Source organism: Mesorhizobium sp. WSM4806 (genome assembly GCF_055811635.1).
On record NZ_JBVVQZ010000001.1, the window covers coordinates 397,491 to 506,392 of the forward strand.

The 108,902-nt window shown below is 62.2% G+C and carries 118 protein-coding genes and 2 pseudogenes (2 of these 120 cut by a window edge); 45 read left to right on the top strand and 75 right to left on the bottom strand.

Features of this window, described 5'->3' with window-relative positions; genetic code table 11:
• A protein-coding gene (locus AC0L2M_RS01725; protein ID WP_473533874.1) for an EAL domain-containing protein crosses the window boundary here: on the top strand, positions 1–580 show its final stretch. The gene continues 2,309 nt to the left of window position 1, outside the view; only the last 580 of its 2,889 coding nucleotides appear in the window; its start codon lies beyond the left edge, outside the window; its stop codon occupies positions 578–580.
• Between the two features lie 276 nt (positions 581–856).
• Entirely contained in the window at positions 857–1,264 is a 408-nt protein-coding gene (locus tag AC0L2M_RS01730) for a DoxX family protein (protein WP_473533875.1), read from the top strand.
• Positions 1,265–1,409: 145 nt separating this feature from the next.
• Here the strand turns inward: AC0L2M_RS01730 and AC0L2M_RS01735 are convergent, their stop codons facing one another.
• Entirely contained in the window at positions 1,410–2,432 is a 1,023-nt protein-coding gene (locus AC0L2M_RS01735; RefSeq protein WP_473533876.1) for an oxygenase MpaB family protein, read from the bottom strand.
• A gap of 148 nt (positions 2,433–2,580) precedes the next feature.
• Positions 2,581–2,844 (bottom strand): DUF4242 domain-containing protein, encoded by a 264-nt coding sequence (locus tag AC0L2M_RS01740; RefSeq protein ID WP_128167657.1) that lies wholly within the window; start codon positions 2,842–2,844, stop codon positions 2,581–2,583.
• 113 nt (positions 2,845–2,957) lie between these two features.
• Here AC0L2M_RS01740 and AC0L2M_RS01745 point away from each other — a divergent pair, with 113 nt between their 5' ends.
• Positions 2,958–3,872, top strand: a complete 915-nt coding sequence (locus AC0L2M_RS01745; protein WP_128172060.1) for a LysR family transcriptional regulator — start codon at positions 2,958–2,960, stop codon at positions 3,870–3,872.
• Between the two features lie 39 nt (positions 3,873–3,911).
• Here the strand turns inward: AC0L2M_RS01745 and AC0L2M_RS01750 are convergent.
• Positions 3,912–4,007, bottom strand: a pseudogene (locus AC0L2M_RS01750) (LysR family transcriptional regulator); the annotation flags it as partial.
• A gap of 217 nt (positions 4,008–4,224) precedes the next feature.
• Here AC0L2M_RS01750 and AC0L2M_RS01755 point away from each other — a divergent pair.
• From AC0L2M_RS01755 to AC0L2M_RS01765, 3 genes are all read left to right on the top strand, one after another.
• The gene (locus tag AC0L2M_RS01755) at positions 4,225–4,668 is read left to right on the top strand and encodes a nuclear transport factor 2 family protein (protein WP_128172059.1); all 444 of its coding nucleotides are present in this window, start codon (positions 4,225–4,227) and stop codon (positions 4,666–4,668) included.
• 418 nt (positions 4,669–5,086) lie between these two features.
• Positions 5,087–5,896 carry a class I SAM-dependent methyltransferase gene (locus AC0L2M_RS01760; protein WP_128172058.1) on the top strand — a complete coding sequence of 270 codons (810 nt, stop codon included), beginning with the start codon at positions 5,087–5,089 and terminating at the stop codon, positions 5,894–5,896.
• 440 nt (positions 5,897–6,336) lie between these two features.
• Entirely contained in the window at positions 6,337–7,362 is a 1,026-nt protein-coding gene (locus AC0L2M_RS01765; protein ID WP_473533877.1) for a transglycosylase SLT domain-containing protein, read from the top strand.
• 128 nt (positions 7,363–7,490) lie between these two features.
• On the opposite strand, the gene AC0L2M_RS01770 is transcribed toward AC0L2M_RS01765, so the two are convergent.
• The gene (locus AC0L2M_RS01770) at positions 7,491–8,099 is read right to left on the bottom strand and encodes a YqgE/AlgH family protein (protein ID WP_023799312.1); all 609 of its coding nucleotides are present in this window, start codon (positions 8,097–8,099) and stop codon (positions 7,491–7,493) included.
• A gap of 190 nt (positions 8,100–8,289) precedes the next feature.
• Here AC0L2M_RS01770 and AC0L2M_RS01775 point away from each other — a divergent pair, with 190 nt between their 5' ends.
• The 3 genes from AC0L2M_RS01775 (at position 8,290) to AC0L2M_RS01785 (ending at position 10,315) form a co-directional block, all read left to right on the top strand.
• Positions 8,290–9,096 carry a protein-disulfide reductase DsbD domain-containing protein gene (locus AC0L2M_RS01775; protein ID WP_128172056.1) on the top strand — a complete coding sequence of 269 codons (807 nt, stop codon included), beginning with the start codon at positions 8,290–8,292 and terminating at the stop codon, positions 9,094–9,096.
• A 121-nt stretch (positions 9,097–9,217) separates the two neighbouring features.
• Positions 9,218–9,718, top strand: coding sequence for a peroxiredoxin (locus AC0L2M_RS01780; RefSeq protein WP_128172055.1), 501 nt, complete (start codon positions 9,218–9,220; stop codon positions 9,716–9,718).
• A 117-nt stretch (positions 9,719–9,835) separates the two neighbouring features.
• On the top strand, positions 9,836–10,315 hold the full coding sequence (locus tag AC0L2M_RS01785; RefSeq protein ID WP_128172266.1) for a DUF2938 domain-containing protein: 480 nt from the start codon (positions 9,836–9,838) through the stop codon (positions 10,313–10,315).
• A gap of 53 nt (positions 10,316–10,368) precedes the next feature.
• On the opposite strand, the gene rnhA is transcribed toward AC0L2M_RS01785, so the two are convergent.
• The 11 genes from rnhA to coxB all read right to left on the bottom strand — a co-directional run bounded on the left by rnhA (position 10,369) and on the right by coxB (position 19,467).
• Positions 10,369–10,902 carry a ribonuclease HI gene (gene rnhA, locus AC0L2M_RS01790; RefSeq protein WP_023799316.1) on the bottom strand — a complete coding sequence of 178 codons (534 nt, stop codon included), beginning with the start codon at positions 10,900–10,902 and terminating at the stop codon, positions 10,369–10,371.
• The gene (locus AC0L2M_RS01795; RefSeq protein WP_473533878.1) at positions 10,899–11,861 is read right to left on the bottom strand and encodes a homoserine kinase; all 963 of its coding nucleotides are present in this window, start codon (positions 11,859–11,861) and stop codon (positions 10,899–10,901) included. Before AC0L2M_RS01795 ends, rnhA begins: the two co-directional genes overlap by 4 nt.
• 5 nt (positions 11,862–11,866) lie before the next feature.
• Positions 11,867–12,877, bottom strand: a complete 1,011-nt coding sequence (gene ispH / locus AC0L2M_RS01800; RefSeq protein WP_473533879.1) for a 4-hydroxy-3-methylbut-2-enyl diphosphate reductase — start codon at positions 12,875–12,877, stop codon at positions 11,867–11,869.
• An 85-nt stretch (positions 12,878–12,962) separates the two neighbouring features.
• Complete coding sequence (locus AC0L2M_RS01805; RefSeq protein WP_473533880.1) at positions 12,963–13,718, bottom strand: SURF1 family protein; 756 nt, start codon at positions 13,716–13,718, stop codon at positions 12,963–12,965.
• The gene (locus tag AC0L2M_RS01810) at positions 13,715–14,101 is read right to left on the bottom strand and encodes a DUF983 domain-containing protein (RefSeq protein ID WP_023799320.1); all 387 of its coding nucleotides are present in this window, start codon (positions 14,099–14,101) and stop codon (positions 13,715–13,717) included. The genes AC0L2M_RS01805 and AC0L2M_RS01810 overlap by 4 nt, the downstream gene beginning before the upstream one ends.
• 81 nt (positions 14,102–14,182) lie before the next feature.
• Positions 14,183–15,064 carry a cytochrome c oxidase subunit 3 gene (locus AC0L2M_RS01815; protein ID WP_027152361.1) on the bottom strand — a complete coding sequence of 294 codons (882 nt, stop codon included), beginning with the start codon at positions 15,062–15,064 and terminating at the stop codon, positions 14,183–14,185.
• A gap of 1 nt (position 15,065) precedes the next feature.
• The gene (locus AC0L2M_RS01820) at positions 15,066–15,707 is read right to left on the bottom strand and encodes a cytochrome c oxidase assembly protein (protein WP_031254967.1); all 642 of its coding nucleotides are present in this window, start codon (positions 15,705–15,707) and stop codon (positions 15,066–15,068) included.
• Positions 15,708–15,715: 8 nt separating this feature from the next.
• Positions 15,716–15,877 (bottom strand): hypothetical protein, encoded by a 162-nt coding sequence (locus tag AC0L2M_RS01825; protein WP_077381685.1) that lies wholly within the window; start codon positions 15,875–15,877, stop codon positions 15,716–15,718.
• A gap of 2 nt (positions 15,878–15,879) precedes the next feature.
• On the bottom strand, positions 15,880–16,824 hold the full coding sequence (locus AC0L2M_RS01830) for a heme o synthase (RefSeq protein ID WP_473533881.1): 945 nt from the start codon (positions 16,822–16,824) through the stop codon (positions 15,880–15,882).
• A gap of 77 nt (positions 16,825–16,901) precedes the next feature.
• Positions 16,902–18,551, bottom strand: a complete 1,650-nt coding sequence (gene ctaD, locus AC0L2M_RS01835; RefSeq protein ID WP_023799325.1) for a cytochrome c oxidase subunit I — start codon at positions 18,549–18,551, stop codon at positions 16,902–16,904.
• 37 nt (positions 18,552–18,588) lie between these two features.
• A complete protein-coding gene (gene coxB, locus AC0L2M_RS01840) occupies positions 18,589–19,467 on the bottom strand; it encodes a cytochrome c oxidase subunit II (RefSeq protein ID WP_236387989.1) in 879 nt (292 codons plus the stop codon).
• Positions 19,468–19,842: 375 nt separating this feature from the next.
• On the opposite strand from coxB, the gene AC0L2M_RS01845 reads away from it, so the two are divergent.
• From AC0L2M_RS01845 to AC0L2M_RS01855, 3 genes and pseudogenes are all read left to right on the top strand, one after another.
• Positions 19,843–20,433 (top strand): invasion associated locus B family protein, encoded by a 591-nt coding sequence (locus AC0L2M_RS01845; protein ID WP_473533882.1) that lies wholly within the window; start codon positions 19,843–19,845, stop codon positions 20,431–20,433.
• Positions 20,434–20,673: 240 nt separating this feature from the next.
• On the top strand, positions 20,674–22,086 hold the full coding sequence (gene tldD, locus AC0L2M_RS01850; protein WP_473533883.1) for a metalloprotease TldD: 1,413 nt from the start codon (positions 20,674–20,676) through the stop codon (positions 22,084–22,086).
• A gap of 43 nt (positions 22,087–22,129) precedes the next feature.
• Positions 22,130–22,398, top strand: a pseudogene (locus AC0L2M_RS01855) (AbrB/MazE/SpoVT family DNA-binding domain-containing protein).
• On the opposite strand, the gene AC0L2M_RS01860 reads toward AC0L2M_RS01855, so the two are convergent.
• From AC0L2M_RS01860 to AC0L2M_RS01875, 4 genes are all read right to left on the bottom strand, one after another.
• Positions 22,395–22,928, bottom strand: coding sequence for an RES family NAD+ phosphorylase (locus AC0L2M_RS01860; RefSeq protein WP_419696994.1), 534 nt, complete (start codon positions 22,926–22,928; stop codon positions 22,395–22,397). The pseudogene AC0L2M_RS01855 and the gene AC0L2M_RS01860 sit on opposite strands and share 4 nt — an antisense overlap.
• Positions 22,894–23,265 (bottom strand): antitoxin Xre/MbcA/ParS toxin-binding domain-containing protein, encoded by a 372-nt coding sequence (locus AC0L2M_RS01865; protein WP_027152353.1) that lies wholly within the window; start codon positions 23,263–23,265, stop codon positions 22,894–22,896. The genes AC0L2M_RS01860 and AC0L2M_RS01865 overlap by 35 nt, the downstream gene beginning before the upstream one ends.
• Positions 23,266–23,349: 84 nt before the next feature.
• Complete coding sequence (locus AC0L2M_RS01870; protein ID WP_473533884.1) at positions 23,350–24,591, bottom strand: class I SAM-dependent RNA methyltransferase; 1,242 nt, start codon at positions 24,589–24,591, stop codon at positions 23,350–23,352.
• Entirely contained in the window at positions 24,588–25,382 is a 795-nt protein-coding gene (locus AC0L2M_RS01875; RefSeq protein WP_287341566.1) for a TlyA family RNA methyltransferase, read from the bottom strand. The genes AC0L2M_RS01870 and AC0L2M_RS01875 overlap by 4 nt, the downstream gene beginning before the upstream one ends.
• A gap of 173 nt (positions 25,383–25,555) precedes the next feature.
• On the opposite strand from AC0L2M_RS01875, the gene AC0L2M_RS01880 reads away from it, so the two are divergent.
• Positions 25,556–25,957 carry a GFA family protein gene (locus AC0L2M_RS01880; RefSeq protein ID WP_287341565.1) on the top strand — a complete coding sequence of 134 codons (402 nt, stop codon included), beginning with the start codon at positions 25,556–25,558 and terminating at the stop codon, positions 25,955–25,957.
• A gap of 120 nt (positions 25,958–26,077) precedes the next feature.
• Here AC0L2M_RS01880 and AC0L2M_RS01885 read toward each other — a convergent pair whose 3' ends face one another.
• Entirely contained in the window at positions 26,078–26,740 is a 663-nt protein-coding gene (locus tag AC0L2M_RS01885; RefSeq protein ID WP_027152350.1) for an FMN-dependent NADH-azoreductase, read from the bottom strand.
• Positions 26,741–26,838: 98 nt separating this feature from the next.
• On the opposite strand from AC0L2M_RS01885, the gene AC0L2M_RS01890 reads away from it, so the two are divergent.
• Complete coding sequence (locus AC0L2M_RS01890) at positions 26,839–27,702, top strand: LysR family transcriptional regulator (protein WP_287225949.1); 864 nt, start codon at positions 26,839–26,841, stop codon at positions 27,700–27,702.
• A gap of 97 nt (positions 27,703–27,799) precedes the next feature.
• Here the strand turns inward: AC0L2M_RS01890 and dxs are convergent, their stop codons facing one another.
• The 6 genes from dxs to AC0L2M_RS01920 all read right to left on the bottom strand — a co-directional run bounded on the left by dxs (position 27,800) and on the right by AC0L2M_RS01920 (position 33,162).
• A complete protein-coding gene (gene dxs, locus AC0L2M_RS01895) occupies positions 27,800–29,740 on the bottom strand; it encodes a 1-deoxy-D-xylulose-5-phosphate synthase (RefSeq protein WP_287225951.1) in 1,941 nt (646 codons plus the stop codon).
• Between the two features lie 106 nt (positions 29,741–29,846).
• Positions 29,847–30,767, bottom strand: a complete 921-nt coding sequence (locus AC0L2M_RS01900; RefSeq protein ID WP_473533885.1) for a pirin family protein — start codon at positions 30,765–30,767, stop codon at positions 29,847–29,849.
• A 10-nt stretch (positions 30,768–30,777) separates the two neighbouring features.
• Positions 30,778–31,044, bottom strand: coding sequence for a DUF2277 domain-containing protein (locus AC0L2M_RS01905; RefSeq protein WP_023799339.1), 267 nt, complete (start codon positions 31,042–31,044; stop codon positions 30,778–30,780).
• Between the two features lie 110 nt (positions 31,045–31,154).
• Positions 31,155–31,406 carry an exodeoxyribonuclease VII small subunit gene (locus tag AC0L2M_RS01910; RefSeq protein WP_023799340.1) on the bottom strand — a complete coding sequence of 84 codons (252 nt, stop codon included), beginning with the start codon at positions 31,404–31,406 and terminating at the stop codon, positions 31,155–31,157.
• A gap of 3 nt (positions 31,407–31,409) precedes the next feature.
• On the bottom strand, positions 31,410–32,336 hold the full coding sequence (locus tag AC0L2M_RS01915; RefSeq protein WP_473533947.1) for a histone deacetylase family protein: 927 nt from the start codon (positions 32,334–32,336) through the stop codon (positions 31,410–31,412).
• A 181-nt stretch (positions 32,337–32,517) separates the two neighbouring features.
• Positions 32,518–33,162, bottom strand: a complete 645-nt coding sequence (locus tag AC0L2M_RS01920) for a TetR/AcrR family transcriptional regulator (RefSeq protein WP_287374741.1) — start codon at positions 33,160–33,162, stop codon at positions 32,518–32,520.
• 119 nt (positions 33,163–33,281) lie between these two features.
• Here AC0L2M_RS01920 and AC0L2M_RS01925 point away from each other — a divergent pair, with 119 nt between their 5' ends.
• Positions 33,282–34,505 (top strand): MFS transporter, encoded by a 1,224-nt coding sequence (locus AC0L2M_RS01925; RefSeq protein WP_473533886.1) that lies wholly within the window; start codon positions 33,282–33,284, stop codon positions 34,503–34,505.
• A 60-nt stretch (positions 34,506–34,565) separates the two neighbouring features.
• Here AC0L2M_RS01925 and ribB read toward each other — a convergent pair whose 3' ends face one another.
• Together ribB and aroC are read right to left on the bottom strand one after the other, a co-directional pair.
• Entirely contained in the window at positions 34,566–35,666 is a 1,101-nt protein-coding gene (gene ribB, locus AC0L2M_RS01930; RefSeq protein ID WP_287061487.1) for a 3,4-dihydroxy-2-butanone-4-phosphate synthase, read from the bottom strand.
• A 124-nt stretch (positions 35,667–35,790) separates the two neighbouring features.
• Positions 35,791–36,891 carry a chorismate synthase gene (gene aroC, locus AC0L2M_RS01935; RefSeq protein WP_473522540.1) on the bottom strand — a complete coding sequence of 367 codons (1,101 nt, stop codon included), beginning with the start codon at positions 36,889–36,891 and terminating at the stop codon, positions 35,791–35,793.
• Positions 36,892–37,182: 291 nt separating this feature from the next.
• Here aroC and AC0L2M_RS01940 point away from each other — a divergent pair, with 291 nt between their 5' ends.
• The 5 genes from AC0L2M_RS01940 to AC0L2M_RS01960 all read left to right on the top strand — a co-directional run bounded on the left by AC0L2M_RS01940 (position 37,183) and on the right by AC0L2M_RS01960 (position 41,907).
• Positions 37,183–37,446 carry a DUF1344 domain-containing protein gene (locus AC0L2M_RS01940; protein ID WP_473533948.1) on the top strand — a complete coding sequence of 88 codons (264 nt, stop codon included), beginning with the start codon at positions 37,183–37,185 and terminating at the stop codon, positions 37,444–37,446.
• Between the two features lie 411 nt (positions 37,447–37,857).
• The gene (locus AC0L2M_RS01945) at positions 37,858–39,561 is read left to right on the top strand and encodes a sensor histidine kinase (RefSeq protein ID WP_473533887.1); all 1,704 of its coding nucleotides are present in this window, start codon (positions 37,858–37,860) and stop codon (positions 39,559–39,561) included.
• A gap of 127 nt (positions 39,562–39,688) precedes the next feature.
• Positions 39,689–40,363: a response regulator transcription factor gene (locus AC0L2M_RS01950; RefSeq protein WP_023799350.1), complete on the top strand. Its 675-nt coding sequence runs from the start codon at positions 39,689–39,691 to the stop codon at positions 40,361–40,363.
• Positions 40,364–40,508: 145 nt separating this feature from the next.
• Complete coding sequence (locus tag AC0L2M_RS01955) at positions 40,509–41,147, top strand: RNA polymerase sigma factor (RefSeq protein ID WP_473533888.1); 639 nt, start codon at positions 40,509–40,511, stop codon at positions 41,145–41,147.
• Positions 41,125–41,907 (top strand): anti-sigma factor family protein, encoded by a 783-nt coding sequence (locus AC0L2M_RS01960; RefSeq protein ID WP_287172069.1) that lies wholly within the window; start codon positions 41,125–41,127, stop codon positions 41,905–41,907. Before AC0L2M_RS01955 ends, AC0L2M_RS01960 begins: the two co-directional genes overlap by 23 nt.
• Positions 41,908–41,945: 38 nt before the next feature.
• Here AC0L2M_RS01960 and AC0L2M_RS01965 read toward each other — a convergent pair whose 3' ends face one another.
• The 6 genes from AC0L2M_RS01965 to AC0L2M_RS01990 form a co-directional block, all read right to left on the bottom strand.
• Positions 41,946–42,533, bottom strand: coding sequence for a histidine phosphatase family protein (locus tag AC0L2M_RS01965; protein ID WP_473533889.1), 588 nt, complete (start codon positions 42,531–42,533; stop codon positions 41,946–41,948).
• Positions 42,534–42,585: 52 nt separating this feature from the next.
• Positions 42,586–43,404 (bottom strand): enoyl-ACP reductase FabI, encoded by an 819-nt coding sequence (gene fabI / locus AC0L2M_RS01970; protein ID WP_091596015.1) that lies wholly within the window; start codon positions 43,402–43,404, stop codon positions 42,586–42,588.
• Between the two features lie 156 nt (positions 43,405–43,560).
• Positions 43,561–44,445 (bottom strand): DUF1194 domain-containing protein, encoded by an 885-nt coding sequence (locus AC0L2M_RS01975; protein ID WP_473533890.1) that lies wholly within the window; start codon positions 44,443–44,445, stop codon positions 43,561–43,563.
• An 83-nt stretch (positions 44,446–44,528) separates the two neighbouring features.
• A complete protein-coding gene (locus AC0L2M_RS01980; RefSeq protein WP_473533891.1) occupies positions 44,529–45,278 on the bottom strand; it encodes a hypothetical protein in 750 nt (249 codons plus the stop codon).
• Between the two features lie 268 nt (positions 45,279–45,546).
• Complete coding sequence (locus AC0L2M_RS01985) at positions 45,547–46,467, bottom strand: DnaJ C-terminal domain-containing protein (protein ID WP_287172062.1); 921 nt, start codon at positions 46,465–46,467, stop codon at positions 45,547–45,549.
• Positions 46,468–46,566: 99 nt separating this feature from the next.
• Positions 46,567–47,043 carry an RT0821/Lpp0805 family surface protein gene (locus tag AC0L2M_RS01990; protein WP_128167688.1) on the bottom strand — a complete coding sequence of 159 codons (477 nt, stop codon included), beginning with the start codon at positions 47,041–47,043 and terminating at the stop codon, positions 46,567–46,569.
• A 41-nt stretch (positions 47,044–47,084) separates the two neighbouring features.
• Between AC0L2M_RS01990 and pdxH the strand changes: the two genes are divergently transcribed.
• The gene (gene pdxH / locus AC0L2M_RS01995; RefSeq protein WP_473533892.1) at positions 47,085–47,702 is read left to right on the top strand and encodes a pyridoxamine 5'-phosphate oxidase; all 618 of its coding nucleotides are present in this window, start codon (positions 47,085–47,087) and stop codon (positions 47,700–47,702) included.
• A 103-nt stretch (positions 47,703–47,805) separates the two neighbouring features.
• A complete protein-coding gene (locus tag AC0L2M_RS02000) occupies positions 47,806–48,045 on the top strand; it encodes a CopG family ribbon-helix-helix protein (protein WP_128172024.1) in 240 nt (79 codons plus the stop codon).
• Between the two features lie 35 nt (positions 48,046–48,080).
• Here the strand turns inward: AC0L2M_RS02000 and AC0L2M_RS02005 are convergent, their stop codons facing one another.
• The 4 genes from AC0L2M_RS02005 to AC0L2M_RS02020 form a co-directional block, all read right to left on the bottom strand.
• The gene (locus tag AC0L2M_RS02005; RefSeq protein WP_473533893.1) at positions 48,081–48,374 is read right to left on the bottom strand and encodes a type II toxin-antitoxin system RelE/ParE family toxin; all 294 of its coding nucleotides are present in this window, start codon (positions 48,372–48,374) and stop codon (positions 48,081–48,083) included.
• A complete protein-coding gene (locus AC0L2M_RS02010; protein WP_128167692.1) occupies positions 48,371–48,679 on the bottom strand; it encodes a type II toxin-antitoxin system RelB/DinJ family antitoxin in 309 nt (102 codons plus the stop codon). Before AC0L2M_RS02010 ends, AC0L2M_RS02005 begins: the two co-directional genes overlap by 4 nt.
• Positions 48,680–48,748: 69 nt before the next feature.
• Positions 48,749–49,501: a crotonase/enoyl-CoA hydratase family protein gene (locus tag AC0L2M_RS02015; protein WP_128167693.1), complete on the bottom strand. Its 753-nt coding sequence runs from the start codon at positions 49,499–49,501 to the stop codon at positions 48,749–48,751.
• Positions 49,502–49,545: 44 nt separating this feature from the next.
• Positions 49,546–51,315: an acyl-CoA dehydrogenase gene (locus AC0L2M_RS02020; RefSeq protein ID WP_473533894.1), complete on the bottom strand. Its 1,770-nt coding sequence runs from the start codon at positions 51,313–51,315 to the stop codon at positions 49,546–49,548.
• A 211-nt stretch (positions 51,316–51,526) separates the two neighbouring features.
• On the opposite strand from AC0L2M_RS02020, the gene AC0L2M_RS02025 reads away from it, so the two are divergent.
• Both AC0L2M_RS02025 and AC0L2M_RS02030 read left to right on the top strand, forming a co-directional pair.
• Positions 51,527–51,757, top strand: a complete 231-nt coding sequence (locus tag AC0L2M_RS02025) for a hypothetical protein (RefSeq protein ID WP_128167695.1) — start codon at positions 51,527–51,529, stop codon at positions 51,755–51,757.
• 175 nt (positions 51,758–51,932) lie between these two features.
• On the top strand, positions 51,933–53,030 hold the full coding sequence (locus AC0L2M_RS02030; RefSeq protein ID WP_473533949.1) for a glycoside hydrolase family 25 protein: 1,098 nt from the start codon (positions 51,933–51,935) through the stop codon (positions 53,028–53,030).
• Positions 53,031–53,054: 24 nt separating this feature from the next.
• Here AC0L2M_RS02030 and purD read toward each other — a convergent pair whose 3' ends face one another.
• Positions 53,055–54,332 carry a phosphoribosylamine--glycine ligase gene (purD, locus tag AC0L2M_RS02035; protein ID WP_031254982.1) on the bottom strand — a complete coding sequence of 426 codons (1,278 nt, stop codon included), beginning with the start codon at positions 54,330–54,332 and terminating at the stop codon, positions 53,055–53,057.
• A 162-nt stretch (positions 54,333–54,494) separates the two neighbouring features.
• On the opposite strand from purD, the gene ubiA reads away from it, so the two are divergent.
• Complete coding sequence (ubiA, locus tag AC0L2M_RS02040) at positions 54,495–55,478, top strand: 4-hydroxybenzoate octaprenyltransferase (protein WP_031254983.1); 984 nt, start codon at positions 54,495–54,497, stop codon at positions 55,476–55,478.
• Between the two features lie 167 nt (positions 55,479–55,645).
• Here the strand turns inward: ubiA and AC0L2M_RS02045 are convergent, their stop codons facing one another.
• The 3 genes from AC0L2M_RS02045 to AC0L2M_RS02055 form a co-directional block, all read right to left on the bottom strand.
• Positions 55,646–56,215, bottom strand: a complete 570-nt coding sequence (locus AC0L2M_RS02045; RefSeq protein ID WP_287178869.1) for a DUF6101 family protein — start codon at positions 56,213–56,215, stop codon at positions 55,646–55,648.
• Positions 56,216–56,399: 184 nt separating this feature from the next.
• Complete coding sequence (locus AC0L2M_RS02050) at positions 56,400–57,830, bottom strand: FAD-binding oxidoreductase (RefSeq protein ID WP_473533895.1); 1,431 nt, start codon at positions 57,828–57,830, stop codon at positions 56,400–56,402.
• A 19-nt stretch (positions 57,831–57,849) separates the two neighbouring features.
• Positions 57,850–58,812: an L-threonylcarbamoyladenylate synthase gene (locus AC0L2M_RS02055; protein ID WP_287061508.1), complete on the bottom strand. Its 963-nt coding sequence runs from the start codon at positions 58,810–58,812 to the stop codon at positions 57,850–57,852.
• A gap of 175 nt (positions 58,813–58,987) precedes the next feature.
• Between AC0L2M_RS02055 and AC0L2M_RS02060 the strand changes: the two genes are divergently transcribed.
• Entirely contained in the window at positions 58,988–59,446 is a 459-nt protein-coding gene (locus tag AC0L2M_RS02060) for a hypothetical protein (RefSeq protein ID WP_473533896.1), read from the top strand.
• Between the two features lie 41 nt (positions 59,447–59,487).
• On the opposite strand, the gene glyS is transcribed toward AC0L2M_RS02060, so the two are convergent.
• Together glyS and AC0L2M_RS02070 are read right to left on the bottom strand one after the other, a co-directional pair.
• Positions 59,488–61,791 (bottom strand): glycine--tRNA ligase subunit beta, encoded by a 2,304-nt coding sequence (glyS, locus tag AC0L2M_RS02065; protein ID WP_473533897.1) that lies wholly within the window; start codon positions 61,789–61,791, stop codon positions 59,488–59,490.
• A 388-nt stretch (positions 61,792–62,179) separates the two neighbouring features.
• Complete coding sequence (locus AC0L2M_RS02070; protein ID WP_473533898.1) at positions 62,180–63,223, bottom strand: glycine--tRNA ligase subunit alpha; 1,044 nt, start codon at positions 63,221–63,223, stop codon at positions 62,180–62,182.
• 295 nt (positions 63,224–63,518) lie between these two features.
• Between AC0L2M_RS02070 and AC0L2M_RS02075 the strand changes: the two genes are divergently transcribed.
• The gene (locus AC0L2M_RS02075) at positions 63,519–65,345 is read left to right on the top strand and encodes a patatin-like phospholipase family protein (RefSeq protein ID WP_473533899.1); all 1,827 of its coding nucleotides are present in this window, start codon (positions 63,519–63,521) and stop codon (positions 65,343–65,345) included.
• A gap of 67 nt (positions 65,346–65,412) precedes the next feature.
• Here the strand turns inward: AC0L2M_RS02075 and AC0L2M_RS02080 are convergent, their stop codons facing one another.
• Entirely contained in the window at positions 65,413–67,188 is a 1,776-nt protein-coding gene (locus AC0L2M_RS02080) for a tetratricopeptide repeat protein (protein WP_419696991.1), read from the bottom strand.
• A gap of 298 nt (positions 67,189–67,486) precedes the next feature.
• On the opposite strand from AC0L2M_RS02080, the gene AC0L2M_RS02085 reads away from it, so the two are divergent.
• Positions 67,487–68,620: a helix-turn-helix transcriptional regulator gene (locus AC0L2M_RS02085; RefSeq protein ID WP_473533900.1), complete on the top strand. Its 1,134-nt coding sequence runs from the start codon at positions 67,487–67,489 to the stop codon at positions 68,618–68,620.
• A 148-nt stretch (positions 68,621–68,768) separates the two neighbouring features.
• On the opposite strand, the gene AC0L2M_RS02090 is transcribed toward AC0L2M_RS02085, so the two are convergent.
• Entirely contained in the window at positions 68,769–69,785 is a 1,017-nt protein-coding gene (locus AC0L2M_RS02090) for a polyprenyl synthetase family protein (RefSeq protein ID WP_473514732.1), read from the bottom strand.
• A 162-nt stretch (positions 69,786–69,947) separates the two neighbouring features.
• Between AC0L2M_RS02090 and AC0L2M_RS02095 the strand changes: the two genes are divergently transcribed.
• From AC0L2M_RS02095 to moaB, 6 genes are all read left to right on the top strand, one after another.
• The gene (locus AC0L2M_RS02095) at positions 69,948–70,172 is read left to right on the top strand and encodes a putative signal transducing protein (protein ID WP_023799382.1); all 225 of its coding nucleotides are present in this window, start codon (positions 69,948–69,950) and stop codon (positions 70,170–70,172) included.
• A complete protein-coding gene (locus AC0L2M_RS02100; RefSeq protein WP_473533901.1) occupies positions 70,172–70,972 on the top strand; it encodes a tRNA1(Val) (adenine(37)-N6)-methyltransferase in 801 nt (266 codons plus the stop codon). The genes AC0L2M_RS02095 and AC0L2M_RS02100 overlap by 1 nt, the downstream gene beginning before the upstream one ends.
• Positions 70,973–71,057: 85 nt before the next feature.
• Positions 71,058–71,924: a S49 family peptidase gene (locus tag AC0L2M_RS02105; RefSeq protein WP_473533902.1), complete on the top strand. Its 867-nt coding sequence runs from the start codon at positions 71,058–71,060 to the stop codon at positions 71,922–71,924.
• Between the two features lie 81 nt (positions 71,925–72,005).
• Complete coding sequence (locus tag AC0L2M_RS02110; RefSeq protein WP_077381693.1) at positions 72,006–72,191, top strand: hypothetical protein; 186 nt, start codon at positions 72,006–72,008, stop codon at positions 72,189–72,191.
• A gap of 25 nt (positions 72,192–72,216) precedes the next feature.
• Positions 72,217–73,119 (top strand): 4-(cytidine 5'-diphospho)-2-C-methyl-D-erythritol kinase, encoded by a 903-nt coding sequence (locus AC0L2M_RS02115; protein ID WP_473533903.1) that lies wholly within the window; start codon positions 72,217–72,219, stop codon positions 73,117–73,119.
• Complete coding sequence (moaB, locus tag AC0L2M_RS02120) at positions 73,106–73,663, top strand: molybdenum cofactor biosynthesis protein B (protein ID WP_287217832.1); 558 nt, start codon at positions 73,106–73,108, stop codon at positions 73,661–73,663. Before AC0L2M_RS02115 ends, moaB begins: the two co-directional genes overlap by 14 nt.
• 46 nt (positions 73,664–73,709) lie before the next feature.
• Here the strand turns inward: moaB and AC0L2M_RS02125 are convergent, their stop codons facing one another.
• The 3 genes from AC0L2M_RS02125 to AC0L2M_RS02135 form a co-directional block, all read right to left on the bottom strand.
• Complete coding sequence (locus tag AC0L2M_RS02125; RefSeq protein ID WP_473533904.1) at positions 73,710–74,675, bottom strand: phytanoyl-CoA dioxygenase family protein; 966 nt, start codon at positions 74,673–74,675, stop codon at positions 73,710–73,712.
• A 256-nt stretch (positions 74,676–74,931) separates the two neighbouring features.
• Positions 74,932–75,759, bottom strand: a complete 828-nt coding sequence (locus AC0L2M_RS02130) for an MBL fold metallo-hydrolase (RefSeq protein ID WP_473533905.1) — start codon at positions 75,757–75,759, stop codon at positions 74,932–74,934.
• 192 nt (positions 75,760–75,951) lie between these two features.
• A complete protein-coding gene (locus AC0L2M_RS02135) occupies positions 75,952–76,887 on the bottom strand; it encodes a cyclase family protein (protein ID WP_473533906.1) in 936 nt (311 codons plus the stop codon).
• A 298-nt stretch (positions 76,888–77,185) separates the two neighbouring features.
• Between AC0L2M_RS02135 and AC0L2M_RS02140 the strand changes: the two genes are divergently transcribed.
• The gene (locus AC0L2M_RS02140) at positions 77,186–77,428 is read left to right on the top strand and encodes a type II toxin-antitoxin system Phd/YefM family antitoxin (RefSeq protein ID WP_128167706.1); all 243 of its coding nucleotides are present in this window, start codon (positions 77,186–77,188) and stop codon (positions 77,426–77,428) included.
• Positions 77,429–77,530: 102 nt separating this feature from the next.
• Here AC0L2M_RS02140 and AC0L2M_RS02145 read toward each other — a convergent pair whose 3' ends face one another.
• Entirely contained in the window at positions 77,531–78,037 is a 507-nt protein-coding gene (locus AC0L2M_RS02145; RefSeq protein WP_287072799.1) for a glycosyltransferase, read from the bottom strand.
• 151 nt (positions 78,038–78,188) lie between these two features.
• On the opposite strand from AC0L2M_RS02145, the gene AC0L2M_RS02150 reads away from it, so the two are divergent.
• Positions 78,189–79,343 (top strand): PA0069 family radical SAM protein, encoded by a 1,155-nt coding sequence (locus AC0L2M_RS02150; RefSeq protein ID WP_027152303.1) that lies wholly within the window; start codon positions 78,189–78,191, stop codon positions 79,341–79,343.
• Between the two features lie 155 nt (positions 79,344–79,498).
• Entirely contained in the window at positions 79,499–80,194 is a 696-nt protein-coding gene (locus AC0L2M_RS02155) for a ribonuclease HII (RefSeq protein ID WP_473533907.1), read from the top strand.
• 181 nt (positions 80,195–80,375) lie between these two features.
• Here the strand turns inward: AC0L2M_RS02155 and AC0L2M_RS02160 are convergent, their stop codons facing one another.
• The 12 genes from AC0L2M_RS02160 to AC0L2M_RS02215 form a co-directional block, all read right to left on the bottom strand.
• Positions 80,376–80,867 carry a F0F1 ATP synthase subunit B gene (locus AC0L2M_RS02160; protein WP_023799395.1) on the bottom strand — a complete coding sequence of 164 codons (492 nt, stop codon included), beginning with the start codon at positions 80,865–80,867 and terminating at the stop codon, positions 80,376–80,378.
• 10 nt (positions 80,868–80,877) lie between these two features.
• Entirely contained in the window at positions 80,878–81,477 is a 600-nt protein-coding gene (locus tag AC0L2M_RS02165; protein ID WP_023799396.1) for a F0F1 ATP synthase subunit B, read from the bottom strand.
• A gap of 77 nt (positions 81,478–81,554) precedes the next feature.
• The gene (locus tag AC0L2M_RS02170; RefSeq protein ID WP_023799397.1) at positions 81,555–81,779 is read right to left on the bottom strand and encodes a F0F1 ATP synthase subunit C; all 225 of its coding nucleotides are present in this window, start codon (positions 81,777–81,779) and stop codon (positions 81,555–81,557) included.
• An 82-nt stretch (positions 81,780–81,861) separates the two neighbouring features.
• Positions 81,862–82,620 carry a F0F1 ATP synthase subunit A gene (locus AC0L2M_RS02175; RefSeq protein WP_077381387.1) on the bottom strand — a complete coding sequence of 253 codons (759 nt, stop codon included), beginning with the start codon at positions 82,618–82,620 and terminating at the stop codon, positions 81,862–81,864.
• A gap of 70 nt (positions 82,621–82,690) precedes the next feature.
• Positions 82,691–83,089, bottom strand: coding sequence for an AtpZ/AtpI family protein (locus AC0L2M_RS02180; protein WP_236387947.1), 399 nt, complete (start codon positions 83,087–83,089; stop codon positions 82,691–82,693).
• Positions 83,090–83,331: 242 nt separating this feature from the next.
• Positions 83,332–84,516 (bottom strand): cell wall hydrolase, encoded by a 1,185-nt coding sequence (locus AC0L2M_RS02185; RefSeq protein ID WP_473533908.1) that lies wholly within the window; start codon positions 84,514–84,516, stop codon positions 83,332–83,334.
• A 284-nt stretch (positions 84,517–84,800) separates the two neighbouring features.
• A complete protein-coding gene (locus AC0L2M_RS02190) occupies positions 84,801–85,688 on the bottom strand; it encodes an SDR family NAD(P)-dependent oxidoreductase (protein WP_473533950.1) in 888 nt (295 codons plus the stop codon).
• Positions 85,688–86,467 carry a hypothetical protein gene (locus AC0L2M_RS02195; RefSeq protein WP_473533909.1) on the bottom strand — a complete coding sequence of 260 codons (780 nt, stop codon included), beginning with the start codon at positions 86,465–86,467 and terminating at the stop codon, positions 85,688–85,690. The genes AC0L2M_RS02190 and AC0L2M_RS02195 overlap by 1 nt, the downstream gene beginning before the upstream one ends.
• Positions 86,468–86,477: 10 nt before the next feature.
• The gene (locus AC0L2M_RS02200) at positions 86,478–87,065 is read right to left on the bottom strand and encodes a protein-S-isoprenylcysteine O-methyltransferase (protein ID WP_031254999.1); all 588 of its coding nucleotides are present in this window, start codon (positions 87,063–87,065) and stop codon (positions 86,478–86,480) included.
• 157 nt (positions 87,066–87,222) lie between these two features.
• The gene (locus AC0L2M_RS02205) at positions 87,223–87,807 is read right to left on the bottom strand and encodes a hypothetical protein (protein ID WP_031255001.1); all 585 of its coding nucleotides are present in this window, start codon (positions 87,805–87,807) and stop codon (positions 87,223–87,225) included.
• A 138-nt stretch (positions 87,808–87,945) separates the two neighbouring features.
• On the bottom strand, positions 87,946–88,083 hold the full coding sequence (locus AC0L2M_RS02210; RefSeq protein WP_084646669.1) for an ABC transporter: 138 nt from the start codon (positions 88,081–88,083) through the stop codon (positions 87,946–87,948).
• A 199-nt stretch (positions 88,084–88,282) separates the two neighbouring features.
• Positions 88,283–88,879: a L,D-transpeptidase gene (locus AC0L2M_RS02215; RefSeq protein ID WP_023799405.1), complete on the bottom strand. Its 597-nt coding sequence runs from the start codon at positions 88,877–88,879 to the stop codon at positions 88,283–88,285.
• Positions 88,880–89,069: 190 nt separating this feature from the next.
• On the opposite strand from AC0L2M_RS02215, the gene AC0L2M_RS02220 reads away from it, so the two are divergent.
• On the top strand, positions 89,070–89,828 hold the full coding sequence (locus AC0L2M_RS02220; RefSeq protein ID WP_023799406.1) for an SDR family NAD(P)-dependent oxidoreductase: 759 nt from the start codon (positions 89,070–89,072) through the stop codon (positions 89,826–89,828).
• Between the two features lie 39 nt (positions 89,829–89,867).
• Here the strand turns inward: AC0L2M_RS02220 and der are convergent, their stop codons facing one another.
• Positions 89,868–91,298, bottom strand: a complete 1,431-nt coding sequence (gene der, locus AC0L2M_RS02225; protein ID WP_128167715.1) for a ribosome biogenesis GTPase Der — start codon at positions 91,296–91,298, stop codon at positions 89,868–89,870.
• Positions 91,299–91,301: 3 nt separating this feature from the next.
• A complete protein-coding gene (locus tag AC0L2M_RS02230) occupies positions 91,302–91,967 on the bottom strand; it encodes a tetratricopeptide repeat protein (RefSeq protein WP_473533910.1) in 666 nt (221 codons plus the stop codon).
• A gap of 299 nt (positions 91,968–92,266) precedes the next feature.
• On the opposite strand from AC0L2M_RS02230, the gene AC0L2M_RS02235 reads away from it, so the two are divergent.
• Positions 92,267–93,262: a polysaccharide deacetylase family protein gene (locus AC0L2M_RS02235; protein ID WP_473533911.1), complete on the top strand. Its 996-nt coding sequence runs from the start codon at positions 92,267–92,269 to the stop codon at positions 93,260–93,262.
• Positions 93,263–93,290: 28 nt separating this feature from the next.
• On the opposite strand, the gene sbmA is transcribed toward AC0L2M_RS02235, so the two are convergent.
• The 3 genes from sbmA to AC0L2M_RS02250 all read right to left on the bottom strand — a co-directional run bounded on the left by sbmA (position 93,291) and on the right by AC0L2M_RS02250 (position 96,240).
• Positions 93,291–94,568: a peptide antibiotic transporter SbmA gene (sbmA, locus tag AC0L2M_RS02240; protein ID WP_473533912.1), complete on the bottom strand. Its 1,278-nt coding sequence runs from the start codon at positions 94,566–94,568 to the stop codon at positions 93,291–93,293.
• 122 nt (positions 94,569–94,690) lie between these two features.
• Positions 94,691–95,851 (bottom strand): YbfB/YjiJ family MFS transporter, encoded by a 1,161-nt coding sequence (locus AC0L2M_RS02245; protein ID WP_473533913.1) that lies wholly within the window; start codon positions 95,849–95,851, stop codon positions 94,691–94,693.
• A gap of 176 nt (positions 95,852–96,027) precedes the next feature.
• A complete protein-coding gene (locus AC0L2M_RS02250; RefSeq protein ID WP_128167720.1) occupies positions 96,028–96,240 on the bottom strand; it encodes a hypothetical protein in 213 nt (70 codons plus the stop codon).
• A 97-nt stretch (positions 96,241–96,337) separates the two neighbouring features.
• On the opposite strand from AC0L2M_RS02250, the gene AC0L2M_RS02255 reads away from it, so the two are divergent.
• From AC0L2M_RS02255 to AC0L2M_RS02275, 5 genes are all read left to right on the top strand, one after another.
• Positions 96,338–97,252, top strand: a complete 915-nt coding sequence (locus tag AC0L2M_RS02255) for a LysR substrate-binding domain-containing protein (protein WP_128167721.1) — start codon at positions 96,338–96,340, stop codon at positions 97,250–97,252.
• Positions 97,253–97,335: 83 nt separating this feature from the next.
• Positions 97,336–98,592 carry an aminopeptidase gene (locus AC0L2M_RS02260; RefSeq protein WP_473533914.1) on the top strand — a complete coding sequence of 419 codons (1,257 nt, stop codon included), beginning with the start codon at positions 97,336–97,338 and terminating at the stop codon, positions 98,590–98,592.
• A 112-nt stretch (positions 98,593–98,704) separates the two neighbouring features.
• The gene (locus tag AC0L2M_RS02265; protein ID WP_236369867.1) at positions 98,705–99,061 is read left to right on the top strand and encodes a DUF488 domain-containing protein; all 357 of its coding nucleotides are present in this window, start codon (positions 98,705–98,707) and stop codon (positions 99,059–99,061) included.
• Positions 99,062–99,257: 196 nt separating this feature from the next.
• The gene (locus tag AC0L2M_RS02270) at positions 99,258–99,425 is read left to right on the top strand and encodes a hypothetical protein (RefSeq protein WP_473533915.1); all 168 of its coding nucleotides are present in this window, start codon (positions 99,258–99,260) and stop codon (positions 99,423–99,425) included.
• Between the two features lie 88 nt (positions 99,426–99,513).
• Positions 99,514–100,338, top strand: a complete 825-nt coding sequence (locus tag AC0L2M_RS02275; protein ID WP_473533916.1) for an NYN domain-containing protein — start codon at positions 99,514–99,516, stop codon at positions 100,336–100,338.
• Positions 100,339–100,705: 367 nt separating this feature from the next.
• On the opposite strand, the gene AC0L2M_RS02280 is transcribed toward AC0L2M_RS02275, so the two are convergent.
• The 7 genes from AC0L2M_RS02280 to AC0L2M_RS02310 form a co-directional block, all read right to left on the bottom strand.
• Entirely contained in the window at positions 100,706–101,524 is an 819-nt protein-coding gene (locus AC0L2M_RS02280) for a hypothetical protein (protein ID WP_473533951.1), read from the bottom strand.
• 346 nt (positions 101,525–101,870) lie between these two features.
• Positions 101,871–102,029: a hypothetical protein gene (locus AC0L2M_RS02285; RefSeq protein ID WP_473533917.1), complete on the bottom strand. Its 159-nt coding sequence runs from the start codon at positions 102,027–102,029 to the stop codon at positions 101,871–101,873.
• A 42-nt stretch (positions 102,030–102,071) separates the two neighbouring features.
• A complete protein-coding gene (locus tag AC0L2M_RS02290; RefSeq protein WP_128171998.1) occupies positions 102,072–103,139 on the bottom strand; it encodes an ABC transporter ATP-binding protein in 1,068 nt (355 codons plus the stop codon).
• 31 nt (positions 103,140–103,170) lie between these two features.
• Entirely contained in the window at positions 103,171–103,896 is a 726-nt protein-coding gene (locus tag AC0L2M_RS02295) for an SDR family oxidoreductase (protein ID WP_091596091.1), read from the bottom strand.
• Positions 103,897–103,967: 71 nt separating this feature from the next.
• A complete protein-coding gene (locus AC0L2M_RS02300) occupies positions 103,968–105,473 on the bottom strand; it encodes an ABC transporter substrate-binding protein (protein ID WP_473533918.1) in 1,506 nt (501 codons plus the stop codon).
• A gap of 58 nt (positions 105,474–105,531) precedes the next feature.
• Positions 105,532–106,404, bottom strand: coding sequence for a carbohydrate ABC transporter permease (locus tag AC0L2M_RS02305; RefSeq protein WP_473533919.1), 873 nt, complete (start codon positions 106,402–106,404; stop codon positions 105,532–105,534).
• Between the two features lies 1 nt (position 106,405).
• Positions 106,406–107,293 carry a carbohydrate ABC transporter permease gene (locus AC0L2M_RS02310; protein WP_031255008.1) on the bottom strand — a complete coding sequence of 296 codons (888 nt, stop codon included), beginning with the start codon at positions 107,291–107,293 and terminating at the stop codon, positions 106,406–106,408.
• A gap of 155 nt (positions 107,294–107,448) precedes the next feature.
• Between AC0L2M_RS02310 and AC0L2M_RS02315 the strand changes: the two genes are divergently transcribed.
• Positions 107,449–108,369 (top strand): sugar-binding transcriptional regulator, encoded by a 921-nt coding sequence (locus AC0L2M_RS02315; RefSeq protein WP_023799422.1) that lies wholly within the window; start codon positions 107,449–107,451, stop codon positions 108,367–108,369.
• A gap of 151 nt (positions 108,370–108,520) precedes the next feature.
• On the opposite strand, the gene AC0L2M_RS02320 is transcribed toward AC0L2M_RS02315, so the two are convergent.
• On the bottom strand, positions 108,521–108,902 hold the end of the coding sequence (locus AC0L2M_RS02320; RefSeq protein WP_473533952.1) for an HAD-IIB family hydrolase. The gene runs 428 nt beyond the window's last position; the window shows 382 of its 810 coding nt (coding positions 429–810); the start codon falls outside the window, past its right edge — the gene reads right to left on this strand; its stop codon occupies positions 108,521–108,523.

Below are 108,902 nucleotides of genomic sequence, written 5' to 3' on the forward strand. Positions count from 1 at the left end.
TGGCTTGTTCGCCATGCAACAGGCCGCCGAAGATCTGGCGGGATGGCAAAAGCAGATCGGCGACGCGCCGCTGTCGGTTTCGGTCAACCTGTCCAGCCGACAGCTCATCCGCCGCGATCTGGTCAGCGACGTCCGCTCGGTGATCGCGCGGGCCAATCTGAAGCCGCGCTGTTTCCGACTCGAGCTCACCGAATCGCTGGTGATGGACAATCCCGAGCAGACAGCCCATGTGCTGAACAAGCTGAAGAAGCTTGGCATCGGCCTGTCGCTGGACGATTTCGGCACCGGCTACTCATCGCTGGCCTATCTGACGCGCTTTCCCTTCGACACGATCAAGATCGACAAGAGCTTTGTCGACGACACGACACCGAAGCGCGCGGTGCTGCTCAAATCGATGGTCAACATGGCGCATGAACTTGGCCTTTCGGTCGTGGCCGAGGGCATTTCGGACGAAAGCGATGCGCTCGAACTGCGCCAGATGGGCTGCGAATATGTGCAGAGCTTCATGTTCGGCGCGCCGATGCCCGGTGATCAGGTGCTGAGGACGCTGAAGGAACAGTATCCGCTGACCCGGGCTTGATCTTGTTCATGTCGTTGTCCCAAAACCGCTGCCCTTTTTGGGCGGCATGAGCCTGGCGATTGGCACCCGCTGAAGCGCATCGGCAAGGTCTCGCTTCCCGCGGCTCGGCACTCCATCAATAGCACGACCAGAGGTCACGCGACTGTGAACTGGGAGTATTGGTTTGCGGCTCGCGCTGTGCATCATACCGACTTCGCGAAATCGGTGCGAAGAGCGGACCCGCTGATAATTCAGCCTGCTGCCCGGAATCACCGGGTCATGATGGAGGCCCAACTGATGAATTTCGACAAGATTTCTGCCTGGGCTCCGGTGTGGTTAAGCGTCGTGAGGATCATGTCGGCGCTGCTGTTTCTGGAGCACGGAACTCAAAAGCTCTTCAATTTTCCGCCCGCGCCCGAGCCGATGCAACTGTCGGGGCTTATTGTGATCCAGGCATTGATCGAGCTGATCGGAGGCGCCCTGCTTGCCCTCGGACTCTTCACCCGGCCCGTCGCGTTCATTCTGTCCGGCAACATGGCGGTCGCCTATTTCATGGCGCATGCGCCGCAAAACTTCTTTCCGGTTGTCAACGACGGCGACTCGTCGATCCTCTACTGCTTCATTTTCCTGTACTTCTTTTTCGCGGGAGGCGGCGCGTGGAGCGTCGATGCGGCCCGTCGCGGGACCGGCCTCGCGACGCCCTGAACAGGATCGCGAGGGAACTTGCTGGGCGGCTACCAGCGGAGCATGTCCGACAGCCTGCCAGGTCGAAATGATAGGAATTTCCGGCTCCGCTGATCGTCGCTTTCGGGCCCTTCGCTGGACATTCCCCAACACGAGATACGCACCCCTAGGGCGGCCATTGCCGCACTTTTAACCCGTCGCTTTCCCTTATGCGGGCATCAAATCCCGCATGATCGCGACCGTGCTGCTCGTGTCTAGGTGCCTTCTGTCGGCGATAGAGATAGTTCTCGGGAAGACCGAGGCGACGGCTCGACTGGACGGCCGGAGATGAAGGGAGCACGATGCTCTCGCAGATTGCAGCCGTCGTCTTCACAAAAGCACGCTCCCACGGCTTCAACGTCCAGTAGTCGCCGAGTGCCAACCGCTTGCGGACCCAGCGGGGCAGGATCTCGACAGCTGCCTTCAGAAATGGCCGCTGAAGCGGTTGAGCCACCCCCGGCAAGACGGGAACGTCTTCCATGATCTGCAGGAATTCCAGGACGATCGGCGATGCGACGAGTCTTTGCCTCATCACGTCGAACAGCGCGTAAAGCTCGGCCTGCGACGTGGGCGCGCCAACCGCACCATAGAGAAGCGCGACGGGGCGAGCCTCGGCAAACATCGCATCTCGTTCGAAAAAACGCAGTCGATGCACATAGATGTGATAGGCCTCCATGAAGCCAAACCCGGCCGTCGCTTGCACCCAGTCCAGCAACTCCGGGTCGGTGGCGTGGTATGGCTCACCTTCGCTGGTTCGGCCTGAAACGCGCCCATGCCTCCTGACGACACCTTCAATCATGGCCTTGGCCTTGGTCCGGGGACCGTAGACCGTGACCAAGGCGGCGAGGCCCGTGCGCCGTAATCGTCGGAGCGCGTCGGAGCGGAATGTGCTGTGCTGCCAAATGGCGTCGCGAACCCGCGGCTCTGCCAATTCGAGCAGCACCGCCGTAACCCCGCCGATGAAAAGCGCAACCGGGTTCTTGAAAATACGCCACGACACCGAGCTGGGCGGCAACAGCGCCGGCTCGCCCTGCGGGGTCGAGAAGTCCATCTGCGATCCGAGCCGCTGGCGCATGAACGACTGCGCAAGGGTGTCCACACGACGCTCAAGCAGGCGAGGCAGAGGAAGGGTGCCCGAATTGCCAAACATGCTCCGACTCTCCTGGCAACGCGTGTGGCTGGCGGATGCAGCACGAACGACTTGGCCCTTCCGTCGTTCCAAAGATTCAAACTGGCGCGCTGCATAACTCCGCAAGAACACCGCCCGGACAGTCATCACGAGCCCGGTCGCGCCGGCCCTATGGGGTAAGATCGAGCGCCGGCACGATTCTGTGATAGGGCAGCCCCGCCTCGTCGTTTAGACGCTTCACGTCGACATCGGAGGCAGCGTCAAACAGGCACATGCAGCGCCCGTCCTCCGGTGCGAAGGTCGAGCGCAGGTAGCTGATGTCGGTGCCGTGGGAGGCCATCTCGGCGGCTTTGCTGATCGCCGCCTTCTGCGCATCTCCCAGCGCTTCCATGCTGATGCCCTTGAGATCGCGTTCCACCATGTAGACAGTCATTTCCTTCTCCTCCTGTGAACAGTGACCCCAAGAGTTGAATGCAGCGGCGGGCGAAAGAGAACGACATTTTTTCTATCGATCGATAGCCGACAGTTATCGATGAAAGGATTACAATGTCGTTTCGTGGAACCGCCTCGGGAGGGCTCGCCATGGAGATGTTTCAGGTCCGCTACGTGCTTGCCGCCGCGAAGATGCTGAACTTCACCAAGGCCGCCACTGATTGCAACGTGTCTCAGCCGGCGCTCACCAAAGCGGTCAAGACGCTCGAGGATGAGCTTGGCGCGCCCTTGTTCCACCGCGAGGGAAGGCGCGTCCTCCTGAGTGAGTTCGGACGCTCCATTCTGCCGCATCTTCAGCAGATCATGCAGGAGGCCCACGCAACCAGAACGCTTGCCGACAATTTCAGGTTGCTCAACCAGGTGCCGATCCGCCTCGGCGTCATGTCGACCATCGGCCATGTGAAACTCGCCCGGTTCCTCGCAAAGTTCCAGCGCGACTATCATGGCGTCGAGCTTGAAGTTAGCGAGGCGAGCGTTCAGGAACTGAAAAACAGGCTTGAGCAAGGCGATCTCGATCTTGCCGTTCTCAATCCGCTGGAGGGATTGGGAGCGGCGTTCCGCGTCCATGATCTCTACAGTGAGCGTTACGTCGTCGTATTCGCGCCGGATCACCGGCTTGCGAGCCTGAATGCAATCAAGTTGGTCGACCTCTCTCAAGAACCCTATGTCGATCGTCTGTCCTGCGAAATGCGGGACCTGGTAATGGGTGCGTGCCGGGAAAGAAACGTCAGCCTTTATGCCCGCTTTCGTTCCGAGCGCGAGGATTGGATCCAATCAATGGTGCTGGCGCGGATCGGCTTCGCCTTCATGCCTGAATATTCGGTGACATCGCCTGAACTTTTGCAGCGTCCGCTGATCGAACCCGCGGTGGCACGCACGGTGTCCCTGGCTAGCATTCCCGGCCGGCCCTATAGCCCGGCGACGGCGGCAATGGTCCGAGCTGCCCAGACGTTCGATTGGCCGGGCTAGGCGTTTATGCTGAGGCGTGAGCTTTGCTGATTTGAGATGCGTCAGATTCAACTTCTCGGCCGCTCGGCCCACGTGGCACTCGTCGTGCACGATCTCAAACAGAACGAGGAGGTTGAGATCAATCCTGTTCAGCATGTCGATGAAATCATATCACTGGATTCAGCATCATCGAAGTGCGATCTCCTGAGCAAGCGGAGCAGCGCAAGGCGCGCTTCGCATCGGAAACAGATGCAGGAGCACCCGCATGCCAGTATCGCGACGTTCCCTTCTCGCCGCAGCAAGCGCTGGCGTGGCATTGTCAGAAACTGCAAGATTAACGAACGCCTCGGCACAGGCTCTTGCGGAGCCTGCCATGGACCAGACGGTTGCCGATCTCGTCGAGCGTTCTGCGGAAGCAAATTCGGCGCTGATGCGCGGGGAGATAACGAAGTACTACGAGGTGATCCCACGTACCGGGGACTTCCTGCTGATGTCTCCATTCGGCGGAAAGCCCACGCGGGCTTCTGAACTGACTGCGGAGCGGATCGAGGCGATGGGCCGCTTTTTCAAGAACGGGACCTTCGAGCACGAACTTCTGCAAGCCTATGGTTCCGCCGACATGGTGGTCCTCGCGATCATTGAACGCCCGCACGTCGAGGTCGGCGGTCTGCCAGCCCAGGATTGGCCGCTGCGGGTTACCTTGGTCTATCGCCGCGAAGAGGCGGAATGGCGCCTGGTGCATCGGCACGCTGATCCCCTGGTCAAGGGCGTGAGCCTGGAGCAGGCGGCGGCCCTTGCACGCGGCGAAGCCGCGTGATGCGAAGAGTGTTGCCATCCCGGCGGAGCGCTCTGGCAGTTGGTCCAAAGCCCGCTGAGGGTTTTCGCTTCTCGTCGATGCAAAACGTCATTTTATGGCGCCAAACGTGGCCCGATGCGCCTTGCGAGCACCTGCTGGTGCCGGTGGAGTAGATCTGCCATAGTCATGCGCCCTGCTCGCTACAGACGGTTGAAAACGGCTGAAAGCAACGCCTGAAGTCAGGGCCACGTTGCCGAGCCTGATCGCGCCTTGCGGATCCTCGAAACGCCAGGCGCGGACCCTCATTCTCCGGCCGCATCGCCTATGCGAGCCTGACTGCCCGAAAGCCGCATAGATTGTTCAGGTGCGATGGGTCCCGTTGGATCTAGCGCGGGTGAAGGGTCACAATGGTCGGATGGAAATTTGAGGGAGGACGATCATGACCTTGCCCAGCTACGCAATGAACCAGGTAAGTTTCCCGGAGATGTACGAGCGGTGGCTCGTCGGCCCTCTCTTCCGTCCATGGGCCGAGATGGCTCTTGACGAGTTGGAATTGTCTTCGGGCGATCGCGTACTCGATATCGCTTGTGGAACAGGAATAGTGGCGCGCGTTGCAAGAGAGCGGCTCGGTGGAGCCGGATTTATCGTCGGTGTCGACGTCAGCGCGGACATGCTTGCCGTGGCGCGGGCTGTAGAACCAGCCGTCGACTGGCGCCAGGGCAATGCCGGCGAGTTGCCTCTGCGTAGTGGTGAGACGTTCGACGTGGTCGTCTGCCAGCAAGGACTGCAGTTCTTCCCTGACAAACCCGCGGCGGCGGCGCAGATGCGTCGCGCGCTGACGAAGGGTGGTAGGCTGGCAATCGCCACGTGGCGCCCGGACGACGAAATCCCGTTCTTTCGCGACCTGCGCCGCGTCGCGGAGCGTCATCTGGGCGCCATCGCCGATCAGCGGTACAGCTTCGGGGAAGCGGCTCCGCTTGAGGCGCTGCTGCGAGACGCCGGCTTCCACGAGGTCCGATCGAGGATTGTTTCGCGCACCATCCATTTCGGGGAAGGCGTACCTTTCCTGCATTTGAATACGATGGCGCTGGTCGGGATGAGTTCGTCAGCCAAGGAATTGGGTGATCAGGAACGCAAGCGCGTCGTGGAGGCGATCGTGAGCGGGAGTGCGCCCGTGCTGCAGCCATACACCATCGGGTCGGGACTGGCCTTCGAGCTCAGCACCAATCTGGCGACAGCCAAAGGCTAAATGATCTCACCAACGGAGAACTCGTTCGATCGAGTATTGTGCCGAGAATGGCTGCTCATTCACAATCTGCCGTTCGAGAACCGAAAGGATTGCCCGGCTGCGGTCGAGGGCAGACCACCTCAGGGAAATTTCTGCTCGCCAATCGAGAGGCTTCACAAGCAACGCATCGGCTACGCAGCCCTCGATTAAAACCAGCTTGTTTTACATTTCGAATTATTTTGCCGCACTGTGGCCATTGTGCCGCCATTATCCATGACTAGTTGAATGAAGCACTGACCGTTCTTCTTGTCTTTTTCGACGTTGACGGCTCGACGTTGGAAATAGACCTGCCCCAAAATATCTGGGCGGCTAGGCAAGGAACGGAGGGGGACCTGGCGTTACTCCAAAGAACATTTGAATTCTTTGCTTGCGGAGCCTTCGTCCTTTCGGGCGGACGGCCTTTGTCGAAAAGGATGGCGGGGCTTGGCCTGGCGGCGACCGTGGCAGCCATGCCATGGCCGGTCTATTCGGGAGTCCTGGTCAACGGCGTGACCGAAGCCGCGGTTGCCACTGCTGTTCCGTTCTCGGCTCTGAGTTTCCCCTCGGCCGCGCCCGAGTTCGACATCATCGATCCAGACACCATATCGACCTCTGGACGCGAGGGGGAACGCACGCTGGCCGAGGCATTGAAGGGCACCGTCTCCATCCTTTCCGAAGGCGCGGAACAGATCGTCATCGGCATGTCGATGCACGAGTTCGGCGAGTACAAGGTGTCGCAGCACATCGCCAGCGAAATCCTTCGTGCAGCCAAGGACACCCAATTTCCTGCCGATACGCTTTTTGCGATCGCCGAAAAGGAATCCTCCTTCGACATCAACAATCGCCCGTCTAAAGGGTCGGCGCTTGGTCTTATGCAATTCCTCGACCAGACATGGCTCGAGGCGGTGAAGAAGCACGGTGCAGAATTCGGCCTGGGCGACGAAGCGGAACTGATACGGACCCGCCCCGAGGGCAAACGCGAATACCATTTCGTCGAGGACAAGGCCGAAGAACAGCGCATCCTTGAATTCAGGCGCGATCCCTATCTGTCGGCGGCACTTGCGGCAAAGAACCTTCTTGCGGCCAAGCAACGCATCGAAGCTCGTCTTGAGAAGGCCATGGATGAAAGGGATCTCTACCTCCCCCACTTCCTTGGCACCAACGGGGCAGCAGCGCTCCTGTCGAATGCCGATGAGAAGCCCAATGCCACGGCCAGCACAATCTTCCCCAAGGCGGCACGCTTCAATATTGCGATCTTCAAGGCCGAGGGAAAACAGCTCACCGTCGGCCAGTTTCGCCAGCGCCTGCGCTCCCTCCTGGAAGCCCGCATCGGCAAATACAGCGATGTCGAAACGCGCGTGAAACAGGCTGACCTGTCCTGGACGTCGGGTTTCGAGAATCTCGTCTACGATCTGGGCAAACGGCTGGCGATGGCAATGCGGCGGTAACCAGCCAGGTATCGGGTTTTCACTTCTAAAGCGCGTCGCGTTGATCGGCCTCACGCGACGCGCTTTTAGGTTGTCGTTTTATGCATGTCGCTATCGCAAAACCGCTACACACTTTTGCGCGACATGCATTAGGCGTGACCGGCGGCCAGGCTGAGATGCGCGAGGTCGATACCGATCGAAGCGAGTATCCGGTCGTATTTGCGTTCGATGTCGGTATCGAACAGAAGCTCCGCATTTGCCGGGCAGGTCAGCCAACCGTTCTCGGCGATTTCGCTTTCCAGCTGACCGGCGCCCCAGCCCGAATAGCCGAGCGCCATCAGCGCGTGCCGAGGCCCGCGGCCCGACGAAATGGCGCGCAATATGTCGACGGTCGCGGTCAGGCAAATGTCGTCGGAGACGGCCAGCGACGATTCCACCCGGTAGTCGCCCGAATGCAGGACGAAGCCGCGGCTGCGGTCCACCGGTCCGCCGTTGCGGACGACGAAGTCGCGGGCCTGCGCGGGCAAGCGGATCGCCTCCTGTTCGTTCATGATGCCGAGCTGCACGAGCAGATCCGGAAACAGCATCTGCTGCGTCTGGTTGATGACCAGGCCCATCGCGCCTTCGTCGCTGTGCGCGCAAATATAGATGACGGAGCGCGTGAAGCGGTCGTCCTTCATGCCGGGCATGGCAATCAGGAACTGGTCGTCGAGAAAGCCGCGTCCCGCAGCCATCTTCTTGTGGCGCAACAAGTCCATGAGGGGAGCGTAACGCGTTTCTGGAGCGCCGAAAAGATGCGCCGCGCGCGATTTGGTCGCAGATGTGCATCCAAGGCACGCAAAGCTGTGCCCGAGGTCACACAAAGCTGTGCCCGAGGTCACGCAAATATGATAGCAGCGACGCCATGAAGTCATTGCGCAGCCATGAACGGACGCTCAAATCACCGCCATGCAAAGCTTGAAGGTCCTGTTGCTCAGCGCCGCTGTCGGATGTGGAACCGGTCTTCCCGCCGCAGCCTCCTCGTCGATCTGGTACGAAAGCGAAGGCGGCAAAGTACGCCTTGTGACCAGCGGCAAGCCCGACACAGCCGGACGCATCCATGGCGTCCTCGATATTTCGCTCAAGCCTGGCTGGAAAACCTACTGGCGCGATCCGGGCGACGCGGGCGTGCCGCCGCAAATCGATATCTCGGCCAGCACCAACATTGCCAACGCGACGTTTTCGTTTCCACCACCCCAGCGCCACGACGACGGCTCCGGCAAATGGGCCGGCTACGACCATCCGGTTTCGCTGCCGGTAACGTTCACGCTGTCGGCGCCGAACGAGCCGGCCGTCATCGTTGCCGATATCTTTCTCGGAATTTGTGAGACGATCTGCATCCCGGTGCAAACAAAGCTGACCATCGATCCGGGCTCCGATCCGGACAATGTCGAAGACGCCGCTTTGGTGAAGGCGGCGCTTGCAACGCTGCCTGCTCCCGCAAGACCCGATTTCGGCGTCAATATCCTGCCGGGCGACCGCGCGACACTGATTGTCGAGGCGAGCTTTCCGGGCAATCCCAAAGCAGCGGATTTCTTCGTCGCCGGCGAGCGGGACTACATGTTCGGCGTGCCGGCCCGCAGCGAAAAAGACGGCAAGCTGGTGTTTACCGTGCCGATCCTCGACAGACCGACGACGACGCCGACGGATGGCGGACTTTACTACACGCTGACAACTGCGGCCGGCGCCGTCGAAGGCCTGCTGCCGTTCCCTTGATCCCCAGCAAAGGATGTTCAGATCGAACATCCCTTGCTCCGGCCACCCCGACAGTTGCGGGAAACGGCTGAATTCGCTATCGCAAGGACACTCCCTTCCATTTGTCAAAACGAGGACCACGATGATGATTGCCGTTGGCGACAAGCTGCCCCAAGCGACCTTCAAGACGATGACTGCCGACAGCGCAAAAGCGATCACGACGGCCGAGATTTTCTCGGGAAAGAAGGTGGTGCTGTTCGCTGTTCCCGGCGCTTTCACGCCGACCTGCTCCAACAACCATCTGCCCGGCTTTCTGGATAATTACGACGCCATCCTGGCGCGCGGCGTCGACACCATCGCCGTCGTCGCCGTCAACGATGTTCACGTGATGGGCGCCTGGGCCCGCTTCAGCGGCGGTGAAGGCAAGATCCTCTATCTTGCCGACGGCAATTGCGATTTCGTCAAGTCGATCGGTCTCGACGCCGACCTTTCCGGCGGTGGCATGGGGCTGCGCTCGAAGCGGTTTTCGATGATCGTCGACGACGGCAGGGTCGCCGCGCTCAATGTCGAGACAAAGCCTGGCGTTGATGAATCCGGTGCTGCTCACATTCTCGGACAGCTTTCCGTTTTGGCGACAGCATAGGCCGAGGTTGCCGCGGTCCTTTGGCCTGACGATCGCGCTCGTTTCGGCAGCCGCGCGTCCAATTGGGCGTGCAAAGAACGCTGTTCGGGAATTGCCTGCTTTTAGGGGACCTCAATGATGTTTGACCACTTCTGGCGCGCTGTGGCGATCGGCATCGGCGCCACGGCGCTCATGGACCTCTGGGCGATTTTCCTGAACACGGTGTTTGCTCAGCCACGGCCGAACTGGGGACTGGTTGGTCGCTGGGTCTGGCACCTGAGGGACGGCAAGGTCTTCCATGACGATATCGGCGAGGCAGCACCCTATGCGTATGAATCGGCGCTGGGCTGGGCCTTCCACTATTTTGTCGGCATCGTCTACGGCATCGTTCTGGCCGTTTTGGCGGGAGCGGCGTGGCTGGCCGCGCCGACCTTCCTGCCGGCCTTCATCCTCGGCATCGTCACCGTAGGCGCCGGCTGGTTTCTGCTGGCGCCCGGCATGGGCGCCGGCTGGGCCGCGTCAAAGCGCCCCAACCCGATGCAGATCCGCGCCCTCAACCTCGTATCGCATACTGTGTTCGCGCTCGGACTTTTCGGCACAGCGCTGCTGATCCGCTGAATATGGCGGACCAGACTGGTCAGTAGTCCAGACTGGTCAGTAGCCCAGACTGGTCAGTAGCTTTGGGTCGAGCGGCGCAATTTCCTGGCTGCCGGCTGTTTGGCTTGGGTGTTTTCCCCAGCCGAAACGGGCGCGGGCCTGGCCGTCTTGTTCTTGAACGGCGCCATGCCGAGCCGCGCCAATTCGTCGGCACGCTCGTTCTCCGGATGGCCGGCATGGCCCTTGACCCAATGCCAGATCACCTGATGACGGTTGCGCGCCTCGTCGAGCGCCTGCCACAGTTCGGCATTCTTCACCGGTTGCCTGGCAGCGGTCTTCCAGCCGTTGCGCTTCCAGCCGTCGATCCAGCTGAAAATGCCGTCCTTGACATAGTTGCTGTCGGTATAAAGATCGACCGCACAGGGTTCTTTCAGCGCATTGAGCGCCGAGATGGCGGCCAAAAGTTCCATGCGGTTGTTGGTGGTAGCAGCCTCGCCGCCCGACAGTTCCTTCGTGACGCCCTTGAAGCGAAGGACAGCCCCCCAGCCGCCAGGCCCCGGATTGCCCGAACAGGCACCATCAGTAAAGATTTCGACGCGCTTGGTCATGTCAGTCCGTATTCGGAAGGAGATTTGATCGCCCGGTGGAAACGCATACGCCTGATATATTCGGTCGGATCGCGTTTCACGACCAGCCCGCCGTTGGCAATGATCAGCCAGTCGTAAAGCCGGGTCAGCATGAAGCGCAGTGCCGAGCCGCGCGCCAGCATCGGCAGCGCAGCTTTCTCTTCGCCGCTCAAGGGCCGCACGCTTTGGTAGCCTGCAAGCAGCGCCGTGCCCTTGGTCAGGTTGAAGGAAAAATCCTTCTCGAAGCACCAGGCATTGAGGCAGGTAGCGACATCATAGGCGTAGAGATCGTTGCAGGCGAAATAGAAGTCGATCAGCCCCGACAGTTTCTCGCCGAGGAAGAAGACGTTGTCGGGGAAAAGATCGGCATGGATGATGCCTTCCGGCAGGCCGTTCGGCCAGTTCCTCTCGAAATCGGCGAAGTCGGCATCGACCTCGGCCGCCAGTCCCGGCTCGACCTCGTCGGCGCGAGGGCGAGAGGCGCTCCACAGCTTGCGCCAGCCATCGATGGCAAGGGCATTCGGACGGGTCATCGGAAAGTCGGCGCCGGCCAGATGCAGCGCCGCCAGCGCCTTGCCGACCTCGCTGCAATGCGCTGATGTCGGCCGCCGCAGCGAAACGCCTTCGAGGAAGGTGATGATGACCGCCGGCCGGCCGGCAAGCGTTCCGATGACGTCGCCATCATGCGCGGTCACCGGAAGCGGGCAGGAAATGCCCTTCCTGGCGAGATGGCTCATGAGGCCGAGGAAGAACGGCAGGTCGGCCTTGTCGACGCGCTTTTCGTAGAGCGTCAGGATGTAGGAGCCGCTGGTCGTGTGCAGCAGGAAATTCGAGTTCTCGGTGCCTTCGGCTATGCCCTTGTAGGACAGGAGATCGCCGACTGGATAGGCCTTCAGGAACGCGCCGAGCTCGCCTTCGTTGACGTCGGTGTAGACCGCCATGAACCTTACGCGGCCCCGTTGACGAAAGCCATGTCGGCGGCCGTCAGCTCGACGTCGCGCAGCACCCGCATCACCGGAAAATCCTCGGTTTCCGTCGCCGTCACTGCCAGCTCGATGGTTACGTCGAAGCGCTGCCGGAACGCATTGATGATCTCGTCGACGATGATTTCCGGCGCCGATGCACCTGCCGACAGACCGAGCGTCGAGATGCCGGCAATCTCGGTCCATGGAATCTCGGAGGCGCGCTGCACCAGAAGCGACATCGAGGCGCCAGCGCGTTCGGCCACTTCGACGAGACGCCGCGAATTTGAGGAGTTGGGAGCACCGACGATCAGGAAGAGATCGGCACCCGCGGCGGTCTCCTTTACCGCTTCCTGGCGATTGGTGGTGGCATAGCAAATCGATTCCGCTGCCGCCGCATGCAAATCGGGAAAACGATCCTTAAGCACCCGAATGATGCCGGCGGTGTCCTCGACCGACAGCGTCGTCTGGGTGACGAACCCGAGCGCCTGCGGGTCGGCGGGCACCAAATTCGCGGCATCGGCTTCGGTCTCGATCAAGGTGACGGCGCCGTCCGGCAACTGCCCCATCGTGCCGATCACTTCCGGGTGGCCGGCATGGCCGATCAGAAGCACGTGACGGCCGAGCCGCTGATGGCGCATTGCCTGCTTGTGGACCTTCGACACCAGCGGGCAGGTGGCGTCGAGATAGAAGAGGTTGCGCGCCTGGGCGTCCGCCGGCACAGACTTCGGCACGCCATGCGCCGAAAAGACGACCGGGCTCTGGCGATGCTCAGCCGGTATCTCGGAGAGCTCCTCGATGAACACCGCACCGAGGCTTTGCAGCCCCTCGACGACGTAGCGATTATGCACGATCTCGTGGCGAACATAGACCGGCGCGCCGTATTTCTTCAGCGCCAGCACGACGATCTGGATGGCGCGGTCGACGCCGGCGCAGAAGCCGCGCGGCTGGCAGAGCCTTATCGTCAGCGGTGGCTTTGTCGTCGTGTGAAGCATGATTCCCGGCCGGTTGGTCGTAGCGTGAAACTCAAGGCGCGAAATGAGGTGCGCATCCCTGCCCTGTCAAGGGCGCCGGTTGCGATCATTCTTCTTTCGCCGGGCGGCGAAGCCTGAAAATGAGGACGCCGGCAAGGGCAGCGGCAAGGCCGTACCAGGTTACGGCGTATTGCAAATGGCTGTTCGGCAGCTCGATGATCGTAACGCCGCCGACCGGCAGCCCACCCGGGTTCGGCGTGGCGTTCGCGTCGATAAAGAATGGCACCAGCCCCGCGCCGGCCGGCAGACCGGCGCTGGCCGCCATGGCGTCGCGATCCTTCCAGTAGAAGATGTTTTTCTGCGGATCATTGTCGGGAAGCATCATCGAGGGCTTTGCCGGCAGCGGATTGCGGGCGAGCCCCGTCACCGTTACCTGGCCCGCATCCTGGCTTTGCGGGCGCTTGGCAGCGTCCTTGAGATCGTACGGCACGAAGCCGCGATTGATCAGAACGAAGCGCCCGTCCGCCAGATGCAAGGGCGTGAAGACATCGAAACCGGACTGGCCTTCCCAGGTCGCGAAGAAATGTCGCTCGGCTTGATGCAGGAAGGTGCCTGATGCCGTCACCGGCGTGTAATCGACATCGCCGCTGGCGGCAAACCGCTTTTCGACCTCGGCCAACGGCACGGGCGCTGAGTGCGTGCGCTGGTCGATGGTCTGGAGAAGACCCTCTTTCCAGTACAGGCGCTGGAGTTGCCAGGTGCCGAGCGCCAGCAGGATGAAGAACAGCACGAGGCCGAGGCCAAGCAGCAATGCCGTCTTCGGCCGCGAACGGCCCGCAATCGAAGCGGATGTCGTGCTCATTCGCCGAGGTCCAGCCTGCCCTCTGCCGCCTTGTTGCGGTATTGCAGCGTCAGGAGCACGCCCTTGATCAGCCTGAGCGCGCCCAGGCAAAGCACCAGCGTCAGCGGTATCCACAGCAGGAAATGCAGCCAGAGCGGCGGGCTGAGCGTCACCTCCATCCACAGCGCCAGCCCGACTACGATGAAGCCGATGATCAGGATGACGAACACCGCCGGACCGTCGCCGGCATCGGCGTAGGAATAGTCGAGGCCGCAATTGGCGCAGCGTTCGCCGACGGTGAGGAAGCCGGAAAACAGCCGGCCCTCGCCGCAGCGCGGGCAGCGGCCGTGCAGGCCAGCCGAAATCGGATCGATTGCTGGCCAGATCGCCTTGTCGTCGCTCATGCGATACTTTAGTGCCCTTCACCCCAAAAGGTAAGGCGGCCACGTCGCCGCAGCCGCCTCATCGATTTCCTCAGGAAGATTTCAGTGGCCTTCGATGACCGCGCCGCTCGAGGCCCAGACATAGATCGACGCGAACAGGAACAGCCAGACTACGTCGACGAAGTGCCAGTACCAGGCGGCGGCCTCGAAGCCGAAATGGTGCTTGGGCGTGAAGTCGCCCTTCATCGCGCGGACCAGGCAGACCAGCAGGAAGATGGTGCCGATGATGACGTGGAAGCCGTGGAAGCCGGTCGCCATGAAGAAAGTGGCGCCGTAGATCGAATCCCTGAAGCCGAACGGCGCGTGCATGTATTCGTAAGCCTGCACCATGGTGAACAGGATGCCGAGACCGACGGTCAGCACCAGGCCGTTGATCAGCCCCTTGCGGTCGCCATGAAGCAGCGCGTGGTGCGCCCAGGTCACCGTAGTGCCCGACAGAAGCAGGATGACGGTGTTGTAGAGCGGCAGGTGGAAGGGGTCGAGGACCTCAACGCCCTTCGGCGGCCAGACACCGCCGGTGAAGGTGGCGCGGGCATATTGCTGTGCCTCGCCGGGAAACAGGCTGGCGTCGAAGAAAGCCCAGAACCAGGCGACGAAGAACATCACCTCGGAAGCGATGAACATGATCATGCCGTAGCGCAGATGCAGCGACACAACACGCGTGTGGTGGCCTTCATGCGCTTCCCTGATGGTATCCGACCACCAGGCGTACATGGTGTAGATGACGATCAAGAGGCCGATGAAGAACAGCCACGGATTGGCGATGTTGAAGCCGAAGATCGGGAAATCGCCGCCCTTGAGATACTGCATGTAACAGACGCCGCCGATCGCGGTGACCAACGCGCCGACCGAGCCGAGGAATGGCCACGGGCTCGGGTCGACGAGGTGGTAGTCATGTTGTGGTTTTGCGTGCGCGTCTGCCATATCAACCCCCGAGGCTTCGTTCGGTATGTGAAACTTTGTTGCTTGTGCCTTCGGCCGGCACTGTCGACGCCACCGGCTTGGTCTTCTCGTTCTTCTCGACCGGGAACATCGTGTAGGACAGGGTAATCGTCTTCAGGTCCTTCAATTCCGGCGCATTGACGATGTCGGGATCTACATAGAACACGACCGGCATGTCCAGCGTCTCGCCAGGCTTCAGCGTCGTATCGGTAAAGCAGAAACACTCAACCTTGTTGAAGTAAGACCCCGCAAATTCCGGCTGCACATTAAAGGTCGCGCGGGCCGTCGTGGCGCGGACGAACTTGTTGGTCGCGCTATAATGCGCCTGCGCCGTCTCGCCTATCTTGATGGTGACGGAGCGGGCGACCGGCTCGAACTGCCAGGGCACGCCGGCCGTGTTGGCGTCGAAACGGATGGTGATATCGCGGTCGAGCACCCGGTCGGCATATTGCTGCGTTGCGCGTTTCACAGTGCCGCCGTAACCGGTCGCCTGGCAGAACATCGCGTAGAGCGGCACCGCGGCATAGGCCATCCCGATCATGCCGCCGAAAAAGGCGATGCAGACGCCGGCGACGACGCGGTTGGTGTTCTTCTTTTGAGGATTGGTCACTGTTTGGCGGTTCATCTTGAGCCTCACATCGTTCCGGTGAGGTTGTGACCGAATTTCACGACGGTCGCGATGTAGAAGATGACGACAAGCACCGCCAGCGCCAGGCCGATGGCTACCGAGCGGTTGCGCCGGGCCTTCTGTTGGCGCTCCGTCAGCGTGACGAGTTCAAGCTTCTTGTCGGCCATGGTCATGCTCCGCCCGTGGCCAGCGCGCGCCCGACAACGCAGTCGGCAAGGTAGATGGCGAAGATGGCGAAGAGGTAGAGCAGCGAGTAGCCGAACAATGCCTTGGCTGGCTTCATCACATGGTCGTCATCCGCCATCCGCAGCACCTGCCACGCATACCAGATGAAGCCGGCGCCAAGCAGCACCGCAAGGACGCCATAGACGGGTGTGGTGAAGCCGAGCGCCCATGGCAGCACGCCAACCGGCGCAAGGATCAGCGCATAGGCGAAGATCTGGCGTCGGGTCGAAGCCTGGCCGGCGACATTCGGCATCATCGGGATGCCGGCCCTGGCATAGTCCTCGGACTTGAAGAGGGCGAGCGCCCAGAAATGCGGCGGCGTCCACAGGAAGATGATCAGGAACAGGACGACGCTTTCCAGGCTGACGGTTCCGGTCACCGCGGCCCAGCCGATCACCGGCGGAATGGCGCCGGCAGCACCGCCGATGACGATGTTCTGCGGGGTCCAGCGCTTCAGCCACATCGTGTAGACGACGGCATAGAAGAAGATGGTGAAGGCCAGGAGCGTCGCCGACAACCAATTGACCAGCACGCCGAGCGTCATCACCGACAGCACCGACAGCACCAGGCCGAAACTCAGCGCCTCGCCTGGCCGGATGCGGCCGGCCGGCACCGGACGGCTGGCGGTCCTGGTCATCACCGCATCGATATCGGCGTCATACCACATGTTGAGCGCGCCGGACGCGCCAGCACCAATGGCAATAGCCAGGATCGCGATCACCGCCAGAAGCGGATTGATGGCCACAGGTGCCGCGACCAGGCCGACAAAGGCGGTGAACACCACCAGCGACATGACGCGCGGCTTCAACAGTGCGAAGAAATCGCCCGCCGTCGCTTCCGACATGCGAAAGCCCGGTTCGTCAGTCAAGGTGTCGTCGACAAGGGCCATGCGTACTTAAAGTCCATCATTCCGTTGGCCAAAACCGCCGGGCGAACCGGCGATTCAGTATTCGCCCAGGCAGAAGCCTATTTGATCTTCGGCAGCTGTTCCCACTGGTGGAAGGGCGGCGGCGAAGGCAGCTGCCATTCAAGCGTCGTCGCACCCTCGCCCCATGGATTGGCGCCGGCCACCCGCTTCTTCTGGAAGGCCTCGAACACGCCATAGAGGAAGATGACCACGCCGACGGCCGAAATATACGAGCCGTAGGACGACACCATGTTCCAGCCGGCAAACGCATCCGGATAGTCGATGTAGCGGCGCGGCATGCCTGAAAGTCCGAGGAAATGCTGCGGGAAGAAGACGAGGTTGACGCCGACGAAGGTAACCCAGAAGTGGGTATTGGCGATGACAGGCGAATACATGTAGCCGGTCATCTTCGGGAACCAGTAGTACCAGCCGGCGAAGATGGCAAAGACCGCGCCCAGCGACAGCACATAATGGAAATGCGCGACCACGTAATAGGTGTCGTGCAGCGGGCGGTCGAGACCGGCATTGGCAAGCTGGACGCCGGTAACGCCGCCGACGGTGAACAGGAAGATGAAGCCAATCGCCCACAGCATCGGGGTCTTGAGCGAAATCGACCCGCCCCACATGGTGGCGATCCACGAGAATATCTTCACGCCCGTCGGCACCGCGATAACCATCGTGGCGAAGACGAAATAGCGCTGCGTGTCGAGCGACAGGCCGGTCGTGTACATGTGGTGCGCCCAGACGATGAAGCCGACCGCCCCGATCGCGACCATGGCATAGGCCATGCCGAGATAGCCGAAGATAGGCTTCCTGGAGAAAGTCGAGACGATGTGGCTGACGATGCCGAAGCCCGGCAGGATCAGGATGTAGACTTCCGGGTGCCCGAAAAACCAGAACAGGTGCTGGAACAGGATCGGGTCGCCGCCGCCGTCGGGCGCGAAGAAGGTGGTGCCAAAATTGCGATCGGTCAAAAGCATGGTGATGCCGCCGGCCAGAACCGGAAGCGACAGCAGCAGCAGGAAAGCGGTGATCAGCACCGACCAGGCGAACAGCGGCATCTTGTGCAGCGTCATGCCAGGCGCGCGCATGTTGAAGATGGTGGTGATGAAATTGATGGCGCCGAGGATCGATGAGGCGCCGGCGATGTGCAGCGACAGGATCGCAAGATCCATCGCCGGTCCGGGCTGGCCCGAGGTCGATAGCGGCGGATAGATCGTCCAGCCGCCGCCGACGCCGTAGGCGCCAGGCGCGCTCGGCACGAAGGCCGAGATGATCAGAAGGATGAAAGCCGGTGGCAGCAACCAGAACGAGACGTTATTCATGCGCGGGAATGCCATGTCCGGCGCGCCGATCATGATCGGCACCATCCAGTTGGCGAAGCCGCCGATCAACGCCGGCATGACCATGAAGAAGATCATGATCAGCGCATGGGCGGTGGTGAAGGCATTGTACATGTTCTTGCCGCCGTCGAGCGCAGCGTCGGCGTTCAAGCCGTAGACCATCTGCGCCAGGCCGGTGAAAATCTGGATCCCAGGCTCCTGCAGTTCCATACGCATGACGACCGAAAGGGCACCGCCGACGCAGCCCGCCATGATCGCGAAGATCAGGTAGAGTGTGCCGATATCCTTGTGGTTGGTCGAATACACCCACCGCACCCAGCCATGATACGGCTTGTGGTCGTGGTCGTGAGCTGCAGCGTCTGCCATGTTCGGCTCCGTTCCCTGATCTTTTCTGGTCGCGGCATCAGTTGCCGGCGGCCGCTACCTTGTCTTTGCCGTCGACCTCGGCCATCAGCGCCTTGTTGGCGCCGGGAAGGTCGGTGCCGGCTGCTGCCAGCCAGGTCTTGTACTGGGCGTCGGAGACGACGCGGATCGCGATCGGCATGAAGGCGTGGTCCTTGCCGCAGAGCTCCGAGCACTGGCCGTAATAGAGGCCTTCCTTTTCCGCCTTGAACCAGACCTCGTTGATGCGACCCGGAACCGCGTCGGTCTTGATGCCGAAGGACGGCATGGCAAAGGCGTGGATCACGTCTGCCGCCGTCACCAGCACCCGGGTCATGGTGTTGACCGGCACCACCATCTCGTTGTCGACGGCGAGCAGGCGCGGATAAGCGCCGCGGTCCTCCTTGCCGGCCGCGGCGCGGTCAGAATCCGCCAGGATCGCCGAGTTGAAGGAAAGCGTGTTTTCGGTCTGGTATTCGTAATCCCAGTTCCACTGGTTTCCCGTCGCCTTGACGGTCAGCTTGGCTTCCTCCGGCGGCGTGTATTGCGCAGTCAAGAGCTGGAACGAGGGGATGGCGAGCAAGAGCAGGACGACGACCGGCCCGACCGTCCAGATTACCTCAATCAGCGTGTTGTGGCTGGTGCGCGACGGGGTCGGGTTGACGCTCGCGCGAAACTTCAGGATGCAATAGGCGATGAGAAAGAGCACGAAGAGGGTGATCGGCACGATGAACCACAGCGTATAGTGCTCGAACCGGGCGATCTGCCGCATCATGTCGGTGGCTGCGGGCTGGAAGGTCATCTCCCACGGCGCAGGCTGGGCCGCATGGGCGGATGCACCGGTGAACAGTGTGGCGGCAGCGCTTGCCAGGAGTTTGGCGCCTGCTAGGAATTTTCTCATTGCCGTCATTATCTCCCAGTTCCTCGCGATCGGACCGCAAGAATATCGAACAACGCCGGGACGGGAATCCCGGATAGTCCCGAGGCTGGTTCAAACCATACTCTATTTGCCTCTGCAAGAAAGGAGCGGGGGAAACCGTGCGGCATTTTTGCGCGCAAGCGCGGCTGCGCCTTGTGGCGGCGGCCGCGGCGGTGTCGGACCCGCGAACGCCCGAGCGGCGGAGTGTCTCGGCAAAATGCGCCGGGCCGTCGCAATTCGGGCGAATTTGGCACGGAAAAGCGCACAATTGCCTTGGTCGAGGCAGGCCGGCAGTGGTCTCATCCTTTACTTGCCCTTGGCGCGGCTTAAAGTGCCGTGATTCGCAATGGAGCCGTCATGAACTCTTGGCTTTGGGGACTTGGGCTTTCGAGACTTGGGCTTTCGAGAAGCTTGTCGAACGTCATCCTTCTCGCTGCCGTGTCTTGCGTTGGCCTTGCTGGGATCGGCCTGTCCTATGTTGGCTCGTTTGGCCTCAGCCAGGCCAATGCCGCGCAGCCAAGCGGCAAGGTGCGGACGACGCATGGCGCATGGTCGATCATCTGCGACACGCCGGCTGGCGCCACATCGGAACAATGCGTGATGATGCAGAACGTCGTCGCCGAAGACCGTCCCGAGATGGGGCTTTCCGTCGTCGTGCTGCGCACCGCCGACAACAAGGCCGAAATCCTGCGCGTGCTGGCGCCGCTCGGCGTGCTGCTGCCCAACGGGCTCGGCCTCAATGTCGACGGCAAGGATATCGGCCGGGCCTATTTCGTGCGTTGCTTCCAGGACGGCTGCTATGCCGAGGTCATTCTCGAAAAGCCGTTGCTCGATACGCTGAAGACCGGAACGTCGGCCACCTTCATCGTCTTCCAGACGCCGGAGGAAGGTATCGGCATTCCGGTCGAGCTCAAGGGTTTCGCCGACGGTTTCGCCGCCCTGCCTTGAGGCGGGGCGAGAGGCCCAAAACCCTGCTGACGAAAATGAGATTGTGACCGCCTTTGGCTACAGCGCCGTGCGTCCAAGGACGCGCAAAGGACGCTGTAGCGCTTCGATTTTGCGCATAATCCTTTCCGAAAATCGATCCCGATTTTTGGGTCATGCACAGACAATGGTCATTGCCGATTGTCTGGACGCACGTTCGCGCCTACATCGTGAGGACAATCTCTTTCCACGGACGGACCTGCCATGAACAGCCTGATCGGCCAATTCGACATTTCCGACGATCGCATCAAGCAGATCGTCGCCGAGACCATCAACGGCGCCGACGACGGCGAGTTGTTCCTCGAATACAGCGAGAGCGAAGCGCTGATGTTCGACAATGGCCGGCTGAAGACCGCCAATTTCAACACAGACCAAGGCTTTGGCCTGCGCGCGGTCGCCGGCGAAGCGAGCGGCTACGCGCATTCCAGCGACCTTTCGGAAGCGTCGCTGCTGCGCGCGGCCGACGCTGTCTCGACCGTCAAGAGCGGCTATTCCGGCACGCTTGCTGCGGCTCCCACCCGTACCAACCGCCATCTCTATGGCGATGAGAACCCGATCCCCTCGCCCTCCTTCGAGGCCAAGGCCAAGCTCCTTCAGGAAATCGATGCGTGGCTGCGAGGCGAGGATCCGCGCGTGCGGCAGGTGACGGCGTCGCTCGCCGCCTCCTGGCAGCATGTCGAGATCGTGCGTGCCGACGGCCGGATGGTGCGCGACATCCGCCCGCTGGTCAGGATCAATGTGTCGGTGGTGGTCGGCAACGGCGACCGCCAGGAGAGCGGCTCCTACGGCATGGGCGGACGCAAAGGGTTTGGCGAATTCCTGGTCGAGGAGAGCTGGAAGCACGCCGCCAAGGAAGCGCTGCGGCAAGCGCTGGTCAACCTCGAGGCCATCCCGGCGCCGGCCGGGACGTTCGACATCGTGCTGTCCAGCGGCTGGCCGGGCGTCATGCTGCACGAGGCCGTCGGCCACGGGCTGGAAGGCGACTTCAACCGCAAGAAGACATCAGCCTTCGCCGGGCTGATGGGCCAGCAGGTGGCCGCCAAGGGCGTCACAGTCGTCGACGACGGCACCATGGCCGAGCGGCGTGGCTCGATGACCGTCGATGACGAAGGCACGCCGTCGGCCCGCAACGTGCTGATCGATGACGGCAAGCTTGTCGGCTATATGCAGGATCGCCAGAACGCCCGGCTGATGGGCATGAACGCCACCGGCAACGGACGGCGCGAAGGCTACGCGCACCAGCCGATGCCGCGCATGACCAACACCTATATGACGTCAGGCGACATGGAGCCGGACGAAATCATCGCCTCGGTCAAGAACGGCATCTATGCCGTCTCCTTCGGCGGCGGCCAGGTCGACATCACCTCGGGAAAATTCGTGTTCGGCTGCACCGAGGCCTACATGATCGAGGACGGCAAGGTGACGCAGCCGATCAAGGGCGCCATGCTGATCGGCAATGGGCCGGATGCCATGCATCGGGTTTCGATGATCGGCAACGACATGAAGCTCGACACCGGCATCGGCATGTGCGGCAAGGCCGGCCAGGGCGTGCCGGTCGGCGTTGGCCAGCCGCACCTCAGGATGAACCAGATGACGGTTGGCGGAACGCGGGTTTGATAGAAGCTGCGGTTTTTGTCTTACATTCAGAGGATGCGCCGCGATGGCCAACCCGGAAAGACTCGTAACCACCGTCTCGACCAAGGGGCAGGTCACCCTGCCCAGCGCGATCCGCAAGCGGAGGGAATGGGACGCCGGCACACGTCTTCTGGTCGAAGATACTCCGGAGGGCGTGCTACTGAAGCCTGCGCCAGTCTTCGCCGAGACACGGCCAGAAGACGTGTTTGGATCCCTGCCCCATAGACGTTGGAAGAAATGGACGCGGGTGTGCTGGCCGAAGCGCGGCGGCGCGGCCGGCTCGAACTGCCCTAAAGCCATGAAGCCGGCGTTTTCGGCAAGCGATGGTCGGGATCGATGACCTTCAGACGGGGTGTGTTGCTCTCGTTCCATCGCCACAGCGCGACGCATGTGCCGCCGGGCGACATGAAGGAGGGGTAGATCACGCCATGCTGCCCATCGGCAATCAGGCGATCTCTCAGCGTATGCGTCTCAGGCACAAGGCCTTGATCCATGATGTCGCGCCATTCACATCGGTGAATGTCCGCCGTCACGCCGAGCCTGGTCAGCACATCAGCGTCCGTAAGGTCGGCCAGGCGCGCGCCTGAAAGTGCGAGTTGCGCAATCAGCGCCGGATGCTGGACAAAGCCCTGATTGTACTCCGCCCAAGCAGTGGACAATTCGCCCGCGGCATAGATCGTCGTGGCGCCCACTGGATTCCAGCGACCGCCAAAGCGGGCTGCTCCTTCGCCGGAAAGCGGCAGATGCGCCCAACGCGGCACGAAGGCGCGCCATAGGCTCAGTCTGTTTTCAGGCATAGATGCCGGAGCGGACTGCCTCCAGATAGGCTAGCACCTTGTCCGTCTTGCCCTCTCGAACGAGATCGTAGGCGGTCTTTCCCGCCCAGCCGGGGATCGGCTGATGCTTGAACCAGATCGCCGCACGCTGTTCATCGCCGGCCATCTCGCCTGCCATCGCAAGGATACGGACAATCGGACTCAATGCGGCGTCGACCTTGCGCGCGCCGGTCTTGGCGGCAAGCGTGTTGCGCGCGACGCCGATCAGGCCCGCCAGTTCGGTCAGATTGACGCCCAGCAGTTCAGCCACCCGTCTTGCCGAAAGAAATGGCGTCCGCTCGTCGCCAAAGCGCGATGCCCTGATATCGAGAGCTGCGGTATTCATAACAGGTTCCTAGCACATTTTGAACAGGTCACGCTCAAAGTATGTTCATTTTGCGCGAAATTCAAGCTCAACAAATGCGGACGGTTACCGCCTTCGCTTCGGCTTCTCCAGAAGCGCGACGGCCTCGACATGCGGCGACCACAGGAACTGGTCGATCGGCGTCACGCTTTTCAGAGCGTAGCCGCCGTCGACGAGGATGCGCAAGTCGCGCGCCAGCGTGACAGGATTGCAGGAAACTGCGGCGACAAGCGGCACGTCGGAGCGGGCAATCTGCTTCGACTGGTCTTCGGCGCCGGCGCGGGGCGGATCGAGGACGACGCCGTCGAAGGCATTCAGTTCCCTCGAAGTGAGCGGCCGCCGGAACAGGTCGCGGCGTTCGCTGGTCACGCGCTTCAGACCGCTGGCGAAACGGAACGCCCGGTCGAGCGCCGAAAGCGCTGCCGCATCCCCCTCCACCGCATGGACCTCCGACCTGGCGGCCAGGCGCAGCGCAAAACTGCCGCAGCCGGCGAAGAGATCGGCTATCTTCCTGGCACGCGCGAGGTGCCGGCCGACGATGTCGGCCATCGCCTGCTCGGCGGCCTCGGTCGCCTGCAGGAAGGCGCCCGGCGGCACCGCGACGGCGACGCTGCCGAACAGCACCACCGGCTTTTTGGGCTCGATGATGATCTCGCCATCGATCGAAAGCCTGGCCAATCCCTGAGCGATGACGAAATTGGAGGCGACGCGGCGCTGGTTCTCGCCGAGCTTGCCGGACTCGTGAACCGCGACATCGAGGCCGGAACCGCTCGCCGTGACCGTCATGCGGAACGATTTCGTCGTGGCGCAAACCAGTTCGGCAAGTGCTCTCAGGCGGTCGAGCTTTGCGACGATCTCGGGCAGCGAGATCGGGCATTCCTCGATGGAAATGATCTCGGACGACAACGCCCGAACGAAGCCGAGCAGCATGCCGGCCTCGCTGCGCCGGGCGGTGAACACGACGCGCCGGCGCGTCTGCGGCGCGCACGGCACCAGCGCGTCAATGTCGCAACTGATGCCCTTGCTGTTGAGCGCATGCGCAACCTTGTCACGCTTCCACCGAAGATAGGCTTCGGCCTCAAGATGCTGGATGGCGCAGCCGCCGCATTCGGTGAAATGCCGACAGGCAGGGTCGATGCGAAGCGGCGAAGCCTCCAGCACCGACATCAGCGTGGCACGGTCCCTTTCGCGCGCGGCGGTGACGGTTTCACCGGGCAGCGTGAACGGAATGAAAAGCTCGCCGGTTTCGGTCTCGGCGACGCCGTCGCCCTGGGAGCCCAGCCGTGTGATCGTGAAGCGCGCGGTCATCGGCCTCCGATCCCCCTGTTCTCGATACCGGCGTCCTTGATCCCGGCGAGCAGGAACTCGCGGTTGCCGTCGCCGCCTTCGATCGGCGACAGATGCAGTCCGAGCGAGCGCCAGCCGGGGACGCCGTCCAGCCAATCCTGCAGCAGGCCGGCAACCCGCGCGGCATCGTATGGGTCTTTCAGCAAGCCGCCCTTGCCGATCGCCTCGCGGCCCGCCTCGAATTGCGGCTTGACCAGAAATATTGCTTTGGCGCCGCTCCTGGCAATGGCGAGCGCCGGCGGCAGCGCCAGTTTCAACGAGATGAAGCTGACGTCGGAGACGATAAAATCTGGAATTCGATCGGCAAGATCGGCGGTCGAAAGATCACGGGCGTTCAATCCCTCGATAACCGTCACACGCGGATCGCCGGCGATATACGGATGTATCTGGCCATGCCCGACATCGATCGCCGTGACATGCGCCGCGCCACGTCCGAGCAGCACTTGAGTGAAGCCTCCGGTCGAGGCGCCGACGTCGAGCGCTTCGCTGCCGGCTGGATCGAGGTCGAAATAGTCGAGCCCGGCGATCAGCTTCAGCGCAGCACGGGACACATAGCCCTGCGCCGGATCATCGACTTCTATGAGGCAATCAGCCCGGACGGTCTGGCCGGGCTTGCGGGCGATGACGCCGTCAACCATCACGGTGCCGCGCTCGATCGCGTCGCGGGCGCGAGAGCGGCTGGGAAACAGGCCGCGCGCGACGAGGAGTTCGTCGAGCCGCTGGCGTGTGCTGGCTGGCAAACGGGAGTTCATCGGCCTTCATGGCGAAAGCCTGTGACGAAGGCAAGGATATTGGGGAAGACAACGAACATATTGCCAAAGCGGCGAGCGCATCAGGCCGCGCCACAAACTGTTGGATATCGCACTGGGTCCGGCACAATGTTGGGAACAATGCTCGTGTTGCTGCCAGAACGTGAGGACGACGAATGCTGACCGGAACCTGCCATTGTGGCGCGGCCCACTGGATTTTGGAAGGCGATCCCGGCTCGATCACAGCCTGCAACTGCACGCTTTGCCGCCGCTATGGCGCGCTGTGGGCTTACGATTATGTTGACGAACGCATCCGTCTTGCCGGACCGACAAGTGCTTACACGCGCTCCGGAAAGGATGCCCCGTCGCTCGAGATTCTGTTCTGTCCAACATGCGCCTCTGTGCTGGCCTGGCGTGGTTTGCGCGCCAGTGCCGCCGGTCGCACTCGGATCGCCGTCAATGTGAGGCTTGCGCCGCCTGACACCGTCGCCGACTTGCCAATCGACCATTTCGATGGTCTCCACACATTCGAGGACCTGCCTGGCGATGGTCGCTGCGTGCGCGACATGTGGTTCTAGTGCATGTCGCGCGAAAACATGCCCTCGGGCTTGAACCGAGGGTGCTCCGTCGCACCATAAAGCGACCTTCCCGGCGAGTCTCCAGAGCCGCCCTTCTTGTCCGCAGCAAGCGCTTCGTGATCATGCAATCGCCTCTGTTGTCTGCGACAGCAGGTCTTCCGCCAACTGTAACGCGGCCTCCCGTGCATCCTGGCGAGCCGCATGGTCAATATCGGGTCCAAAGAGGGTTTTCTGGATGATTAGACTGCGGACATCTTCGATACCGATGAAGCGCAACCACGCTTCTACATAGGGTTTTTGAAAGTCGAAGCGCTGCGCCGGCGTGATGGATTGCGCCGCATAGTCGAGACCTCGCGCATGGACGACCACGGCGGTCTTATCCCGGAGCAGTCCTGCGAACCCGTGTTCAGGGTCGAACGAGAAAAGGATGTCCTTCTGCGATACCAGGTCGATGAAGTGCTTGAGTTTGTAGGGAATGCTGAAATTCCACAGGGGCGTCGACAGCAGGACAATATCCGCCCAGTGCAGTTGTTGCGCCAATTCTTGCAATGTGGCCCATGCCTGCTGTTGAGAAGGGGTAAGCGGCGTGCCGCTGAGCCCGGCATATTTGGCCAACATCGCGTCCTCACCGAATTCGGGGAGGTCGACATCCCATAGGTCGAGCGTTGAAATCGCCAAGTCGGGTCGCCGAGCACGACAGCTTTGAACAAAGGCCTCGGCGACCTCACGCGAGGCGGAACGCTCTTTGCGGGGCGAGGAAACGATATGCAGCAGCTTGGTCATGGATCATCCTTGCTCATTGTGACGAACCGTATTGCGTCATATTTTAATTCGATATAAAAATTGAGATTATCGACAATATTCATCATGGATCAGAATATATGCTGGAATTGGTCCTGCTCAGGACGTTCGTCGCCGTGTTCGACGAAGGTGGCTTCAGTCGGGCAGCGGCGCGACTGAACCTTACGCAGTCGGCCGTCAGTGGGCACCTGCGTCGTCTCGAAGAGCAGGTCGGAAAGCCGTTACTCAAAAGGACGACGCGCTCGCTGGAGATGACACAAGATGGCGAGCGCCTGCTCGCCTATGCCCGGGCGATGCTCGCCCTTAACCGGGATGCTTTGGCCGATCTGGCGCAGGCACCCTTTCACGGCAGAGTTCGCGTCGGCCTCTCGGAAGACTTCGCACAGGTCCCCATCCTTCGCGCCTTGCAGGCATTCGGCGCCGATCGCCGCGGATTGCAGATCGAGGTGCAAGTCGGGATTCCGGGTGCGCTGCTCTCGAAGATGAAGGAGGGCAATATCGAACTGGTGCTCGGATCCCAGTGTGAGGGTGAGGAGATGGGGCGCCTCCTGTGGCGCGAGCCTCTTGTCTGGGCATGGGCGGATCATACCGGCGTGGAACTTCTGGACCCGCTGCCATTGGCCGTGTTGCCGGAACCTTGCCCCTACAGGGAAGTTGCTCTTGAACGGCTTGCCAAGGCCGGGATCAGCCAGCGCATGGTGATGATCTGCACCAGCAACGCCAGCCTGAGGGCGGCTGCCATCTCAGGCTTCGCTGTAGCGCCGATGACAGTCAGTCAGCTGAGAAATGGCCTGGTCAGGGTACCCGAAAGCTACGGCCTGCCAGAGTTGCCCGAAGCGCAGTTCAGGCTATTTGCCGCGTCGAAAGGCGATACTCCCGTCCTCGAAGAACTGGCGGAGGCCATCATGAACGCCGTTCCTCGAAGGCACGCCGGCGGATCCTGAACTCGCACCAACGCTTGCGTAGGCGAATGCCAAATGACAACGCAAACAGTCTACGACCGTCGGTCGGCAAATTGATGCAAGCCGTTGAGACTTTGATTCAGGCGCTTTGCGCGCTGGCGGTGTGTCCCAGCGCCGCGAAGACGGTGCGCACGATACCGGCGGCATCAAGCCCGGCGTCGGCATACATCTTTTCGGGCTTGGCGTGATCGACAAAAGTGTCGGGCAACACAAGCGGGCGTACCTTCAGGCCGTTTTCCAGCAGCCCTTCATGGGCGAGGAATTGCAGCACATGGCTGGCGAAGCCACCGACCGCGCCCTCTTCGACTGTTACCAGCACTTCGTGCGAGCGCGCCAGCCGCCGGATCAGGTCCTCGTCGAGCGGCTTGGCGAAACGAGCATCGGCGACCGTGGTGGAAAGCCCTGCCGCGCCGAGTTCCTCGGCCGCAGCCAGGCAATCCTGCAGCCGCGTGCCGAAGGAAAGCAGCGCAACCTTGGTGCCCTCCCTGACGATACGGCCTTTGCCGATTTCGAGAACCGAGCCACGCTCCGGCAGGTCGACGCCGACGCCGTTGCCCCGCGGGTAGCGGAAGGCGATGGGGCCGTCATCGTAGCTTGCCGCCGTGCGCACCATGTGTCGCAGTTCCGCCTCATCTGCCGCGGCCATGACGACGAAACCGGGCAGCGTCGCCAAAAAAGTCGTGTCGAAGGCGCCGCAATGGGTCGCCCCGTCGGCCCCGACGAAGCCGGCGCGATCGATCGGGAAGCGCACCGGCAGTTTCTGGATCGCCACGTCGTGGACGACCTGGTCGTAGGCACGCTGCAGGAAGGTCGAATAGATCGCCGCGAAAGGCTTGAAGCCTTCGGTGGCAAGGCCGGCGGCAAAAGTCACCGCATGTTGCTCGGCGATACCGACATCAAAAGTCCTCGCCGGGAACGCCTCGCCGAAGAGGTCGAGGCCGGTGCCGTTCGGCATGGCGGCGGTGATGGCGACGATGCGATCATCTTCGCGGCCTTCCTGGATCAGGCTGTCGGCAAAGACTTTCGTGTAGCTCGGCGCGTTGGCCGGCGCCTTGGCCTGCGCACCGGTGATGACGTCGAATTTGTTGACGCCATGATATTTGTCGGCGGCCGCCTCGGCCGGTCCATAGCCCTTGCCCTTCTGGGTCACGACGTGGATCAGCACCGGACCGTCGGCATTGTCGCGGACGTTCTTCAGCACCGGGATCAGGTGCTCGAGATTGTGACCGTCGATCGGGCCGATGTGATAAAAACCCATTTCCTCGAACAGCGTGCCGCCGGTGACGTAACCGCGCGCATGCTCGACCGCCCGCTTGATGGCGCGATCGGCGCGCTCGCCGAGATAGGAGGTCAGCTTCTTTCCGAAATCGCGCAAGCCCAGATAGGCCTTGCCCGACGCCAGGCGGGCCAGATAGGCGCTCATCGCCCCGGTCGGCGGAGCGATCGACATGTCGTTGTCGTTGAGGATGACGATCAGCCGGGCATCGAGCGCGCCGGCATTGTTCATCGCCTCATAGGCCATGCCGGCCGACATGGCGCCGTCGCCGATAACGGCAATGACATTGTTGCGGCCCCCGGAGAGATCGCGTGCCATTGCCATGCCGAGGCCGGCGGAAATCGAGGTCGAGGAGTGGGCGGCGCCGAACGGATCGTATTCGCTCTCGGCGCGCTGGGTGAAACCGGACAGGCCGCCCTCTTGCCGCAGCGTGCGGATACGGTCGCGGCGGCCGGTCAGGATCTTGTGCGGATAGGCCTGGTGACCGACATCCCAGATCAGCCGGTCGTCTGGCGTGTTGAAGACATAGTGCAATGCCACCGTCAGTTCGACCACGCCAAGCCCGGCACCGAGATGTCCGCCGGTATGCGACACGGCATCGATCAACTCGGTGCGAAGCTCCGATGCCAATTGCGGCAGATGACGTTCGTCAAGCGTCCTGAGGTCGGCCGGGATGCGGACCTTGTCGAGAAGTGGCGTATGGAGCTTTGCGTTCACTGGTGCTGTGGCCTGCTTTTTATTCATCTGCGAAATAGGCTGCTGGCCGGCGAATGTAAATGCGTGCGAGTGACGCGGCATAGCTTCAAACTGTTAGGGTTTCGTTTACGCGTCAAAAAGGACGCGCGGCGCTCTAGTTGTCCGGCAGCGGAATGAACTCTTCTTCATCCCCCGGAACGATATCGAAACGGCCTGTCTTCCACTCTTCTTTCGCCTGTTCGATGCGTTCCTTCGACGATGACACGAAATTCCACCAGATATAGCGCTTGGAGCCGAGCGAGGCGCCGCCGAACAGCATGAAATGCGCTCCACCCTCCGACGACACGACGATCTCGTCGCCGGGCCGGAACACCAGCAGCCGCTCTGCCGGGAAGCGGTCACCGGAGATCGAAACCTCGCCTTTCAACGTATAGATGGCGCGCTCCTCGGCATCGGCAGGGATTTTCACGCTGGCGCCGGGCGCCAGGCTGAGGTCTGCATAGAGCGTGTCCGAAGCGGTCACGACCGGTGACCGCAGCCCGGCAAACGCGCCAATGACAACGCGTCCGCTGACGCCTTCAGCGTCGATTTCGGGCAGACGCATGGCGGCCGTATTCTCGAAGATCGGGTCGACCTCCTCTTTATCGTCCGGCAGCGCCAGCCATGTCTGCAGGCCGGAAACCGACATCGGCGCACCGCGCAGTTCCTGCGGCGTACGCTCGGAATGAACGATGCCGCGACCGGCGGTCATCAAATTTACGTCGCCGGGCTGGATGACCATTTCGGTGCCGAGCGAATCGCGATGCCTGATCTTGCCGTCGAACAGGTAAGTGACCGTCGACAGGCCGATATGGGGATGCGGGCGGACATCGAGCGCCTGGCCGGCCCGCAAAATCGCCGGGCCCATGCGATCGAAGAAGATAAAGGGACCGACCAGCCGACGCTTGGCGGTCGGCAAGGCACGGCGAACCTGAAAGCCGCCAATATCCTTGGCGTTCGGAATAACCATCAGTTCGATCTGGTCGCTGGCGAAGGCGTCACCGGGCAGAGGGTCGTTTCCGGGGAAGAAGCTCATGCGGTCTTCCTCAGGCGAAGCGGAGTGCAGACCTGGCTTTCGCCTTGGCCGCCACCTCGTCGCGATTGCGCGGATGCTGTGTCGTCTCGAGGCTGTCCAGCAATTCGCGCGCAGACGCGGCTATGGCCTCGACGGCGTGGTCGAACGCATGCTGGTTCTGTTTCGACGGCCGTGTCGTTCCGCTCAGCTTGCGGACAAACTGAAGTGCGGCATCGCGGACCTCGTCATCGGTTGCCGGCGGATCGAAATTGAACAGGGTCTTGATGTTTCTGCACATCGTTCGCAATCTCCTCTCGTCCTGGAGCCGTTTCAAGCGGGATGAGTATTATCCTCAATCATGATCATGTCGAAAAGCCGCACGGCGAAATTGTCGTTGGAGACCGTGCTTTACTCCGCATCCAGCGGCTCGGTCCCCACCGGCTTGCCGTCGCGCGAAAGCCTGATCTTCTCGACCTTGTCCTCGGCCGCCTTGAGCAGCCGGTCGCAATGGAGTTTTAGCGCCTCGCCACGCTCATAGATGCGAATCGACTGGTCGAGCGGCACGTCGCCGCGCTCCAGATCATCGACGATTTTCTCCAGCGCGTCGAGCGCCTGCTCGAAGCTCATCGCCTTGACGTCTTCGTTGCTCTCACCAGCCATCGTCTATCCTTTCATCAGTCGCCCGACATGGGCGGCGACCGAAAATGCCAATCCCTGCAGATCGTAGCCGCCCTCGAGCATGCTGACGAGCCGGTTGTCGCTGTGGCGACCGGCGCGCTGCATCAACTGGCCGGTTGCCCAGTCGAAATCGTCCTCGGTCAGGTTGATCTCGGCCAGCGGATCGCGGTGGTGCGCGTCGAAGCCGGCGGAAATGATGATGAGGTCGGGCGCGAAATTGTCGAGCGCCGGCAAGATCCGCGACAGGAAAGCGTCGCGGAAAACCTCGCTGCCGGTCTGCGGCGCCAGCGGCGCGTTGACGATGTTGCCGGCGCCGGTTTCGCTCACCGCCCCGGTCCCCGGGTAAAGCGGCATCTGGTGCGTCGAGCAATAGAGCACCGACGGATCGTCCCAGAAAATATCCTGCGTGCCATTGCCGTGGTGGACGTCCCAGTCGACGATGGCAACACGCTCGGCCTGGTGCTGCCTTTGCGCGTAGCGCGCCGCGATCGCCGCGGTGTTGAACAGGCAGAAGCCCATGGACGTGGTCTTTTCGGCGTGGTGGCCGGGCGGCCGGGCGGCGACAAAGACATTGGCCACGTCGCCCCGAAAGACATCGTCGACGGCGGCGTTGGCAGCGCCAATCGCCGTGACGGCCGCCTGCCAGCTTTTCGGGCTGGCGGTGGTGTCGGCGTCGACACGAGCGATACCGGTGTCCGGCATCAAAGCGCGGATCCGTTCGACGAATTCCTGCGGGTGTGCGTAGAGGATGGTGGCCTCGTCGCCTTCCGGCGCCTCGGCACGATCAAGGGCCGCAAAGGCCTCGTCGTCGAGCACGCGCTCGATGGCGCGCAGGCGGTCCGGCCGCTCCGGATGACCGGGCGGCGTTATATGCTCGAGGAAGATCGGGTGGGTATAGAGCCTTGTGACCATGCCCCCGATATAGGCGCGCCCGGCGGCTTTGACCATGTTTTGCAACCGCCAAAGGCAGACGTTCAACAGGGTTTAATCGTTGGGTGCTGGTTGGGTCCGGCGCGAGCTGCCCGAATCTTGAGGCGCGCTTCGGCCGTCCCATTCGAGGTCGCGCCTTGCCTTTGGTGGTCTTGATACAGGCTCAGGCCGGCGATTTGTCCACCTCAGCCGGTGCTTGTGGACGGCCAATCCTGCGGCCTTGCCTGAGCAGTCCCTCCAAAAGCACGTTGAACGCCTTCACCGCCTTTTTCGACGTCGCTTCTGGATTTTCCGAATTTGCGATCCACTGCGCGGCATGTAGCGAGGCGCCGCTGACCAGCCTTGCTGCGGCTTCGGGATCAACGGCAACGATGGTTCCCTCGTCCCTCAGCTTTCGAAGGTTCTCGCTCATCGAGCGGATGCATTCGTTCTGGCTCGGCCATTGCGAAGGATCGCCGAGCACCGCCGGTCCGTCGCGAAGGACAATACGCTGGATCTCCGGCTCCAGCGCCATCTCGATATAGGCGGTGCATTCGTCGACAAAGCCCTGCCAGAGAGTGTCCGCCCTGACTGACACGATCTTCAACCGGGCCAACATCTCGGCGTCGATCTCGGCGATAACCGCCTGGAGAAGGCCCTTCTTGTCGCCGAAGTGATGATAAAGCGCGCCGCGCGTCAGCCCGGCCGATGCGGTGAAGTCGTCCATCGAGGCCTCGGCATAGCCGACAGTGCCAAAGGCATGGCGCGCCGCCGCGACCAGTTTGGTGCGGGTTTCGGCGATCATCTCCTTGCGAGGTTTGTGCCCCATTCGCCCATTCCTTCACATACGTCTCGTATATTAATTGACATACGCTACGTATGTCATTATCTGATTTGCATACGCCACGTATATAAGTGGCTGGGCCTCAAAAATCCAGGAGTGTTCTCATGCCCAATCCCTATCGCGAAATCTTCAAGGCAAGGGGAGCCAAGGGCTTCGCCGCAGCCGGCTTCGTCGCCCGGATGCCGATGGCCATGGCTCCGATCGGAATCGTCGCGATGCTATCGCAGACGCATGGCGAGTACTGGCTGGCCGGCGCCGTCTCCGCGACATATGCGCTGGCCAATGCTTTTGTCGCGCCGCAGATATCGCGGCTGGTGGACCGCCTCGGCCAGACGCGGATTGTGACGCCCACCACCGTTATTTCCGTGCTCGCCTTCGTAGTGCTGATTACGGCGGCCAATCAGGACTTGCCGATATGGACACTGTTCGTGTCAGCGCTGCTGGCCGCCGCAATGCCCAGCATCCCAGCGATGGTGCGCGCGCGCTGGACAGAGCTCTTCCGGGATCGCCCCGAGATGAACACGGCGTTCGCCTTCGAATCGGCGGCGGACGAGCTGGTCTACATCGCCGGGGCTTCGCTGTCGGTTGGCCTGAGCGTCGCGCTTTTCCCGGAAGCGGGAATGCTGGCGAGCACATTGTTCCTCGCCTTCGGCTCGACAGCCCTCATCCTGCAGCGCTCGACCGAGCCGCGCGTGCGACCGGTCGACCAGGGTTCGCGCGGATCGGCAATCCGCCTGCGGCCGGTCCAACTCATCACCTTGGCCCTGATCTTCATCGGCGCGACCTTCGCAACCACGGAGGTGAGCACCGTGGCGATCACCAAGGAGCTCGGCCAGCCGGGCGCCGCCAGCCTCGTCATCGGCGTCTATGCCCTCGGATCGTTCGTCGTCGGCATCGTCCTCGGCGCTCTGAACCTGAAAACACCGCTGCAAATTCAGCTTGCCATCGCGATCGCCATCATCGCGCTCACCACGCTGCCGTTGCTTGTCGCAGACACGGTGCCGCTTCTGGCGCTGGCTGTCTTCGTTAGCGGTGTGGCGATCTCGCCGACCTTCATCACGGCATTCGGCCTGATCGAGCGGCGCGTGCCGGAGGCGATGCTGACCGAGGGCGTGACCTGGGTCATGACCGGCATTGGCATCGGCATGGCGCTCGGCTCCTTCGCCGCCGGATGGGTGGTGGACGCCTTCGGTGCACAGAGCGGCTTCCTGGTGTCGGTGGCGGCGGGCACTGTCGCGCTGGTCACCGTGCTCGCCGGCCAGCGCAGCCTTGCCACGGGCGATAGTGACATCTCCGCGCGCGAAACAGCCGCGGTTCCTGCCGAATAGACTCCATGCGTCCGGTGCCAAGCGGGACCGGACGCATGCCGGCGATCCGCTAAACCAGTCCTAGAGAATCTCGGTCTTGGCGATGTGGATGCCGAAACCTTCAAGGCCGACATAGTGGCGTTCGCGCGAGGCGATCAGGTTGATCGAGGAAATGCCCAGATCCTTCAAGATTTGCGCGCCCAGGCCGATCTCGCGCCATTCGCTTTCGCGGCGGCGCGCCTCTTCATGGTCCTCGCGGTCGCCGGCAGCCGGCCGGTTGCGCTCCTGATGGGCGACGCCGACGGAACCTTCGCGCAGATAGACGATGACGCCGCGCCGACGCTCGCCCATCGATTTCATGATGCCGTCCAGCCTGTGGCCGGTGCCGAAAACGTCCGTCACAACATCCTCGGAATGCAGTCGCACCGGCACCTCCTCGCCGTCGCGGATGTCGCCGAAGACGATCGCCACATGGTGCATCGAGTCCCAGGGCAGCGTGTAGGTGAAGACCTGCGCCTTGCCGCCGGGCGTGTCGATCTCCGAACAGGCGACACGCTCGACCAGCGTTTCCTTACGCTGGCGATAGGCGATGAGGTCGGCGACCGAAATCTGCTTCAAAACGTTCTTTTCGGCGAAGGCCTGCACCTGCGGGCCGCGCATGACGGTGCCGTCATCATTGACCAGCTCGGAAATGACACCGACCGGCGGCAGGCCGGCAAGCTTGCACAAATCGACCGCGGCTTCGGTATGGCCCGAACGCATCAGCACACCGCCTTCGCGCGCAATCAGCGGAAAGATGTGGCCGGGGCGGACGAAATCGGAGGCGCCGACATTGCCGTTGGCAAGATTGCGCACGGTCAATGTGCGGTCGTCGGCCGAAATGCCGGTCGTGGTGCCGTGCTTGAAATCGACGCTGACGGTGAAGGCGGTGGTGTGGGCCGAGTCGTTGTCGGCGACCATCGGCGACAGGTTGAGGCGCTTGGCCTCCTCGCGCGGCATCGGCGTGCAGACGATACCAGAGGTATTGCGGACGATGAACGCCATCTTTTCCGGCGTGCAATGGACGGCGGCGACGATCAGGTCGCCCTCGTTCTCGCGCCCGTCATCGTCCATGACGACGACAATCTCGCCGCGTTCGAAGGCGCGCAGGGCTTCGACGATCTTCTTCTGGTCGTAAGGCATGGACGCTCGCTTCGCTCTCGCAGGGATAGGGCAGTAAGGCAGTAGGGCAGTAGGGCAGTAAGGGAGTAGGGAAAAGGAAAAAGTTTGGCGTCTCGGCGGGTCACGTAACCTACTGCCTACTGCCCTACTGCCTTCCCGTTTGTCCCCGATGACGCAAATAGTGATCGGCGATCGCGCAGGCAACCATCGCCTCGCCGATCGGCACGGCGCGGATGCCGACGCACGGATCGTGCCGGCCCTTGGTCATGATCTCGACGTCGTTGCCGTCCTTGTCGATCGACTTTCGCGGGGTCAGGATCGACGAGGTCGGCTTGACGGCGAAGCGCGCGACGATCGCCTGGCCGGTGGAGATGCCGCCGAGGATGCCGCCGGCATTGTTGGACAGGAAGACCGGCTTGCCGTCATTGCCGATACGCATCTCGTCGGCATTTTCTTCGCCGGTGATGCGGGCGGCCTCGAAGCCGTTGCCGATCTCGACACCCTTGACGGCATTGATCGACATCAAGCCCGAGGCAATGTCCTGGTCGAGCTTGGCGTAGATCGGTGCGCCCAGGCCTGCCGGAACGCCGTCGGCGACGATCTCGATTACCGCGCCGACCGAGGAACCCGCCTTGCGGATGCCGTCAAGATACGCGGTGAAGACGGCGACCGATGCCGGATCGGGCGTGAAGAATGGATTTTCGGCGTCGCCAACGAAATTCCAGTTCCAGTTGGCGCGGTCGATCGATTTTTCCCCCATCGAGACCAGTGCGCCGCGCACGATCATGCCGGGCACGACCTTGCGGGCCAAGGCTCCGGCCGCCACCCGCGCCGCTGTCTCGCGCGCCGAAGAACGGCCACCACCGCGATAGTCGCGCAGGCCGTATTTGGTGTCGTAGGTATAATCGGCATGACCCGGCCGGTATTGGCGGGCGATCTCGCCATAGTCCTTGGAGCGCTGGTCGACGTTCTCGATCACCATCGACACCGGCGTGCCGGTGGTGATCATGGTCTCGCCGTCGTCATCCAGGATGAAGCCGGACAGGATCTTGACCTCGTCTGGTTCGCGACGCTGCGTCACAAAACGCGATTGACCCGGGCGGCGCTTGTCGAGTTCGGCCTGGACCTCGGCGCGCGTGAAGCGGATGCCGGGCGGACAGCCGTCGACGACGCAGCCGAGCGCTGGGCCATGGCTTTCGCCCCAGGTGGTGACACGGAAAAGATGGCCAAACGTATTGTGAGACATGAGAACCAGCCCTGCCGGCACCGAGCCGGCTTAGCGCATGACCCCGAAAATCGGAGCGATTTTCGGGAAGGATCATGCGCAAAAACAAAAGTGCCACAGCGTCGTTTCTGCGTTAGGACGCGCGGCGCCGTAGCTGCGTTCTATTGGCGTTTTCCGCAGCGGTCAAACTGTGATCTGGCGGATTTAGTTTTGACACATTCGGTTGGTTTCTGCTTCCCTCGACCCGTCTGTTGAACACCGTCTGTTGAACACCCGCCGCCACCGAGCCGGCGCAATGATAAGAGGACGATGATGCGTATCCCGATCGGCGCCGTTGCCGCCATGTTGCTGATTTCCACCGCCGCCTTCGCCGGCCAGACCGAAGGCCTGATCAAAGAGATCGACAAGGAGACGTTGACGCTGACACTCGACGATGGCAAATCCTACAAGCTGAACGCCGAAACCGATCTCGAAGCGCTGAAACCCGGCATGGACATCGTGATCGCCTACGACGAGACAGACGGCGAGAACATCATCACCGACATGCAATTGCCGGATAGCGATTCAACCGAATAGACTCATTCAGTCTGGGCGGTGCTGGCTATTCTCGCGAGCAACGCGACCAGTTCCGGCTGCGATGGGTCTCGGTTTTGACGAAGACGGCTTAAAGGTGATTCCTGGCGGTTTCGTAAGTGACTCCCAAATCATCCGCGACGGTCTTCAACTCTGCGCCCGATCAAACTCGGCAAGCCAGTCTTGCCTCGGCTTGCGGCGTCCGGCTGAACTTAACCTCTCACGGGGTGAAGTCGCTAAATTCGGACGGCAGGACTGCATTCTCACCAATTTCTAACCTGAATCTCCCGTATCCTTAACAGCGGGTCCTCTATGTTTGCTCTGTGCTGAAACGCGTCGCGGAATGTTGCGCCGATCCGCGCGAGCCATCCTGAACGGTGGCCTTCTCTGCCGCGAAGGGGGACGTGAGTATTCATGAATCCGATCGGTTCGGGTTCTCAACGCCGATGGACACCGATGGGCATCAGGTCTCGCATTCTTGTATTTCAGCTCATTGTCGTGGGGGCAGTCGTGATGATGGCGGCTATCGTCTACATCACCATTCGCTCGACAACCTACTACACGCAGCGCGTGCAATGGGCCAACAACCAGCTCGAAGCCGTCACCGCACTTACGGTGAACGCCAACCGATATTCCGAGCAGATCGCCGAGTTCCTGTTAATTGGCGAACCGGAGCGTCCCGACTACGAGAGCGCCCGCGCCGAGCTTGAGGCAGGCTTCGAAAAGCTCGCGGAACTGACCAGGGGAGAAGCCGAGTTTCTCGGGGGCAGCAGCGAACAGGAGGACGGCGGTGACGAGATCTTCCGCGTCACGCGGATGCGCACGCTCTACGGAGAAATCGCCAAAGCCACCTCTGACGCAATCAATCTTCGCAACCAGGGGCGCCAGGAGGACGCGGTCAGCGTTTTTCGCCGGGACATCGAGAATCGTTTCGATGCCGAGTTCGAAAACATCCTGGAAGCCGCGCGGCGCGACGAAGAGGAAGAGGTCGTGCGAACCGAGCTGCAGGCAGAAGCACTGTGGCGACGCCTGACCTGGATGACGGCCGCGCTTGCGTTGGCTGCTGTGGTTCTCTGCTTTGTTGCTGCTTTCCTTCTCGCCCGATCATTGATGCGCCCGATCAGCCTTCTGACCGAAGGCACAGAGGCGATCAGTCGTGGTGATCTCGACCACCGGATCGCCTTTGATCGCCGCGACGAACTTGGTGCGCTCGCCAGGCGGTTCAACGAAATGGCCACACACCAGCAAGACCAGCGCGACCGGTTGCTCAACGCCAAAGCAGAACTCGAGCAGCAAGTTGCCGCACGGACCGCAGAGCTTGCCGCGGCGAACCAGCGGTTGACGGAGCTCGACCGGTTGCGCGTCCAGTTCCTCGCCGACATCAGCCATGAACTGTGCACTCCACTGACGGCGCTTCGCGGTGAAGCGGAAATTCCGCTGCGCCATGGCTCAAAGCCAGAGGCAGTGTACCGTGATGCGCTCGAACGGATTGTCACTCAGAGCCTGGAGATGGGACGCCTCGTCGACGACCTCGTTTTTCTGTCTCGTTCGGAAACCGATACAATACGCTTCGAGCCCCGCCGAACGGACCTCGTGAGCATCGTCGCCGATGCGGTCCACGACGGCGAAATTCTGGGGCGCGCCAAGGGCATCTCGATCAAGGCGGCCTACAGCACCCGTCCGGTCTGGATCACTGCCGACGCGCAGCGGCTCAAACAGGCTCTCGTGATCATTCTGGATAATGCCATAAAATACTCTCCGCGCGATCGCTCGGTGAACCTGAATATGACCGTTGTGGACGGGCATGCAGAGATTGCGATACGCGACAAGGGTTTGGGCATTCCAGCCGAGGAAATACACAAGGTGTTCGAGCGATTTTACCGTGGCCGAAGCCCAAGGGCGTCGCGCCAACTTGGCAGTGGTCTCGGTCTGGCGATCGCGAAATGGCTCATCGAAAAGCATCGTGGCGAGATTGCGCTCACGAGCGAGGTCGGGTCTTTTACTGAAGTCGTGGTCCGGCTTCCACACGCTGACGCAACCGCGTCTGCGGATGCGAACGCAGGTGCCGCCGTAGTCGTTCTGAAAAAGAGGCTGCGTGCAAAAACCGGCTCGGAATAAACAACGACCTCCTTCGTTTCATGGATTACGATTGTTGAGGCGGGAGCTTGGCGGAATGACCACGCCCACCGCGAGGCGGGGAATTCTCTGACTCCCCGCAATACGACCCGGGGAGAAGGTGGTGTAAATGTCAAGGATTCTGCTGGTTGAGGACGACGATCGCATCGTCGGCTTCATCAAGCGAGGGCTCGAAGCCGAGGGTTACGTTGTCGACGTGACCGACAGTGGCGGGGATGCGCTGGCGATGGTGCGGGAGACGCCATATGCGCTGATCGTTCTCGACCGAATGCTTCCAGGAATCGACGGCCTCGAAGTATGTCGCATGTTGCGGCGCGAGCAGCACCAGCATCTTGTCCTGATGCTCACGGCCAGAGACAGCCTGCAGGACAAGGTCGAAGGGCTGAAGGGGGGCGCCGACGACTACCTGACCAAACCTTTCGCCTTCGACGAGCTGATCGCGCGCATGGAGGCGCTGCTTCGCCGCGGCTCCAGCACAGGCACGGACCCGGTCCTCAGGGTTGGCGATCTGGCGCTTGATCCGGTCGGCAAGAAGGTCTGGCGCGGCGAACGCGAGATCAGCCTGACGGCCAAGGAATTCAGGCTTCTCGCGTATCTGATGTCGCACTCCGGCGCTGTGATCAGCAGAACCCGGCTGCTCAACAATGTTTGGGATCTGAGTTTCGACCCGGAAACGAAGGTGGTCGATGTCTACATCCGCTACCTTCGTAGCAAGATCGAAAGCGTGGACGAAAAGCCGCTCATAAAAACCGTGCGGGGCTTCGGCTACGTGATATCGGCTTGAAGCCAGCGGGTCACCCACGTTTTCAGGAAATGGGCAGTTCTCTCACCAAGCTCTAACCTGATGCTTGCCATAGTCTAATCCTGGCCTTTCCGAAATCTAGCCGGACTCCCACGCTGGTTTAGCCGCCGTGGTCATATGCTGCCACATGAAGATACCGACCCACCCCGAATGCGTGCGGAGGCGGCTGACTTCGCTCGGTCCTCAAGAAACCGGAAACTTCGACGTGATTGAGACTGATCAATTCGGAAAGCAGCTTGTTGCATTTCTTCCGAACCTGCGCCGTTTTGCGATTTCCCTTTGCCGTTCCCGCGATCTTGCCGACGATCTGGTGCAGGCGGCCTGCGAACGCGCGCTTGCCAACACCGGGCGCTTTGAACCTGGAACCCGTTTTGATGCGTGGTTGTTCCAGATCCTGCGAAATCTGTGGATCGACCACATCAGAAGGCAGCGCACGGCCGGCCCGCAGGAGGACATCGAGCAACGGCAGGACCTTGTCGGCGCCTGTGGCGAGCGAGATGTCGAAGCACGCTTTACCCTGAATAGCGTTGCCCAGGCGATCACCGATCTGCTGGACGATCAGCGCGAAATCATTCTCCTGGTCTGCGTCGAGGACCTTTCCTACAGGGAGGCGGCCGGCGTACTCGACATACCGATCGGAACGGTGATGAGCCGGCTGGCGCGTGCCAGAAAAAATCTCGCCGAGGCAGTCGGAATAAATCCCGGCTTGCCACGTTCACCGGTCATGAAGGGCGAGAACAGAAATGATCAGACGCGAGTTTGCTGACGAAACGCTCATGGCCTTTGCAGACGGCGAACTTGACGACGCGACTGCCGCAGCCACCGAGAAAGCCATGCAGCCGGATATCGCCAGCCGGGTCGCCCTGTTCCTGGAAACCCGCATTCAGGTCAAAGAGGCACTGATGCCGGTTCTCGATGAACCCGTTCCCGACCGACTCAGCCAGTCGGTGCAGCGAATGATCGACGAGGCCGAGCGGCGCAGCGTTCCATCGCACGCCAGCGAGGGCGCGCGTGTCGTTGCCTTCAGGGCGAGGGACAATCAGGCGATGCGGCGCCCCCAGGCATCCTGGATCATGCCGCTGGCTGCTTCGCTGGTTGCAGTCGTTTTTGGGTTCGGCGGATATTTTTTTGGGTTTGCCAGCCAAAACCAGCCGCATGGACTTGAGGTGGCAGGGCAGGACAGCCCTCTTTCAGAGGCGCTCGGGCAGGTGGCGTCCGGCGAAGAAGCCGTGCTGGCAGGCTCCACCGACAGGGTCCGTGCCGTAGCCACGTTTCGCGATGGAACCGGTTCCTTGTGCCGCGAATTCGAAATCGATTCTGCCAACCGCTCGACCGTCATATCCGTGGCGTGCCACTCGGATCATGGTTGGGCGGTGAATTTTGCCGTCGTTGCGCCCGCGCGCGATGGCGGATATGCACCGGCCTCGTCTTCGGAAGCGCTCGATTCCTATCTCGCGGCAACCGGAGCGCATGAGCCTCTGTCACGGGAAGACGAGGCAGCGGCATTGAGATCGTTGGGCCAGTAGAAGGGCGGGCCCGTGGGCATGCTTTTGGGCGACGTGCATTAGAGCCACTCCAGGCGTCGGCCCTCCAGCCTGAGCAACCGATCGTGCGGCACATTCAGCCTTGCGGCTTCTTTCTCGGGCATTCCCAGCACCATGCGGAACAGGACGCGCACGACGCCGCCATGCGTCACGCAGACCGTCCGGCGGTCCAGCGCGTCGAACCACGGCTTTACCCGTTCGAGCAGCATTTGATAGCTTTCGGCGCACTCGCCGGGCGGCAGGAAATTCCACTTGTCGAGGCGCCTCTCCCTGGCCGAGCCGAGATGCCGGGCCTCGAGTTCGGGAAAGGTGAAACCCTGCCAGTCGCCGAAACTCATTTCGACAAGGCGGGGATCGGTGCGGTAAGCTTGGGGATCGAGCCCCATCGCCATGCGAATGCGTTCCATGGTCTCACGCGTTCGCCGCATCGGGCTGGCGACAAAATCGAAATCTTGGGGGTTTTGAACGAGTTCCGCCAGCCGATGGCCATTGCCGGTCGCCTGCTCGCGGCCGAGCGGGTTGAGATCGGTGTCGGCCTGTCCTTGCAGCCGGGACTCGGCGTTCCACACCGTCTGGCCATGGCGCGCGATGTAGACGAGCGGATACATCAGGTCATCCGGAGAGCGGTCGAGAACAGGCGAGAGGGTATTCGAGGCGGGTCTATTCCTTGACGGTCGAAATATCAGGCGCGTCGACCGCCTTCATGCCGACGACATGGTAGCCGGAATCGACATGGTGGACCTCGCCGGTGACGCCGCGTGAAAGGTTTGAAAGGAAATAGACCGCTGAATCGCCGACCTCCTCTTGCGTCACCGTCTGCTTTAGCGGCGAATTGTATTCGTTCCACTTCAGGATGTAGCGAAAATCGCCGATGCCGGAGGCTGCCAGCGTCTTGATCGGACCGGCGGAGATGGCGTTGACGCGGATTTTCTTGGCGCCGAGGTCGACGGCCAGATAGCGCACGCTGGCTTCGAGCGCTGCCTTGGCAACACCCATGACGTTGTAGTGCGGCATCACTTTTTCCGCACCGTAATAAGTCAACGTCAGCAGCGAGCCGCCATCGGTCATCAGCGCCTCGGCGCGCTTGGCGATGGTGGTGAAGGAAAACACCGAGATGTCCATCGTGCGCAGGAAATTGTCGCGCGTCGTCTCGACATAGCGGCCTGTCAGCTCGTCCTTGTCGGAAAAGGCGATGGCGTGGACGAGGAAATCGAGCTTGCCCCAACGCTTGGCGATGTCGTCGAATACCGCATCGAGCGTTGTCGGATCGGTCACATCGCAATGGCCGGCGACATGGGCGTTGAGTTCCGCCGCCAGCGGCTCGACGCGCTTCTTGAACGCCTCGCCCTGATAGGTCAGCGCGATTTCGGCGCCATGGTCGACGCAGGCCTTGGCGATGCCATAGGCGATCGACCGATTGTTCGCGACGCCAAGGACAAGCCCGCGCTTGCCGGCCATAATGCCTTGTCCACCCGCCATGTGAGCGCTCTCCGCAAGATTTGCTGCTTCGTGAAGTGGCTATCGCACAGGCACAGAGCCCCTTCAAGCGCTCAAAACGGACAGTGCCCGCCCGGCTGACCTTCCGACCTGGATGCCATGCAGCAGTTCTGCAAGCGTAGTTGTGCGTCGAAGAGGTCACTCGATCCTGAAACGAGGCGCATCTGCCGGCGCCGACGCCAATAGGTCGCGAACAAGTTTCCTCGCCATGAATTCACCGGCGTCTTTCGCATCCGAGATGTCCATGGCGAACGCTCCGGGACCGCCGATCACGCTGGAGCGGAAATATTGCGCAAGTTCCGCATCGTGCCCCAGGACCAATCCGTTAATCGTAAAACCTTGCGCCAGCGCCGCGTCTCGCGAGGATTCTGTTCCGCCCGCGAAATTGTCGGTTCCGTTGGCGCAGATGTTCATGACCGCGCGCTGCGTCGCGTGCGGCGATGACGTCAACAGGAGCGAAGCAAAGGCGATCGCCTCCGACATGTCTGTCAGACGATCGTGCATCGCCGCGGGATCAGCGTCGCCGTCGCGGTCCTGCTCCATATCGCCGCCTCCGTAATGGGTTCGGTCGATGAGCGTCACCGAAGCGAGCGCCTGAGACACGCGCGCGGCGTCCTCGGCCGAGCCGATGACGGTCCAGGGCACCAACAGGTTGAACTTGCCATCGCTTGACCATGTGATGACGGCGAACCCGATCCGACGCCGCGGACCGGCGGTGGCGGCGCGCAGGAAGTCGGGGTGGACGAGCGCCCGCACGAGCCCGGCCTGCTGGAGCCATTCCTCATATCGGCCGATCGAGTCCGATACGTCGATTGCTGTGACGACATTGGCGTCGGTGCCCGGCACGACCGCGTTGGCCGCTGGCGAAGCGCCGCACAGGAAGACCATCAGTGGCAGGGCGAGGTGAAGGGCGCGCCAGCGGCAAGGTTTCGCCGGCATAGCAGGCTTCGGCTTCACCGCCTGGTGTTCTGAACGACGCCGGAACCAGCGCGTTGGAACGGACGGAAACAGGTGCGACGGCATTGGCTCCTCCCGGAATGATCCCGGGGTAACGGGCCGGAGCCAAACTTATTCCTCCTGTTCGCGCGGCCGTTTCCGCAATTCGGTTATGTCCGCTTTGAGAATGGCAGGCTCGGATCCATTGCGTGAAGATCCGCATCACGCCCCAGCCCGCGATAGAGGATGAACGCACAGCAACAGGCGACGGCAATCGACAGCATCTCGCCGCCGTCTTCCGCGTAGCCAACGAGCTTCGAGCCAGTCAGGAAGTGCAGCATGTCCACCGCCACGGCAAAGCCCACAAGACACGCGAACAGCAGCAAAAACACCGATCCGAGGGCTTGTTGCCTCGGTCTGCTTTGCCAGAATGACCACAGCAGCGGCGCCAGCAGGCCGAGCGCGACCACCGACCAGGTGATGATTTCCCCGGTGTCGCGAGCCCGCATGCCCGGCAGCGAGACGAGGTCGAATGTCGCTGACAGCAGCAGGCCGCCCCGCTCATGGAAACGGGCGGCGTCGTCGAGCGTGACAAAACCGAAAATCAGCGACCAGGCAAGAAACATATGCTCCCTGGTTCGAAGCCAGATGCCGAACAGAAACAGGGCGCAAAGCGCGGCCTGCCCGTAGTTGAACATCTCGGGCAGCGATCCATCCCTGCTGATGTTAAGACGCGAAGGCAGGTCGTAACGTGAAATTCCGGCTGATCGAAGCGCCTCGATCGCGAATGGAACGGTGATGACGAAGATATTCAGGCATATTAGTATCAGCGCGAAAACCCTGCTGAGCCTGTCGTTTCGATACATAGCCCGGATTTCTCCGAACGCACTTTCCAAACTCGATAACGCATGACCCAGCAAATCCGACGCGCTCCTTCGTTGCTATTTGTTTGACGGGCAATTTCGCTAGTCGACCAACGGGTTGGAAACGGGGCGGCCGCGGGTTTATTCCGCCCACGCATAAGAAAACGCTCCGGCGACAAGCGACTCACCTGCCTGGCGCGAGCCGGACATGTTCCGGGAGGCCATCGAGCGATGTCGCGGAATGTGGCTGAGCCCTGCAGTCGGTCAAAACGGACAGGTGAGAGACAGGAGCGTTTGCGGCGTAGCGCGGCTTTGACGCGCCAGGCTAGCGTTTGCGGTTGCGCATCAACGCTTCGAGATCGCTGTCGCCACCCTCAGGCAGCATCAGCCGCACATGCGCGTAGAGATCACCGTGACCGCCGACTTTTTCCGGCAGGCCCCTGCCCTTCAGCCGCAGGACCTTGTCCGAGCTCGACCAGGCGGGAATATTGACTGCAACCTTGCCTGTCGGCGTTTCGACCGCCACCTTGGCACCCAGCACGGCATCCGCCAGCGCAACCGGCAGGTCGGCGTGAAGGTCGCGGCCTTCGACACGGTAGCGCGGATGCCGCCGGAAGCGGATCTTGACCAGCGCATCGCCCGGTTGCCCCGGCCCTTGCTCGCCCTGGCCTTTCAGCCGGATGGTCTGGCCGTCCTCGACATAGGCTGGCAGCTTGACGGCGACCTTGCGCCCGTCGGGGAACATCGCCGTTACCTTCTCGGCAGTCGCCGCTTCTTCGATGGTGATGTCGAGCGTCACGTTCAGGTCGGCGCCGGACGGCGCCTGCGGGCCGGCGCCCATGCCGGCGCCGCGAGAGAAGGTCTCGCCGAAAATCTGGCTGAAAATGTCGCTGCTGCCGTCGAACGGATCGCCGCTCGGTCGGCCTGAGCGAAACTCGAAACGCGAGCCGCCCGGCCCTTGCTGCCGGCGAAAACCGGCGAACGGATCGGCGCTGCCGGCGGCGCCCTCGAAGCCTTGAAAGCGCGGCTTGCCCTCGGCATCGATCTCGCCGCGATCGAAAGCCGCCCGGTTCTTCTCGTCGCCAACGATCTCGTAAGCCTGGTTGGCGGCGGCAAACCGCTCCTTCGCCTTGGGATCCGGATTCTGGTCCGGATGATACTCCTTGGCGAGTTTGCGGTACGCCGATTTTATATCCTTGGCCGATGCGTTCTTGGCAACGCCCAGCACCTCATAGGGGTCGCGCATGCTTCCTGCCCTGGAGAAGGAGTGAGTCCATGATTGCCATCTATATGCGCTCGCATAGGAAGAAATTCCAGTAGCTTACGGTCATATGATGGCGGAAAATCAGAGCGCCTTGAAGTCCTGCATCTGCCAGGCGCCGGCGCCGGCCAGGCACACCTCGCCCTTGAACAGGGCGACGCCGTCGAAGCTTTCGCGTGAGGCGGTGAAGCGGCGGCAAAGCTGGCCGTTGTCCCTGGACTCCGCCAGTTCGGTGATCGAGCCGCGCGAACCGGTATCGGAATTCGCCCAGGGAACGGCCTGACCGGCAAGTTCCTGGATATCGGCTGAAGACACCGCGTTGCGGATCGTCGCCTGGTCCGAGGCGCGATCCTGGTCGATCGGCATGGCAGAGGCAGGCGTGCTGCTGGTGAGGATCGTACGGTCGACCTCCGCCTGCTCCAAACTGAAGCCGCCAGCACCGCAAGCGGCAAGCGGCAAGGCGACCAGCACGATCGCGGCGGCCTTGACCGCAATTTGCGCGCTGGCGGAAGCAATAAGGCGCCATTGCCTGCTGTCAAAAAGTTGCGCGATGCGCGACAATCGGCAATCTCCCCCGGCCGGCAATAAAATTTGGAAAAACTATGAGCGAAACTGAGTTAACAAGCGGTGACTTTGCCGAGGCTGCGGAGCCATTCCGCCTGTTTGCCGCATGGCTTGACGACGCGACGAAGAGTGAGATCAACGATCCCAACGGCGTGGCGCTGGCGACCGTCGATGCCGAGGGCATGCCGAATGTGCGGATGGTGCTGCTCAAGGGGTTCGATGAAAGCGGATTTGTGTTCTACACGAATTTCGAGAGCGCCAAAGGCCGCGAGATTCTTGGCAGCATGAAGGCGGCGATGTGCTTTCACTGGAAATCGCTGCGCCGGCAGGTGCGTGCACGGGGGCCGGTGGAGATCGTTACCGAGGCGGAAGCGGACGCGTATTACGCGACACGTCCGCGCGGCAGCCGCATCGGGGCATGGGCGTCGAAACAGTCGCGGCCGCTGGAGAGCCGCTTCGCACTGGAAAAGGCCGTTGCCGAATACACGGCGCGCCATGCGATCGGCGTGATCCCACGGCCGAAACACTGGTCAGGCTTCCGCATCGTGCCGCAGACGATCGAGTTCTGGCACGACCGGCCTTTCCGGCTGCACGACCGCATTGTCTTCTCGCGCAGCGCTGGGGGCGGCTGGGACAAGACAAGGCTTTATCCCTGAGCGGCTGGCCCTTAAGCAGCTTCACCAAGGAGCCTAGGGCAATCTTGCCGAACCACCTTGGTTCACCAATAGTCATAGTGAACCAACATGAAAGGTTCTTTCTATGACGGCTTTTACCGTGCGTGTCCCGGACGAAACCGCAAAGAGGCTTGACCAGCTTGCCGAAAAGCTCGACCGCTCGCGCTCCTATGTGGCCGCGCAGGCTATCGAGGACTTCGTGGCCCGTGAGGAATGGCAACTCGCCGAGATAGAAGCCGGATTGGCCGACGTCGAGCGCGGCGACTTTGCCAGTGACCGTGATGTAGCCGCTGTTGTCGGAAAATACGTCAAGTCGCGGAAATGATCGTCCGCTGGCGCGTTCCTGATCTTCAACGGAGACTACTCCGTCGCTATTTCGTCCGGCCACATCTGGGCGCCATGCAGGTTGCGGAGGATGCGAACCGTGTCGGCCACTACGGCATAAGCGGCGATGTAGGGCGTGCGCGCGACGACAAGTTCGCGCGTGCCGGCGATCCGGCCGGGTCGCCCGCTTTCCGGAAAGTCGATGAGACGGTGAGTCGCAAAAACGATCTGCTGGTCGACGTGAACGGCGGCTCTGGGGTTTTCGGCTTCGATATACGTGAAGATGTCGTCGCGATCGGAGAGCGCAAACCGCGCCCAGACCAGCCTCAAGATTCACCTGCCTCCGCCTTGCGAAGCGCTGCCGCCCGCCGTCCAGCAAAATGGGTTTCGGCGTCGGCGTCTTCAACGTCCGGCCGGGTATCCTCGATCGCCTGCAGAACTTTCGCCCGGAACCAGGCATCGTGGGCGTCACTGTTGCTGACGAGTTCGAGCGGCAAGGCGCCCTCATTCGCGGTGCGCGTCAACAAGATGCGGACGGCATCGGAAACCGTGAGCCCCATGTTTTCCAGAACCGCCGTGGCGCGTTCCTTCACCTCAGCGTCAATTCGGGTCTGGACCAGTGCGTTCGACGGCATGGCAGTCTCCTTCGCCAGCAGACAATGTAATGCATGTGCATGACATATGCTAGACTCTAGTAGCGCCAGCTAGCCCTTCTTCCTGGTCATGAAGGCCATCAAGGCGGCGCGGGCCTCGTCGGATGTGAGCCGCGCCCGAAAATGCTCACTTTCCTGGCCGATGCGGGCAACGAGGTCTTCACGCGAACCGCGCATCAGGTCACGCGCGATCTTCAGCGCTTGCGGCGGCTTGGCCGCGATCTGCCCGGCAGCGGCAAGCACGGCGGATTCGAGTTCGTTCTCCTCGACCACTGCGTAGATCAGCCCGGCGGCTTTCGCCCGCTCGGCCGAAAACCCTTCGCCGAGGCCAAGCAGCGCGAAAGCGCCTTGCCGGCCGAGAATCTGCGGCGCAAGCAGGCTCGAGCCCGCCTCGGGGACCAGTCCGAGATCGACGAAGGGCGTGCGGAATAGTGTGCGCGGCGTGGCGAAGGTCAGGTCGCAGTGCAGGTTGAGCGTTGTGCCGATGCCGACCGCGATCCCGTCGACGCCGGAGATCATCGGCTTTTCCGTCCTGGCCAGCGCCATCAGGAAATCCCAGACTTCGGTGCCGCCCTCGCCGCCGGTGGCGACGACCATGAAATCGGCAAGGTCATTGCCCGACGAGAAGGCGCCTGGAACACCGAGGAAGACATGGACGCGGATCGCCGGATCGGCGTCGCCCTCGGCAAGGGCTTTGGACATTGTTGCATACATGGCCCGCGTCAAGGCGTTCTTCTTGTCCGGACGGTTCATGCGGAGGATCTGGATGGCGCCCTGGCGCTCGACGAGGATGTGGTCTGTCACGGGTGATCCTTTGTGAACGTCGTGAAACGTTAACCTGGTGGCTGTCAGGCAGAGATCAGCGTCTGGCCGGCAGCGGCAAGGCTCTCGGCGCCGCCGATGACACGCTCCTTCAGCGCGCCCGCCTCGCCAAGCAGGTTTTCGGCGTAAAAACGGCAAACGGCGATGCGGCTTTGGTCGGCAAGCGCGCCGCGCGCCAGATAGGCGCCGCCCGCCGCCAGCGAGATCAGCCGCAGATAAGGCGTCGCACCGGCCAGCGCCGCGTCCGAGCGGCCGTCGGCGAGCAGCCCTTGCAGGAAGCGCGTCGCCTGGCTGAGGTCGTCGAGCGCCTGGTCGAGGCCATCGGCGGTGCGGCCAAAACCTTGAAGGTTCGAGGTCCGCGCTTGATTGGCGACGGATTTCAGTTCGGCGATGTAGCCATGCACATGCTCGCCGCCGCCAAGCGGCAGCTTGCGCGCCACCAGGTCTATCGCCTGGATGCCATTGGTGCCTTCGTAGATCGGCGCGATGCGCGCGTCGCGATAAAGTGCTGCCGCACCGGTCTCCTCGATGTATCCCATGCCGCCATGAATCTGCAGCCCGAGCGAGGCGACCTCGACGCCGACATCGGTGGAAAAGGCCTTGGCCAGCGGCGTCAGCAGATTGGCGCGCTCCTGCCAATGGATGGCTTCATCGCCGACGGATACGCGCGCATGGTCGATGGCGTGCGCGCAGCAATAACTGATGGCGCGCGCAATCTGGGTCAGCGCCTTCATGGTCAGGAGATTGCACTGCACGTCGGGGTGATGGACGATCGGCGTCATGGCGTTGCCATCATAGCTCGCGGCCTTGCCTTGCCGGCGTTCATTGGCGTAGGCGAGCGCCTTCTGCGTGGCCGTTTCGGCGACCGCAACGCCCTGCATGCCGACGGCGAGCCGCGCATTGTTCATCATGGTGAACATGCAGGCGAGGCCCCTGTTTTCCTCGCCGATCAGCCAGCCGATCGCGCCGGGGGCGGTCCCTTCGAAACCGTCGCCATAGATCATGGTGCAGGTCGGCGAGGCGTGGATGCCCAATTTGTGCTCCAGCCCGGAGCAGAAGACGTCGTTGCGTGCGCCAAGCGCGCCATCATCGCCGACCAGGAATTTCGGCACCAGGAACAGCGAAAGGCCGCGCGTGCCGGCCGGCGCGTCCGGCAGCCGCGCCAGCACCAGATGGATGATGTTGTCGGTAAGATCGTGCTCGCCATAGGTGATGAAAATCTTCTGGCCGAAGATGCGGTAGGTGCCGTCGCCGGCCGGCTCGGCGCGGGCGCGCAAGGCATTCAGATCCGAGCCCGCCTGCGACTCGGTCAGGTTCATCGTGCCCATCCATTCGCCTGAGACGAGCTTTTCCAGGTATTTGGCCTTCAGCGCCGGTGAAGCATGCTTGTCGAGCGCCTCGACCGCGCCCATGGTCAGCGTCGGGCCGATGCCGAAGGCCATGGCGGCGGAGTTCCACATTTCGAGCGCGGCGACGCCCAGCATGGTAGGCAGCGCCTGGCCGCCGAATTCCTCCGGCGCTGACACAGCGTTCCAGCCGCCGTCGATCCAGCGGCGATAAAGTTCCTTCCAGCCGGGCGGCATGGTGACGGCAGCGCCGCTCAGCACCGCGCGTTGTTCATCGCCGATCTTGTAGAGCGGCGCGACCTCTTCGCCGGCAAAGCGGCCGGCTTCCGCCAGAATGGCGTCGACGAGGTCTTCGCCAAGGTCGCCAAAAGTGCCGGCGTCAAGCGCCGGCTTCAAGCCAGCCACATACTTTAGCGTGAAAGCGATGTCCTCGACCGGTGCCCGATACATGCCGCTCGCTCCTCCTCCGTCCGGCAGGGAAACTTAATATCCGTGCCGACACAAAACCATTCGCTTTTTGGGTCGCCTCTCCCGCCTTCTTTTTACGTAAACGTCAAGATTTGTCACGCGGATTTTGCATTTGGAATTGTTCACGCTAAAATCGGCAAAAAAGCCGGACAAGTCGACCGGCGACCGATCAAGAATGTCGAGGGGACCGCCCGTGCTCGCCAGACCTGACGCCTATCGCTGCACCGAATGCGGCCTGCCCTATCGAGCGGCAGGTTTTTGTCACCATCGCGGCAAGATCGAGGACGGCGCCGCATATTGGTCGGATCGCGGCATTCTGTGTTCGCCGCAATGCTCGCTGGCCCATCACCGCAAGCGCCAGGCTGAGGGAACGCTGCCGCAGGCGCCGGCGCCCGACCCGTTCCACCCGCTCGCCCTGCGTTGATGACCAGCAAAGCCATCCCCGGCACGATCGCGGCGGTTGCCGCGGGCCGCCGAAAGCATTTCCTTAACCATGGCGGTTCAGGATTGGGCTTTGGCCAGCAAGGATCTGCTGTTTGAAGCTGCCGGCGCACCCTCTTCGCCGCCCAGGACTCCTCGCCGTCGCGACCGCGATGGCAATGGCGTCGGCGCCGGCACAAGCCTCGGACTTCTCCCAGCCCTGGAAGAATGCCGACCGGGCGCTGGTGATCGACGCCTACGAATACAATCCCATCGATTGGACCGAGCTTGCCACCGACAAGCGCATCGTCGGCTTCATCAACAAGGCGTCCGACGGGATGCCGCCAGCGTATTTCTGTTTCGGCGACGAGACCGCGACGCGGCTCTGCAAGGCGCTGTGGAAGCGCCATGCGGTGGCACAGGAACTGTTCCAGACACGCAAGGTGGTGGCCAAGGCGCTCGGCCTGAAATGGGGCGCCTATCACCTCGCCCGACCCGGCAACCCCGTCGGACAGGCCAATAATTTCATCAATTTCGCGAAACCTGGCCCGGACGACCTGCTCGCCCTCGACATCGAGGATGACGACCCGACGAAATGGATGTCGCTCGAGGATGCAGAGGAATTCGTGCGCCATGTGCATCGGCGGATTGGCCGTTTTCCAGTGCTCTATACCAACGGCAAAACCGCCAAGCACATCGCCGACAACAAGTACAAATATCGGCTGCTGTCGCGGCTGCCGCTCTGGTATGCGCGCTACAAGCCCGATATCGGCGTGCATTTTCCGATGGGCAACTGGCAAGGCTACGCACTCTGGCAGTTTTCGGCAAAAGCCAATTGCGGCCGGTTCCGCTGCCCCTATCGGGTGGCTGGCACGCCGAACGACATCGACGTCAATGTCGCACCGATGGATGCCGCCGCGTTGCGCGCGCAATGGCCGTTCGGCGGCCTGATCGACGCGCAGCCGGATTACCTCGCCTCGATACCGCTGCCTCTCTCGCGGGCGACCGGCCTTGCCGGCAATGTCACCCTTACCTATGCGACCGTGGCGCCACCGCCGAGCTTCACCGAAATGGTCGCCATGTTCAGCGCGGGCTGGTCCAAGTTCCGCGGCAGCTTGCAAATGCCTGCCGTAGGGACAGCGCTGCGTCTTCCGCACCGGATCGCCGACTATCTGGGGTGGCTGCGAAAGGAAAAGCCCTCCGCATCGGCCGTTGAAGCCGCACCTACCGATCCGGTCAGCACTGCGTCGACCGAGTTGGATCGCCGCCCCCGCTAATCTTGCCCCCGCTAATCTTGTACGTCAGCGCGCCTGCTCGCGGGCAACGGCCTGCCAGCCGATGTCGCGGCGGCAAAAACCTTGCGGCCAATCGATCCGGTCGACCGCGGCGTAGGCTCGTCGCTGCGCCTCGCCGACCGTGCCGCCGGTCGCCGTGACACCGAGCACACGGCCGCCATTGGCGACCAGCCCGCAGCTGTCGATGGCGGTGCCGGCATGAAAGATCTCGACGCCATCGTCCGCGGCCTGTTCGACGCCTTGGATGACTGAGCCCTTTTCCGGCGTGCCGGGGTAACCCCTTGCCGCCATCACCACGGTGAGCGCCGCCTCGTTGCGCCAGCGCACCGAGGTATGTGCAAGCTGGCCGTCGGCGGCAGCGTTGAGCAGGACCAGCAGATCGTCCTTCAGCCGCATCATCAGCACCTGGCATTCCGGGTCGCCGAAGCGGGTGTTGTATTCGATCAGCTTCGGCCCATCGCCTGATATCATCAGCCCGGCAAACAGCACGCCGGAAAACGGCGCGCCAAGCTCGGCCATGCCGCGCATGGTCGGCTCGATGATCTCGCGCATGGTGCGGTCGATCATCTCCGGCGTCATCACCGGGGCCGGCGAATAGGCCCCCATGCCGCCGGTGTTCGGACCGACGTCGCCGTCACCGAGGCGCTTGTGGTCCTGCGCGGTGCCGAACGGCAGCGCGGTGACGCCGTCGCACAGGCAAAAGAAGCTCGCCTCCTCGCCGGTGAGAAACTCCTCGACCACCACCTCCGCGCCGGCCTGTCCGAAGGACCCGTCAAAACAGGCATCGAGCGCTGCCAGCGCCTCGGCCAAATTCATGGCGACGGTAACGCCCTTGCCGGCGGCGAGGCCGTCGGCCTTGATGACGATCGGCGCGCCCATCTTTTCGACATAGGCCCTGGCCGACGCCAGGTCGCCGAAACGGCCATAGGCGGCGGTCGGGATGTCGTATTTCGCGCAAAGATCCTTGGTGAAACCCTTCGAGCCTTCCAGCCGCGCCGCCGCCCTGGACGGGCCGAAGACGCGAATGTTTTCAGCGCGGAGGTCGTCTGCAATGCCGGCGACCAGCGGCCCTTCCGGCCCGACCACGACGAGGTCGACCTTCTTCTCCGTGCAGAACCGGGCCACCGCCGCATGATCGTCAATGTCGAGCGTCACCAGTTCGGCTTCGCGGCCGATGCCAGGGTTGCCGGGCGCCGCGTAAAGCTTGGTCAGCAGCGGCGAGGCCGCGATCTTCCAGGCCAAGGCATGTTCGCGGCCGCCGGAGCCGATCAACAATACGCGCATGCCCAGATCCCTTGCCATTCCACGATCAGGACTGCGCTATTGCGCCCCGTACGATGGGTCAAGACATTTGGAAGACTTTGAGCGCAATTCCACACGGGAACAGGGAATGGTTCGGCCCGCTTGACGCTTGACGACGTTCGCCGCTGCTGCCACTTCAGCACGATGGAACCCATCCAGTCGAAAGCAGCCCAGGGCCGCGTCGCCGATGCGCCGAGCGGCCACTGGGTCTACCGCATCCTGCCACGCTGGCTTTGGCCCTATGCGCAGCTTGCCCGGTGGGACCGGCCGATCGGCTGGCAGTTGCTGCTGTGGCCGTGCTGGTGGTCGGCAGCCCTTGCCGCGAGTGCCCATCCACGCCCTGCTGATCCCCTGCTCTCGCTGCTGCCGGCGCCATGGTATCTCGTGCTGTTCCTGATCGGCGCCGTCGCCATGCGCGGCGCCGGCTGCACCTACAACGACCTGGTCGACCAGGACATCGACAACCAGGTGGAACGCACGCGCTCGCGGCCGCTGCCGGCGGGAAAGGTCACGCGCCGGCAGGCCTGGGCGTTTCTCGTGATCCAGGCACTGATTGGACTCGCCGTGCTTCTGCAGTTCAACAGCTTTGCCGTCCTGCTCGGCATCTGCTCGCTCGCCGTCGTCGCCATCTACCCGTTCATGAAGCGATTCACCAATTGGCCGCAACTGGTTCTCGGCCTTGCCTTTTCCTGGGGTGCGCTGATGGGATGGGCGGTCGAATTCGGCAATCTCGATGGCCCGGCCGTCATGCTCTATATCGGCTCGATCCTGTGGGTGATCGGCTACGACACGATCTATGCGCATCAGGACAAGGAAGACGACGCCATCGTCGGCGTGCGCTCGACCGCACGCCTGTTCGGCGACAACACCAAGACCTGGCTCGTCGGGTTTTATGGCGGAGCGCTGGTCTGCTTCGCCATCGCCTTCGCGGCAGCGCAGGCGCCAGTGCCGGCGCTGGCCGGGCTGGTCGCGGCCGGCGCCCATATGGCGCGGCAGATCACCGTGCTCGACATCGACGATCCCGACCAGTGCATGCTTTTGTTCAGGTCGAACAACCAGGTCGGCTGGCTGGTCTTCCTCGGCCTGATCGGCGGTGCGTTGTGGGTGGCGCTGAAGCCGCTGGTTTAGCGGCTTTTTCCCTTCTCCCCTTCTTGTGGGAGAAGGTGGATTGTCGCGAAGCGACAAGACGGTTGAGCGTGTGCTGGACGGAATGCAGTTGGTCCCAAGCTGGAACACCCCTCATTCGGCCGCTTCGTGGCCACCTTCTCCCACAAGGGGAGAAGGGAAAGCTCACTCTATTCGTCGCGCGAAATAATCTCCTGGCCGCCGATCACCAGCCTGAGGCCGAGGGCGCCGGCCCTGCGGCGGGCGAGGAAGCGCGGGCGACGCGTGGTCGAAAGCCGACCCCTGCGACGGTCCTGCGCGGGTAATGTCTTGATGGCGACGCCAAGCGATTCCTCCAGGGTGCGGGCGATGCCGTCGGATTCGATCAGAAGCATCGGCAGACGGTAGGCATCGGCCCAGGCGCGCCAATCGGCGGCGACATCCTCGAGATCGTCGGCCACCAGCAGCGGCACCGACAGCATCGGATCATTGTGCAGAAGCTCCAGCGTCACCGTGACATTGCCGTCCGGGTCCTCCATTGCGCGGGCTGCCACGCCACGAAACGCATTGGCGGGCAGAGCGATGAACGCCGGCAGGCCGCTCATCTCCAGCACGCGGCGAATGACGGCGCCACGATGGTCGATGGTGAAGGTAACGTCGCCGTAGTCGTCGCGCGTCGCGTAGCTCACCACCTGCGGCAGGCGGAGTGGGTCGAGGCGCATATTGCGCCCAGCCCAGACTGGCTTCAGCCCAGTGTTCATATCGTGCCTTTCCTGTCTCTCCTGAGAGCCGGTCTTCCGGTTCTCCGGGCCGGTTTATCCAGCCTCGTTGTGGGGAAACATTAGCGCGGGCTTCTTATCGCAGCGCTTAAGAAAGTCGGTTAAATTTTGCTGATCTCGAGGCGATGGTTATCGGAATGCAACCATTCACAAGACGGCGAAAGGATCAGATAACCTTACCGGGATTCATGATGCCGGCCGGGTCGAAGGCCGTCTTCACCCTGCGCATCAGTTCGATCGCCATCGGCGGCGCTGTCGCGATCAATTCATCCCGCTTCAGCTGGCCGATGCCGTGCTCGGCCGAGATCGAGCCGTGAAGGCTGCGCACGACATCGTGCACGGCCTTGTTCATGGCATGATAGAGCCGGAGAAACGCTTCGTCATCGCCGCCGATCGGCCGGGAGATGTTGTAGTGGAGATTGCCGTCGCCCATGTGGCCGAAACACACCTCGCGCGCACCGGGGCTGACCGATTGAACGGCGCCGGCTGCCTTTTCGATGAATTGCGGGATGGCCGCCACCGGCACGGAGATGTCGTGCTTGATCGAGGCGCCTTCGGGCTTCTGCGCCTCGGGCAGCAGCTCGCGGAAATTCCAGAAGGCATCGCCCTGCGCGATGCTCGCCGCAATCACGGCATCGCCGACGATCTCTTGCTCGAGGCCGGCTGAGAGCACCTCCTCGATCAGGGCCCTCGCATCCTGCGCCGAGCGACCCGAAGAGATCTGCATCAGCACATACCACGGCCAATCCCCGGACAGCGGCCGCACGACGCCTGGCGCGTGCAGCAGCGTAAAATCGTAGGGCCGCTGGCCGATCAGTTCGAAAGCAGTGAGCGCCGCACCGGCGCGATCCATCGCCAGGCTGAACAGGGACAGTGCCGCCTCAGGTGACGACAGGCCGGCAAAGGCCACTTCGCGTCCCTTGGGCTTTGGGAAAAGCTTGAGCACGGCGGCGGTGATAACGCCGAGCGTGCCTTCTGCGCCGATGAACAGGTTCTTCAGATCGTAACCGGTGTTGTCCTTCTTCAGCTTGCGCAGATCGTCGAACACCTCGCCGGTCGGCAGCACCACTTCGACGCCGAGGCACAGCTCACGCGCATTGCCATAGGCGAGAACGCCGGTGCCGCCGGCATTGGAAGAGAGATTGCCGCCGATCTGGCAGGAGCCTTGCGCGGCAAGCGACAGCGGAAACAGCCGGTCGGCGGCATCGGCCGCTTCCTGCAGCGTCTGCAGGATGACTCCGGCCTCGACGGTGACCGTGTTGGACAGGACGTCGATCTCGCGGATGCGGTTCAGCCGCGACAGCGACAGCACGATCTGGCGGCCGGACGTGTCCGGCACCTGCGCGCCGACCAGCCCGGTGTTGCCGCTTTGCGGCACGACCGGCGTTCCCGTCTCGGTTGCCAGCTGCATGATGCGGCTGACCTCGTCGACACTGCCGGGCCTCAGCACCAGCGCCGTCCGGCCATGCCACAGACCGCGCCTCTCCGTGAGGTAAGGCGCGATATCCTGCTGGTCGCGAAGCGCATATTTGTCGCCGACGATTGCCGCAAAGCGGTCGATGAGGGCGGGGTCGATATCCCTTGAGATGTCGTTCATGGATGGGAAACTATGGTGCTCAGTCGATCTTGTCACGAGGGGCGGCGGCACGCGAAAGCCGGTCGTTGATCGCCTCGCCCAGCCCGTCGGAGGGGATCGGCTCGACGGCGATTGTCTTGGCGCCGCTGCGATCGAGATCCTGCATATGGGCAAAGAGGTTGGCCGCGGCCTCGCGCAGGTCGCCGGTCTCTGACAGGTTGCGCAAGGCGGCTGCGCCTTGCCAGCCTTCGGCGCGGCGCGGGCCGAACGCCAGCAAGGCTTCGCCCTTTGCGACTTTTGCGGCGTTGATCCGCACTGCAGCACCCGGCGCGTAATGCGAGGCGAGCATGCCCGGGGCCTCGATGCCCGCCGCGCCGCGCAGCAGCTTCATGCCGGCGGTCGCTTCGATCTCTTCGGCGGCAATGCCGCCCGGCCGCAGCAGCCGCAGCTTTCCGCCCTCTATCTTCACGATTGTCGATTCGACCCCGACCGACGTCGCGCCGCCATCGACCACCAGCTTGATTTTTGGACCGAGATCGGCGGCCACGGCCTCGGCCGTCGTTGCGCTGATCCTGCCTGAGGAATTGGCGCTGGGCGCTGCAAGCGGGCGTCCGAGCCTGGCGATCAGTTGGCCGCCAAAGCCTTTCGGCATGCGCAGCGCGACCGTATCGAGCCCGGCGGTGACCAGCGGATGAATGCCGTTGCCGGGCCGCTGCGGCAGCACCAGCGTCAGCGGTCCCGGCCAGAATGTCTGCGCCAGCCTTTTCGACACGGGATCGAACAGCGCGATGCGATCGGCCATCGCCAGATCGGCGACATGAGCTATCAGCGGATTGAAGCGCGGCCGGCCCTTGACCTCGAAGATGCGCGCCACGCCAACACCATTGGTGGCATCGGCGGCCAGCCCGTAGACGGTTTCGGTCGGAATGGCGACGACATCGCCCCCTTCGAGCAGCGCCAGCGCCCGCTCCATCGCCTCGCCGGCGGCAAGTATCTCAGCCACTCTCATCACCTTACAGAAGCGGGACCTTACGGATGTCGGTGCGTAATACGGTGACGTTCACGGGGCAAGTCCGGGCGGAAGCGAATTGCCAATAGCTAAAATGCCAGCTTTCCTGGCAAGCCCGCATCAATTCCCGGACGCTATGGTGCCGGCTTGTTGGGCAAGGGGAGCTATCATGGTCTGGGTGCGTATCCTGGGGGCGCTTGGCCTCACTCTGGCGGCGGGCACAGCACAGGCTTCATCCTTCGTTGTTCCTGCTGCACCATCCTCGACCCCGTCCGTCGTCAGCCTCGGTGCGCCTGAACCGGCGAAGGTGGCTGGCAACTCCTCGACGCCATCGATCGTGGCGCTCGGCGAACCAGTGCCCGATGTCACCTATGAAAAAGTTTCTGCGATCCCGAGCCAGCCCAAGCCCAAGCATGATTTCACGCAAAGCCCGATGATCATTCGCGGCGGCATCGTCGGCGACGCCTTCGCAACACCGGCGCCCAGCCCCGCACCTGCCGCGACAACCGCTGCCGCAGCACCTGCGGCGGCCACGAAATCCGACAAAAAAAATACCGCAACGAACAGCCCGCCCGAGCCCGCAACACCGCAACCAACGCCCATCCCCGAGATCGACCAGGCCAGATAGCCGTTCGCAGCCAGGACGACGCTCGCCTAAATTGCCAAGCCTCAGCCGGCGATTTTCGAGAAATCCGCGACCTGGTCGGTCGCTGCCCGGATGCGCGCCAGCAACGCCAGGCGGTTGGCGCGCACGGCCTGGTCCTCATCATTCACAAGAACGCGTTCGAAGAATGAATCAACCGGTTCACGCAACGCGCTAAGCGCCAGCATGGTGGCGGAAAAGTCTTCGTTGTGAATCGCTTGGCCGGCTTCCTTCTCGGCCTGATTCACCGCGGCAAACAGCGATTTCTCGGCCTCTTCCCGGAATCGAACCGGCTCAACATTTTCGGCGATCGTCGTTTTCTTCTTCTCCTCGGCGGCCAAAATGTTGGCCGCGCGCTTGGTGCCGGCTAGCAGGTTCTTGCCGTCCTCGGTGTCGAGGAAAGAGCCTAGGGCTTGGACGCGACGAACGATTTGCAGGAGATCGTCGGACCGCGGCGTGATGACCGCATCGATCAGATCATGCCGCGCGCCCTGGTCGCGCAGATAAACTTTCAGGCGATCGTGGAAGAAAGCGAGGAGGTCGGAAGGGTAGATTTGCTCCGCCTTCCCTTCCAGCGTTGTAATCGCATTCTTGTCGAGATAGTTCGCCCACTTATAGGCGCTTCCGAAGGTGGGCATGAGCGCCAGGCGGATACCGTTCTCGACTAGAATCCTCACCACCCCCAGCGCCGCGCGGCGGAGAGCATAGGGGTCCTTTGACCCGGTCGGTTTTTCGTCAATCGCCCAGAACCCGACCAGCATGTCGAGCTTGTCGGCGAGCGCTACGGCCACCGATACGGGATCGGTCGGCACGCGGTCGGACGGGCCCTGCGGCTTATAGTGCTCCTCGACGGCGGCGGCGACCGAGGGATGCTCGCCCTGCAGCAGCGCGTATTTGCGGCCCATGGCGCCCTGCAATTCCGGGAATTCGCCGACCACCTCGGTGGTGAGGTCGGCCTTGGCCAGGACGGCAGCGCGACGTGCCAGCGCGGTAATCTCCCCCCTCGAGGGGGAGATGTCGCCGAAGGCGACAGAGGGGGTCGCTGATCCACGCGCAACGACCCCCTCTGGCCTGCCGGCCATCTCCCCCTCAAGGGGGGAGATTCCGCTCGCCACTATCGGCGCCAATTCTTCAGCCAGTTGGGCAATCCGCTCCACCCGCTCACCCTGCGTGCCGAGCTTGGCGTGGAAGGTGACGCCGAGATGGTCGAGGCGGGCCATGCGCTGGTCGAGCGGCTTTTTGAGATCGAGCCCGAACTTTTCCGCCGATGCCTGCAACTGGTCGAGGTCGGGCAAATCGCCCTGGTCGGTCTTCCAGAAATAGAGCGCGTCGGAAAGGCGGGCGCGTACCACCTTGCCGTTGCCGTGGGCGATCTCCTTGCCGCCGTCGCTGGCCTCGATGTTGGCGGTCAGGATGAAGCGGTTGGAAAGCTCCTCGCCGGCGCCCTGCGGCCGCGTCACAAAACACTTCTGGTTGGCGCGGATGGTCAGTCGGATCACCTCGGCCGGAATGGCGAGAAAGTCCTGCTCGAATTCGCCCATCAGCACGACCGGCCATTCGACCAGGCCTGACACTTCCTCAAGCAGCCCCTCGTCCTCGACAAGGTTGAGCCCGTTGGCGAAAGCGAGATTCCTGGCGTCGGCAAGGATGATCTGCTTGCGCCGGTCGGCGTCGAGCACAACCTTCGCCGCCTCCAGCTTGGCGGCATAGTCGTCAAAACGGCGCACGCCGATGGCGCCCAGCGCGTGAAAACGATGGCCGTAGGTGATGTTTCCCGAGCGGATGCCGTCGATCTCGAAATCGACGACCACCGGCTCCTCGGTCTCCGGGCCGAAGGTGCAGAGGATGGACTGCAGCGGCCGCACCCAGCGCAACGATCCCGGTTTCGCCGAGGCTGGCCCCCAGCGCATCGATTTCGGCCATGGAAAGTCGCGGATGATGCCCGGCACCAGTTCAGCGATTATCGTCTCGGCCGCCCGGCCCGGCTTCGCAATATGGGCGACATAGAAGTCGCCCTTCTTCGGATCGGCGTGGACATGCGCCTCGGCGATCGAGGAAAGACCGGCCTTGCGCAGAAAACCTTGGACCGCCTGTTCGGGCGCTTTGGTCGAGGGTCCCTTGATCTCCTCGCTTATGTCCTTCGAGCGCGCGGTCACGCCGCGAATGTCGAGCGCCAGCCGGCGCGGCGTCCAATATTCGCGCGCCGCCTCATAGGTCAGCCCGGCCTCGACCAAACCGTCCGTCATCATCTTCTTCAGGTCGCCCGCCGCCTTGCGCTGCATGCGCGCGGGAATCTCTTCCGAACGAAGTTCTAAAAGCAGGTCGGGCATAAATTGTGCTCACGCGGCGAAATGGTCCAGGCGGCATAGCAACTCGGCTGGTCCCATGCAATCGGCGCATCCACGGACGATTGCCAAAAATATGCCGCTGCCTGTCGGGCCAGAGCGGGACCATCCGTCCTTGGGTCAAAGATCTCCATGAACCGAACGCAGCGCTGAAGCGACCAACGCTCAGGCAGAGAACTATTGGCTGAACGACTATGAAGACGGCATCGACATTTCTGCAGATCCTCGCGCTCAGCGCCTGTTTTGCGGCGCAGGCTCATGGCACGTTCACGATGCCCGGCGTTAGACAAGCGCTGCGGACAATGGCTGGCTCGAGCGGCCAAGGCGTATCGCCAATCAGCGTATCAGTCGAAATCGCAAACAGCCTCTGGAGCTAAGCCGCCAGACCACCTGCCTGCGTCAGCAAAAACGCCTCGCCGCAGGCTTTCGCCAGATTGCGCACCCGCAAGATGTAGCTCTGCCGCTCGGTGACGGAAATCACGCCGCGCGCGTCGAGCAGGTTGAAGACGTGGCTGGCCTTGATGCACTGGTCGTAGGCGGGAAATACCAGACGGTGGTTCCCCTCCCCCTTGAGGGGGTGGCTAGACGCGGGAGGAGTCGCTGGGACCTTGCTTGCGGTGCCTTCTGAGGCGACCCCCTCTGCCCGCTCCGCGGGCATCTCCCCCTCGAGGGGGGAGAGGGGCGCGCCGGCATCGAGCAGCGCCTTGCACTCGGCTTCGGCGTCTTCGAAATGCCGAAGCAGCATCGCGGTATTGGCGAATTCGAAATTGTGCCGCGAATATTCCTGCTCGGCCTGCAGGAAGACCTCGCCATAGGTCACCTTGTCGGCGCCATCGCGGCCGTTGAAGTTGAGGTCGTAGACATTGTCGACGCCCTGCACATACATGGCCAGCCGCTCCAGCCCGTAGGTGAGCTCGCCCGCCACCGGCGCGCATTCGATGCCGCAGACCTGCTGGAAATAGGTGAACTGCGACACTTCCATGCCGTCGCACCAGCACTCCCAGCCCAGCCCCCAGGCGCCGAGCGTCGGGCTTTCCCAGTCGTCCTCGACGAAGCGGATATCATGCAGAAGCGGATCGACGCCGATCGCCGCCAGCGAGCCGAGATACAGTTCCTGCAGGTTGGGCGGGTTCGGCTTCAGGATCACCTGGTACTGGTAATAGTGCTGCAGCCGGTTCGGGTTCTCGCCGTAGCGCCCGTCCTTGGGCCGGCGCGAAGGCTGCACATAGGCCACGTTCCAGCGCTTTGGCCCCAGCGCGCGCAAGGTCGTCGCCGGGTGGAACGTGCCGGCACCGACTTCCATGTCATAGGGCTGGAGAACGACGCAGCCATAGTCCGCCCAGTAGTTATGCAAAGTCAGGATCAGCCCCTGGAACGAGCGGCTGGGATGCATATGGGCTGGGATATCAACTGTCACGGCGGCCTCGACGGGAAAGACGGGGATGCGGCCCTCCCTAGAGCGCCCACCGGCAAGCGTCAAGGCAAGGGGCCGGCCGCAGCCAGGGCAATCGGGTGAGTTAACGCGTGACATACGGCGAAACGGCAGGGACGTGGCGGCCTGATCGTGGCCCTTCCTGGGAGCCAGAGATGAGAGCGCCCAGCGATCAGTCCCGCGCCTCAGCCGTCGGCGGCTCTCATGTGTGGTATCATCCGGCGGGGCGTCCAGCACCCTCGAGGAGACAAAAGTCATGAATTCCCAAGGGATGGCTCAGATGTCCTCCGTCGATTCTCTTGCAGCGAGTTTATTGTCGGCAACATTGATGTTCGATCGGGCGTCGTTGTTGGCGCTCGAGGCTTTAGCTGCCGAATCGGACCGTCGGGTCCTGAGACGCGGTGAGGTTCTGGTTCGCGAAGGGGATGCGTCGGACAGGTTTTTCATCGTGCTGTCTGGACGCTTTACGGTACACAAAGGAGATTCGACTGGCTCGGTCGCCGCGATCGCACAGGGTGAACTCATCGGTGAAATCGGTTTCTTCGCGGGACTACCCCGCATGGCCACTGTCCTTGCAGCGCGCGATTCGATCGTCCTTGAAATCGGTCGCAATCATTTCGAGAAGGCGGCCGAGACATTGCCGAGCCTGAGGGAGGCGGTCACGGTATTTCTGGCGCGCCGGTTTGCCATCCAATCTCCGAGTTCGTCGCGTCTCAAGGAACCTGCCAAGATCCGAACGCTTGCGATCATTGCAGCCGGCGGAAGTCGCCTCTCACCGGTGTTCATCCAGCACCTGCGGCAAGCGTTCGGCGCTGCCACGCGCGCTCGGTTCGTTTCCCGGCTTGACATCCAAGCGAAGTTCCCAGGTCTTCCGATCGACGACCAGCCGATCCTTAACTGGTTGAACGAACTGGAGGCGGAAGCCCAATTCATCGTCTATGTTGCCGATGAGGAACCTAATGAATGGACCCAAGTCTGCATTCGCCAGGCCGATACCGTCCTGTTGCTGGCCAACGCGTCCTGCTCGCCTCGCCTGAACCCGTCTGAGGAACTGACGCTATCGGTCCATCCGCCATCGACCAGTCGGCTTGTCCTAATTCACGACACTCGCTCGGCTGCGGTCTCCGGTACCTCTGCATGGCTCGATGAGCGACCCTATGTTGACCAGCATCATCATGTTGCGCTGGGCGACGGGTCCGATTTCCAGCGCCTGGTCCGATTTATTTCGGGCAAGGCACTGGGCTTCGTGGCGGCAGGGGGTGGGTCCCTCGGCAGCGCTCATTTAGGCGTCTACAAGGCTTTCGTTGAGGCGGGCGCTTGCTTCGACTATCTCGGCGGGACAAGTTCCGGCGCGGCGATGATGGCCGGCTTCGCAAGAGGCTTGGATGCCGACCAGATCGACCGAGGCACCCACAACATATTTATCAAGAGCCGGGCGTTTCGCCGTCCCACCTTGCCGCATTTCGCGCTTCTGGATCACAAAGCGTTTGATCGGGCCCTTCGGCTGGAATACGGCGACGTTCTGATCGAGGATCTTTGGCTTCCGTTCTTTGCGCTTTCGACCAATCTGAGCAGCCGTCAGCCCCATGTCCACCGTCGTGGAAAGCTCTGGCACGCCGTTCGGGCGTCCGGCTCCATCCCGGGCGTCCTGCCGCCGTTCTTTACGGATGACGGCGATATGCTGGTGGACGGCGCTATCATGAACAATTTGCCGCTGGAGCAGATGAAGGAGCTCAAGACCGGACCCAATGTCATCGTTACCTTCGGGTCGAGTGCACCGCAGAAATACGACATAGACTATGACCGCATCCCCGGAGCTTCCGAACTGGCATTGGCCTTGCTGAACCCTTTCGGTCGTGCCCGCTTGCCTCGGGTTCCCAGCATGCTTCAGGTCATTGCCTCGAGCATGCTGGCACACCGGCCGCAGGACATTGCCGTCGGCGAAGAGGATATCCTGATCTGTCCGGAGGTTTCCAACACGATCAGCTTCATGGATTGGAGTCGGCATTCCGAGTTGTTTTCGGATGCCTACGACCGTACGACCCGACGGATCGAGGAACAGAATGACTCAGGGCTCCGAGCCGTGCTCGGCACCGCGCACGATTAGCATGGCTTATAGTCCAGACCCTTAGCGACAGCGGCGACGAGCCCCGCATAATCGAATTCAGAAGTATTCAGCCCTTTGGCGCAGTCGTCGGTTCGGGCTTGACCTTCGGGGTTTCCTGCGCCGTGTTGGATTCGATCGGCGGCAGGCCCTTCAGCAGTTTCTGCTGCAAGGCGGCGAGCACGCCGGGATCCGGCTTGAGGTCGCGAGCCTGGTTCCACTGGAAGGTGGCTTCCAATTTGCGGCCGACGCGCCAATAGGCATCGCCAAGGTGATCGTTGAGCACCGGATCTTCCGGCTTCAACGAAACGGCACGTTCCAATTCGCGCACCGCATCGTCGAATCGGCCAAGGCGGAAATAGGCCCAGCCCAGCGAATCGACGATGTAGCCGTCGCTCGGCCTGAGCTCGACGGCCTTCTGGATCATCTGAAGGCCTTCCTCGAGGTTGGTGTTCATGTCCACCCAGGAATAGCCAAGATAGTTCAGAACCTGCGGCTGGTCGGGGAACAATTCCAGCGCCTTGCGGAAATTCGGCTCGGCCTTCGGCCACTCCTTCAGTCGCTCATAGGCGATGCCGCGCTGGTAGAAAATGTTCCAATCGGCGCGGGTCGGGGCCTTCAGCATCGCCACCGCCTTGTCATAGAGACCGGCCGCGGAGCGGAAATCCTCCTTCGAGGCATAGACGCCACCGAGCGCCTGATAGGCGCGCATGTCGTCGGGACGCGCTTCGACGAGGGCCTTCAGATGGGCGATGGCCTCGTCATAGCGGTCGAGATCTGCAAGGTTGAGGCCGAGCTGCAGTTCCGACAGCGTCTTCAGCGGCGAACCGGCCGGGATGCGGCGATAGAAGGCGATGGCGCCCTCGCCGTCCTTCAACTGCTCGGAGACTGCGGCGAGTTGGACGAGGGCCGCGTCGCTGTCGGGCCTTAGTGCCAGGGCGTATTGCAGATAGAGGCGGACGAACGGCTCACCGCCGCCGCGATTGAGCGCGGTGGCGAGATCGAGCAGAATTTCCGAGGCGCCGTCGGACGGGCCGGCAACGAAGGGTTCGATCTTCTCGCCCTTGGCGATCCTGTCGCGAAGCGCCGATATCTCGACCTTGCCGGGTGCAAATGCCTCGGCCTGATCGAGCACGGACAGCGCCTTGTCCTTGTCACCCTTGCGGGCAAGGAAGGAGGCATAGGCCTGCGCGTTGCGCATCCAGGTTTCGGGCGCGGCGGCGCCGGTCGCGGTGTCCTGCAAGGTGGCGGCGTAGATCGCATCCGCCTTTTCGGGCAGGCCCGAGGCATCGGCGATAAGCCCGCGATGGAAGGATTTGAACAGGCCGAACCAGTCCGGGCCCTGCAGCTTGTCGATGGAGGCCATGGCCTCGCCGGGATCGCCGGCGCCCTGCTTGGCCCAGCCGGTCATGACGCCAGAGATCAGCCGGTCGAGATCGGATTCGAGCGAAAGCTTGAGCCAGTATTCGGCCTTGGAAAAGTCCTTCTTGTGAAAGGAACCGACGGCCAGCGCCAGGCGCGAGAACCGCTCGACGTCGGGAACCGTCTTGAGCTTGTCGGCATAGACCAGGGATTCTTCGAAGCGCCCCTGCGCGATCAGCGACAGCATCAGGCTTTGCTGCAACGAGGTGTCACCGGGAGCGAAGGCGAGCGCCTGCTTGTAGTAGGCGATGGCGCTGTCGAGATCATTGTCGCCTTCGGCGACCCGCGCGGCAAGATAGGCGCCCGAGAACGACGTGATATTGACCGGCTCGGTGGTCTCTTTGGCATAGGCGGGCAGACCGGAGACCGCCATGCCCGTCACAATTGCCAGCCCTGTCAGCCAGCGCGCACATCCTTGCCGCATCATATCCCTTTCAGTCGAAGCCATACCCGCGTCAGCGGGATCGCCGTTGACTCGATCTTTTCCACGTTAAGCATGGCCTTTTTGGGGTGAGGCTTCAACCCGGCCCGAATTCACAATCGGGTAATGCTATCAAAAACAACGCGGAAAGGCGCCAAATTGCGACCGTCGACCGCGATTTGCCGGCCTGACGCGCTGCCGGCCTGTCCTGCTGCAGCATCGGCGCCGCGATGCCGTAAGCGATCCGTAAGCGGCGGGCGTCGATAGTTTCCGCAGCGGAATGATGCGTGGAACCGTGCAGATGGATGCCGTTGCTTCGCCCAGGAAGATGCCGATGCTGGAAATGCCGCAGGGCCAGCAGACCTTCGCCATTGTCGATCGAATCTACGAAGCGTCGTTCGCGGCCGAGCTGTGGCCGGAGGTATTGGCGGCGGCAAGCGCGATCTCCCGCTCGGCAAACGGCGCGATCTTTATAGTCAGCGATCATTCGCCGGTCCGCGCCATCACCGAAACGCATCTCCAGCCCTTGCTCGATGAGTTCATGAAGGGAGACACTTGGCGGTTTTTCGAGAGCGTGAAGCGCTTGTGCGCCGCGCAGCCAGCAAGCTTTGTGCGGGTCGATAATTTCATCACCTGCGAGGAGATCGAGCGCGATCCCGTTCGCAAAAGTGCCACCGCGTTTGGCATCGGGCCGCATCTATGCACAGCCATCCCCATGCCTGGCGGCGAGCTTGTCCTTTTTGTCTTCCAGCGCTGGCTGAAGGACGGGAGTTATGACCAGGCCGCAATCGATCTGTTGAACGGACTGCGTCCGCACCTCGCACGGGCCGGCCTCGTCGCCGGGCGCCTGGGTCTGGATCGGGCCAGGACCGCCGTATCCATTCTCCGGGAAATCGGACTGCCGGCCGCAATCATGAGTGGATCGGGCCGTGTGCTGACGGCCAATCCGCTTTTCGAAGGCATCGCGGACGTCTTCCTTCCCACAGCCCATGGTGGTATGGCGATTGCCGATCAAACTGCAAACGCGCTTTTCCAGCAGGCCATCGCGCAGAACCGGGATAGCCGCGTCGTGCGGTCCATCCCGGTTGCGGCCATCAAAGGGCGGCCCGCGCTGGTCATTCAGCTGTTGCCGCTGCGCCGCGCCGGAAACGATATTTTTTCGGGTGCAGATGTATTGGTTGTCGCAACCACGGTCGGTACCGGCGCCACTGTTCCGTCGCCCAATGTGCTTTCAGGCCTGTTCGACCTGACGCCGGCGGAAGCCCGGCTCGCCGTCGAGCTGGCCTCCGGCCATTCGGTGCAGGAGGCGGCCATGGAAATCGGCATCGCCGTCAAATCGGCCCGCACCTATCTCGAGCGAATCTTCCGGAAAACCGAAACCAGCCGTCAGAGCGAGCTCGTGGCGCTGCTGAAGAGCGCGTGGTCATTTTCATGACCCCGACATTTTGCCGGGCGCTGACCGTCACGGAGCCCTGCCCTGCTGCTAACCATGCCGCTGCGGAACGTGCATGATTTCACCGCCGCAATTCCGGGAAGACAAAAACACGGGCCGGCGCCGTGCCGGCCAAATGTCGGCGATATCTTCAGTTCACCCGGCTGATGCAGAAATCGATGACGTCGAGCAGCGCCGATTTCTGCGGCGTAGCTTCAAGCGGCGCCAGCGCGTCGCGGGCGATCTCGCCGAAATGGCCGGCGCGCCCGATGGTGTCGGCGATAGCGCCGTGGCGGGTCATCAATCCGATCGCCTTTTCCAGCCCGGCGTCATCGGTGACATTGTCCTCGATGGCGCGCTTCCAGAAGCTGCGTTCGGACTTGGTGCCGCGCCGGTAGGCGAGGATCACCGGCAGCGTCACCTTGCCTTCGCGAAAGTCGTCGCCGACATTCTTGCCCAGATCCTTGCTGGTGCCGCCATAATCCAGCGCATCATCGATCAGCTGGAAGGCTAGGCCGAGATTCATGCCATAGGAGCGCAGCGCCGCGCGATCGTTTCGCGTCGCCTGGGCGATGACCGGACCGACCTCGGCGGCGGCCGAGAACAGGGCAGCGGTCTTGGCCTTGATCACCGCGAAATGCTCATCCTCCGTGGTTTCGAGGTTCTTGGCGGCGGCGAGCTGCATCACCTCGCCCTCGGCGATGATCGAGGCGGCGCTGGACAGGATGTCGAGCGCTTCCAGCGAACCGACATCGACCATCATGCGAAACGCCTGGCCAAGCAGGAAATCGCCGACCAGCACGCTCGCCTGGTTGCCCCAGATCATGCGGGCGGTCTTCTTGCCGCGCCGCATGCCGCTCTCGTCGACGACATCGTCGTGGAGGAGCGTGGCGGTGTGCATGAACTCGACTGATGTGGCGAGCTTGACATGGCCCTCGCCGGAATAGCCGAACATCTGGGCTGAGGCGAGCGTCAGCATCGGCCTCAGCCGCTTGCCACCCGAAGAGATCAGGTGGTTGGCAATCTCCGGGATCATCTCGACGTCGGAACCGGCCTTCGACAGGATCAATTTGTTGACGCGCCCCATATCGGCCGAAGTCAGGTCGATGAGATCCTTAATGGAGGCGGCTTCCCGCTTTCCGTTTTCGATGTTGAGAACGACACCCACGACAAACTCCCGTCTTATGTCACGCGCACGACGGCACCCCGATACCGCCGCAGACTCTAGGGCGCTACCCACAGGCACGGCAAGAGGCGATTTGGCGCGGTCGAGGTGGCGACGGAAGCCACCCACGTTTACATAGACGCTGCAACCTGCGAGTTTCGTCCTATGATAGAGCTTATCCGCACCAACGACGCCGTGATCATCTCCTTTGTCGAATCGCTGATGCGCGACGCCGGCATCGGCTGTTTCGTCGCCGACCAGAACATGAGCGTGCTCGACGGTTCGATCGGCATCCTGCCCAGGCGTATCATGGTCGAAGCCGACCAAGCCGATGCGGCGCGGCGCATCCTGACGGATGCCGGCATCGCCAACGAGATGCGCCAGAAGTAATGTCCGCGGCGCGCGCCACCCTTGTCCAGGACACGCCGGCCCATACGGTCGATGCTTTCCATCGCGGGCGGTTCTGGCTGGTGCAGCCGAAACAGGCAGGCCATCGCGCCGGCATGGACGCCATGATGCTGGCGGCTGCCGTGCCGTCCTCCTTCGCCGGGCGCCTTGCCGATTTCGGCGCGGGTGCTGGCGCCGCAGGCCTGGCCGTGCTGTCGCGCTGTCCTGATGCCGAGGCCGCGCTCATCGAACGGTCTCCGGAAATGGCGGCCTTCGCCGCAACGACGCTTGCCCACCCCGGTAATGCACATCTCAACGACCGCGCCTCGCTGCTCGCCGCCGACGTCGCGCTGTCGGGCCAGGCGCGAGCCGCCACTGGACTTGCCGACAATTCTTTCGATTTCGTCATCATGAACCCGCCCTTCAACGCCGCCGAGGATCGCGCCACACCCGACCCGCTCAGGAAGGCGGCGCATGTGATGGAGGACGGGCTGTTCGACAGCTGGATCCGAAGCGCGGCTGCTGTGGTCAGGCCGCGCGGCGGTCTTGCCGTGATTGCCAGGCCAGATCAGCTCGGCGCCATCCTCGATGCGCTATCAGGCCGCTTCGGCGACGCCGAGATGCTGGCCGTCCACCCCCGCCCCGAGGCAGCGGCGATCCGCATCGTCGTCAGGGCAATCCTCGGCGCCCGCGGAAAACTGTCGATCCGCCCGCCGCTGATGCTGCACGCGCAATCCGGTGACGGCCCCACGGAGCGGACCGAGATGATCAACAACGGGATGGCTTCGCTGTTCGGCGACTGAGCCTTTTTGGCCGGCCCGGCGTCGCGGCATTGCCGTTGGCCGGCGAATCCCTACATGCCTTCAAGCCAATTTGACCGGAGACCCCGTGAAACGCTTCCTGAACCGCCTGCTGCCGAAATCCTGGCGCTCCGACATCGTCACCATTCCCGTCATCCGGCTGCACGGCACCATCATGCCCGGCGGCGGCCCGTTCCGGCCGAGCCTGTCGCTGGCATCCACCGCCGGCCCTATTGAGAAGGCGTTTTCCTTCGACGCGCCCGCGGTCGCCATTTCCATCAATTCGCCGGGCGGCTCGCCGGTGCAGTCGCGGCTGATCTTCAGACGCATCCGCGACCTGGCGAGCGAGAAGAACAAAAAGGTTCTGGTCTTCGTCGAGGACGTGGCGGCGTCGGGCGGCTACATGATCGCGGTCGCCGGCGACGAGATCTTTGCCGATCCGTCGTCTATCGTCGGTTCGATCGGCGTGGTGTCGGCCTCGTTCGGCTTTCCCGAGTTGTTGAAGAAGATCGGCATCGAGCGCCGCGTCCACACGGCCGGCCAGAACAAGGCGGTGCTCGATCCGTTCAAGCCAGAGAAGAAGGAAGATATCGAGCGGCTGAAAGCGCTGCAGCTCGAGGTCCACGAGACCTTCATCGACCTCGTCAAGGACCGGCGCGGGCCAAAGCTCAAGGACGACCCGGACCTGTTCACCGGCCTGTTCTGGACCGGCAAGAAGGGACTGGAGCTCGGCCTTGTCGATGCGCTCGGCGATATGCGCAGCGTGCTGAGGGCTCGCTTCGGGCCGAAAACCCAGTTCAAGCTGATCACGGCGCCGCGCGGCCTGTTCGGCCGCTTCGGCTGGTTCGGCTCAAACAGAGGCGGCTTTTCGGCGCCCGAGATCGCCGCTGCTGCCGCAAGCGGCGTGATCGATGCGGCGGAAGAGCGCGCGCTGTGGGCGCGCTTCGGGCTTTGAAAAACCGGCGAAAGCGTTTAACTTGAAAGCTTGACCGGCCCGACCGGCGCCGCAGTCGGCCTTGCGAGGGAGGAGTTTGACATGCCACAGATCATTTTCTTTATCGCAGTCGGCCTGCTCGCCTATTTCGGCTATCGCTCCTTCGTCAGGGAAGCCGAGCGGGTGACGGCCAAGATTCGGCGCACCGAAAAGCAGGCTACCAACGGCACAATGGGCACGCTGGTCAGGGATCCGAAGACCGGCGAATACCGCCTGGCCAAGGACTGACATCATCCCTCTCGTGACTGACACAGTGGCTTCCGGCAATAGGGTCCGGGCATTGCATGCGCATGCCAAGATAAATCTCGCGCTGCACGTCACCGGCAGGCGCGCCGACGGCTATCACACGATCGAGAGCCTGGCGGTGTTCACGCGCTTCGGCGACCGGGTTGACATCGATCTCGCCGACAGCGACGGGTTCTTCGTGTCAGGCCGATATGCCTCCGCAGTCCCGCTCGACGACAGCAACCTGGTCGTGAAAGCGCGCGATGCGCTGCGAAAGCAGGCCGGCCCGCGGCATACGCCGCCGGTCGCAATCAGGCTCGAAAAGAACCTGCCGGTCGCATCCGGCGTCGGCGGCGGGTCGAGCGACGCCGCAACGGTGCTGCGCGGGCTCGTTGAGACATGGGCGCTGGACCTCGACGATGCCGACCTGGCGCGGGTCGGCCTCTCGCTGGGCGCCGACGTTCCCATGTGCCTTATGGCAAGGCCGCTGATCGCGCGCGGCGTCGGTGACGAACTGTCGGCCGTGCCGGGATTTCCCGCGCTCGGGCTGGTTCTCGTCAATCCCGGCACTGCCATCTCTACGGCCGAGGTGTTCAATGCGCTTTCTGATCGCGACAATGAGGGACTGCCGCCGCTGCCGCGCGACCTCGACTTCCACAGCATCCGCAACTGGCTGGAGATCACCCGCAACGATCTCGAGCCTGCGGCACGGGCGATCCAACCTGCCATCGGCAAGGCGCTTTCGGTGCTCAACAAGGCCGGAGCGGGGTTCGCGCGAATGTCCGGTTCCGGTGCGACCTGTTTTGGGCTGTTCGAGACCGGCAATGTCGCCAAGCGCGCCGCCGTCGATATCCGCAGCCGCCATCCCGACTGGTTCGTCGCCGCGACGCGAAGCATGACATCGGAGCCTGACGCATATGGCCAGGATTGACGAAAGCCGTTCCTTCATTCCCGTGCGCATCGCGGTGCTGACCGTTTCCGATACGCGCAGCCCTGCCGACGACAAATCCGGCCAGGTGCTGGCCGACCGCATCGTCGAGGCCGGCCATATTCTCGCCGGCCGCGACATCGTCACCGACGACCGCGAGAAAATCCGTGACAAGGTTCAGAACTGGTCGCGGGACGAAGCGATCGATGTCGTCATCACCACCGGCGGCACAGGTTTTACCGGCCGCGACGTAACGCCGGAGGCGCTGGAGCCGATCTTCGAAAAACGCATGGACGGCTTTTCCGAAGTGTTCCACCGCATTTCCTACGACAAGATCGGCACTTCGACGATCCAGAGCCGGGCGACTGGCGGCGTCGTCAACGCGACCTTCGTCTTCGTGCTGCCGGGTTCGCCCGGCGCCTGCAAGGACGCCTGGGACGGCATTTTGAAGCCGCAGCTCGACTACCGGCACATGCCCTGCAACTTCGTCGAGATCATGCCGCGCCTGGACGAGCATCTGCGGCGCGGCGGCACCAAGGCGAGTTAGACCAGGTTCTCAAAAGGCTGTTCGGGACCAGAACCAGCGCCGAAAATCACCGAATGACCGGCTCGCCGTGGAATCGCCGGCGCGAGGGCGGCGATACGCCGAAGCCGACTTCCATCATCAGCCGCGGCTTGCGCGTCGGCACGGTGCCCATGTGGAAGCCGAAGGGATCCTCGACGAAGCCCGATCCCGCCTCGCCGGTCAGCGTAATCGGACTCTGCGCGCCGTAGACATTCAGAACCTCTTCCGCGGGATGGCCGACGAGGAGCGTCAACTGGTGCTTGAGGGTGCGGCGGTTGTGGCTGCCGCGGACATAGACATGGGGGCCAGTCTCGGCATCGACCGGATTGAGATAGAAGAAGAATTTCAGCATCCGCCAATCGTCGAGATCGAAGTGGTACTTGCCAAGCGACGCCAGGTTCTTCTCGGCGTCGGAGGCGGCGCTCGTCGGAAAGCTCCACCAGACGCGCGTGGTGATCAGCTTCGCCTGGCTGCCGAGATAATGGGCGGCGATGTCGAGAAGCAGCGGATCGCGCTGCACGGTAAGCGCAGCGTTACAGTCGAGGATCCGCTCGAAAAAGTGGCCGCTGAGCAAGGGGCGGCCGAAGCGCTTCTCGGCCTCCGCGTGCTTTGCCGGCAGGAACTCCAGCCGACGGTCGAAATTACCGAAGCAAGGCGTGCGCTGCGCGAAGCTGGCGATCTCCTCGTGGATCGACTGCGGCAGCGCAAGTCCGGAAAAGAGCCCGTCCAAGCGGAGCGCGCCGACCACCGCATAACGATCGATGCCGGTGAACACCGTCTCCTGGACTTGTTGTGCCGGTCGAACCGGTTTTGCGCCACGCCAATGCAACCGCCGTGCCGGCATGGTGCGCGCCAGCATGAACATCGGCAGCCATGCCGGATTCTCGCGAAGGTCCAACAGATAGGTCGGAATCCGCACGGCAATGCGACGCAGCAGACTGCCGTTTCGAGCGATCGACTCAAGGCTTGCAGCACCGGATTTGTCAGGGGTCATCAGGATCCTCAGCTGTGAGGGCGGCGCCGACGAAACGTCGGCCGCTCACCGCTCAGGCGTTACCCAAACCCGTCCGCCCGCATCACGAATGGTAATCCCCGGTCAGGCTTTGTGCAATGCACAATAAAAGGATCTCTCGGAATCCTTCTGGCAAGCTTGACGGAGCATTAAGGCTCGTTGAGTTCGCGACAGCGCGTGATTTGAGCGAGGTGGAGTAGTGAGGCCGCGCACAGCGGATGAGGCCGCGACGAAGCGGTCAAACACCTTCGAGGATGATGATCGTCGGCCGGTCGGGCAGCGTCTTCAGTGAGACCGTCAGCGACCGGCCGGAGAGGAATTCCACCGCGAAATCGTCGCCCATCCTACCTGTGAACTCGCTGATCGGGGTCGAATGGCGATGCATCGGCAGGATCATTGATGAATAAAGCCGCGCGGTGATTTCGGTCATCCGGTCGAGCGACAGCGTCATGCCGCCGTCGATCGGCACCATAAGGATGTCGAGCCTGCCGATGGCGCCGTAATGCGCGTCCTCCAGCCGGTGGTGCAGATGGCCGAGATGGCCGATGCAGAGGCCAGCCACTTCGAAAATGAAGATGGAATTGCCGTCCTTGCCAAGATCGCCGCCATTGCGGATATCCGTCGGCACGTTGCGGATATAGACATCGTCTACGACAACGGCGTGGCGCGCCGGACCGCCGTCCGGATTCCAACCGCGCAGCACATATTCGATGCCGGGATCGACATGGTCCGAATAGTGGGTGCGGTGGGCCTTGTTCATAGTCACGACGCGCGGCAGCGGGTCAGCGCCATAGACGCCAGAAAAGTCAGTGGCGATCCTGACGCCGGCGGGCGTCTTGATGACGTAGGTCGAATGGCCGGCATAGGTGATCGTAACGTCGCCATCGACGAAAGCCTGGGCCAGCCGAGACGTCTGCGCGTTTGGCGCTGTGAAGCTGGCAAAGGTGGCCGACGGCAGCGCTTCAGCGATCGCAACGCATCTCGACGGCGGCGGCTCTTCCTGGGCCGAAGCGGCGAACGGCCAGAAAGCCACAGTCAGCAGAACAACGGCGGACAGGCGGAGCAAGGCTGTCTCCCGTGGCAGGATTGGCGCTCATGCCACGATAGCGCCAGCAATTGTGATGGCTATCATCGGGACAGTCACGTTTTCGCGAGCGCCGGAGGGCTGGTCGTCTGAACCTTTTGTCCCGACTTGCGCCACAAATCGCGTGGAATGGGACGTGCCACGGCCCTGCCGCCCCGATGATATCCTCTACTATCAGGGCGTCGGGCGGAAGACGCCGTTCTCGTCGCGCTTGAGCGGCGCGGTTTGCTGGGGAAGCGGCGCACCAGGCGCTTCGGTGACCGAGACGCCCTCCGTCCAGTCAGCGGGTGCAATCGCGATGTAACGCGCATATCCGCCCGACCCGCCGAGCGGCTTGGCGAAGCCGATTGTGACCAACGCACCGGCCTCTGGCACCTTGTCGAGATTTGCAACGCCTTCTGCCTGCGTGAAATCGTTGTGAAGCAGCCAGTGTTCGCCTTCGAGATTGGGCGTGGTGTCGGTGTCGAGCGGCTCATGACCATGAAACAGGATCTTCCGCTCCAGATGCAGGAATTTCAGTGCGTCCAAACTGACACCTGGAAACGGTTTTTGGTTGAAGCGGGCGGCATCGGACCATTTCTTGTACCAATCCGAACGCACGAAGACGACTGAACCTTCCGGTATGCGGCCGTGCTGCTTTTCCCACTCTTCGATGTCGGCGACCTGGAGGTGATAGCCTTCGTCAGTCCGCACCTTGCCGCTGATGTCGATGACGACGAGCGGCCGCACGGCATAGGTGGCCGGCAGGTCGCTGATCGTTGCGCCGAGCGGGTTCCAGTGGGAGGGCGGATCGAGCTGCGTGCCATATTGGTCCGTCGTCAACTCGTAGGCGCTCGCAACAAACCCATGCTTGTCGTAAGTGAACTCTTCGCCGGCCTTGACGTAGCCCTCGATGTCCTTCCCGGCGACAGCCGACTTGAACCTGGCGTTGGCGAAGCCCGGCCATACCGGCTGCACCGGCTCGAAGGCATGGGTCAGATCGATGTACTTGGCCGATTTGAGCGTGTTCTCATAAACCGACCAAAGCGACGATTCCTGCGCCACCACGATCGTTGGCACTGAGCAAGCGGCTGCCAGCAAGGCGATACGAACGAATTTGGATATATTCATCTGCAATCTCCCCGAAATCTCGCCGAGTATCGCGAGTTTCCCGCAGGACGACAAGCATATGCATTCTCCCACGAAAATCGCGCCAACGCGGGTTCCATCATGTCCCGCCGTCACCGCATGCAGGAGTTCGTCGGCTGTTTCAATTTGCTTCAATCGCTCCGGATAATTTCGTAAGATCAAGTCTTGACCAACACGGACCAACACGGCAAATCGCACTGCCGTCGTCTAAAATTCCCGATGCCGTTCTGTCCACACGCCGCTCGACGACGGCGCTGACGCGCGACCTCAGGAGAGAACCATGACCATCACCGTCAAGGTCGGAGAGGCCAAGACACACCTGTCAAATCTGCTGGCCAAGGTCGAAGCCGGCGAAGAAGTCATCATTTCGCGTGGCAACAATCCGATCGCGAAACTGAGCCGAATCCCCAAAATCAACGACCTGGGCGCTCTGATCGAAGAAGTCCGCGCCGCGCGGGCAAGGGCCAAGCCCCTCACGACCGAGGAGATTCTGGCGTGGAAGCATGAAGGCCATCGCTACTGATGGTCTTCGTCCTTGATGCGTCCGTTGCGGTCGCATGGCTCCTTGGGAGGAACACAAACGATGCGACCGTCCCTCGCCCGTTTACCGGGAAAGAGACGACCGTCACTTCGCCGGCGCGACCCAGATTTCCGCGTCGAGCCTCTTGGTCGCAAGGCCGCGGGCGATGGCTTCGGCGCTGCGGGCGTTTTTCGATAGAGCCGCGGCCTGACGCTTGCTGATCACCAGCCCTTCGGCCAGTGCCCGGTTTCCCGAAAACACCCGCGACAGGAACGGCACGCGGCTACCGCGCGCCCGCGAGAACCGCGCCGGCATGGTTTGCCTGGCGGTGTGGGCGACGACCTCGTCGATCCAGCCCTCCCCCAACCGCGCGCCCGGCTCCAGCAGCAGCAGCCAGTCGCCCTTGGCCTGCCTGATGCCGGCAGCGATGCCGCCGCTCGCCACATAAAGGCAGCCGGCATGTTCGGCAACGCGGTGCGTCTGGTCGGTCGAGCCGGTGTCGCAGACGATGACGTCGCGCACCACGCCCTCGACCGCGCCGCCGATCAGCGAGGCGAGCGTGCGGGCAAGTCTTTCCTCGTCATTCAGGGTCTGGATGAGAACGCTAAGCATGGTTAGCCGAATAGCGGAAAGCCGGGCACAGCGCCAGTTTTTGCGTCGCCCCATAAAAATGTTCTTGATTTGTTCCACCGAAACAAATAGGATTATTTTCATGAACAGAGCGATTCGACAGCCAGCCGACAGTCCCTGGGAGAGGGCGAAAATGGAACAGATCGTGCGTGCCGACATTGCTGCCTTCGGGGCTGGAAGAGCCGAGATGGCCAATGCAATGATCGAGCAGAGTGGCGTCCGTATCCGTCCGGAGCGCAATCGCGGCCGGTCCGCCGGCATCAACCCGTCCGGCCGGTTCGAGCCGGTCAGCCGGCATGTGTTCGACGATGGCTGGAATTCGCTTGAGGAGTTGCCGCCGTTCAAGACCGAGGTGCAGGTCGAGAAGCCGCGCACCATCGTCACCCGCAACGAATCGCCCGACATTTCCTTCGACCGCTCGATCAATCCGTATCGCGGCTGCGAACATGGCTGCGTCTATTGCTTCGCGCGGCCGACGCACAGCTTCATGGGCCTGTCGCCGGGACTGGATTTCGAATCGAAGCTGTTCGCGAAGCCGGATGCGGCGCGGCTGCTCGACAAGGAATTGTCGAAGGACGGCTACCAGCCGCGCACCATTGCCATCGGCACCAACACCGATCCCTATCAGCCGATCGAGAAGCAGTACCGGATCATGCGCGAGATCCTCGAAGTGCTGGAGGCGCGCGGCCACCCGGTCGGCATCGTCACCAAATCCGCGCTGGTGACGCGCGACATCGACATTCTGTCGCGCATGGCCGAACGCGGGCTGGCCAAGGTGGCGCTGTCGGTGACGACGCTCGACCGTATGCTGGCCAGAACGATGGAGCCGCGCGCGTCGACGCCGACCAAGCGGCTGGAGGCGATCAGGCAGCTTTCGGATGCCGGCATTCCGGCCTCGGTCATGGTCGCTCCGATCATCCCCGGCCTGACCGATCAGGAGATGGAACGAATCCTCGATTCGGCACGTGCGGCAGGAGCGCGCGAGGCCGGCTACGTCCTGCTGCGCCTGCCGCTGGAGGTCGCGCCGATCTTCAAGGATTGGCTGCTGCGTCATTATCCGGACCGCTACCGTCACGTCATGTCGCTGATCCGCTCGATGCGCGACGGCAAGGATTACGATTCGGAATGGGGCAAGCGCATGAAAGGCTCCGGCCCCTATGCCTGGCAGATCGGCCGGCGCTTCGAGATTGCCGCCAAACGGCTTGGCCTCAACGCCGAGCGGCGGTCGCTCAGGACCGACCAGTTCGTCGCCGCAGCCAAGGCAACCGAGCAACTGATGCTGCTTTGAAGACATCGTCTGCCGCCGACGCCGGCGGCAGATGAAAAAATCCCGTCCGGCCTGTCCTGTCCCCGGGCTTGCAGACGGTGCCCTCCGGGTCCGGTGCCTCACCCGACCCGGAGGGGCTTGCGGAGAATCGGAGCCGATGCGAACCTCGCCGCAACATGGCTCGCGCGCGTTCTGATTCTCCGCTTCTCTTCGAAATCGTTGAGAGACCCGATTTCTCCTTCGAGACGAAGGCGATGGCCGAAGGCCTGTGGCCGGTGGCGGGAATGGACGAGGCTGGGCGCGGCCCGCTCGCCGGACCGGTCGTCGCGGCAGCGGTAGTGCTCGATCCCGCCAACATTCCCGACGGTCTCGACGATTCCAAGCGCCTCAGCCACCTGCAGCGCGAGGCGCTGTTCCTGAAAATCCTTGGCTCCGCTCTTGCCGTGTCGATGGCCTCGGTCAGCGCGGAAGGCATCGATGGCAGCAATATTCTCAAGGCCAGCCTCGAGGCGATGCGCCGCGCCTTGGTCGGGCTCTCGGTGCAGCCAAAGCTGGCCCTGGCCGACGGCCGCGACGTGCCGCCCGGACTGCCATGCGAAGGCAGAGCGCTGATCAAGGGCGACCAGCGCTCGCAGTCGATCGCCGCCGCCTCGATCGTCGCCAAGGTGATGCGCGACCGCATGATGTGCGGTTGCGGCAGCCATCACGCGCTTTACGGTTTCGAGCTCCATATGGGCTACGCCACGGTCCGCCATCGCACCGCGATCGAGGTGCATGGACCGGTGGCGCGGCTGCACCGCGCGTCCTTCGCACCGTTCCGGCTTGGCGGCACCGAGGTGCTCGACGAAGAGATTTTTTCCGGTCTGGATTGAGGCGAGCGCCAATCTCCCCCCTTGAGGGGGGATGGCCGGCAGGCCAGAGGGGGTAGCCGCGCGTGAAGCGCCGCGCCCCTCTTTCATTCGACATTTTATCCGATAGGGCGTCGCGACGCCGAGGCGACCCCCTCTGTCGCCTTCGGCGACATCTCCCCCTCAAGGGGGGAGATTACCCGGCTTAATTCAGCCTGGACTTGACGTCCTGAAGCGAGGCCTGGAACAGGTCGGCGCCCGCCTTGGCGTCAATCTTGGCGGCGAGCAGCGTGCGGGCGGCTTCGACGGCAATATCGACGGCACTGGCGCGCACTTCGCCAATCGCCTCGCGCTCCGCCTGACCGATCTTCTGTTCGGCAAGCGCGGTGCGCCGGGTGACATAGTCCTCGGTCTTCTTGTGCGCCTCGGCAGCCAGCATGTCGGCCTCGCGCTTGGCGGCGGCGACGATGTCGGCGGCCTCCTGCTCGGCTTCCTTGCGCTTGCGCTGGTATTGGCCGAGCAGTTGCTGGGCCTCCTCGCGCAGCCGACGCGCTTCTTCAAGCTCGTTGCTGATCTTGTCGGCGCGGGCGTCGAGCGCCTTGGCGATCAGCTTAGGCACCTTGACGTAGACGGCAATGGCCAGAAAAATGACGAGGGCAACGGTGGCCCAAAGCGTCGCGAGTGATGTGGCGTCCATGATGCGCTCCTCACCGGGCCACGGATTTGACGGCTGCCGCGATCTCGGCCTTGCTGGCCTTGCCGCCGACAAGCGCCTCGACGATTGCCGAAGCCGTGTCCTCGGCGATCGTGCCGACTTCCTTCATGGCATTGGCCTTGATGGTCGAAATGCGAGCCTCGGCTTCGCCAAGCTTCTGGTCAAGCGCTGCCTCGACCTTCTTGCGGGCGGCCTCGGCTTCCGCCTTGGCGGCATCGTTGGCCTGCTGGCCGATCGCATTGGCCTTGGTCTTGGCTTCCGCCAGTTCCTGCTCATAGGCGGCAACGGCGGCATCGGCCTCGCCCTTCAGCCTGGCGGCATGGTCGAGGTCCTGGGTGATGCGGTCGTTGCGGACATCGATGATGCCGCCAACACGCGGCATCACCACCTTCTTCAGGAACAGGTAGAACAGCCCGAAGGTGATCGCCAGCCACAGAAGCTGCGACGGGAATGTCGCCGGATCGAATGGCGGGAACACGCCGTGCGCCTCGGCAGGCACACCGGTGCCGGAATGCGTATCGCCTTCCGTGCCGGTATGGCCGCCTTCGACGGCAGGCGCGGACTCTTGCGCAAAGGCAGATGTCACGAACATGGACTATCCCCTGATGTCATGCCTGCCGCCGATTTGCGGCCGGCCCTTCCAATTCCCAATGTTAGCCGAACAGGGGCTCAGCCGAACAGGGCCAAAAGCGCGATGAGCAGGGAGAAGATGCCCAGCGCTTCAGTCACGGCGAAGCCGAAGATCAGGCGGCCGAACTGGCCATCCGCGGCCGACGGGTTGCGCAATGCGCCCGCCAGATAGCTGCCGAAGATGTTGCCAAGGCCAATACCGGCGCCACCCATGCCGAGGCATGCGATGCCGGCGCCGATGAACTTTGCTGCTTCTGCTTCCATGTGTTCAACTCCTTTGGATCTAAAAATTCCGTTGCGATTTCTATCCCGGCAGCAGGGCCGGAAACTCTTGGGTCAACCCGGGTCAGTGCCCGGGATGCAGGGCGTCGTTCAGATACATGCAGGTCAGCACGGCAAAGACGTAGGCCTGCAGGAAGGCGACCAGCAGTTCCAGCGCCGTCAGCGCCACGGCCATCGCCAGCGGCAGGACCGATCCGGCAATGCCGAGCGTGCCAAGCGCGCTCAAGCTCACCACGAAGCCCGAGAACACCTTCAGCGTGATGTGGCCGGCCAGCATGTTGGCGAACAGACGAACCGAGAGGCTGACCGGGCGCGAAACGAAGGAAATCACCTCGATCAGCACCACCAGCGGCAGCAGGTAAACCGGCACGCCATGCGGCACGAACAGTTTCAGGAAACCAAGGCCATGCTTCATGAAGCCGTAGACGACGACGGTTCCGATCACCAGCGCGGCAAGGCCGAAGGTGACGATGATGTGGCTTGTGACGGTGAAGAAATATGGAAAAAGACCGAGCAGATTGGCAACGAGCACGAACATGAACAGCGAAAATACCAAGGGAAAGAACTTCATGCCTTGGGTTCCGGCTGCGTCCCTCAGCATGTTGCCGACGAATTCGTAGGCCATTTCCGAGACCGACTGAAGACGGCTGGGAACGAGGCTGCGGCTCGAGGTGCTGAGATAGAGGAACGCCGAGGCGACGGCGACGGTCGCGACCATGAAGAGCGCCGAATTGGTGAACGACAGGTCGTAGCCGCCGATCTCGATCGGAATCAGCTTGTTGATATGGAACTGGTGGATCGGATCGACCTTGTCAGCAGCCACTTTAAATCCCCATCAAAGCCGCGCGCGGCTTTAGTGTCCTGTTCACTGCGCCGGCAAGCGGCGCCTCAAGTCATTCTTTCGGATCGCGGGCTTTGTCGCCCTGTCCGAATTCCGCCATAAGTCCCGCGGAGCGCAGGACATTGAGCACGCCGGCGCCAAAACCGAGCAGCAAAAAAACGATCATACCCCATGGCGATGTCCCCGCCACACGGTCGATGATCCAGCCAAGACCAGCACCAACCACTATCCCGGCGATGAACTCGCTGGATAGCTTGAGCGCCTGGCCATATCCGGCCGCACTGCCCGCTTTCGCGTCGTCTTTCCCCTCGAGCCGGTCCGGCCGCCTTGTCGCAAGCGATGCTTCAAGTTCGCGCCGGCGGCGCTCAAGATCGTCGTCGCGGATGTCGGCTTGACGCTGTTTGCCGCGGCCGGTTTCTCCGGTTCCGTCTGGCCCATTCTTGTCGGCCATCGCAACCCCCTTGCCCGGTCAGATCGTCACCGTCCGTCCGCTCTTAAGTCGCCGGCAACATAGTTAGAGGGTCCCCGCCCGTCAAGCCACGGGCAGGACTTCAGCGTCAAGTATTTTTCCTATAGAAATCAATAGCTTGCCAGGGTGCGACATCGTGCCCGCTACCGCCGCTGGCGTGCCGCGGCCGAATCCCTGCGGCAACGGGTCTTCGATCGGCCGCGCCCGGGGCCTTGCCGGAGCGCTCAGCTCCAGCCGCCGCCATAAGTGCGATAGAAGATGTGCAGGCCGATCCTGGTCATTTTTTTCATCGTCCGCGCCCAACCCGGGTTGACGTAGTTGGCGTAGTAATGGGTCGACGATCCGACTTCCGGGATGAAGATCTTGCCGGCAGTGACCGCCATGGCGATGTCTTGCGCGGTCTTGTAGTGGGCGGGACTCTGGATGCGCTTCTTCCTGCCGTCGCAAGCGAAGGAAAACTGGCAACGGTTGAACCATTTGTCGTTCTGATAGACGACGCCGCAGATCGAGTTCGGATAGGCCGGATTGCGAACGCGATTGAGAATGACCTGGGCGACGGCGGCCTGGCCGCGCACCGATTCCCCGCGCGCCTCGAAATAGATGCCGTTGGCGAGGCAAGCCTGTTCCGGCTTCGAGAAGACGCTCGCCGGCAGCGCGGTTTGCATCCACGAATGATCGCCCTTGGCCACCGGCGGAATGAAGCGGCCATCGTTCGGCTGCTCGTCCTGAAGCAAGGCCTCGAAGGGCGAAGCCTGGGCATAGTCAGGCGCGGCCGCTGCGTAGGCGGTCGCCAGGACGTCGGGGCGGTCGTTGTTGACCAGCGAGGCCAGCATGGCCGGCACGCCGGGATCCGGCTTCTTGTCGACGCGCCTATGGAACGCGGCGGCAATCTGGATCTCCTTGCCTTTGATCTCGGGCTTGGCGAATGCCATCTTCAGCCCGCTGTCCATGCTCGGGCGAAGCAGCGAGGAGGTGCGCTCAAACACCGAGCCGGCATTGAAGTTCTTCGGCGGCGCGACCGGCGAGACGATGATGATGCGGCCCTTCTTGTCGGCGCGCATGATGCGGTCCTCGTCGGGCGTCGTGCTGGCCACGCTGCCCTTGCCGCGAAACGACACGGCGCCGATGTCGGGCAACCGGACGCCGGAACCCGAGATCGAGCCGGTGGTGTCGGAATCGAGGAAAGGCATTTCGGCGGCATGGACCGAGCCGGCGACGGATTTCTCGACATAGGCGTTCCAGCGGGCGTTCGGCGCCTTGAGACCGGAAACCAGGCTCGTCATGTCCTGGTAGGCAATGACATTGGGAAAGCCGACCCAGATGCCAAGTCCAATGACCAGAGGAGACAGAAAGGAACGTCTTTTCTCACCGGCGAAAGCGACAAGCCGCTTCAAAACACGTCGATGCACGGAACTCTCCAGAAACGCAACGGACCCCACTGGAGAGGCACGATGATGCATTAACCTTGATGGGGCGTTAACGGAGCTCGACAGCGCCAATCATTTCAAAGGCTTTTGTTGGAAACGGCTGCAACGGTCCCGTTAACCACTCCGCAGAGCGCTGTTCAGAGATGGAGGAGCCTCCTCTATGCAACCAACATGCTTAACGGCGATGCCACGAACATGCTTAACGGCCCGCCATCGGCGAGCGGTCTCTTGCTTCAATGAGGTTTTTCGGTGGCGTGCTGGTCCGGTCAGGGGATAATTCCCCGAGGGCCCCGGCGTAGCTGGATCTGGCGGGCACCGCAGCATTTCTTGAACTTCATACCTGAACCGCAAGGACATTGATCATTGCCGCCGCGTTGCAGCCGGCCGACCAAGGGCAGCAGCGCTGCGGAAGGCAGGAGCGATGCCGCAAGGGCAGCCAACTTGGCCGAGATTCCCGGCACGACGAGGCGACGACCGGATCTGAACCCTCGCCACGCACGTTCGGCCACATACTCCGCATCCACCTTGGGCAAGACGTTGAAGAGCACCGTCTGATTGGCGCCTGACCTTGCGAGAAACTCCGTCGACACCGGGCCTGGTGCCACGCATGTGACCGTCACACCGGTTCGGCGCAATTCCTGGTGAAGCGCCTCTGAGAAGAAGCGCACGAAACCTTTGCTTGCGAAGTACAGAGCCATATAAGGTCCGGGAAGGAACCCGGCCACGGAACTGAGATTGAGCACCCCGCCCCGTCGGCGCGCCACCATTGCGGGCAGAAAATGGAGGGTCAGTTCTGTGAGGGAATGTATGTTGAGATCGATGATGCCGAGTTGACCATCAACAGGCAGCGCCGTCGTCGCACCCCGGAGGCCGTAGCCGGCGCTGTTGACCAGGACATCACAGACCAGGCCGTGTGCGGACAGAAAGCCCTCCAGGAGCATTGGCGCATCGCCTGCCACGAGATCCAGCTCGAGCGTGAATACCTCGCCACCCGCCTCCCGAACCTCGGACGCCGCGGCGGCCAAACCCTCGGGCGAGCGGGCAACCAGCACAACCGCGCCGTGCTCCCGTGCAGCGACGCCCGCAATTGCCCGGCCAATTCCACCCGAGCCGCCAATCACGACGACGGCCGGCCGCAATCCACTGTGCGAAATCACGTCGCGTTCCTCCGTCTTGCAGGAGCGGAAACATCCTGACCGAGCAGCATCACTTCATTGGCGACAGTGCCGTTCAGAATCTTTTCGAATCGCTCCAGTGCTCGTGCGACGTTCGCTCCATCCATCACCCGGTGATCGTAGTGGATGCGGACATTCACCGATCCGTCGTTGCCGATCGGACCGTAGTTCAGAAGCGTGGTCAATGGTGTCAGCGGGTTGAGTGATTCCGCACCGAGACCAGAATAGACGGACAGTTGGAAGGTACCGAAGTAATTTGCCCTTTGCCGGGCGATGTTCAACCCTAGCCACATAAACAGCCACCTGACTGGCGCGGGCGCAGCTGCCATCCGCAAGGCACGCCGGAACTCCGGGACCTCGAGGATTGGCCGTGATCGAGCCGCGTGGATGGATCCCTCCAGTTGCGTGATGGAGTAGCGTTCCGGGCATTTGATGCAGCTCAGCAGAACGGCCGGCTCGCCATCATATTCGCGCTCGTGGGCAATCGAGGCCACGCTTGCCGGATACTCGTAAAGCTGCGGCCAGGGCAATTTGACATAGGCGCGCCGCAGCTCCGGCATCTCCAGGGCGAGAAGCGCATAGCCTTTCAGGAAGATCGCGGTCCACGAGGGCCTGGTCTGCTGCGCCATTCTAGCCCTTACGAGTGGGCCGAGATTCATCTGACGCTGCACCGCGACCCGTGGCACGCCGATCGAAAACCTCATCAGATCGCCAACAAGGCGCCGGGGCGCCGAAAGCTTGATGGCTCGACCTCGCATCAAACGACCTCTAATAAAGATAAGGGACTATTCGCTTGGTCCTTTCCATATAGGCACGGTATTGCGGGCCTAAAGTCTCAAGCATCATACGCTCTTCCTTGTCCACTCTCAGCAGGAAAAGGACGGCGAAACCAATCAAACCGGATATGCCCGCAACCCAGTTCGGCAGCAGAAAGAGCTGGCCGAGCCCCATAAGCAGGAACGAGGTGTACATCGGGTGACGGACCAAGGCGTATGGCCCGGCGCTGACCAGTTCGTGCCGTTCGCGAATCTCGAGCGTGATCGACCAGTTACGGCCAAGTTCCTTGTGGGACATGCGAAAAATCCACAGCGCGGAGCAGAAGATGATGGTTCCGAGCGCCACCGACCACACGCTGGCCGGATGGTCAGCCGCTGCGGGGATGCCGGTGGCGACATAGAAGCCAGGCAGGATCGCCAGGCCAAGGAGAGCCGATGCAAGCCCGACGGTGTCGGAACGCGAGCGGCCGCCAGCTACAATTCGCACGCGCCTTGCCCGGCGCTCGAAGGGATACCGGATCACATACCAGGCAACGAGGCCGATCACCCATATGATCTCGCCAAGTGAAGCTACAGAAATGGTCACTTCAGGTCACCGGAGCCTTTTCTCGATCTGGGACCACGATAAACCGTCGCAACGATGTCAGCGTCCGAATTGTCGACCGAAGACATTCAGAGCGCGCTGCTTTCGGAGTTGACCGGGCGAATGAGGCGAGAGCGGGTTTGCAAATCGCATTTCAACCGCCGTTCATCTCCCGAAGCTTGGTTATGAATTGTTGCGGCCGGAGCCAGGTACCGGGGGTCTTATACCCCATCGATCTGGCGATGTCCGCTACGAATGCGTTGCAGTTGTAGAGTGAGGCGTGCCAAAGCGGAGAGCTGGCCTGCAGCTTTCGTATGCTCGCGACGACTTTCCTATATTCGGCTTCGGTAAGTAAAACGCGCCAGCTTGCCGACCGGTAGGCATCTTCCAGGTCGCCGTCCGTCCACCCGGTCGTGGCTGGCACGGGCGCCACATGGCCGAGAACATAGACATTGGGATCATCGGACTTCGGAGCGAGCCCCGCGACTTCGGGGTTGACCATCCGTCCCGCCTGGTTCAATCGTCCAAAAATCACGTAGGAATGGCCGTAGGTAAGGGCGTACCGGGAGCGGAACTCGATGAAATGCCGTTGGGCCGCGCGCGCCGGCATCGCCGCGGTACTCAGTGCCCGTTCATTGGACACAAAAGTCGGCTGGGGTTTGTTGTCCTGCGACTGACATGACGCCGCGACAAGCGCGAGCAGGGCCACAATTGTTGAACGGCCACTTACAAGCGTCATCTCATCCAGAACTCCGAGGCAGACCTGGTGCCAGCCTATGCCCGCCAACCGCATGTACGCTGCGAATCCGGCCTTGGCCCCTGCATATCGATGGGGAAGGGCCTGGCGGCCCTTCCCCAAATCTCCGAAAGCCGGTGCTTATTTAATCACGGGCTCTTCTACGGCAACGGGTTCCGGCGGAGGAGCCTTCCCCTTTCCTTTACCGATCCCGTTCGCGCAGCCACTCAGGCTGGTAACGGCGAGGGTAGCAACCATTACAATCAACATTCTGCTCATCAAGCAATCCTTTCCCCAGGGGCGGAACAGCCTATAGAATCGCCACAAATAAAAAGATATGCAGCCCAACCAAGTTAGCTGCGATCTACACCAAAGCCTAGTGCAGAAATGACACAGTCGGCATTCGGTTGCAGCCGAAATCCTTGCGGTGACGTGCCGGCAGGGCTCACCATGCAACGGAGATCAGGCCTGCCCACCATCAAACCACCACCACCGTCGTGCCCAAAGGAGTCCGTTCGTAGAGGTCGATGATGTCGTCATTTGTCAAACGGATGCACCCGTTCGATACCGCTGTGCCTATCGTCCATGGCTCGTTTGTACCATGTATCCGGAAGTAGGTGTCGCGCCCGTTGCGATAGAGATAAAGGGCACGCGCACCAAGCGGGTTGTTTGGTCCACCAGGGACCCCGCCTGCATACTTCACCAGGCGAGGCTTGCGCCTCATCATGTTGGTGGTGGGTGTCCACGACGGCCAGTCCGCCTTGCGGGCGACGGTCGCTGTACCCTTGAACGAAAGCCCCTGCTCGCCGACGCCGACGCCGTAGCGCGTCGCCCACCCGTCGCCCTCGACGGCATAGAGAAAACGTTGCGAAGTATCGACGACGATCGTTCCAGGCGGCTCGTTTCCGTCGTACCGCACTTGCTTCCGTCGGAAACGAGGATTGAGGCCATTCCTTGGTCCGAACGCGGATGAAATCGGCTCCGTCACCTGCTGTAACGTCGACGTACACCCGGAGAGCATCAGAGCCAGACTTCCCAGCACGAGCCCCCGGCGCGCAATGTTGTGTTCTTCCATTTCTACCTGCTAGGAAACTGGTCAATCTACCGCCCTTCCTCGTCTCTACCATTGCAAGGCCTGCGGGCCAAGTCTCGCTGTGGGGTGGCAAAATGAATTCACAGGATTGACGAGCGAATTGGAGCGAAACTTCTTGCGATAACCGTCCGCCTCTGTTCGGTTAGGCCACAATGGGCATAGGACAGAGACGATGAAGCCTGACTTCCATGGTAAAGTCGCGATTGTGACCGGCGCAGGCTCCGGAATAGGAGCGGCTGTGTCACGGCAACTCGCGCAAGAAGGAGCCGAAATTGTTGTCGCCGACCTTGATGCCGAGGCCGCGCGCTGCATGGCTGCCGAAATAAGCGCGCAAGGAGGCAGGGCCCACGATTTTGCGGTCGATGTCACGGATGCGGCAGCCGTCGAAAAGCTGATCGAGTTCACTGTCCAGAAATGCGGCGGACTGGATATGGCGGTAAACAATGCCGGCATCGACGGCGTTCGAAAAGCGACGGCAGACTATCCGCTCGACAACTGGCACAGGCTGATGAACGTCAATCTGAATGGCGTTTTCTACAGCATGAAGTACGAAATCGCCGCCATGCTGGATCGAGGCGGAGGCGCCATCGTGAACATGTCCTCAATTCTCGGTTCTGTCGGCTTGCCGACTGCGTCCGCATACACGGCAGCGAAACACGGGGTCGTTGGGCTGACCAAGGTTGCTGCGATTGAATATGCGAGGATGGGCATCCGGATCAATGTCGTCGGCCCCGGCTGGATCGAAACGCCTCTTCTATCGGAGCAAGCGGAGGCATTAGCCAATACCAGGCGCATGGCAGCCCTTCAACCGATGGGCAGGCGCGGCAAACCGGAAGAGGTAGCGGCTCTTGTGTGCTTCCTGTTGTCCGATCAGGCCAGCTTTATCACTGGCAGCTACCATCTGGTCGACGGAGCTTACACCGCCCATTAGCGCGTCGTGGCTGACGCTGGCGCCCAAAAGACGCGGCGCTCAGCGGCGTTTCTTCGCCTTGCCGGCGAACGGATTTTCCGAGGTCCGCAAGGCGATGCGGATCGGCACGCCGGGCATGTCGAAGGCTTCGCGCAGGCTGTTGGAGAGGTAGCGGACATAGGATTGCGGCATCGCGTCCGGCCGCGAGCAGGACACGACGAAGCCTGGCGGCCGCGTCTTGGCCTGGGTGACATATTTGATCTTCAGCCGGCGACCGGCGACGGCAGGCGGCGGATGGTGCGCCAGGATGCCTTCCAGCCAGCGGTTGAGCTTGCCGGTCGAGACGCGGCTGTTCCACACCCTGTGCGTCTTGATGACGGCATCCATCAGCTTGTCGAGGCCGCGCCCGGTCTCGGCCGAGACCGGCACCGCCTGGATGCCGCGCGCCTGCGGCAACAGCCGCTCGGTCTTCTCGCGCAGTTCCGCCAGGAGTTCCTGGGGGTGGTCGATCATATCCCATTTGTTGAAGGCGATCACCGGCGCGCGGCCCTCGCGGATGATCAGGTCGGCGATCTGCAGATCCTGCTTCTCGAAGGGAATGGTGGCGTCGAGCACGATGATGACGATCTCGGCAAAACGGATGGCGCGCAAGCCGTCCTGCACCGACATGACTTCCAGCTTTTCGTGGATCCGGGACTTGCGGCGCATGCCGGCGGTGTCGAACAGTTTCAGGCGGCGGCCATGCCAGTCCCAGTCGACGGAGATGGAATCGCGGGTGATGCCGGCTTCCGGACCGGTCAGGAGCCGCTCCTCGCCGATCAGCGCATTGATCAGCGTCGACTTGCCGGCGTTCGGACGGCCGACGACGGCGATGCGCAGCGGTTTGGTATCGTCATAGCTCGGCTCGGCATCCGGGTCGGTGATGTCCTCGCCGATCAGCACCTCGCTGGCCGCGGCCTCCTCGTCTGCATCTTCTTCTTCGCCGAAGGCGCGCGCCTCGCCCAGTGCTGATATCACCGCATCGCGCAAATCGGGCAGGCCCTGGCCGTGTTCGGCCGAGACCGGGATCGGCTCGCCAAGGCCGAGTTCCCAGGCCTCCAGCATGCCGCCCTGGGCGCCGCGCGCCTCGGCCTTGTTGGCGACGACGACAACCGGCTTGCCGGACTTGCGCACGATCTCGGCGAAGGTCTTGTCGTCAGGCATCAGCCCGGACTTGGCATCGATGGTGAAAAAGATCAGGTCGGCTTCGCGGATGGCGATCTCGGTCTGGGCGCGCATGCGGCCCGGCAGCGTCGAAGCAGCGGCATCTTCGAAGCCGGCAGTGTCGATGACGTCGAAATGCAGATCGTAGAGTTTGGCGGCATGGACGCGACGATCGCGGGTGACGCCCGGCGTATCATCGACAAGCGCCAGCTTCCTTCCCACCAGCCTGTTAAAAAGGGTCGATTTGCCGACGTTAGGCCGGCCGATGATGGCGACTTTGAACGTCATCTGTCACGACACATTGCCCGACCCACGGATCAGCTCGGACATCAACGTGGCCCGCTCGCGCGCGTTGCGCGGGGCGCTGTCATCCGAGGCAATCTGGTCGAACAGTTTCAGTGCGTCCGTCGCCTTGCCTTCCTTCCAGGCGGCAAGGCCGAGCGCCTCGCGCGCCGTATGGCGCAGCGGATTGGTGTCGGCGGTGAGCGTCTCGACTCGGCTCGAAACATCGGCGAACGAACCGTGGTCGACGAGCAGCAGCGCTGCCCTGAGGCGCGCCATATCGCGGAGGCCCGATGGAATGTGCGCATCGGCGGCGACCTCGTCGAAATCCTTGACGGCGGCGGCGACGTCGCCCTTGTCCGCCTTGACGGTTGCCGCCCGCATGCGGGCGAGCAGCGGATAAGCGCCGTAGCCATCTTTTTCCAGCGCATCGAGGGCCGCCAGCGCTTCGTCGCTCTTGCCCTCATTGGCGAGCTTCAGCGCCTGCGAGAAGGCATCGCCCGAGCGATTGGCGCGGGTCTCGTCCCAATAGCGATAGCCGACGAAGGCGGCGGTGCCGACCACCACCAGTATCGCGAGCGCAAGCAAGGCAGGACCAAAACGGTCCCACAGCGCATGCGCCTGATCGCGACGCATCTCTTCGTTGACTTCGCGGATAAAACTGTCGTCCGACATCTCAAAACCATCCTGCCCGCCTCAGGGCGGTTTAGAGCGACGTGCGTCCATGGAAAGTACGCTCTAACACTTTGAATTTGCGCATCGTGTTTCCTGAAAAAAATCAATTCTGCACTTCAGGCCGATGCGGTAGCCCGCGTTTTAGCGAAATTTTGCCGGCATGGAAGGGGTTCGACCGGAAAATCGGCTAATCGCCGACGGCGATGTAAAAGGATGGCTGAAAAGGGCGACCGCACGCACGCCACATTTCGCCGATAGCCGGTGCGCGAACCCTCCTCAAAATCCAGATCCAGACACTGATGCCTCGTTTGTCCCGCGCTGTTGCGTTTTCGATCGCGTCGCTTGCTGCGGGGGGCGCTGCTGTCGCCGACCCGCCAGCGCCGGTAAAGCCGAAGCAGGCCGTCCTCATCTCGTTCGACAGCGCCCGCGATATTTCGCAATGGAAGCGCAGCCGGGCGCTGGCCCAGCGCACCGGCGCCCATTTCACCTACTTCGTGTCCTGCGTCTTCCTGCTCTCGCCGGAGACGCGCAAGCAATACACGGCGCCCGGCAAGACACCAGGCAAATCCAATATCGGCTTCGCCGCCTCGAAACAGGAAATCGCTGACCGGCTCGAGCAGATAAACCTTGCCGCCTCGGAAGGCCATGACATCGGCAGCCACGCTTGCGGCCATTTCGACGGCAAGGACTGGAACAAGGCCGACTGGCTGAGCGAGTTCGGTTCGTTCAAGCGCATTCTCGAAAATGCCTATTCGATCAACGCTATTACCTCCGAACCCGCAGGCTGGCGCGAAATTGCACGTAAGGCGGTTGGCTTTCGCGCACCCTATCTGTCGGCAAACAAGGCGCTCTACGAGGCGCTGCCAAGGGCGGGCTATTGGTTCGACGCGAGCGGTGTGTCGCGCGGCCCTGCCCGGCCACCAACCAGCGACGGCATCACGCGCTTCTCACTGCCGAAGATTCCGGAAGGTCCTGACACAAGGCCGGTGATCGCGATGGACTACAATCTCTATGTCAGGCATTCCGGCGGCTTCGAGCGGCCGAGCCAGGCGGACGAATTCGCCAACCGGACCCATGACGCCTTTCGCGCCGCCTTCGACGCGCAATATCAGGGCAAACGCATTCCGCTGGAACTCGGCTTCCATTTCACACTGATGAATGACGGCGCCTACTGGAAGGCGCTCGAGCGCTTTGCCGGCGAGGTCTGCACCAGGCCCGATGTCGAGTGCATCAGCTATCGCGACTATGTTTCGCGCCAACGCGCCGGGGAAAAGCAGGGGTCGGTGGGCGGCTGAGCCGAAAGCGCTCGCCGCCCCGTCACTCTCAACTTACCGGCTGATCCTCAGGGCGCAAGCCGGCTCGCTCTCGCTCCAGATACGCCTGGTCGATTTCCGGCAGCGGCGCCCCTTCAAGTGTCGCCTCGAAGGCGCGCAGGCGCTTGTAGATGGATATCAGCTCGACGATGGTCGGCCAGGAATTCACGAGATATTGGAACGAAGTGGCGACTTGTGAAAAGGCGGTGACAATTTGCTGGAAAACGCCAAATGTTATCTTGCCGATTGCCAAGGTCGGAACAAGAATAAGCGTGGCGAATACGTTGTCGACTTGAAGGTATAGATAGCGGACCATGTCGAAATAGACATAGTGTGCATAGAGAGTGAAATAGTTCTTGCGAACATTTCTGAAAAGCTCGGCCAGAGTTGGTGGCTGCGCTCGTGCCGTGTCGTCCTCGCCGAGGACAAGTTCCTTGCGCAGCGCGGCTTCAACCCGCTGATTGCGAAATTCCAACCCGGGCAGCCTGACGCCGACGACTGCCAACAAGCCGGTGCCAAACAGCGACCAGGCGATCGCCGCAATGACCAGCGGATAAGGGATTGCTCCGACGATTGGGAGCGTTGAGACATGGAGAGAAAGGGAGGCCAGCAAGGGCAGGAATGCAATCAGGGTCATGATGGAGTCGATAAAGTTCACTCCGAGCCCCTGCATTGTGCCGGAGAAGCGCATCGTGTCGTCCTGAACGCGCTGCGACGCCCCTTCGATATGGCGCAGCCTCGGCCAGTAAGCGGTAAAATAATCGTTCATCGCGGTGCGCCAGCGAAACACATAGTGCCTGACGAAAAAGACGTTCAGAACGGCGATGCTCATATAGACCAAGGCCAAGGACAGAAACTGCCATACTCCGTAGTAAAGCTCGGCAGGGGAAACGGAGCCCGGCGTGGTCAGCGCCTTCTGCACCATATCGTAAAACATGCCGCGCCAGTCATTGAGCGCCACGCTGATCTGCACGATGAAATTGGTGACGAAAATAATCAAACCAGAGCCAAGGATCGACCAGTTCTGCCAGCGATGCGGGGAATACAGCGCCCAGAAAAGGTAGAATGCGCCCATACCGGCGAAGAAATATCCGTAAAACCAGAGGAATGCCGGCGTCAGGAATCTTATCGGGCTGATGACTGGTGCTGCCTGCGGGTCGACCGGCGGCATGCCGAGCATCGTGCCAAGGTGCTCGCCGCCGAAAAACCACAGGAGGACGAGCAGAAGGCTCCAGGCGACGGCCGAAGTGAAAAACAACTTCGGCTGCGGGAAGAAGGATACGAACACTGTTAGGAAATCCTCGGTCGATGCGCAAATCAGCGGCGTTGCTGTTCAGCGGGCATAAGGTCACACATCGATCGGAATGAAAATGGCCGGTGCGTGATGCCCGGCACCGAGCAAGACCACAATCATGGCGATTTTGGCGCAGCCGACCAGATGACCGCGCCGGAGACAAGCAGCACGGCGGCGGCCACGATCGATGCGAGGAAGAAGTCGCCCGAGGCTTGCGCAAGCAGGCCGGCGACGATCGGACCGATGATCTGACCGAGGCCGAAGGACGCCGTCATCAACGCCAGGATCCGGCGTGGCGCCTGCGGGGCAAGCTGCCTTCCGCTCTGCAAGCCGAGCGCGGTGATGGCGATGAAGGTGCCGCCAAGCAGAAACCCGCCAAGCAGCGGCCCAACGTGTCCGCCCATAGTGACGCTCGCGCTGACCCCAACCACCTCGACGAGGCACCCCCAGGCATAAGCCCGGTAGAGCCCGATCTTTGCCGCGATCTTCTGCCAAAGCCAGACCGATGGAATCCCGGCAAGGCCGGTGACCATCCACACCACGGCCTCGAAGACGCGGCCGCCGCCGCCCTGCCGGACGATGGCGACCAGGAACGTCGCCGTCACGATATAGCCGAAGCCGAACAGCCCGTAGGCGACGATGATCTTCACCAGCGCGCGGTCCTTTGGCAGCGCCGGTTCGCGACCATTGGCGCCGTTGGCGGTCGCAGTGCTGCCGAGCAGCAGCATCACGGCGGCAATGGCGCAGGCCGAGATCGCGGCGGACCAGAACCAGCCCGCCGGCCAGCCGGCCTGTTCGGTGACGAGTATTGCCATCAGCGCCGAGGACGCCGCTATGCCAAGGCCGACGCCGCCGAAATGCAGCGCCTGCAGGTCGTTTCGGCCGACCGCGGCGAGATGGCCGAAAACGATGCTGGACATGAACACCAGGACGAAGGCGCTGGCCACACCGGCAAGAAAGCGGATGACGAGAAAGGCCGCCATCGTGTCGGCCAGGCCCATCAGCCCGGTGAGGACCGCGGTGGCGGCAAGACCGGCCAGCATCAGCAGGCGCTCGCGACCGTGCGCCCAGCCGCCGACGGCTGCGAGCGCGCCAACGAGATAGCCGAGATAGTTGGCGGACGCGATCCAGCCGGCATCGGCCGGCGTCAGGCCAAGTTCCTCCATCATGCCGGGCAGGATCGGCGTGTAGACGAAGCGGCCGATGCCCATGGCGACGGCCAGGGCAATCATGCCGGCGAAGGCGAGGCGCAAAGGGGACGGCGAAGCGGCTTTCATTGCGGTGCACAATAGGTGCACGAGCCGGTGAAACAATCCGCTTGTTGTTGGGCCAGAACGGGTTGCAGCGGCGGACGAGCAGCTTCCAGCCGACCAATATCCGACGTTTGCGATTGGCCGCAGACCACCATGGCTTCGTCATCCCTGGGTCTCCGCGACTCGCTTCGCTCGCATCTTCAGCCGCAGCCGGCCTGCCCGGTGCCGGTCTCGTAGGCAGTGCGCCGGGCCGTCAGCCGGAACGGCACGTCGCCGAGTTCGCGCTCCGACATGGTGTCCAGCACAGGATGCGACAGCGGATCGGTGGCCCATCGGGTGGCTTCGCTTTCTTGCGGCCCGCTTTGCCGCGCGCCGGCAGCGGAAAAGACCCCGAGCAGTGACAAAATCTTCATCGTATTCTTCCTCCACAGGTCTGCTTGTTCCTTAAAATTTGCCGTTCCTCCCCGCATTTCAATTGAGATTTCAACCGTGCTGGTTTAGAAAAACTGTATGGCCATGCTCAACCGCGTCCACCTCAACGGCCTGCGCGCCGTGGAAACCGTCGCCCGCCTGGGATCGCTTTCGGCTGCGGCGAGCGAACTCAACGTGTCCGCCAGCGCCGTCAGCCAGCAGGTCAAGCGGACGGAAGCGCAACTTGGCCAGGCGCTGTTCGAACGAACGGCAAGCGGTCTGGTGCCGACCGAATTCGGCACCGTCTTCACCGCCCGGCTCGGGGCAGGTTTCCGCGAGCTCGCCCAAGCCGTGGCGCTCGCCGACGAGGCCTCCGAATGCACGCTGGTGGTTTCGGTTGCGCCGGCCTTTGCCTCGAAGTGGCTGCTGCCTCGACTGTCATGTCACTTCGCCCGGCATCCGAATGTGCTTTTGCGCATCGACGCCTCGGTGCGGATTGCCGATCTCGATCGCTCGGACATCGACATCGCCATCCGGCTTGGCGACGGCAAATGGCCGGGCGTGCGCGCGCAACTGCTGCTGGCGCAGGAAGTCTTCCCGGTCTGCGCCCCGGTGATCGCCGACAAACTGAAATCGATCGATGATCTCGCCCTGACCTGCGCGATCACCGACGAAAAAGCGATGATCAGCTGGGAAAGCTGGTTCGAGGCGGCCGGGGTGAAGCCGGTCAGCTTCCTCAAGGGCGCGCGCTTCACCGACCCGATGCTGTGCCTGGAATCGGCGATCGCCGGCCACGGCGTCATGCTCGGCTGGCAATTGCTGACGGCTGATGCTCTCGCCGACGGCCGGCTGGTCGCGCCGTTCGGCGTCCGCGCCGAGAGCGGGCTGGGCTACTGGCTGGTGACCTCGGCCAGCAAGAGCGAGAGCCGCAAGGTGCGCGATTTCAAGATCTGGATCCGCGAGGAGATCGAGGCGACGATGGCGCAGTTCGGCGCGCTCGCCGGCGCGGCCTGAGCAGGCCCGGTCGATCACGGTGGAAAGACCGATGGCACCGGTCTATGTAAGAACCAGGCTCCCACATCGCGACAGGCAGGATCATGACCACACATTCGCGCGGCGTTTCCGCAACGATCGACCCGGTGAAGCTCGACAGGCTGGCAGAAGTCGCCATCAAGGTCGGGCTGCAATTGCAACCGGGGCAGGACCTGGTGCTCACATCGTCGATCGCAGCGCTGCCTTTGACGCGGCGGATCGTCGAGCACGCCTACAAGGCCGGCGCCGGCCTGGTGACGCCGATCTTCAACGACGACGAGATGACGCTGGCACGCTTCCGCTACGGCGCCGATGCCGGTTTCGACCACGCCGCCGGCTGGCTTTACGAGGGCATGGCCAAGGCCCTCGCCAACAATGCGGCGCGGCTGGCCGTGCGCGGCGAGGATCCGTCGCTGCTGTCGGCGCAGGATCCGGCGAAAGTGGCGCGCGCCAACAAGGCGAACTCGATCGCCTACCAGCCGGCACTGGAAAAGATCACCGGCTTCGACATCAACTGGAACATCGTCGCCTACCCCGACCTGGCCTGGGCCAGGCAGGTGTTTCCGGGCGACAGCGACGACGTCGCGGTGGCGAGGCTCGCCGACGCGATCTTTGCCGCCTCACGGGTCGATGTCGACGACCCGATCGGCAACTGGAAGGCGCACAATGCGGCGCTTCGCAGCCGCACCGAATGGCTGAACGGCCATAATTTCCATGCGCTGCATTTCACCGGACCCGGCACCGACCTGACCGTCGGCCTGGCCGACGGCCATGAATGGATGGGCGGCGCCTCGACTGCCAGGAACGGCATCACCTGCAACCCGAACATCCCGACCGAGGAGGTTTTCACCACGCCGCATGCAAGGCGCGTCGAAGGCCATGTTACGAGCACCAAGCCGCTGTCGTACCAAGGCACGCTGATCGACGGCATTGCGGTGCGTTTCGAGCAGGGTCGCATCGTCGAGGCCAAGGCCAGCCGCGGCGAGGATGTGCTGAAAAAAGTGCTCGACACCGATGAAGGCGCACGCCGGCTCGGCGAGGTCGCCCTGGTGCCGCATTCCTCGCCGATCGCGGCGAGCGGCCTGCTGTTCTTCAACACGCTGTTCGACGAGAATGCCGCCTGCCATATCGCGCTCGGGCAGTGCTATTCGAAGTGCTTTGTCGACGGCGCCACGCTCACTCAGGACGAGATCGCGGCGCGCGGCGGCAACAAGAGCTTCATCCATATCGACTGGATGATCGGTTCGGACAAGGTCGACATCGACGGCGTCGGCAAGGACGGCGGCCGCGTGCCGGTGATGCGCAAGGGCGAATGGGCTTAGGGGGCGAGTGGGCGTAAGGGCGAGTGGGCGTAAGCAGCCGCCAGCAAGCCGTCATGGCCAGCAAGACGACATGGCCAGCAAGACGACATGGCGGCCAACCCCGGAGTTGGCAATGAAACTCGATATCAGGGTCAAACGCATCTACGAGCCGGCCTCGCCTGGCGATGGGCAGCGGGTGCTCATAGACCGCCTATGGCCGCGCGGCGTCCGCAAGGAAGACGCCGCGCTGACGCTATGGCTGAAGACCATCGCGCCAAGCGATGAATTGCGCAAATGGTTCGGCCACGAGCCGACGCGCTGGATGGAATTCCAGCAGCGCTATCGCGGCGAGCTCGACAGGAACAGCGAGGCGGTCGGCCAGTTGCGCGCCCTGCTCGACAACGGCCGGGTGACGCTGCTCTACGGCGCCCAGGACGAGTTGCACAACAACGCAGTGGCTTTGGCTGATTATCTCAGCCTAAGGGGCTGAGGCACCGCGCTCTGCCTATCTCTCGGGAGTGCGGGATGACTTATCATCTGGCTGCCAACAATCACTCTTACGTCGCAGAGGTCAGCACCGCGCGAAACCAATCTGGGTGTTCCCATCTATGATTCGATAGCGGCCGCAGTCAGTCAGCCAGGCGGGACAAAGGCATTCGTTGGCAACCTTAACGAAGGGCGAGATTATGACCGAAGGGGAAAGAAAGCCGTCTGCTGCCCAAACTGCCGGAAAGAATTGGGGTAAGCTGGTTGCGTGGGCTGTGGTGATCGGCCTCGGCCTGATGGTAGCTTGGGAGGTGTTCCGACGTGTTGCTTTCTTCCTCGCAATCATCACCGGCAACTTCGCTCCATAGCTGGGGCAGGTGTTTCATCATGCCCAGTCGGAGCACGAGCCACTTTCCGGCAGAACAATAGGCAACTCACAGGGGAATAAAGGCGGCGATGATATCAAGGGGGGATCGAGAATACCTTTTCATTGACGGTGGTTGCCTGCGAGCAAGCGTCAGGAAGATTTGTCTGGATTTATTTGGCGATGCGAGCGCCTACCAACCCCACGTCCCAGCGTTGGCAACTGGGTGGTACTCTAAAATATTCTATTACGATGCCGTTCCAGGCAAGGAGCATGAAGAAAACCAGGCCGCATATGAAGCCCGCGTACAGCCGGACCATGATCGGTTTGCGAAAATTCAGGCGCTCGATCGGGTCCACGTTGCCCTCGGGCAAATTGTGGGGGCTGATAGGCGACAAAAGGGCGTCGATGTTCGACTAGCGGTTGATATGATGACCCACGCTTTTCGGGGCAACATATCGAAAGCAACACTGTTTGCAGGCGATTCCGATTTCGTTCCCCTTGTCAAATCCCTGGTCAGTGAGGGTTTGCATGTAACTCTCTGGCATCCACCGCAGGCGAACGCTGACTTGAAGGGTGCGGCGGATAGCACCCGGCTGTTCGATTTTAAGACTAATCATGGTTGTTTTACTGCTGATGGTCAGCACTCAGCATTCCAACTCGGAAGTTCTGGGAGCGGTGGGCATCCTGGGAACGATGGCTTGATCAATTTTGTGACTGTGGGTGGACATGAGTACGCGGGCCGTTGGAAGGGTGGCACTCTGAGAGTCTGGCGACGCGGTGATCCTGGAACCGGTTGGTCCTACGTTGATTTTTTCGCACCTGATGCCAGCTTGGCGAGAGCGCTAACCGCGTTCGATTTGATCTACCCTTGGGATATTGCCGCCGCAGGTGAAGGGTGGATTGTAGCCGACTAGCATTGCATCCGCGCCACCGCCAAAACACGCAACTGCAACACAACAGCAACGAAGCTCGTCGACATCCTTGACGAGGGAAAGGCGCATGCGGCCATGTCGCGCTCAGTGATAGAGGGCTGTCCAAATGAGAAGCCCGAACCACAGAACAAAACCAATAGCGACGCCACGTTTTAGAGTTGGAGTGAGTCCGTGTTTCTCGTATGCCCGCTGTGGATCGATGCGGAAGTCCTCTTGGAATTGGAGTTCAATTCTTTTTTGCGGGCTCAACTCAGTTGGCTCTCTTTTCGACATTTGGTTGCTCCCCCAGACCAGCTCAGCTCAGCCCAATAGCGCGCGCTCTGCCGCTGCCATCTGCCCGCCATCATCACTACCTGATCTGTATATGAATATGGTCGTCGTGGCGGGCGGCGCGGCATCCCTGAAACCGGATATGGCTAACGGTGGTGCCCAGCGCATTCTTAATATGCGGTTCCAGGAAGATCTTATCCAGCCCGAACCTTTCGACGCCTTTCGTGGAAAGCCAATGGAGGGAAAAGGCCGTGCGCCGCTTTTCGATTTGATAGCCGGGAAAGAATGGCTGCAGCCACTCGAGATCCCATCGCGCAGTGATGAAGTCGTTCCTTCCTTCACAGGGCTGTTCGTCGCCCGCCGCCGGTTCCTCGAAGGCAAAATACCCGATCGGGGACCTTGCTACGCCATTCAGGAAGTTGCCTTGCGGGGTCTTATAGTAGAATGCGAGGTCGAGTTTCTTGCCATCGGCATGGGAAAGATGCGGAAGCAGCGGAAAACCGTCCCAAAAGGGGAAGTTTCCATCCAGTGCGACTGTGGCAGTGCCAGGGAATTCGCGGTCCCCATCTTCCGCAAGCGCCGTGACGAGATCATGCATCGGCGGCGCCACGTAGTTGCGGTTGAGCAAGCAATAGATCGGCGACTTCACGACAAGACGGACCTTCTCGTTTGGAAAGCAGGATAGAGGAACCCGCCCGAATATCGGTGCAACAAAACTCGCTGCAAATGCTGTAGCGGCGTAGAAAAGGATGAACATCCCAAATTTTGCTGCGAGGCGCCGCGTGCCCAAAGTGTGGGTTGCGAGCAAAGCCAGAAGATAGGCAAGGCCACCGATCTGGGTCACGATTGTCAGCGCGACAAAGATGAGAAACCGGCAAACGCGAGGTAATGAAAGCATTGATCTAAGTATCGAATTTCCAGTGTTGCGGGACGTTGGATTTGGACGATACCTCACTTGGCCGCCGACACAACGTCCGCTGTTGGGCAGACCTCTTTGCGACCTGGTCCTAGATGGACCAGTCGCCCAGTTGTCGTCCGAGTAGACGTCGAGCATCTCGACCGTTTCGCGCTTGGGGGTGCTCATCATGCCGCCACTTGCAGAGGCACGACGTTCGAAACGCCCCGTGCAGTAATTGCCCCCAGCCCGCATGATCTTGATGCGCTCCCCAAGCATTTCGGCGCGGTCATAGGACTGCTGGGTCTTGGTGCCGACGACGTGCGCAAGGCAAAGCTCGGCGGCATCGTTATCGAACTTGTGCTCCTTCGCCCATGTGCGGAACGAGGCGCGCATGCCGATGCTGGGTGGCGATGCCCTGCAGGGCCAGCAGACCGCCGCGCGAGCGGTTCTTGGTGATCATGTCGTTGAGCGCCGTCTCGCCGACCGCCTGACCCTCAGCGAACACGTAGTCGTTGCCGAGGTCGCATCGACGCCGTCGTCGCTAATCTCAGGCGACACGCAGTTCCGTGGCTGCATCGAAGAGGTGCACCTTGCCCGGCAGCACCGAAAGGTTGATCGCGGCGCCGGCGTTGCGGCGCTCGTCACGCGGCACCACGGCGACGGCGTCGTATCCGGCCACGCGCAAATGAATCTGGACATCGGCGCCGGTCGTTTCGGACAGCACGACCTCGCCCTTGATCTCACCCGTATCCGAAATGCCGAGATCGTGTGGCCGCACGCCCATGATGACTTTTTGGCCTGGTTTTGCCTTGATCTGCGGTGACAGGCCGATCGACACGCCTTCGGCGACGAAGCGAGGACTGCCGCCTGCGGTCTCGACAGCGCCGGCGATGAAGTTCATCGACGGCGAGCCGATGAAATCAGCGACATATTTCGAGTTCGGGCGCTCGTAGACCTCGTCGGGCGTGCCGATCTGCATGATCCTGCCGGCATGCATCAGCACGATCTTGTCGGCCATCGTCATCGCCTCGATCTGGTCATGGGTGACGTAGATCGTGGTTGTGCCGAGACGGTTGTGGAGTTGACGGATTTCCACGCGCATATGCGTGCGCAGCTTGGCGTCGAGATTGGAGAGCGGCTCGTCGAAAAGGAAGACGGCGGCATTGCGCACCATGGCGCGGCCCATGGCGACGCGCTGGCGCTGGCCACCCGACAGTTCCTTGGGATAGCGCCCGAGGTAGGGCGTAAGGTTCAGGATTTCCGCCGCCCATTCGACCTTCTTCCTGATCTCCGCCTTTGGCACTTTCGCCACTTCGAGGCTGAAGCCGATATTGTCGAACACCTTCATTGTCGGATAGAGCGCGTAGTTCTGGAACACCATCGCGATGTCGCGATCGCGCGGGTGAACGTCATTGACCCGCCTGTCGCCGATCAAAAGGTCACCGTTGGTCACGCGCTCGAGCCCGGCTGTCATGCGAAGGAGCGTGGTCTTGCCGCAGCCCGACGGACCAAGAAGCACGACGAATTCGCGGTCGGCAATGCCGAAGGAGATGTCCTTCATCACCTCGACATGGCCGAAATTCTTGGCGATGTTCTTATATTCTACGGTGGCCATTCTCTCTCTCCAGACGCCCGGATACGGGTCGTCAGTATTTCTGCCTGGTCGGCGTGATGACGATTTCCTGCACGAGAGCGTTTTGTGGCAGCTGGTAGGTGTGCAGCATGAGGTCAGCGACGTGCTCCGGGCCGATGCCGCCGCCTATCTTGAGCTTGTTGGCCTTGTAGTTGGCGAGTGTCTGCGGATCGAGGACGCCGCTCAGAACCTCGGTTTCGATCACCCCGGGCGAAAGCACGACGACGCGGACGTCGTAGTCGGAAAGATAGTCGCGCAGCGATTCCGACACGGCGTGAACGAAGAATTTCGTCCCGCAGTAAACCGTATGATCCGGATAGATTTTTCGGCCGGCGATCGAACTCATCATGAACAGCGTTCCATGACGGCGCTCCATCATGCCCGACATCACGGCGTGGACCGAATTCAGCACGCCTTTGGTGTTGATGTCGATCATCTCGTCCCATTCCTCGGGCGGCTGGCGGCCTATGTCGGCGAGACGCGCTATGCCGGCATTGGCAAACAGCATGTCGACCGGTCCGTATTCGGCTTCCGCCTCCTTCACGGCAGCTGCGATCGCGGCGCGGTCGCGGACATCGACCTGCCGAGCCATGCTGTCGGGCAGGTTCAGCGCCTCCATGCGCTCCAGACGGCGGGCCATCATCAAAACAGGGTGGCCGGCGCGCGAAAACGCCTTGGCGACCGCCTCGCCGATACCAGAACTGGCTCCTGTCACTGCTACGAGCTGTTTTCCAGCCATGGCTTTTCCTCAATCGAAAATTGTCGATACGCCGGGCTGGCGGCCCTAGGGCAGCCAGCCCGGGGGAAGACTCAGCCCTTGGCGACGAGATCGTCGACCTGGGTTTTCAGGGCGTCGAGCGACTCCTTGGCCGAGCCCGACTGGCCGGCGAAGTATTTGCCCAGCGCAACCGGGATCGTATCGCTCGAGAGTTCTGCCCACGCCGGCAGGTCGGGCTCGGATCCCATGTAGTTGGCGATGGTGTCGCGCACGACCGGCAAGTGGCGGGTCGTGCCGGCGCCTACACGCGCATTGGCCAGCACGCGCGGATCGTCATAGACGCTGGTGCGCGTTGGCCCGGTACCGCCGCCCAGAACGGTTATCAGCGCCTGGGTGTCGGCTGAGGTCGCCCACTGCATGAAAATCCAGGCGGCGTCCGGGCTCTTCGAGTATTTCGATACCGCGAGCGAAGAGCCGCCCTGGTGACCAACGCCCGGAATTTCGCCGAACCCGGTCTGCTCGACGGTGCGCAGCGTCGCGGCAGGTTTCGGCGGAACCATCGCTTCCATCAGGCCCGAGACCTTGGAGGCCTTGGGATCGTCGAAGAACGGGAAGAACTCGCCCCAGGACAGCATCGAGGCGGCGACGCCCTGGCCGACCGACTGGCCCTCACCATCCCATGTCCAGCCGTCGACGCCGGGCGGCATCGTCGCCTTGAGCTTGTCCCAGTAGGCCATGGCGGCCAAGCCGGCGTCGTCATTGCCGGTGAACTTGCCGTCGGGGCCGAAAATCGAACCGCCATGGCCCCAAAGCCAAGCCGTCCAGTCGCATTCGAGGCTGTAATGGCCCGATTTCATCTGGCCGCTGGTGCCGTACATGTTCGGGCCCTTGGCGTCGGTGATCGCCGCAGACGCCTTCAGCAAATCGTCCAGCGTCGCCGGAGGCGGCAGCTTGAGCTCGTCCCAGACGTCCTTGCGGTACTGCATGATGAAGATCGGGATGTCGTAGGGCACGCCGACCATGCGGTCCTCGTACATGGCGATACCGTCGACGAGCGGCTTCAGGAAGTCGTCGATGTTGTAGTTCGGCATCGCCAGGTCGGCGTTTTTGAGCTGCTCGCGCGGATCGAAGACGTCCTGGCTGAAGCTCGCCGCCCAGCTCTGGTCGATATAGTAGAGGTCGTAAGTGCCGAGACTCGAGGCCACGTCGAGCGTCAGCTTCTGCAGCACCTGCTCGAGCGGCAGCACTTCGATCTCGACCTTGATGCCGGTAGCCTCCTCGAAATACTGCTTGAGCTGCGTGGCGATGGCATTCGACGGCGGCGTCGATTCGGTGGCGAGACGGAGCGTCGTTCCGGCAAAGGGCTTGCCGACATCCGAGAGCCATTTGGTGATTTCGGCGCTGGGCTTCAGTTCCTGTTCCTGAGCCGATGCCTGGTTGATGCCGTAGAACGGGCGCCGTCCCAGGCCCATGCCGAGCGCGCCGGCGCCGAGGCCGAGAATGCTTGCTGCGCGAAGAAACGAACGGCGGTCCATCTGTCCGCGAACGAAGCGGTCGGTGACAGAGGCAAGATGCGTCTTTCTGATGCTGTCTTTCATTGTCTACTCCTCCGGTTTAATTCGCGATTTCTCAAGGCTGCGAATTCGAGCCTCCCATCTAGTGTTTCAACGATCCCATCGTGAGACCGCGCACGAGGTGCTTCTGAACCAACAGAATGAAGATGAATGCGGGAATGATGGAGGCGGCGCCAAGCGCGGCCATGTTGCCCCAGGCGGTGCCGATCGACGTGACGAAGGTCGACGAGACGACAGGCACGGTCTTGAGCGAGGTGGTGGTCAGGGTCAGCGCAAACAGGAATTCGGTCCAGCTGAAGATGAAGCAGAGCACCGCCGTGGCGGCGATGCCGCCCTTGGCCATCGGCAGCACGATCCTGCGAAAAATCATGAAGCGGCTGGCGCCATCGACGATCGCGCTCTCGTCGATCTCGGAAGGAATGTCGTCGAAGAAGCTCTTCATCAGGAGGACGGCGAGCGGCAGGTTCATCAGCGCGTGGATCAGCACCATGCCGGTATAGGTGTCGATGAGACCGAAATTCTTGTAGATGAAGAACATCGGCACCGCGACCGCGACGGGCGGCATCATGCGCGTCGACAACACCCAGCCGACGAAACTGTGCCGGCCGCGGAAGTTCATGCGCGACAGGGCATAGGCGGCAAGCGTGGCGATGGCGACAGCGAGCACGGTCGACAGCGTCGCGATGACAATCGAATCCCAGACGCGGGGCGCCATGTAGAAATTGCCGCCGCCCGGCGTCACGGTGATGCCGCCGCTGCCCAGCGAAATCCCGAACACCTTCTGGAAATTGTCGAAGGTCGGCGTGAAGGCGAACAGTTTCGGCGGCCGGTTGAAGATGTCGTTGCCGTGTTTGAACGCCACCGACGTCCAGTAGTAGATCGGAAAGAAGAAGATCGCGACCACAACCCAGGCGGCGATGGTGCGAAGCATGCGGGTCGAGAAGGAGCCGTTCATTCTACCACCTCACCTTGGCGATACGGATGAAGAGGTTGGCAATGACGAGGATGATCACCAGGGTGACGAGGCTGAGCGTGGCTCCATAGCCCCATTTTACGAAGCTGAACGTCTGCTGCCATGCATAGAGGGACAGCGAGTAGGTCGACGCTCCCGGCCCGCCGGAGGTCATGACGAAGACGTAGTCGAAAACCCGGAACAGATCGATGCCGCGGACCAGCACGGCGATGGCGATCACCTTCGACATCATCGGCAGGGTGATGCGCCGGAAGATCTGGAACGACGAGGCGCCGTCGATCATCGCGGCCTCGTAAGGCTCCGGCGGCAGCGCCCTGAGACCGGCGAGGAAGATGAGCACCATGAACGGCGTCCACTGCCAGATTTCCGCGACGAGAACGCCGGCAAGCGCGGTCGACGCGGTGGCGAGGATGGGGTTGTTCGAATTGAGCAGTCCGATCGACTGCAGGAGATAGCTGATCACGCCGAACTGCGGATCCTCCATCAGCAGATACATCATGCCGACAATGGCTGGCGGGATGACGAGCGTCATCGTCAGCACGCCGCGCAGGAATCCGAAACCGAAGCCGTCGCTGTCGAGGAGCAGCGCGATCGCCATGCCGAGCACCAGCTCGAAGATCAGCGCGATGGCGAAATAGGTGAAGGTGATGACGAGCGACTGCCAGAACCGCGTGTCGTTCCACAGCTGCACCCAGTTTTCCGTTCCGACGAATTCGAGCGCCCGCCGGCGCGGGACGAACTCATGGAAGCTCAGCCAGATGTTGTAGATGAGAGGATAGACGGTGAAGACAAGCAGGATCGCCACCAGCGGCAGCAGCCAGGGCAGCGGGTGATCCGAAATGACGAAACGTCTGGCTTGGGCAACCCGCACGCGTTCCTCCCGAACCGCTTCGTTTTGCGATGCACAAATGTTCATATCTTGTGCATTTGTTCAAATGCTATATCGTCGCCCTGTCTGTGGCAAGCACTTGTTGGCCGGCTACAGCGGCATTCGGATGGGTGCGCCACAAGCATCGGAGGACCCTCATGACGTCGATCGGTCTGCTGGCACGGGTTGCCCATCAGTATTTCGTGCTGGGCGAAACGCAGCAGGCCATCGCCGAGCGGCTGCAGATCAACCGCACCAAGATCCACAGGCTGCTGGCGGAGGCGAAGGAGCGCGGCATCGTCTCGATCCGCATCAATGCCGGGACGTCCCAGGCGCTCGAAATGGAAGAACAGCTCAGGCGGAAGTACCGGCTCGACATATGCAGCGTCACACCTGATGACACCGGGTCGGAACTCGGGCTCTCCGAAGTGATCGGCATCTATGCCGCGCAGACCGTCGAGACGCTGCTCAGGGATGACATGACGGTCGCCATGGCGTGGGGCCGAACCATGCGATGGCTCGCTTCCAACATCGAGCCGGTGGCGCTCAGAAACGTTACCGTCGTACCGCTTCTCGGCTCGCTGTCGCGCCGGTCGTCGATCGACAAATACGACGCGGCCGCCGTCTTTGCCCAGCGCACCCAGGCCGAATCCTACTATCTCCCCGGACCCATCATCTGCGACAGCCGTGAAAGCCGTGAGACGATCCTGCAGCAACCGAGCGCGCGCGAGGTTATCCAGAAGGCGCTGAACGCCGACCTTGCGCTGATGAGCGTCGGCGGCACAACCAGTTCGACGCTGCGGAGCGTCGGTTACATGACCGACGAGGAATTCGACGATATCCTGAGACTGAAGCCGATCGGGAACTTTCTCGGCTATTTCTTCGACCGGGACGCCGAACTCATCGACCATCCCGTCAACGAGCGCATTGTCGGGGTCTATCCTCGCGACACGCTGAACATTCCCAAGCGCATCCTCGTTTCCGGCGGAAAGAACAAGGTCGGCATCATGACCAAGCTCTTGGAAAAGGGATTCTTCACCGGCCTCATCACCGACCAGGGGACGGGCAGTTCGCTGTGACCGGCCGGGGTTGCGGCGGCAGCCGAAGCTGCCGTGCGATGTTGCCTGGCGCATCGCGCCCGCTTGCCTAAGCCGTCCCTGGTTCGGTTCCATCGCCTGCAGAACATCCTTTTTTGCGTCTATTGCAGTCCGCATTTTTCGCGCCCGCCGATCAGCCCAATCCCGACCTCCGGTTCGCCAGGATCATATCGGCAATCTCGACGAAGCCGCGGCCACCCCGCGACCTGGCGACGAAAGCGGGTTCGGCGTCGATCTGTCCCTGGAAATCCTCCACATTCGCGACCCCGAACGCGTTCGGAAAGAACCCGAACATCGGGGCGTCGTTCGGGCTGTCTCCAACGAAAGCATAGGCCTGCCTTTCAGCATCGAGATCCGTTCCCAGCCTCTCGCTTGCAAAGCGGCGCGTCATCGCCAGCTTGTCGTATCGGCCAAACCAGCCGTTCACATGGATCGACGAAATCTTGGCGACAGCGCCAGCCTCCTCGAAAATCTGCTTGATGCGCCTGGCATCGGACAGCGGCAGCGCCGGAACA

Coding starts and splice junctions, on each gene's coding strand:
- AC0L2M_RS01730 (WP_473533875.1), top strand. CDS start 857: ATGAATTTCGACAAGATTTCTGCCTGGGCTCCGGTGTGGTTAAGCGTC.
- AC0L2M_RS01735 (WP_473533876.1), bottom strand. CDS start 2,432: ATGTTTGGCAATTCGGGCACCCTTCCTCTGCCTCGCCTGCTTGAGCGT.
- AC0L2M_RS01740 (WP_128167657.1), bottom strand. CDS start 2,844: ATGACTGTCTACATGGTGGAACGCGATCTCAAGGGCATCAGCATGGAA.
- AC0L2M_RS01745 (WP_128172060.1), top strand. CDS start 2,958: ATGTCGTTTCGTGGAACCGCCTCGGGAGGGCTCGCCATGGAGATGTTT.
- AC0L2M_RS01755 (WP_128172059.1), top strand. CDS start 4,225: ATGGACCAGACGGTTGCCGATCTCGTCGAGCGTTCTGCGGAAGCAAAT.
- AC0L2M_RS01760 (WP_128172058.1), top strand. CDS start 5,087: ATGACCTTGCCCAGCTACGCAATGAACCAGGTAAGTTTCCCGGAGATG.
- AC0L2M_RS01770 (WP_023799312.1), bottom strand. CDS start 8,099: ATGGACTTGTTGCGCCACAAGAAGATGGCTGCGGGACGCGGCTTTCTC.
- AC0L2M_RS01775 (WP_128172056.1), top strand. CDS start 8,290: ATGCAAAGCTTGAAGGTCCTGTTGCTCAGCGCCGCTGTCGGATGTGGA.
- AC0L2M_RS01780 (WP_128172055.1), top strand. CDS start 9,218: ATGATGATTGCCGTTGGCGACAAGCTGCCCCAAGCGACCTTCAAGACG.
- AC0L2M_RS01785 (WP_128172266.1), top strand. CDS start 9,836: ATGTTTGACCACTTCTGGCGCGCTGTGGCGATCGGCATCGGCGCCACG.
- rnhA (WP_023799316.1), bottom strand. CDS start 10,902: ATGACCAAGCGCGTCGAAATCTTTACTGATGGTGCCTGTTCGGGCAAT.
- AC0L2M_RS01795 (WP_473533878.1), bottom strand. CDS start 11,861: ATGGCGGTCTACACCGACGTCAACGAAGGCGAGCTCGGCGCGTTCCTG.
- ispH (WP_473533879.1), bottom strand. CDS start 12,877: ATGCTTCACACGACGACAAAGCCACCGCTGACGATAAGGCTCTGCCAG.
- AC0L2M_RS01805 (WP_473533880.1), bottom strand. CDS start 13,718: ATGAGCACGACATCCGCTTCGATTGCGGGCCGTTCGCGGCCGAAGACG.
- AC0L2M_RS01810 (WP_023799320.1), bottom strand. CDS start 14,101: ATGAGCGACGACAAGGCGATCTGGCCAGCAATCGATCCGATTTCGGCT.
- AC0L2M_RS01815 (WP_027152361.1), bottom strand. CDS start 15,064: ATGGCAGACGCGCACGCAAAACCACAACATGACTACCACCTCGTCGAC.
- AC0L2M_RS01820 (WP_031254967.1), bottom strand. CDS start 15,707: ATGAACCGCCAAACAGTGACCAATCCTCAAAAGAAGAACACCAACCGC.
- AC0L2M_RS01825 (WP_077381685.1), bottom strand. CDS start 15,877: ATGGCCGACAAGAAGCTTGAACTCGTCACGCTGACGGAGCGCCAACAG.
- AC0L2M_RS01830 (WP_473533881.1), bottom strand. CDS start 16,824: ATGGCCCTTGTCGACGACACCTTGACTGACGAACCGGGCTTTCGCATG.
- ctaD (WP_023799325.1), bottom strand. CDS start 18,551: ATGGCAGACGCTGCAGCTCACGACCACGACCACAAGCCGTATCATGGC.
- coxB (WP_236387989.1), bottom strand. CDS start 19,467: ATGAGAAAATTCCTAGCAGGCGCCAAACTCCTGGCAAGCGCTGCCGCC.
- AC0L2M_RS01845 (WP_473533882.1), top strand. CDS start 19,843: ATGAACTCTTGGCTTTGGGGACTTGGGCTTTCGAGACTTGGGCTTTCG.
- tldD (WP_473533883.1), top strand. CDS start 20,674: ATGAACAGCCTGATCGGCCAATTCGACATTTCCGACGATCGCATCAAG.
- AC0L2M_RS01865 (WP_027152353.1), bottom strand. CDS start 23,265: ATGAATACCGCAGCTCTCGATATCAGGGCATCGCGCTTTGGCGACGAG.
- AC0L2M_RS01870 (WP_473533884.1), bottom strand. CDS start 24,591: ATGACCGCGCGCTTCACGATCACACGGCTGGGCTCCCAGGGCGACGGC.
- AC0L2M_RS01875 (WP_287341566.1), bottom strand. CDS start 25,382: ATGAACTCCCGTTTGCCAGCCAGCACACGCCAGCGGCTCGACGAACTC.
- AC0L2M_RS01880 (WP_287341565.1), top strand. CDS start 25,556: ATGCTGACCGGAACCTGCCATTGTGGCGCGGCCCACTGGATTTTGGAA.
- AC0L2M_RS01885 (WP_027152350.1), bottom strand. CDS start 26,740: ATGACCAAGCTGCTGCATATCGTTTCCTCGCCCCGCAAAGAGCGTTCC.
- AC0L2M_RS01890 (WP_287225949.1), top strand. CDS start 26,839: ATGCTGGAATTGGTCCTGCTCAGGACGTTCGTCGCCGTGTTCGACGAA.
- dxs (WP_287225951.1), bottom strand. CDS start 29,740: ATGAATAAAAAGCAGGCCACAGCACCAGTGAACGCAAAGCTCCATACG.
- AC0L2M_RS01900 (WP_473533885.1), bottom strand. CDS start 30,767: ATGAGCTTCTTCCCCGGAAACGACCCTCTGCCCGGTGACGCCTTCGCC.
- AC0L2M_RS01905 (WP_023799339.1), bottom strand. CDS start 31,044: ATGTGCAGAAACATCAAGACCCTGTTCAATTTCGATCCGCCGGCAACC.
- AC0L2M_RS01910 (WP_023799340.1), bottom strand. CDS start 31,406: ATGGCTGGTGAGAGCAACGAAGACGTCAAGGCGATGAGCTTCGAGCAG.
- AC0L2M_RS01915 (WP_473533947.1), bottom strand. CDS start 32,336: ATGGTCACAAGGCTCTATACCCACCCGATCTTCCTCGAGCATATAACG.
- AC0L2M_RS01920 (WP_287374741.1), bottom strand. CDS start 33,162: ATGGGGCACAAACCTCGCAAGGAGATGATCGCCGAAACCCGCACCAAA.
- AC0L2M_RS01925 (WP_473533886.1), top strand. CDS start 33,282: ATGCCCAATCCCTATCGCGAAATCTTCAAGGCAAGGGGAGCCAAGGGC.
- ribB (WP_287061487.1), bottom strand. CDS start 35,666: ATGCCTTACGACCAGAAGAAGATCGTCGAAGCCCTGCGCGCCTTCGAA.
- aroC (WP_473522540.1), bottom strand. CDS start 36,891: ATGTCTCACAATACGTTTGGCCATCTTTTCCGTGTCACCACCTGGGGC.
- AC0L2M_RS01940 (WP_473533948.1), top strand. CDS start 37,183: ATGCGTATCCCGATCGGCGCCGTTGCCGCCATGTTGCTGATTTCCACC.
- AC0L2M_RS01945 (WP_473533887.1), top strand. CDS start 37,858: ATGAATCCGATCGGTTCGGGTTCTCAACGCCGATGGACACCGATGGGC.
- AC0L2M_RS01950 (WP_023799350.1), top strand. CDS start 39,689: ATGTCAAGGATTCTGCTGGTTGAGGACGACGATCGCATCGTCGGCTTC.
- AC0L2M_RS01955 (WP_473533888.1), top strand. CDS start 40,509: ATGAAGATACCGACCCACCCCGAATGCGTGCGGAGGCGGCTGACTTCG.
- AC0L2M_RS01960 (WP_287172069.1), top strand. CDS start 41,125: ATGATCAGACGCGAGTTTGCTGACGAAACGCTCATGGCCTTTGCAGAC.
- AC0L2M_RS01965 (WP_473533889.1), bottom strand. CDS start 42,533: ATGTATCCGCTCGTCTACATCGCGCGCCATGGCCAGACGGTGTGGAAC.
- fabI (WP_091596015.1), bottom strand. CDS start 43,404: ATGGCGGGTGGACAAGGCATTATGGCCGGCAAGCGCGGGCTTGTCCTT.
- AC0L2M_RS01975 (WP_473533890.1), bottom strand. CDS start 44,445: ATGCCGTCGCACCTGTTTCCGTCCGTTCCAACGCGCTGGTTCCGGCGT.
- AC0L2M_RS01985 (WP_287172062.1), bottom strand. CDS start 46,467: ATGCGCGACCCCTATGAGGTGCTGGGCGTTGCCAAGAACGCATCGGCC.
- pdxH (WP_473533892.1), top strand. CDS start 47,085: ATGAGCGAAACTGAGTTAACAAGCGGTGACTTTGCCGAGGCTGCGGAG.
- AC0L2M_RS02000 (WP_128172024.1), top strand. CDS start 47,806: ATGACGGCTTTTACCGTGCGTGTCCCGGACGAAACCGCAAAGAGGCTT.
- AC0L2M_RS02010 (WP_128167692.1), bottom strand. CDS start 48,679: ATGCCGTCGAACGCACTGGTCCAGACCCGAATTGACGCTGAGGTGAAG.
- AC0L2M_RS02020 (WP_473533894.1), bottom strand. CDS start 51,315: ATGTATCGGGCACCGGTCGAGGACATCGCTTTCACGCTAAAGTATGTG.
- AC0L2M_RS02030 (WP_473533949.1), top strand. CDS start 51,933: ATGGCGTCGGCGCCGGCACAAGCCTCGGACTTCTCCCAGCCCTGGAAG.
- purD (WP_031254982.1), bottom strand. CDS start 54,332: ATGCGCGTATTGTTGATCGGCTCCGGCGGCCGCGAACATGCCTTGGCC.
- ubiA (WP_031254983.1), top strand. CDS start 54,495: ATGGAACCCATCCAGTCGAAAGCAGCCCAGGGCCGCGTCGCCGATGCG.
- AC0L2M_RS02045 (WP_287178869.1), bottom strand. CDS start 56,215: ATGAACACTGGGCTGAAGCCAGTCTGGGCTGGGCGCAATATGCGCCTC.
- AC0L2M_RS02050 (WP_473533895.1), bottom strand. CDS start 57,830: ATGAACGACATCTCAAGGGATATCGACCCCGCCCTCATCGACCGCTTT.
- AC0L2M_RS02060 (WP_473533896.1), top strand. CDS start 58,988: ATGGTCTGGGTGCGTATCCTGGGGGCGCTTGGCCTCACTCTGGCGGCG.
- glyS (WP_473533897.1), bottom strand. CDS start 61,791: ATGCCCGACCTGCTTTTAGAACTTCGTTCGGAAGAGATTCCCGCGCGC.
- AC0L2M_RS02075 (WP_473533899.1), top strand. CDS start 63,519: ATGTCCTCCGTCGATTCTCTTGCAGCGAGTTTATTGTCGGCAACATTG.
- AC0L2M_RS02080 (WP_419696991.1), bottom strand. CDS start 67,188: ATGCGGCAAGGATGTGCGCGCTGGCTGACAGGGCTGGCAATTGTGACG.
- AC0L2M_RS02085 (WP_473533900.1), top strand. CDS start 67,487: ATGGATGCCGTTGCTTCGCCCAGGAAGATGCCGATGCTGGAAATGCCG.
- AC0L2M_RS02095 (WP_023799382.1), top strand. CDS start 69,948: ATGATAGAGCTTATCCGCACCAACGACGCCGTGATCATCTCCTTTGTC.
- AC0L2M_RS02100 (WP_473533901.1), top strand. CDS start 70,172: ATGTCCGCGGCGCGCGCCACCCTTGTCCAGGACACGCCGGCCCATACG.
- AC0L2M_RS02110 (WP_077381693.1), top strand. CDS start 72,006: ATGCCACAGATCATTTTCTTTATCGCAGTCGGCCTGCTCGCCTATTTC.
- moaB (WP_287217832.1), top strand. CDS start 73,106: ATGGCCAGGATTGACGAAAGCCGTTCCTTCATTCCCGTGCGCATCGCG.
- AC0L2M_RS02125 (WP_473533904.1), bottom strand. CDS start 74,675: ATGACCCCTGACAAATCCGGTGCTGCAAGCCTTGAGTCGATCGCTCGA.
- AC0L2M_RS02135 (WP_473533906.1), bottom strand. CDS start 76,887: ATGAATATATCCAAATTCGTTCGTATCGCCTTGCTGGCAGCCGCTTGC.
- AC0L2M_RS02140 (WP_128167706.1), top strand. CDS start 77,186: ATGACCATCACCGTCAAGGTCGGAGAGGCCAAGACACACCTGTCAAAT.
- AC0L2M_RS02145 (WP_287072799.1), bottom strand. CDS start 78,037: ATGCTTAGCGTTCTCATCCAGACCCTGAATGACGAGGAAAGACTTGCC.
- AC0L2M_RS02150 (WP_027152303.1), top strand. CDS start 78,189: ATGGAACAGATCGTGCGTGCCGACATTGCTGCCTTCGGGGCTGGAAGA.
- AC0L2M_RS02155 (WP_473533907.1), top strand. CDS start 79,499: ATGGCTCGCGCGCGTTCTGATTCTCCGCTTCTCTTCGAAATCGTTGAG.
- AC0L2M_RS02160 (WP_023799395.1), bottom strand. CDS start 80,867: ATGGACGCCACATCACTCGCGACGCTTTGGGCCACCGTTGCCCTCGTC.
- AC0L2M_RS02165 (WP_023799396.1), bottom strand. CDS start 81,477: ATGTTCGTGACATCTGCCTTTGCGCAAGAGTCCGCGCCTGCCGTCGAA.
- AC0L2M_RS02170 (WP_023799397.1), bottom strand. CDS start 81,779: ATGGAAGCAGAAGCAGCAAAGTTCATCGGCGCCGGCATCGCATGCCTC.
- AC0L2M_RS02180 (WP_236387947.1), bottom strand. CDS start 83,089: ATGGCCGACAAGAATGGGCCAGACGGAACCGGAGAAACCGGCCGCGGC.
- AC0L2M_RS02195 (WP_473533909.1), bottom strand. CDS start 86,467: ATGCGAGGTCGAGCCATCAAGCTTTCGGCGCCCCGGCGCCTTGTTGGC.
- AC0L2M_RS02205 (WP_031255001.1), bottom strand. CDS start 87,807: ATGACGCTTGTAAGTGGCCGTTCAACAATTGTGGCCCTGCTCGCGCTT.
- AC0L2M_RS02210 (WP_084646669.1), bottom strand. CDS start 88,083: ATGAGCAGAATGTTGATTGTAATGGTTGCTACCCTCGCCGTTACCAGC.
- AC0L2M_RS02215 (WP_023799405.1), bottom strand. CDS start 88,879: ATGGAAGAACACAACATTGCGCGCCGGGGGCTCGTGCTGGGAAGTCTG.
- AC0L2M_RS02220 (WP_023799406.1), top strand. CDS start 89,070: ATGAAGCCTGACTTCCATGGTAAAGTCGCGATTGTGACCGGCGCAGGC.
- der (WP_128167715.1), bottom strand. CDS start 91,298: ATGACGTTCAAAGTCGCCATCATCGGCCGGCCTAACGTCGGCAAATCG.
- AC0L2M_RS02230 (WP_473533910.1), bottom strand. CDS start 91,967: ATGTCGGACGACAGTTTTATCCGCGAAGTCAACGAAGAGATGCGTCGC.
- AC0L2M_RS02235 (WP_473533911.1), top strand. CDS start 92,267: ATGCCTCGTTTGTCCCGCGCTGTTGCGTTTTCGATCGCGTCGCTTGCT.
- AC0L2M_RS02245 (WP_473533913.1), bottom strand. CDS start 95,851: ATGAAAGCCGCTTCGCCGTCCCCTTTGCGCCTCGCCTTCGCCGGCATG.
- AC0L2M_RS02250 (WP_128167720.1), bottom strand. CDS start 96,240: ATGAAGATTTTGTCACTGCTCGGGGTCTTTTCCGCTGCCGGCGCGCGG.
- AC0L2M_RS02255 (WP_128167721.1), top strand. CDS start 96,338: ATGGCCATGCTCAACCGCGTCCACCTCAACGGCCTGCGCGCCGTGGAA.
- AC0L2M_RS02260 (WP_473533914.1), top strand. CDS start 97,336: ATGACCACACATTCGCGCGGCGTTTCCGCAACGATCGACCCGGTGAAG.
- AC0L2M_RS02265 (WP_236369867.1), top strand. CDS start 98,705: ATGAAACTCGATATCAGGGTCAAACGCATCTACGAGCCGGCCTCGCCT.
- AC0L2M_RS02270 (WP_473533915.1), top strand. CDS start 99,258: ATGACCGAAGGGGAAAGAAAGCCGTCTGCTGCCCAAACTGCCGGAAAG.
- AC0L2M_RS02275 (WP_473533916.1), top strand. CDS start 99,514: ATGATATCAAGGGGGGATCGAGAATACCTTTTCATTGACGGTGGTTGC.
- AC0L2M_RS02280 (WP_473533951.1), bottom strand. CDS start 101,524: ATGCTTTCATTACCTCGCGTTTGCCGGTTTCTCATCTTTGTCGCGCTG.
- AC0L2M_RS02290 (WP_128171998.1), bottom strand. CDS start 103,139: ATGGCCACCGTAGAATATAAGAACATCGCCAAGAATTTCGGCCATGTC.
- AC0L2M_RS02295 (WP_091596091.1), bottom strand. CDS start 103,896: ATGGCTGGAAAACAGCTCGTAGCAGTGACAGGAGCCAGTTCTGGTATC.
- AC0L2M_RS02300 (WP_473533918.1), bottom strand. CDS start 105,473: ATGAAAGACAGCATCAGAAAGACGCATCTTGCCTCTGTCACCGACCGC.
- AC0L2M_RS02305 (WP_473533919.1), bottom strand. CDS start 106,404: ATGAACGGCTCCTTCTCGACCCGCATGCTTCGCACCATCGCCGCCTGG.
- AC0L2M_RS02315 (WP_023799422.1), top strand. CDS start 107,449: ATGACGTCGATCGGTCTGCTGGCACGGGTTGCCCATCAGTATTTCGTG.